The following is a 115,343-nucleotide window of genomic DNA, read 5'->3' as shown; positions in this document are numbered from 1 at the left end:
AACGGTCAACACTATACGAAATTTGAACGGCATCGGGGAAGATGGCTTTGAGCGCCCCCGGAGCGTCCACCTCTTCGATGACGCGTGCGGGGAAGTCGAGCCCGATCCAGCCGCCGGGCTGCTGTTTGGCGGTGAGCAGGCCGCTGAGGGTATGAAAGCGGATCATTTCATCGGCAGGGACGGCAGCCGTTTGCCAGAGCACATGCGCCGCGGCCAGCGTACCGTGGCCGCACAGCGCGACCTCCACTGCGGGCGTGAACCAGCGGAGCAGGTACTCATCGCGCTGACGCAGCAGGAAAGCGGTTTCCGAGAGGTTGTTCTCTGCGGCAATGTGGAGAAGCGTTTCATCTGGCAACATCTCTTCCAACAAACATACGCCGGCCTGATTGCCCTTGAATGGCTGCTGTGTAAAAGCATCTGCCTGGAAAAATCTGATCTGCATGAAAATTCTTTTTACAAAAGTGACATAATTTTCAAACCAAAAACAGATGCAAAAATTAAATTTCGGACCGTATCAGATGAAACCTTCATTTGCCTTTATCGAAGGCCATACGTATAGCCAGTCCCGTGAGTACGCTGGCCATAAACCACTTCTGTACGGCAATCCAGCGGGGATTGGCATTGAACCAGCCCGTTACGCGGGCGGCCATCAGCACGATCAGGGTATTGATGCAAAGGCTTACAGAGAGCTGTGTAAAACCCAGCGTAAGGCTTTGCGCTAACACAGATCCATATTCCGGTTTGATGAACTGCGGGAAGAACGACAGGTAGAACACGGCCACCTTGGGATTGAGCATATTGGTGAACAGCCCCATGGCAAAGAGTTTGGCCGGACCGTCGATCTGCAGGTCTTTCCTGTTTTCAAAAACGCTCCTGCCACCCGGCTTGATGGCGTTCCAGGCCAGGTACAGCAGGTAGATGATACCCGCGGTTTTGAGCACGGTATAAGCAAAAGGGACGGCCATCAGCACCGCGGTAAGACCGAAAGATACCAGCAGGATGTGGAACAGGAAGCCGCATATCACGCCGGCGAGAGAGATGAGGCCTGCCTTGCGGCCCTGCGTGACCGAACGGGAGATCACGTAGATCATGTTCGGGCCGGGCGTGATCACCATCACGAAAGCGGCCAGGATAAAGAGCAGGAGCTGATGTAAGGGTATCATCGCAAAAAATTTTTGCCCCACAAGGTAGTAAAAAATAGCAGTACCTTCGTACACATATTATGTACGAACCTATCCTTGCACATATTGCCCGCTATGTTACTTTCACGCCGGAAGAAACCCGCTTGTTCTGTGAAGCGCTGCAATACAAGAAAGTGCGGCGGCGCCAATACCTTTTACAGGAAGGAGAGATCTGCCGTTATGATTATTTTGTGGTGAGCGGCTGCCTGCGGCAATATGAAGTGAGCGATAACAGCCGCGAAAATGTGGTGCAATTTGCCTTTGAAAACTGGTGGATGTCGGACTGGTACAGCATCCTGTCGGGCACCCCTACCATCTACAACATCGACGCGCTGGAAGATGCCGAAGTGATATTGATCGAAAAGAGCGTACTGGAAAAATTGTTTACCCAAATACCGGCGCTCGACAGCTATTTCCGCACGATGCTGCTACAGGCCTATGCCGCCTTGCAGCGCCGCATCCTTTACCTGCAAAAGCCCGCAGAAGAGCGTTATGCTGAGTTCATCAAACATTACAGCTGGTTTGAGCAGCGGGTATCGCAGCAGCATATCGCCTCTTTCCTGGGCATTACCCGGGAAACGCTCAGTCGCCTGAAAAGCCAGCAGGCAAAGCAATCCAGGGATCTGTTGTGATAAATGTCACAATTTTATTTTATCAAAGGTCACGTATAAATCAGGTACATCGTATGAATTTTGTAGCAGCAAAAAACGACACACATGTACAAATCATTTATGCAAAGGATCTTCTCGACAGACAGTAACTGGACCGGCTTTGTTCTCCGTCTCACCTTAGGGCTGGTGCTCTTTCCGCATGCCACGCAGAAGATGTTTGGCTGGTTCGGCGGGCCGGGCATCTCCGGTGAAATGCACTATATGACCGCCATCATGAAACTGCCGGCCTTTGTTGCAGCATCTGCCATATTTGTAGAATGCGCCGGCATGATCCTGCTGATCGCTGGCGCAGGTACGCGCATCGCGGCTTTCAGCCTTTTCTGGCTCTTCATCGGCATGATCGCCGTAGAACACGGGCAGAACGGATTTTTCGTGAACTGGTTCGGCGTCATGCCCGCGGGCAAGGAAGGCTTTGAATACCATCTCCTCGTACTCGGCATCTGCATCGCCCTGCTGATACAAGGCGGTGGCAGATACGCCGTGGACGGTACGCGAAGGTTGTCTTACTCAGGATTATAATGATTGAAAGGATTAGCAGGATTTTTTTTACAGGATTAAAAAAGATTCTCTTGATTTAAAGCGAAGATCATTTTTTGTCCCCGGGTTCCACCCGGGGCTACCGGGCTTTAGCCCCTACGGGGCAGAACAAAACGGGGATCGGCCCCATAGGGGCCGGAGCTTGGTAGCTCCGGGTTCCATCCGGGGACAAAAAAATAATCTTCGCTTTAAATCAAGAGAATCTTTTTTAATCCTGTAAAAAAAATCCTGCTAATCCTTTCAATCCTCATAATCCTGAGCAAGACAATCTTCGCGACAATTTTCGTAAATTAGTTATCAAATAGTGGAGGCTTTTCTTATGAGAACGGAAAAATCAAAAAGCATTGTAACCCGACTGCTATCCTCCGCCGGCGTTACCATTAACGGCCAGAACCCCTGGGATATCCAGGTTCATGATGACCATTTTTACGAGCAGGCCTTACAAGGCGGCTCCCTCGCAATCGGCGAATCATATGTAGCCAACTGGTGGGACTGCGCACAGCTCGATGGCTTCTTCACCCGCATATTGCGCGCCCATCTCGATGAACAGGCAGGACATAACATCTCCCTCAAACTACATGTATTGTTCTCCCGTTTGTTCAACCTGCAAACTACTACCCGATCGCTTCATAATGTGGAACGGCATTATGATATCGGCAATGACCTGTTCCAGCAGATGCTCGACAAACGCATGGTGTATTCCTGCGCCTTCTGGCAGGGTGCTCATTCACTGGATGAAGCACAGGAAAACAAACTCGATCTCTCCTGCCGCAAACTGCGGCTGGAACCCGGTATGCAGGTGCTGGACATCGGCTGTGGCTGGGGCAGTTTTGCCCGCTTCGCAGCAGAACGTTATGGCGTACACGTTACCGGCATCACGATATCCAAAGAACAGGCCGCCCTTGCCAAAGAACGCTGCAAAGGCCTGCCCGTAGATATCAAACTGATGGACTACCGCTCCCTCAACGCCCGCTACGATGCTATCGTATCTATCGGCATGTTTGAACATGTAGGCTATAAGAACTACCTGGAATATATGCGCATCGTGCACCGCAGCCTGAAAGAAAATGGCCTCTTCCTGCTGCATACCATCGGGTCCAATACTTCGCATACTTTTACCGACCGCTGGATCAACAAATACATTTTCCCCAACAGCATGCTGCCCTCTGTAAGCCAGATCGGTAAAGCCATTGAAGGACTTTTTGTGATGGAACACTGGGAGAATTTCAGCAGTGACTACGACAAAACGCTGATGGCCTGGTACGATAATTTCACCGCAGGATGGGACCAGCTGAAGCACCGCTACAGCGCAGATTTCTTCCGCATGTGGAAGTATTACCTGCTGTCATGCGCCGCCACTTTCCGCTCGCGAAGCAGTCAGCTCTGGCAGGTAGTATTGTCGAAAGGCGGTGTGGACGGCGGCTACAGGGCGCCCGCCATCTAATAAATTTCTAATAAGCTTCTAAGAGATCTCTAACTGAGGCCTTCCCGCGCCCATGCTACATTTGCTGCTGGAACCCAAAAACAGCGGAGATGATAAAAGCTACAACGGGAAAATTGAGGAAACGTATTTCCATCACCCAGATCATTGCCTCCAGCGGCGTTGATGCAGACGCCGAAACAAAACTGAAGAACGCATCCCGGCACGATAAAGCGTTCTGCATGGCCATGCTCGACAGCCAGGAGCTGGGGCTGCGCCCGCAGCAGGTGGAGGCCAAATTGAAATTGTTCGGCCCGAATGAGCTGGTGCATGAAAAAGCGCCGGCCTGGTACCGGCAGCTGCTATCGGCCTTCATCAATCCTTTCATCGGTGTGCTCATCGTAATCGCCGTCATCTCCCTCATTACAGACGTATGGCTGCAAGCCGCTCCCGACCGCGATTACAAGACGGTGACCGTAGTAGCCGTGATGGTGATGCTCAGCTCCCTGCTGCGCTTCTGGCAGGAGTTCCGCAGCAACAAGGCCGCAGAACAACTGAAACGCATGGTGACCACCACCACGCTGGTGCTGCGGGAAGATACCGGCAAAAAGGAAACCGATATCCAACAGGTGGTTCCCGGCGATATCCTTTTCCTCTCCGCAGGAGATATGATACCGGCAGATTGCAGGATATTACATTCCAAAGACCTCTTTGTAAGCCAGGCCGTATTAACCGGCGAAGCCTTGCCAGTAGAGAAGAACGGCTTCACCATCGCCAATGCGCTCACCATACCGCTGCTGGAACTGGAGAACATCTGCTTCATGGGCACCAACGTGGTAAGCGGCACCGCCACTGCCATTGCCGTGACCACCGGCAGCCAGACCTACTTCGGCGCCATCAGCAAATCCATCACCGGCAAACGCGCTGAAACCAGTTTCGACAAAGGCGTGAACAGCGTGAGCTGGCTGCTCATCCGCTTCATGCTCGTGATGGTGCCGCTCATCTTCCTCATCAACGGTTTTGTAAAACACGACTGGATAGAAGCGCTGCTCTTCGGCATCGCAGTAGCCGTAGGCCTTACGCCGGAGATGCTGCCCATGATCGTTACCGCCAACCTCGCCAAAGGCGCACTGAACATGAGCAAACGCAAAGTGATCGTAAAAAGGCTCAACGCCATTCAGAATATCGGCGCGATGAACGTGTTATGCACCGATAAAACAGGCACCCTCACGATGGATAAAATTGTGCTGGAAAGACATCTCAACGTATTGGGCGATGACGACGACGAAGTGCTGAAATGGGCCTACCTCAACAGTTTCCACCAAACCGGCCTGAAGAACCTGCTGGATGTGGCCGTGCTGGAACATGCAGAGCTGCATGATTACCTGAAAGTAGAAGAACATTATTTAAAAGTAGATGAGATACCGTTCGACTTCCAGCGCCGCCGCATGTCGGTGATATTGAAACAGCGCAACGGCAAGCACCTGCTTATTTGTAAAGGCGCCGTAGAAGAGGTGCTGGACCTCTGCTCCCATTGTTTTGAGCCAGGCGAGAACCGTGACCTGCATGTAGAGAATGACCGTATCATCCCGATGGATGCCGCCATGCGCGATACCGTACGTAACACTTCCCTGAAACTCAATGCCGAAGGGCTGCGCGTGCTGTTGGTAGCCATCCGTGAATTTGATCCACGTGCACTGACCTATTCCATTGCCGATGAAAAAGAGATGGTGCTAACGGGTTTCATTGGCTTCCTCGATCCTGCCAAACCCTCTGCCCGACCGGCTATTGAGGCATTGCAGCAATTAGGCGTAGCGCTCAAAGTGCTCACCGGCGATAACGAAACCGTTACCCGTAAAATATGCAGCGATGTGGGCATCCCTGTAAACCGTATCATGCTGGGTAATGAACTGGATCAGCTGAACGACCGCGAGCTGGCTACAGCCGCGGATCATACGAGCATCTTTGCAAAACTGAGCCCGGCGCAGAAAAGCCGCGTAGTGCGCATATTGCAATCGCAGGGCCATACCGTTGGCTTCATGGGCGATGGCATCAATGATGCCGCAGCCCTCCGCGATGCCGATGTTGGTATCTCCGTTGATACCGCCACTGATATCGCTAAAGAAAGCGCCGATATTATCCTGCTGGAAAAAGACCTGATGGTGCTGCGCAAAGGCGTGATCTATGGCCGCAGAACTTTCGGCAACATCATCAAATACATCAAGATGACCGCCAGCAGCAACTTCGGCAATATGTTCAGCATGCTGGGCGCCAGCGTATTCCTGCCTTTCCTGCCGATGTTGCCGGTGCAGCTGCTGGTACAAAACCTGTTGTATGATATCTCCCAGATCTCCATCCCCTGGGACCGTATGGATGCGGAATATATTGCCGCGCCCCGCAAATGGGATGCATCGGGCATTGCGCGCTTCATGATATTTATAGGGCCGGTGAGCTCTGTTTTTGATTATGCTACGTTTGCGCTGATGTTTTATTTTTTCAAGGCCAATATGCCGGAGCATCAGTCTTTGTTCCAGAGTGGCTGGTTCATTGAAGGATTGTTATCGCAAACACTGATCGTGCATATGATCCGTACGCGCAAGATTCCCTTTATTCAAAGCTGGGCCACTGCGCCGGTGCTGGCGCTCACCACGCTCATCATGGCGATAGGCATTTTCCTGCCTTTCTCTCCGCTCGCGCCGGCGCTGAAGATGCAGCCTTTGCCCATCGCTTATTTCCCATGGCTGATAGCGATACTTACCGGGTATTGCGTGCTGACGCAGGTGATCAAGACCTGGTATATACGGAAATTTGATCAGTGGTTATAAGAGCCGGTTTACGGCCACCAGTACCAATAGCAGCTCGCAGTTGGTGATGAGGTCTTTTTTCAGGAGGCGGATGGCTTTGCTCATATGTTTTTCCACCATACTAACGGAGATGGACATACGAAGAGATATTTCGCGGTAAGAGAGGCCTTCCTCGCGGTGCATGATATATACCCGCCTGCAGTTGTCCGGCAGCTGGCTGATAGCGGTATCCAGTGCCTGCAGAGGCTTCCGGGGGCTTTCAGCCGGCATGGTCACCAGCTGTTCTACTTCTTCTTTCATGGTTTCGAGCCAGGTGGTATCTTCTTTCACTCGGCGGCGTATCACATCGATCAGCAGGTTGCGCGCAATCGTTTTCAATAAAGGGAGCGCATGTTCCGGCTCCCGCACCTCTTCCATTCTCTCCCATATCTTCAGGTAACATTGCTGCATAAGGTCTTGCAACAGGTGATCGTCGTGCGAATAGTTACGCAGATAGTGATGCAGCCTGTCGCGCGAGGCGAGGTACAGGCTTGTGAATGCCCTTTCCTTATCATACGTAGCAGCGAGGCTCATAGTGCTACAAATATAGGCAGCGAGCCTCCGTAGTACAACATTACCAAATTGTTAATTCAAACAGATCTTTCTTTTTTGCGTTGAGGTGAACGACTGGTTTCACGTGCTAGTAGTATGGATGCGCAAATGCTACAACGATATATTGACAACACCTGTACCGAGGAAGAGCGCAGGATGGTATGGCAATACCTGCAAGAACAGGATGCCCCTGCGCTGGAACACTTGCTGGATGAGGGCTGGAACGATCATGTGCCACCAATGCCAACACAGATGGCTGCCGAACTGGATAATCGTTTGTCGCCCTTTTTAATCCGCCGCCGCACGCGGCAATTATTCTACCGCTGGGCCGCCGCCGCAGCGATACTGCTGCTGGCCGCAGGCTGGTGGCGGTTTTCCAGACCTATCGCCACGCACGATGCGCCCGTTCCCCTTGCCAGCCGTGAGATCAGCAACGCTACCACCACTGTGAAGCGGCTCACATTACCGGATGGCAGCCATATCTGGCTAACGCCGGGCGCGCGCATACAGCTCGATGATGATTTCAATCTTCACAACCGGCGGATCGCCTTATCAGGAGAGGCCTACTTTGAAGTAGCGCCGGCAGCGATGCCGTTTATCGTTGATGGCGGCGACTTACAGACGACGGTATTGGGCACACATTTCAACATGGAAGCATGGCCGGGAGAACGCAGCGTGAGCGTATCACTGTCTGCCGGGAAAGTAGCCGTGAAGCATGCCGACAGCACCATGATTTTACAACCGGGCATCAAACTGACTTACCGCAAAACACAGCACACTTTTATTACGCGGCATTTTTCTACCGACAATGAAACCAACTGGAAACGTGGCGCCATCGTAATGGACGATATCCCGCTGGAGGCGGCCTTCCACCGGCTGGAAGCGCGTTACCACAAGAAGATCATCTGGCCGCAGGGCGCCTTCCGCGAAGCGCGCTTTACTGCCACTTTTGAGCAAACGCCCTTAGCCGTGATCCTGCATAACATGGCTTTCATTCACGGTTTCAGCTACCAGACAAAAGGTGATACTGTTCTGATCCAAAATTAAAAATGCCCCCGCTGGCAGGCGGAGGCACAAAAACAATCGTTTTTAAAGTTTACGTATGAACAAATTTAGACAAACCAGCGCAATCCATCCAAAAAGAAAATGGGGGCAGCTACTATGCCTGCTATGGCTGTTCTTCGCTACTTATGCGCAGGCGCAAACACCCTCGATGGAACAACCGGTCACCATCGTGATGCAACACACTCACCTTGCCGCCGTGATGGCGGAAGTAGACCGGCAAAGCGATTACAGCTTTTCGTATGACCGTGCCTCCCTGAGCAGCATCAAGGTAGAACATGCCAACTGGAAAAGCGTGCCGCTCAAACAGTTGCTCAATGAGCTGATGCAGACCTACGGCATCCTTTACCAGGTAGAGGCGCATACCATTGCCGTGAAACTCGGTCCCAAGGCGCATCCTGGCGCAGGCAGCGGAGCGGTTCGCGGACGTGTGGTAGATTTTGAAACAGCTACTCCCCTCCCTGGCGCCACCGTGCAACTCGATGGCACCAGCATCGGCGCCATTACTGACAACAAAGGCTATTACCAATTGCCGGAGGTGCCCGCCAATACGTACACGCTTGTGGTAACTTATATCGGTTATCAACGTGCAGTATTGTCCAAAGTGCAGGTGGAGAGCGGCCGCACAGCCGCCTATGACGTAAAGATGCAGAGCGGCGGCTCTTTGAAAGAAGTGATTATAGGTAGCGGCCCCCGTAAGGTAAGAGCCGTTACGCACAGTACCGAGCAACAGCTGGTGCAGGAGATCAAAGGCGCTACCGGCGTGGTTTCCGGTATCTCCAGCGAATTGATCTCCAAAACTGCCGACCGCAACGCAGCCGAAATTGTAAAGCGCATTTCCGGCGTAACCGTAGTAGATGACCGCTTCATCGTGGTACGCGGGATGAATGAACGATATAATCTCACCTATCTCAACAGCAACCTTGCGCCATCCACTGAATTATTCAACAAGGCATTTGCGTACGACCTGCTGCCCAGCAGTGTGATCGACAAGATACTTGTGTACAAATCGCCGGTGGCGGACCTTGTAGCCGATTACGCCGGCGCCGCCGTGAAAGTATATACGAAAAATGCGATGCCGGTGAAACATTTTGATATCGGCGTACAAGCGGCTGCCCGCGAGGGTTCTCATTTCACCAATATCAATAGTTATAATGGCGGTAAATATGATTTCCTGGGATTCGATGATGGCGGTCGCAAGCTGCCGGCCTTCTCCCCTGGCGTGTTTGAAAGCAACCGCCGGGTGAATGGCGTATCAAACGAAGACTATCTCAAAGGTTTCAACACTACCTTATCGCCCGGTAAGCGCTACAGTCTGCCCGACCTGCAACTCTTTGCCAACTATTACAATAGCTGGAAACTGGGCAGGGCGCGGTTGTACGATCTCACCTCTCTCACCTACACCAAAGAAACTACGGCCTTTGATATCTACCGTCAGCGCGGCAACACCAATGCAGATGTCATCACCCTCACCGATCCCGGGCAGGCATTTGGCGACAAGAATCGCATCACCAACAGCGAGCAGACGACAGAAACCGGCAAGATCAACGTATTGGAAAATCTCACCCTGAAGCTGAACGACAAGAACAGCATTTCCTTCCGGAATTTTTTTGTGAATGACGGGAAAAGACAGACCAGTATTGACCATACCCGGCCCAATACCTTACCGGAATATTACCGTACAGGCACTTTCAAACAGGATTATTTCCTCTCCTTCCAGCAACGTTTGCTGTATTCCGGCAACCTGAACGGCGTACACCAGTTGAAAGACGACCGGCAGCAACTGGAATGGAACATAGGCTACACGCACGACCTGCAAAGCATTCCCGATATGCGTATCAGTCATTTCGGTATGCGGTATCCCATTACGGTAGACAGCACTGCGTGGACAGCATTAGGTTCCAATGGCGGCGCGGATGATATACATTCCGGCATGATCTCCCGTCTTTTTATCAAGAGCCTCGAACAGGTGTATAATGCATCCCTTGACTATACCTTTCATCTCTCCCCCTCATTCACCCTGAAAGCCGGTGGCTATGAGCTTTTCAAGACGCGGCAGGTAGGACGCCGCTTCTTCCGGGTGAACAGGGCGGGCCTGGCAACGGAAGAATACCAGGGGCCTTATGGCGATCTGAACTGGAATACCGGTTACGGCTATACGAATCTGCCGCTGGTGCAGTTCCGTCCGGAGGATCTGTCGAAAGTATGGTCCACGCATTATTTCCCGGCAGATGGCACGGGCCTCGCGGTGTATGACGCCACCGCGCCTACCGACGCCTATATCGCCAGCGAGCAATACAATGCTTTTTACCTGATGGGCGACTGGAAGGCCGGCAGGCATTTCACTTTCAATGTGGGCCTACGCGGAGAATATGACCGGCAGAGACTTGCAGGCGCCAAGCCAGGCGCGGAAGGCGGCAGCTCCGTTGAAGCAGTGAACATCGATAAAAAGAAAACGATCATACTGCCTTCCTTCAATGCCAGCTATCAGCCCGACAGTACCATCGTGATACGCGGTAGCTACGGTCGTACCGTGAACCGCCCCGATTTTCGCGAGCTCACGCCCTATGGTGATTTTGATTTTCTGAACAACGAAGTGATCACAGGTAATGCACATGTGGTGACCGCGGTGATCGACAACTACGACCTCCGTGCAGAATTCTATCCACGCAATAACCACAGTGAGATGTTCAACATCGGCGCATTTTACAAATACCTCGATCATCCCATTGAAAAGATGCGCAACGAAATTACCAGCAGCACCGTAGCCGATCTTTTCAGCTTCACGAACATTACGTATGACAACTCTGTCAGTGGCCGCCTGTGGGGCCTGGAGGCAGAAGTAAAGAAGAGCCTCTCTTTTATTCCAGGTAATCTCTTCCGCCATCTGTCGTTCGTATTCAATGGCTCTGTTATCAAAAGTGAAACGATCCGCCGCAAATTCAACAACGATTACGCTACCGATACTTTACACAAGCCTGGAGGACCGCTGCAGGGGCAGTCGCCTTACATCTTCAACACCGGTCTCTTTTATGAAAACGTTGCCAGCGGCACCAAGATCGGCTTGGTGTATAACGTGAATGGCCCGCGCATCTATGCCAAGAGCACGCGCACGCCTTCCGACACCACCGCCACCGATGCGTATACCCGTCCGGACCTCTTGCAGCTGCCCATGCACCTGCTGGATCTCTCCATCACGCAAAGGCTCGTGAAATCGCTGCAGCTGAAACTCAGCATTCAAAACCTGTTGGACCAGGAATACCGCATCATTGAAGATCATAACTATAACCAGCGCTACGACAAAGAATATCCCCTGACCGGATCAAATAACCTGACATATTTCGCAGGTGATAATATCTACACAAAATATAAACCGGGCAGGTATCTGCTCTTACAATTCACTTATGCATTCTAATCAATATCATATGCGTTTTTTTCAAATAACAGGATGGTGTTGTTGCCTGCTGCTATGGCTGAGCGCCTGCAAAAAAGAGGTAGACATGGGCTGGGAGCAGCAGCAAGCAGCTGCGCAGATCAATTTCTATAATGCGTCCTATGCTTTGATCGGACAATCCACTGTCAACCCGCGCGGCAATATGATACTGGTCGATAGTCGCGACACGACCTATACGCCCCGCATCGATATGCAGGATGCAAAATATCCGTACTTCTGGAATCCTGTCAACTACGGTTACGCATACCCGCTTGCCATGCGTACACAATGGATCAGCTATATGCGGTTCACTGCCGGTACGCACCGGCTTTACCTGCTGGATACTTCCAAAACCATCCTGGACAGCAGCGCTGTGCAACTGAGCAATGACCGCGCCGCCACCGTGTTCTATGCCGACAGTCTGGGCAGCTACCGTATGCTGATGGTCAACGATGCCTTCACGCCTGCCGATGGCAAAATTGGTTTGCGCATCGTGAACCTGAACCCTACTGATGGCGATGTGTTCATCACGATCAATAAGACGATACCTGCTGCATTGCCCGCCAGCACCCACTATGGCGACCATACGCCGTTCATTCCGCTGGATATAACGCGCATGGATACACTGAAAGTGAAAGTTTATCAGCCGGGAGACACCTCCCACTTCCTGGCACGCACATCAGTAGAAGTAGTGCCCGGTCATGCCTATACGCTGGTGATCAGCGGCTATGGCAGCGGGGCGCCGGCCAGTTATAAAGACCGTGCGAGCGGCCGTACGGTGGGCATCTCCAGTAATTTCTCCATCGCTCCGATCAAAAACTTCTAAACATGGCAAAACAATTATTATCATATCTCCTCTTGCTACTGCTAATTGCGCCTGCTTGTAAAAAGGTAGATGATCATGCAGCCATGGTGAATAGCCAACCCTGGCTGGCAGACAATTTCAGCAGCCGCCGGCTGAACTGGGTATATCCCGCTTCACTAGCCGTAGGCGATACCGCCGTATTGGTAGGACGCTTGTTTCCTTATCAGGCTGGTACAACGATCGAGGTGGGCGGCATACCCGTGAAGATCATCGACACGATGAAGATAGCGCCAATCTATACTTCCTACCAACAGCAACCGCAAGTGGATGTGATCCGCTTCCTGATCACAAAAGACATGGGCGTTGGCGCCCGCAGGCCTGTAAGCGTTACCGCTAATGGTGTTACAATCGACGGGCCGCCGCTGAACATTACTTATTTCCAGGCAGGTACTGCGCGCACAGATACCACCCTGTGGGCAGATCCACTGGTAAACTGGGTACCGGATAATGTGAATCAATTATCACAAAACAATTCCCTGCTAGTGCGCTCCATCCATAGTGATGGCGATGGCAATATCTGGTTCGATAACCCTTACGGCATATACGAAGTAGCCAATGCGCAGGTAAAGAAAGTGCTGAAGCCTGGCGATGCCCTCACCGATGCCGGCAACACTGCTTTCAAACTATTGACAGTACTGGGCAGCGCCGTTTCCTATGATGGCAACACGCTCTATTTCTCCGCAGAAACCAGTGAAAACAACGCGGATACCGTGGCCAACTATATTTTCAGGATCTGTAAAATGGATGTTAACACACGACAGCTTAGTACTATCAGCCGCACCCTTGTCCTGAAACAACAGAGCGCAACAGTGGAAAGCGGCCTTCACTATGAAGGCCCGGTGGCGCAAGTGAAAATAGTGGCGCGCAACCTGTCTACAGATATCAATGGCAGCCTCTATTTCACCAATTACTACTCACCGGCCTCCAACCAGTATGACCGCCCTTATTGGCACGACAACGTTATCACGGGTGCCATGGGATTTGACCTGATCCAGCAATCTTGCTACAACTATGTTTGTAAACTGGATGTAGGCGGCAGGATCACGGGTATCATCTCTGCACAGAGCAATTATGTGCTGCCAGGTTCGCCGGTTTTCCTGGGTTATTTCTTCAACGACTTTGCCGGCCAATACTTGTACGGCTATACGAATCCCGATTTTAACAACTACCGGCTTGGCCAGTTTGATATCGTAGAAGGCGGAATGGTGAGCGAGCAAAAGAATGGCTTCCAGCAATCAGGATTTGTATTCCAGTCGTTTGAAACGGACAAAAGGTACAAGCTGACCGGCAACATTGGTATTCCGACGCCCGATCCTACGACTTTCCTCAACAACCTGATATGCTTGAATGACGGTACCATGCTGGGAGTTAATTACTCGCTCACTGTTTATGATTTCACAAATCATAGCGCTTACTGTTACGCCGGTACCGAAACGGGCTCCGATCCGACCGGCTCTGCGCCACCGGCGCAAAACCAGCATACCGGGCTGGCCAAGTGGGTGGATTTTTCAGATGCCTCGCTGATAGGTCAAGACAAATCCGGTGTTGTGTATTACTGCCGGGGTGCCAGTGATTACACCAATGGCGTTACCTTTTACAAGCTCTATCCCAAAAAACGTTGATAACCTATACACTCCTCCGCACCCTGCTGCGGGGGAGTTTTTGCTTAAATCCCAATTTATGAAACCATTATTATCATATATTCTGCTGTTGCTACTTATTGCGCCTGCCTGCAAGAAGGTGGACGACCACGCCACAATGGTGAGTAACCAGCCCTGGCTGGCAGATCATCTCAACAGCCGCCGGCTGAACTGGTCCTACCCTGGCTCATTGGCCGTAGGCGATACAGCCATCTTTGTGGGACGCCTGTTTCCCTATCTGCCTGGCACTGCGATCAAAATAGGCGGCGTGCCGGCGACGATCATCGACACCATGAAGGTAGCGGCAATATACACCACCTATAATCCGCAACCGGAGGTGGATGTGGTTCGCTTCGTGATCACAAAAGATATGGGCATCGGCGCACGCAGGCCGGTAAGCCTTACTGCTAACGGCATTACGATCGATGGTCCTCCTTTGAACATCACCTATTTCCAGGCCGGTAATGCACGCACGGATACTACCTTGTGGGTAGACTCACTGGTGAACTGGATACCGGAAAATGTGAAGCTGCTATCACAAAAAAATTTCCTCCAGGTGCGCTCCGTACATAGTGATGGCAATGGCAATATCTGGTTCGATAACCCGTATGGCATCTACAAAATGGCCAATGCACAGGTAAAAAAAGTGATACAGCCTGGCGATGCCTTCACCGACGACAGCAATACGGCTTTCAGTATCAGTACCATTATGGGCAGCACCATTTCATATGATGGCGACCTGCTGTATTTTTCCGCGGAGACCAGCGAGAACAACGCAGATACCGCCGCCAGCTACATCTTCCGCCTCTGCAAGATGGACCTCCGCACCCAAAAGGTAAATACTATCAGCCGTACACTGGTGATGAAGCGGAACGACGTGACGGAAAGCGGGCTTCATTACGAAGGCCCTGTGGCACAGGTGAAGATAGTGGCGCGCAACCTCACAACGGATATTAACCATAACCTTTATTTCACCAATTACTATTCACCTGTCTCCAATGCCTATAGCCGGCGCTATTGGCATAACGCCATCATCTCTGGTATTAACGGCTTTGACATGTTCCAGAGCTCTTGTTACAACTATGTTTGCAAACTGGATGCTGGCAACAGGGTCACTGGCATCATTTCTGCGCAAAGCCAGTACCCTACACCCGGCGCACCGGTTTTCCTCGGTTATTTCTTCGTTGATTTTGCCGGCCAATACCTGTATGGCTATACGAATCCTGACCTTAACAACTACCGGCTTGGCCAGTTTGATATTGAAGAAATCGTGATGGTAAATCAAATAAAGAACGGCCATCAGCAGAAAACCTTTGTATTCCAGTCTTTCGAAACCGATCCGAACTACAAGCGTACCGGCAACATTGGCATCCCGCAGCCAGATCCTTTCTATCGCTTCAACAGCCTGCTATGCCTGAACGACGGCACCTTGCTGGGCGCCAATCCCTCACTTACGGCTTATGATCTTATGCACAACAGCGCTTATTGTTATGCTGGTACTGAAATAGCGGCGACCGTTGCCAGCAGCGCGCCTTCCGCACAAAACCAGCGTACCGGGCTGGCCAAGTGGGTGAATTTTTCAGATGCAGGATTGATCGGCCAGGATAAATCCGGCGCGGTATATTTCTGCCGGGGTACCAAGGATTATGTTCATGGCGTTAGTTTTTACAAGCTCTATCCGAAGAAATAATATACCCTATACTATCCCTGCCATTGCTCGGTGACGGGGACAGTATTTTATCATTTACCTTATTCTTGCATTTGCTCCCCTGTGGCCTGGCTGCGGGGGAGTTTCATTGTAAGGGAAACGCACTATAAACACACTCCCTTTCCCTGCTTCCGACTCCACGCTGATACGGATATCATGATACTGCGCGATGGTATTGGCGATGGAAAGCCCCAGCCCATAGCCTTCTTCAGCAGTTCTCGCCACTTTTTTGAAACGATGAAAGATAGTGCCCAGCTCCTGCGCCTGTATGCCGATACCGGTATCGGCTATACGTAGTTCATAGGCATCAGGGAGCAAAAGGCCGCTCACCCGGATGCTGCCGCCTTCCTTGTTATAGCGGATGGCATTGTTGAGCAGGTTGTATAGCAGTTGAAAGATAAGATCATGATTGAGGTGCGGTACTTCTACCGGCCTGGGGAACTCCACTGAAAACTGCAACCCTTTTTCTTCAAGGCGATGTTCCAGTTCTTCCATCACTTCCGCCACCAGCGCGGGTATAGACACTTTGTCTTCTTTCGGGAACTGGTCGTTCTCGATACGGGATATTAACAGTAACGACTGTACGATTTTCTTCAGGCGGTGCAGGGTGCGCATCATGCCCATGATGTGCTTTTGCAGTTCTTCGTCCTGTTCGTCGGTCATGAGGTTCTCCATTTTTGTTTGCAGGATACTGATGGGCGTCATCAGTTCATGCGAAGCGTTGGAGGTAAATTCCCGTTCCTTTTCGAAGGCTTCGTTCACTTTGTTCATGAGCTCCACCAGCGAGTCGTCGAGGTATTTGAAATCGGTGGTGGAGGTTTTCACAGGCGGCCCCTGCTCCCGGAAAGGGAAGCGGCGGTGCAACAGCCGTGTGCGGATGATGAGGTCCAGCGGCTTTAGCAGCAGCCTTGTGAATACCAGGTCGACCAGGATCGTGAGCACGATCAGCGCCCCCAGTACGTATAGGGCCACGCGTTGTAAAGGCCGGTTGTACTGGTTGATGGTGGCCATCGTTTTGCCTACTTCGAGCAGGTAGTTTTTGTTTTGGTAATGGAACACATGACTGAGCACCCGGTAGGTCAGCGTATCCTGTTCCACCACACGTGGCAGTGTGGCAATAGTATCAGGAAACACTTTGAGGGCGGGCTCGAGGGAGATGTATTCTTCTTTGAGCATGGTGTAGCTGCCATAGGTCTCTTCCCCTTGCAGGTAGGTATCGATGCCGTGCAACTGAATTTCCTGCATGACTTTTTTCTTTTGTTCGCGCAGGTAAAAATCATTGTAGCGGAAAGCGATCCCACCGATCAATGCAGGCAACAGCAGTACGAAAAGCACGGCTATAGCCATTTTCGACAAGGTAATAAACAGTGTCAGCTTGGTAAATAGTTTCACGCTCAGATCTTTATTTTATAGCCCACATGCCGGATGGTAAGCAGCCAGTCTACCGCTGCGTAGACCGACAGCTTTCTCCGTATATTCTTGATATGTACATCAATATAATTCGAATCATATTCATCATCTGAATAATTGCCCCAGATATGTTCGCTGAGCTGCATGCGGGTGAGCGGCCTGTTCTTGTGCAGCAGCATATAGCTGAGCAGGTCGAACTCTTTCCGGGAGAGGGTGATCTCTGTTTGTTCGAAGAACACGCTTCTCTTTTGCAGGTCTACCTGAAAATCGCCGAGTGGGATAAGCGTATCCTGCAGGGCGAATTTCCTTCGGGCCACTGCCTGCATGCGCGACTGCAATTCCAGCAGGGAGAAGGGTTTCGGCAGGTAGTCGTCCGCGCCGAGGTCGAGGCCGCGGATACGGTCTTCCAGCTGCCCTCTTGCGGTGAGGATGATGCAGGCGGCCTCGGGTTGCTGTTTACGGATCTCTTGCAGCAATACGAGGCCGTCTTTATCAGGAAGGCCGAGATCGAGAAGAATGAAATCGTATTGATTATCGTCGAGCCTGTCCATAGCTTGCCGCGCGCTGGCGGCGAGATCGCAGCGATAGAAAGCTTTTTTGAGAAATGCTTCCATTTCGGTGGCCATAGCCCTTTCATCTTCTACGATCAATACTTTCATGCGCTTAGAACTGATAATAAAAACTGCAGGTTACAAAAGAGTTGGTAGTGCCGGCGCCTGACAGGGCTTTATCGCTCAGCAGGGACAGCTGGTATTCCACTTCCACCATATAATGCGCGCGGTTATAGGCCAGCGGCACTTTCAGGTTATATGACAAGAGGTCGAAGCGTGTAGCCTCCGCCGTTACTGTTTCGGTAGTGCCGGGAACGCCCGGTATGATGGGGATGGGCAGTCCGAGCAAACTATCTTTCAGTCTTTTCTCCCGTACATATGTTTCATAAAAATGCTGGGTACCGGCAACGACGCTGATGGCGGGCGTGAGTGTGATCAGGTCTTTATTTTTAGCGATGCTGCCCAGTTGTATCTGTTTCTCTGTGCTGAAGGTAGCGAATATGTCCTGCTGTTTGCCGAAGGCATAATCTACGTTGATGCCGGTGGTCATCCAGTATTTATACTTCAAAGATGCGGCGGCATTATCCGGATTGGCTGCCTGCAGGAAAGCGGAATAGGCCGGGTAGAAAGTGTGGCTATAGCTCAGATCCGCTACCAGCTTCTTTCCTATGGGAAATGTAAATCCGGCGCCGGCGGCCGAAGCGGATACCACATGATTTGAATCGTTGAGCAGGCGGATGGCGGTGCCGGTGAAATAGAATCCTGAGCGCAGTTGTACGGAGGCTACGGCGGCGATGTAGGGCAGCTTGTTGGCCGCTGCTTGCCCGTAGTAGCTGGCATTGTTAGTATATTGCGCGCCCAGTGTAAAAGTTACCGCTTTCTGTTTTTCCGTCTGTGTGCTGTCTGTCTGCGTGCTGGTGCTGTCAGTCTGCGTCTGCGCCTGCACAGTGCTATAGCACAGCCCTGTGAGGAGCAGTATTAGTGCATATCTCATATTACGCTCTCTTTACCCACCGATCCCGATAATCGGGCGGGTGATGATTTTTGGTTTGATGATCTTTATTGTTTTGACGGGCAGCGGAGCAGGAATGGCCATCGGCTTGATGAGCCGTCTCGACTTAGGTACTTCCTTGATCTCCGGTAACAGTGGTTCTGCCGGTTTCTCCGCCGGATTTGTGCGTACCGGCGGCACGCTGTCTGCCGGCAGCGTCAGGCCAGGGCCACGCCCATAGCCAGCCTGTGGCTGCATCAGTGCCAGGAAAAGCACCAGCATCAATCCGGAGGACAGCAATTTAACCATGTGTTACAAAAGTAGCAAATCCGACCAGGATTAAACGGATTTATAAGATTTTCCTGATTTAACGCGAGGATCAACGAGGTTCAAGCCCTTGAAGCGCTCGAAGCGCTTCAAGGGCTGCTTCGCTTAAATCCGCTACCGTTGATCTTCGTTTTGATCTCGTGGCTTAAATCAGGGTAATCTTATTAATCCGTTTAATCCTGGTCCGAAAATTACAAGATACCCGCTTTCAGCCCGCCGCTGGCGCCCACATTCACTTTTACAGGTGTTACTACTGTTTTCACTGCATTAACGGCGTGTTGTGTGGTGCCTTTAACCGTATTTGTAACGTGAGCCGCTGTGTTGACAGTAGTGTTGACAACGCCTGTAGTAGCGGATTTTACAGTAGTGGCTGCGCCGGATGCCGTAGTGGTGACAGCAGAAGTGTTGATAGCCGCATTGCCCTGTTGCGCTGTTTGCTCCGACACGTTGCCAGGTGTAGCCTGTACATCAGATTGGCTGCTGTGGCTTGCTTCAGCGTTAGGAGCTGTGATACTTCCTGCCAGCTGACTGCCCGTATTGACAGCGGTATTGGCAGCATTGTCGGCAGTGGAGGCAGCGGCAGATTTTGCAGCTGAACCCTTGGCAGCTGCTGATGTAGCCGCATTAGCACCCGCATCGGCAGCCGGCTGGGCATTCACAGACGCATTGCCTTCATGCGATGTTTGCATTGATGCCGTACCTGTATGTGTAGTAACAGCAGCAGCAGAAGATGATGATGTTCTTACAGTAGCCTGCTGGGCAAAAGCCGCTCCTGAAAGCAATAAGGCAGCAGTAATAAGCGCACTCGATTTCATGACATTGATGATTTAGGTTATTCAATAATGCTATTGTCACGACAAAGCTAGACCCCGAAAATGAAGCGAAAATGAAAAATGAGAAATTATTGTACATTTGCCCGGTCAGTTCTTTTCTATCTCTCTTTATCAACACGGAGAAGGTTTTACTTTATGTAAATTAATAGGGAATTGTGTGCGAATCACAAGCTGTCCCGCAACTGTAAGTAACCAACAAAGTTTTTACCCTTGCATGTCCACTGCCTCAACGCGGGAAGGACGGTAAAAATGTTACAAGCCAGGAGACCTGCCCTCACCGTATTGACAATGCTTTCGTGGATTGAAGCAACCGTCTGTTGATGTATCACCGCTCACCCTTACGGGGAGTAGTGTGCACCTGCATTGCTCCTTCTCCTTTTCACGACCGCATTGCGAAGCATAGTCAAGAGCTTTTAACTGTTTTATCATCTTAAAAGCATCAGTCATGCAAACGCACAACCTGGGCTATCCGAGGATAGGTAGCCGGCGTGAATTAAAAAAAGCAGCCGAACTTTACTGGGCCGGCAAAAGCCCGCTGTCAGCACTGCTGGAAACCGGACAACAGCTCCGCCGCCAGCACTGGGCCTTACAACAGGAAGCAGGCATCTCCCTGATCCCCTGCAACGATTTCTCTTTCTATGACCAGGTGCTCGACACCTTATTGATGAGCGGCGCCATCCCGCAACGCTATCATGCGCTCACAGCACTTAACGACACCGATCTCTACTTCGCCATGGCAAGAGGCTACCAGCAAAACGGACACGATATCACCGCCATGGAAATGACCAAATGGTTCGATACCAATTATCATTATATCGTCCCGGAATTTACTGCGAATCAAACGTTCCAGCTGCGCTCAACAAAAGCAGCAGACGAGTTCAAAGAAGCCACCGCACTGGGTTTCAAAGCCAAGCCCGTATTAACAGGACCTGTTACTTTCCTGTTATCAGGTAAAGAAAAAGAACAAGGTTTCCATCGCCTCGACCTGCTCCCCCGCTTGTTGCCTGTGTACTTTGAACTGCTCGCGCAGCTCCACGCTGCCGGCGCCACCTATATACAATTCGATGAGCCTTGCCTGTCGCTCGACCTGGACGAAGCCGCCCGCACCGCCATCACACATGCTTACCAGCAAATTGCCACACAGTTTCCGCAATTGCAAATTATACTGGCCAGCTACTTTGAATGCTATGGCCGCAATCTCGCTACCGTGTTGCAGCTGCCCATACATACGCTGCACCTCGATCTCGTGAGATGCCCCTCACAGCTGGACGATATCCTGCAAACAGATTTCGCCGCCAGCCATAAACATCTTTCCTTAGGCGTGGTAGATGGCAGGAATATCTGGAAGAATGATTTCGCACAATCGCTTGCCTTCATCAATAAAGCGAAAGCCGCACTGGGAGCAGATCGTATCTGGATAGCGCCTTCCTGCTCTCTCTTACATGCCCCCTGCGATCTCTCCCTGGAAAAAGATGATACAGCTCTTCCTCCCTCCATCAAGCAGTGGCTATCTTTCGCGAAACAGAAAATTGAAGAAGTGGCGACCTTGCAGCAACTGGCCACCAGTGCGCATCCCGAGCAGGATGCCCGTTATCGGGATAACCAGCTTGCGCTAAGAAGCCGGGATACTTCTCCCCTCATCCACGATCAAGCAGTGAAAGCCCGTCAGCGCGCGATCACCGACAAAGACTGCCGCCGCAACAGCGCTTTCGAAACCCGCAAACCCCGGCAGCAGCAAGCCTTACAGCTGCCGCTCTACCCTACTACTACCATCGGCTCGTTCCCGCAAACAGCCGAAGTAAGACAATGGAGAGCGCAACTGAAAAAAGGAGAACTGGATCAACAGCAATACGATGCTTTGATAGAAAAAGAAACCGTTGCCGCTATCCGCTGGCAGGAGGAGATCGGGATAGATGTGTTGGTACACGGTGAATTTGAGCGCAATGATATGGTGGAATATTTCGGCGAAAAGCTCAATGGCTTTGCCTTTACACAGCATGGCTGGGTACAGAGCTATGGCAGTCGCTGCGTAAAACCGCCCATCATCTTTGGCGACGTTAGCAGGTCCGAGCCCATGACCATTGCCTGGAGCCGCTTTGCGCAATCGCTCACCAACAAGCCGGTGAAGGGCATGCTCACCGGGCCTGTCACCATCCTGCAATGGAGCTTCGTGCGCAACGATCAGCCACGCAGCGTGACCTGTGAACAGATCGCGCTGGCCATCCGCGACGAAGCCACTGACCTGGAAAAGGCCGGCATCGGCATCATCCAGATCGACGAACCCGCCATCCGCGAAGGCCTGCCCCTGCGGCAAGAAAACAGGGCCGCCTATCTCGAATGGGCCGTACGTTGCTTTGCCATCGCCGCCAGCGGCGTGCAGGACCAGACACAGATCCACACGCATATGTGCTATTCAGAATTCAATGATATCATTCGCCATATCGCCGATATGGATGCGGATGTGATCACGATAGAATGTTCCCGCTCGCAGATGGAGCTGCTGGATGCCTTTGCAGACTTCCGCTATCCGAACGAGATAGGGCCGGGCGTTTACGATATTCACTCACCGCGCGTACCATCAAAAGAAGAAATGGTAGCGCTGATGAAAAAGGCCAGCGCCGTGATCCCCGCAGCACAACTATGGGTGAATCCCGACTGCGGCCTCAAAACCCGCCACTGGGATGAAACCAAAAAGGCGCTGAGCGCCATGGTGGCGGCGGCTAAAGAATTGAGATAAATTTTTTGATTTACGGATTTAGGGATTTACGGATTTGTGGAAACTGAAATATTGCAAAGCAGGATATTGCCGTTTCCACAAATCCGTAAATTCTTAAATCCATAAATCCGTAAATCCCAAATTCAAGCGATGAAGGCAGCATGGCATCAAGCGCTCTTCAAAGAGCGGCTGGCCAATATTTCGCGCCTGCGCTTCGGAAAATAAATAAATAAAAAAATAAGTAAATGATCACATCAGAAGAGCGGATCGCACAATCCACCACACATATTTTCAAGGCTGTTTTTCCGAATACGACCAACCACTACGATACTTTGTTTGGCGGTACCGCCATGCACCTGATGGATGAAGTGGCCTTCATTACCGCTACCCGCTTCAGTCGCCAACGCGTAGTAACGGTGAGCACCGACCGCATTGATTTCAAGAAGGCGATCCCCGCCGGCACTATCATTGAGCTGATCGGCAAAGTATACCACGTAGGCCATACCAGCCTGAAAGTACATGTAGAAGTGTATATGGAACAAATGTATTCCGATGACCGTGAAAAAGCGATCAGTGGCAATTTTGTATTTGTAGCGGTAGATGAACACAAAAACCCGGTGCCCGTAGCGCGCTGATCTACTTTCCCTGCGGGAAGCGGTCGCGCACGAGGTTCAGCTCAATACCAAATTCCAGCAAAGCCTTGAGACCCGCCAGCACCCAGCAAAAGCCGCCGGTATTATCATTCACCCATTGCAGCATTTCCATGGCATCACCTTTGAATCCGTCGGTACCGATGGATACGAAAGTGGTGTCCTTGCTGATTGGTTCAAAGGTCCATACCACATGGATCATATTGCCCATATTATTCCAATTGACCTCAATCCTTTCATTGGGCACCAGTTCCGTTACCAATGCCTCCGCACTGATATTATACATTTCCCAGGTCCATGTTACGGGCTTGCCTTTTTCCAGGCGGCCGCTGCTTTTGGTGAACCAGAAGCGGGTGGTCACCGCCGGGTCTACAAAGGCTTCAAACACCTGCGCTACCGGCTTCCTGATGAGCATGGCCGTAGAAGATACGGGTGTTTTTATTGCATCTTTCATAAATGTAACCATTTGGTTACAAATATAGGGAAAATTTTTTTTCGCCAAGATGTCCATTTTTTTATTGTCCGGTCCTTATTAGGGTATAAAACAAAAAATTGATGTTTATGAATACCTTACTCGCACCTATTGAGAAGCCCGCAGGGCTGATGATGAAACTGGCCTATTTCTTTACCCGTCGCCAGTTCGGGAAAGTATTAATGCCGATGAAAGTGCATGCAGCGCGCCTTCCGGCCGCCTTTGGCATGTTCTATGGCAAAGTATCGCAGCTCGACAAAAAACTGCAATTGCCCGCAGAAACCGTGATGCTGGTACGTCAGCAAGTGGCGCGGCTCAACATCTGCCTCTTCTGCATCGATGCTGCACGTGCGCATACCATACAGCTATCCATGAACCAGGCAAAATTTGACGCATTGGAAAATTACGCGAGCAGCCCGCTTTTCAGCGAAGGAGAGCGAGCCTTGCTGGACTATGTAAGCGCCCTTACAAAAGACAAGGTAGCTGATCCGGAAGCCTTCGCACGCATGGCGCAGCATTACTCCGAACGTGAAATATGTGAAGTGGTGTACATCGTGGCCAGCGAGCATCTATACAATCTCACCAACATTGGATTGAATATCCATTCAGATATGCTGTGTGATATAACCCGCAGGAAATGATCAATAGGCGCCGCTGATATGCTCTTCCAGCACCACGTTTACGATAAGCGGCGTATGTCCGCTACGGCGGTGTTGCAGTATCCAGAAAGGTAATAACAGCTCGTTGAGGATACTGCCGGAAAAGCCCGTGCGGGAAAGATCGGATACATCTACACCGAAATCGTCGCAGATATTGAAACGCACATCAGCAATGAAGTTCCGGGTATATGGCAGGATGGTGATGCCGGTTAATTCCACTACGAGGCCTTGCGTACCGCCGATAAGTGTCCACAGTTTCATATCGGCGCTGCCGCTGAAACTGATGACCGGCAATGTTGCCAGCGTGATGCTGCCGCAACTGATCGTATTAGTAACCGCTTGTGATGCGAGATTGGCTGCCAGCTCATGTTCCACCGAAGCGCGTGCTGCCACGAACGAAGCATGCGCCTGTGCACGGGTAGCTACATCGGAGCCGGCAGCAAAGGTTCTGCTGGATGCGGAGGAGTTATAGAAATCGCTGAAGAGAGAATAGCCATCGCTACCAGCAAAGGTAGTGAGCACACCTTGTGGCAGCAGGCGTAATGAAAAGTCGGGCATCGAATCCTGTGACAGTGCGCTCGGTAAAAGCGCGGGCGGCACCGCCGATAGTGGAAAATAGGCTGTGGTAGCGTCATCGCCGGTGCCGCAGCCACCGCGGCTTCCGATAGTCACCGGAAACGATGCACAAGGCACTACCGTGATGGCGCCCGGCGCAGCAGGCGCAGGCCCGGGAGCTGGTCTTGGCGGCGTGGGTGTGGGTGTTGGCTGCACAGCCCCTGGCACGGATGCTAATGCAAGGCGGTAGGCTTCCTGTTCCGTATCGGCGTAATCGGTGCTATTGGGGCGTATCGCACGATAAGGAATACGTACACGTATGCGCCGGGAAGCGCCGGCAGGATGCGTGCCCAAAGCGCGGGCTGCTGCCATGATACCATCCTGGCAGGCGCTGATAAAATCTGTTACATTTTCCCGGGCACCTTCCGGCGCACCGGTAATAACGAGGTGCACGTCCCAGATCGGGCCGGTTTCAAAAGCGGCAGTAGCATAATCCTGCGGGATGGTTCTTCGCTGTATCGCAGGCGTAGCCGCAGGTTGCTGCAAAGTATGCGTAAGCTCATGCGCCAGCAGATGGCGGCCATCAGCGGTATTGGGCGCAAATCTTCCTTCGTTGAAATAGATATCCTTGCCAACAGTGAATGCAGCTGCGTGCAAGTCCTGCGATAGCTGTGCAGCCTGCTGGCCGGTGTGTATCCGCACTTCGGAGAAGTCTGCATCAAAGCGGCTTTCCATGAAAGAGCGGGTGTGCGCATCCAGGCGATGGCCACCTCCCCTGCTTTCGTTGATCTGCCGTTCTGCGCCCGCACTGACGGTTTCTGTGAATGGCGCCATAGACTGGCGTTGCAGCGGTTCATCTTCATCATCACAAGCGCATTTACGCTGAACGTATACCGGTACAGGCATCATCAATTCCATCTCTGTTTCATGCGGAAGTATTTCCCTGTTAGCAGCAGGGGTGGCATCAGATATAGCCTGGGGCGCTATCATGGTTGACTGTGACATGGGGCATTTCAAATTTACGGATTTTTTGATTTACGAATTTTTTGATTGACGGATTATCCATCAATCAAAAAATTCGTAAATCAAAAAATCCGTAAATGCTTAATAGCACATGTATGTAGAGGCACTCCCTCTCATATCTTTTGTGGAGAACATGAGGTTAAGCATGCTATAGCTGGTGGCGTTGCGTATCTCCGTTTCTGTGTTGTTATACAGTTCTGCCGCCACGCCGGCAGGACCGGCATCATTCATTGCGGAGATGGTAACCGTATGCATACCTGCTGTGAAATTGATGGGGATGATATACCAGATCTCAAAGGCGCCCTGGTTGATAGAACTGTAATAGGCCACCTGTACGCCATCTACGGCCACTTTGAAAATATTATCTGCTGCAATGCCCAGGTAATAGATGCCGCTCCTGGTAAAATTCTGTCGCACAGAAAAAGATACCCATTTCCCATCCGGCACCTGCGCCCAGATGCCAGCCCTGTTGAACGGGCCGCCATAAGCGCTGGCAGCCGCCATCATCATCGATCTGGCGGCTACAGGCATGATAGTATCTTTCTTAACAGCCGTTCTCATCATAGCGCTTTGCAAGGTAGCCGTATGACAGGGCGCCACGCCACAGAGCGATTGTTCCGATGCATTCACATTCCAGAACGCATTACCGTTGATCTTGTTGCTGTTGCAGGCCTGTTCCAGGTTAGGATTGAAACCGGCGCCAAAGATGTAGGTACCACAGCAGGCATATACGTTTTGTGTGGCCATTTCGTAGAATGTGGCCGTGTTCGTGCAAGGCACCAGTTCCGAGAACCAGGGCATGCGATCATCTTTCGGCAGAAAGCTTTGATCAATGTTGAGATAACTGATCGCCTCCGCCTTGGTGATACATTTATTATCGTTCGGTAAGGTAGCACCAGCTTTGGTGGTAAAATAACCCTGTGTCACTTTCTGGATGATATAGCTGTGCGGCGCTAAAAAATCCTGTGCCATGGCCATATTCCAGCCCAATACAGTTAGTGCGGTGATCAATATTTTCTTCATTTGCTATTCTCTTTCTGCTGGTGGATAATATCTATTTGAGATGCTAACCTGTTCATCTGTTCTTTCAGGGCTTTATTCTCTGCCTGTAGTTCCTGCACTGCTTTCACCAGCAATGCCACGGTGTTGGCTTCATTCACGCCGTCGTGTTTGGGTGTGGCCATTTCTTCCGGCACTTCATCGGCGATGAAACCGATATTGCGATAATTGGCGGTGTCGGCCTTGTAGCGGAAAGTGCGCACCTGCGCCTGCTGGAGGATAGCCAATGCATTGCTGTTAAACGGCTGGATATCTTTTTTGAGGCTGCGCAGCGAGGACTGATAAAATCCCGGTGCATATACTGCCTGCGTGAAGTTGCCTCCTGCGGCGCTGACATCACCGGAGAAGTAAGCCTTGCTGTTGACATCCATCCTGAATCGCCAGCCATTGGCGCCAGCATTCACGATGCCCATGTTACCATCAATATCGCCGTAGAAGCCTCCCCTGCTGTTGCCGTCGGGCATCTGGATATCCAGCAACATGCTGCTGCTGCCTGTGCGTGGCCGGAAGCCCCATGCATTGGGGGCGCTGTTGAAGAAATAGGCATTGCCATCAGTGTATAAGCCAAAGCCATCGGGTATACGTATCCAGTTGCGGTGACTGATCTGGCCCGATGCATCGAGCTTCAATGCTACATTAGGACCGTAGGTGCCGAAGGTGACATTGCCGCTATGCCAGATATCTTTCCAGGGATTCCATACACGGTCGTCGGTTTTGTTGCGGAATCGGAGAGCGCCATCATAATTTTGCCATAGCTGGAAGGTGCCGGTGCTGGTACCAGTGGCGCAGAAATTGAGCAGGCTCGCGGTATAGCCGGTATAGGCCACTCCGTATACGCCGTTCTTGCCACTCATATTGTCCAGGCTTAGGCTGTCTATATATCCACGATGGCGGATAATGCTGGCATCGTTGCCAGCATGCCATATCGTGTTGCCTTTAACGCTTGGATCAACGTTGAAGTTGAAACTGAAAGGCTGCCAATTGGCCACCTGCAGGCCATTTGCCCGTAATGTGAGCGAGCCGTCGCCTTCCGAGTTGATACCGGAATCATAATCGCCTACCGCCAGCGAGATCGTAGGCGCGCCCGGGCCATAGATATTGTTGACATGTATCTTGTTGGCCGTCTGGTTACTGCGGTTGGTAACGGAAGTGAGGTCATCTGCTTCCGATGGCGCGTTGACGATATTACCCCAGGCCACCGTAGCCGCACCAGGTGTATTGAGCGCTATTTTCGTGTAGACATTGGCGTTACGCGCATAGGCGGCATCAGCAAAATCCTTGAACACCAGCTCCCGCCAGGATGACCATGCCGGTTGTGTATCGTCCTTTGTTCTGATGAAAGCGCCATTAGGTCCTTTGTCTTCCCCATCCCAATTAACCGCAAACTGGTAACCGCGGCCGGTATCCACCACTGCATGGCCAATATAATAGTTGTTGCCCGCAGTGGGATTAGCCAGCGACTGCTCCGATTTCAGCGGCATATCCGGCGAAGTATAGGCAGCAAAACCCGTCACCTGCTGACTGGGATATTGCCCCACAGGATTCGATGTGCCCCAGGGCACATCGAGAAAAGTAGCTACCGGCGCCTTCAGCGAATAAGTGATATTTCTTTTTACATATTTCAGCATATCGCCTTCGCGGTAAATGGTGTCGATACCGCTGATGCCCGGCAGGGTGCTGAGGTCCAGCGTGTCCTGGCCAGTGATCGCAATTTGCGAGCTGCCTATTTTCTGTAAACGTACCCGCCTGAATTCCGTGCGGCCCTTGCCTTTGTTGAAAAGAAAGCCGGAAACGCCCTGGGTATGGTTTTCGATTACCAGTTCGGCGGTATCGCATACGTTGTAGATGCGGACGGTATCTGCGCGGATCTGGTAGAGTTTCTGAGCGTAGGTGATGTTGGTTAACAACAGGGCTCCGAGGAGCCCTGTGATGAATGATTTCATGGTATAGTGTGGGTGTTTGTGATATTAATGCCTACTAAATTTGGTCCTAAAGATTTCTTTCATAAAATACACGGATCAACTATACTATAAGCACTTATTGAATATTTCGCATCGAAATTCCAATCCAAGCAGTGCAATTATTTTAATGAAATCCCATATCTAGGGTTTATGTACCAAATCCCGTTGTATCTTTGAATGCTATATACCGGATATCTAATATCCGGTATAAATTCAACATACTTCTTTTTGGTCAGTAACCTTATCACAATCTTAGAATCTTTTTCCAAACCATGTAAGACCACATTCTTATATGAATAACCAGTACTTGTATAAGGGTTATTCGCCTTTTTAATATAAAGTTGAGCAATCTTTCGGCCGTTATTATAAACTGCAGTACTGTCATCAAATACTTCGAAGAATGCCAGTACCAAGCTGTCCTCCGGATTAAGTGGAGTGGCATTGGGATGTTTATCATAATAACCTTCTCCAATACGTACGGAGTCTCTTTGATACCCCAATTCATTCATCATCATATCTGTAGATTTATGCGTAAAACCACATGATGCTTCAAGTAGCGAAAAGGACGCACAACTACCAATAGAGATCAATCTAGCATATGTTTTCAACATCAGGATACTTGCCATATTTAATTTAATTATAAAATTGTTAGTTAGTTTTTAGGGGGTTCCTGTACTACTCGCTCCTCCAGTATTCTTTAAAGCATCTCTTGTAGTATTAGAGTTCTCTTTTATCAATTTAAATAGAGCTCTAATCTGATTTGGCAAGACTTGCCAGTTGCCTTTAGGATTTGGTTTAAGTCCTGGATCCGGATTTTCCGCTGAATTCATAAAATTGTTCTTAATAATTTTGGGAACCGGACTCTCCGATTGATTAATTTCTGGCAAAAAAAGCTTTTCAATATCAGATAGTTCCCAAGGGTGGCTTCCTCCTCCAGAATGGAAACCCTCATGTATCATTGTATTGTAAAGATCCGGCCCCATTTTCACCTGTTTTCCATCCATGGTAATACCAACACTCATGGAAAATTCGGTAATTTTTAAATAGGTGTCCCCGGGAGTAGAGCTTGTTTCAGTATGATTTGTTGTTACCCCGTCCTCTACCGTTGTCCACTTTTTCGTAGTACTTGTCCTGTCATCAAACCTTAAAACACCTTCGTTTCTTGGATCTTTAGGATCTGAAGTAGGCGGATTATAATCAAGAATTACTTCTGTTCTATATAGTACCTTGAATGGGATACCATATAGAAATACAACAGACTCCGTTCTTAAATTCTGCTCCATTTGATGACTAACTTCCTCTGCATATCTCTGTATTACTGCTGCATCGGTGACAATTCTTGACGCATTAACCACATGCATCTTTACCGTCATGACATTTTCCAACATAAAGTCTGCGTCACCTACATTCGCAAACCAACTACTTGCAGCCCATTCTTTGCCATCTCGATCAACCCCGTCTATTGGCCTATTGCTTGCAAATTGATAAGGAGTTAGCATTGGGTATGCCTTCGTCAACGGATCCACACTCAAGAACTTCCCAATCCTCGGATCATACACCCTCATTCCATAATCCTGCTGGTTCCCATCTCCCTTCACCTCATTATCATTCTCCTTGCCATTGAACCCATATCTGTAAATACTTGCATCAAAACTCCTACCATTCAGCTGCATACCAAACGGCGCATAATCCGTTGCTGATACAATCCTTGGCAGATAATAACCTACGGTACTATCGTTAACGCCTACACTGAGCCTGTCATCACCCGTAGTGGCGAGTACGTTACCGAGATGGTTGGACAATTCAAAGAACTTATAACCACGTTTAAATGTACTAAAGAATCCTGAACCCAGGCCATTCATCGGCATGGTAGGTATTACGCTATCACGCTCTACTGGCATGGTCCATGTATTGATACCAAGACGGCTGCTTCCATAGAGATGCGCTTCGATTTGGCTCAGGAGGCCATTATTCACGTTTTGATCGCCGGAAACATAGACACTCATCACTTTGCCGGAGGCGTCGCGGATATAGCGGGTCTCTTTGCCATTTATATTTTTGGAGATACGGTTACCACTTACATCATAGGTGTAATTGATAGTAGTGTTGTCATTTTTCGTGATACTTCTGATTTTACCATATAAGGTCCACTCGATCTTCCTGATATTCGACGCGCTATCGCGAGTCATATTACCAATCGAATCATATTGGTAGTTACCTACGGCCTGCACATCAATATCATTATCATATGCCGTAACCGGCACGGTATCATTGATCCATGAAAGCTTGTTTGTTCCTGGCATATAATTATACGCCATGCGGTCCATTTCCAGCGGCTTGCCAGCCCAGGTATTGTTACCATTACGTTGGTAAGTAAGAATGTTGCCATTCGGATCGTAAGAGATACGTTCGCGGAAATCACCTACTTGTATTGGCGTCCACACGTTGGCTGCGGTATCGAGGTTACGGTGCGCATCCATAGCAATGATCCTGTTCAGCACATCGTATTTGTAAGCATACAATAAAGGCTCGCCCGCTTTCGGCACATTCACGCTCATTGCGCCGATGTTGCCATTGTACAGCGGTTTCAACACATTACCTGACGCAGCAAACGGACGTACGGTTGTTACAGGTTTGTAATCATTGTCACCGAAATAGTGCAGGGCATAGCCATAAGCATCCTTGGCGGTGATACCACCCTGAGCGCCATCATTACCCATATCGTACTTGCCGCTGGTGCTGTTCACCCCTTTGAGCCAACCCTGCAACGTATAGGCGTAGTCGATACCCTGTACCTGCGCCTGACCAATCACTGCACGCGCCAGCGGGCCATGTTTATAGTATTGATAGTAGGCATCGTTTTCCCAATAGATACTATCACGGCTGGTTTCAACATTCGTAAGCCTGTTTTCCGCATCGTAACTATAACGGTGATAGAAGGCATCTATCTTGCCCGGTTGATAGCTTACAGTATTTACCTTTCCACTGATGAGATCATAGTCGTAATTGATCTTCTTGAAACGGTTGCCCAGATTATTAGCAGTGCCCGGGTTATAATCCTGCATCAGCGATTTCACATTGCCGTGAATGTCATAACTGTAGTAAGTAGCCGATGCATGCTTACCCGGCAAGGTGTCCGCAATGCTGTTATACACGGCGCTCCACGCTACGCGGTTGCGCAGGTTGGTTGGTGACCAATCAGTGCCATCCGTAAATTGGTATGGAATATCATATACCGTTCTTGTGATCTCCGTTCTCGCCGCCAATGGACTGTTGATCCAGCTTTGCAGATTGGCTTCATCTCTTGACACGGTATCAGTCATCGGCGTAGCCTGATGTATCTGCCCTACCTCCGTGATACGACCAATACCATCGTACAAGGTATAGCTGTAATTGCCGTCCACACGCTGTTGCGCATTCTGCGACACCGCCAGGCGGCCCAAACGATCATACCAGAAATGTGAGATACCCGCATCCGGTGTTTTCTGTTCTGCAATCTTATTAAGTGTATTGTAACGATAATCCGTTACCATCTTATGCGCTGGCGTCAACGTAGTGCCATTAGCCACCGCCGCTTTCACCTTCGCGATCCATTCCGGTGAACGGTCTCTCACTACGCCAGCGGGAGGTACAGTCTTCACGAGATTACCCGCCTGATCATAGTAATAGAGCGTATGATGATATTCGTTACTTGCATATGTCATGGAGAACATCTCCCTGGAAGGCGCCGTGAATGCGGTGTTCAGGTACTCGCGTTCAAAGGTGTTCATCACAGAATCCCTGCGGTAGTTGAACACTTCCGTCCCTTTCACCTCTGCCAGGATGGTGCTGTCAGAGCAGCTGGGGGTGATGTTCAGCGGATCTTCCATGTAGCTGGGGGTAGCATTGCCGCACATCATGCCGTTGTAGGCATAGAAACAACTGTCGATACCCGGACAGGAAGCATTGGTTACCTGCAAGGACAATACCCGCTCTCCTATTCCCAACTCGCTTACATTCCAGGTGCCGAGGAACTGCTCGTTCTGCGCGCTGGCAGCCTGTTTGGCAACGGCCATCGGGAGAAAGCCCATAGTAGCCGGCGCATCGTTACAACCTGTTCTGCCCGTGCTGTTGCTGAGCATCAGCATGGCATTGTTGTTATAAAGACCGGCGCCCGCGAAATTGGCGTCGCTACGCTGGATCACACCATAGAGGCGCTCATTGGCCGATAGCTGCACATGGTTGGTCCAGCTGATGGAATCATTTGTAATACGCTGCCACCATACATCGCCATTGGATTGTGCCGTAATCATGCTGCCATCGCCGGTAGTGGCGGCCGACCAGGCGCCCGCTTGCGTCCCGCCCGGGCCCTGCATCACCCTGGCCACAGGCGCTTCGTTAGCACCGTTGATATCCAGCAAAGCGCCACTGCCGGCATTCACCACCGACAACGTATAGCCGATCGGGGTAGCCATCATGCGTATATTACCAGAAGCATCTACCGGCAAACTGAACTGCGATAAATTATAATTGGCGCCATTCCCCATAGACTGTTTGATCACCATCGGCTTCCAGCTGCCGCTGATATAGGTCGCAGATGCAGTGTACAGCGTATCGTTGCGTTCCATCAAACTAATATGATCTACACCCTGACCGGTGGTCTGTTGTTTCAACCATTTCAACTCACCATCCAGCGTTAGTACGCCGGTTACCCAATCTGTGGCTTGTCCGTTGGTAGTACGGTAACCAGAGATAGCGATATTACCCGAAGCAGTGATCAGCACATCGCTGCCGGCAGCGCCGAAGTTGCTGCCCATATCAATAGCACGGTTCCACAACAGGTTACCGTCTTCATCTGTTCTCACCACGAAAATAGCGCCCTGATCATAACAAAAAGATTGTGTGGTGCCTATGGCAATAAAGCCTGTATCGCCTAATGGCACAATGCGCCGGAAGGCGTCATTGGCGCTGCTACCAAAGTTTTTAGCCCACAACAGCGAACCAGTGTTATTGGTGCGGATGATGTACGCATCTGTACCACCAAAGCTATTGCCAGTAGTGCTGCCCGCCATCACAAAACCATTGCTGGTTTCATGGATATCGGTGATATTATCGGCGCCGCCATTGTCATAGACGTTCACCATCTGTTTACTACGACTGCTGCCCGGCACACAAACCCTTGTAGGATCTTTCATCTGACCGTTGGCGCAGCTGTCGCGGAACTCCAGGTATTCCGGCGCTTTCTTGTTAAAGCCCAGCCTGTTGTTCATGTAATTCTCAAAGGCAATATTTACAACGCGTAATTGATCAGTAGAATCTACATAAACAGGCGCTTGTTTATAGATATTGATGTAATTGGTATAGAGAGAATCCACCACCTTGCAGGGCACGCAGGGCGGCGCAATGCCGCATTGCAGAAAGGCCGGCACTTTCAGCGGTTTCTCCAGGTACGTACATGCGTTGGCGTTAGTACATGCTGCCTGCATGGCATCGAGATCAGCCTGTGCGATCCTGATGCCGCGTACGCGGTACAAGTAGGCCGACAAAGTAGTATCCTGTGTTTTCTTCTTCGCATTATACTCCAGGTTGAGGGCAGACAAATTACTGCACTCACAATCTTTCGGTTTGGTATAAGACACGGTTGTCACCTGTGCCTTTTGTAAATCATAAGGTTTGGGGAAGGTGATAAGATCAGCATTACAGATAAACGGATCAGTGATCTGTTTACGACTGTTATACTCGGCCAACACCTGTTCGAAGCTCTTGTAATAAGCCCAGGTATTGGGTTTGATGGTGCTGGCGCCATACGGGTGCGTAGCATCCTGCGCATTCTGCGCTACCTGCAGCAGCTTGCTCTTGATCTCTGCCAATGCCTGTACATCATACTTACAAGGCGCGAGCTGACGCATCCATACATTGGAAAGACTATCGAGATTTTCCTTGTATTGCTGTTTGATGGCTGCCTGTACGGCCTGTGATGCGGTATTGGCATCCGTAGGCACATTAGGATTCACGATCTTGTCGATACCCGTTTGAGCAGCGGCATCCTGGCTGGTAAAGAAACGCGGTTGCTTCTTGTTAGCCACCAGGTCGCGGTTAAAGTAGCCATTGTCCACAATCACTTTGGAGAAGATCTGCTGACGGTGTGCGGTGGCATACAGTCCGCGGAACATCCGCCAGATCATGTCCAGGTCGCCGGTGCAAAATTCTGCTTCTGCATTCCAGGGCTGATAGCCAGCATAGCGGCTCATGCAGGCATTATCGCCGCCGCATTTAGCGGAGATCACCGCCATCGCAAACATGGATACCTGTTTGCGGACATTGGCACCACCACTTCTTACATCTACTGTCTTGAATACATCGAGCTGTTTTTGTAAAGCGCTCCGGTCGTTGCTATTCACCAACAGCGTATCAAAACCGGCAGTCAAGGGGCTTAGGTAACCAAGCTTTTTGGCTTCTGCATAAGTATCTACCGCGGAAAATTTCTTTTCCCACAACAGCGACTGCCGGTAGATGCCCATACGTATGAGGCGGTCTCTTTCCGGATGTTTGTCCAGCAAGGCAATGGCCCATGATTCCTGGAAATTGTCTGCAAAGTCGGAAGGCTGTAATTTCTGCGGGATTACCTTATTGCCGGTGGCAGGCAGGAATACGGAATCCTGGCGCCCGGCAGCATCTCTGTACACCATATCCGTACGGGTGTAGAAAGAAGATGGACGGATATTATTATCACGGAAGAAAATAGAATAGGTAGAACCAGAGTCTGCGAGAGATGCATACTGACCGAAGGGCGCGCTCATATCGCTGAGCATGAGGCTCCGCATATCGTCATATTCCGTGCGGAGCGAATCTGTACAATCGCCGCAATCGGGCCCGCAGGGCTGCTGGCGCATATCTTTCTTCACGCTATCGATCGTTTTATCTATCGACACACATACATTCGATTTGAGGAAGATGCTGTCGCGATAATAATTCATGACCTGCTGGTTGATGGTCAGTACTTTGGAAAGGTCGTACTGTCCTTTCTCCAGGTATTGCCTGAAAGCGAGTACCACAGGCGTATCCACGATGGTGGCGGCACGAAGGTCATCGGGATTATAGTTGCGTACTACTTTCTCCACTGGCGCACCACCGAGGCGGAGGTTCATCACATCATCCGTGAGGCGGATGCGCAGTTCATAAGCGCCGGTGTAAGACACCGTATCACCTGCGCAGTTGCGCATCTTTAATACCGGCGGGTTCAGCTGGTATTTGAAATCATAGTACCCGGCTTCATCTACATTGAATGAATGCTGGATCACCATGGATCGCGGCTGGAAGAGGGTTTGTTTATAATTAGTGATGGTGTCATTATGTATCTCGGGATGCTTCTCCGGAAGTGGCGACAGCAGCGTATCTGCGCCGCTACCTGTGAGTGCGGTAGCGATGGTACGGCCGTGCATATCGAGATAGGTAACAACCATTTGTCCGTTCGGATCGGTAACTGTGTTTTTGAAATAATGACTGGCATTACCTACCTCGGTACCAAACAAAGCATAGAGATCTTCCTGGGCGGCAGTCCCATACCCATAAGTGGTTTCATGGCCTCCGTTTATTTTGAATAGCTTACCTACGCTGCCTTGTTGCCTCGGCCGGCCGGTATTGTCAGCCATGAAATTTGTTTCGGTATAGGCATACCCTTCTGCATCAGGCAGGAAGCGGTTGAAGCCAGTATCTTTTTGGGGATTGGCGGGAGAATAGTACTGGTTCGTACCGCTGCCCGTGCCCATTGGTTCGGCGCTGGTAGTGATCAGATCCAGCGGCGTATTGAGGCGGTCGTATTTATCTTTGTCGTATTCGTTGCCGTTGATATCAGTATTAAATCTTTTCGTATACTGGATCACGTTACTCAGGGTAGGCGCAGGCAACACCTGTATCACGGGGCGGCCCTGGTAGTCGTACATCGATTCTGCTACAATCGTCGTATTGGTAGTATTATCTTTCGTCACTACCTGCCGGTTGCGCAGCGATCCATCAAAATAGCTCACCGCTACTTTCCGCTTGCCATCTTCGGCAAATGAAGTAGATGCCTGCCAGTTGAGCCGCCGTTGGTGACCTTTGTAAGCGAAGGCGCCTAAACCGCCGCTGTAGGCCGAGCTCCAGGTGGTTTCCTTTCTACCGTAATTCTTCCGTTCCTGCACCGCTCTCACACGAAAATAAAGCACGCCTTCCTTGTCGTACATCAAGGGAATCGTATAGCTGGTACCCGCCACGGTTACGCGGGTAGACCTGTAAGTGAACAGCAGATCAGGTTGTATCGGATTGCCATAACGGTTGCCTTCTATCGCACTGGAATCTACATAAGCCCATTCCAGGTCGTATACGTCTGCACCTGTGATGGCAGGCCAGCTCACAGGCAGTTCATCGTCTGTATCCTGGTTAATATTATTATTGAAATTGATGGTAGTGATCACATCGGATGCCGACAGCTTGAACAAAGGATGTATATCCATCGCATTTTCCAGCTGCAATGCAGGCCAGATATTGGTTGTAGCATCGGTGGATACGCTGAGCACTTTCACCTTCACTTCATGCGCATTGGCGAAAATAAAGGAGTTGCGCAGGTTGTAGGGATTAGCTGTATCGTAACTTACCGACAAAGATTTATCAGTAGAGTCCAGGCGCAGATCAGGCGTTTTATAGATGATCCGGAAATTGACGGTGGCCGTAAATTTCGCGGGCAGCTTGCGCGTAGAATATTCGTTGATCAGGAACGTGATCACGTTCTTTACATAGTAGGGCGTATCCAGCTTGCTGGTGAGGGCCGCATCGAAGTAGATGCTGTCCTGTACCGTCACGGCCATATCAGCCTTGAGCTGGCCGGCGGCCCCATCCAGCGTACGCTTGATGAGGATGCCCTTGCCCGACTGCGCAGCTGTGCGCCCGGCAACAAACAATGTCAAGCCTGTGCACAGGACAAGAAACAGGGATAATTGCTGTAAATAGGACTTCATGTAGACTATAGGTTCGGCGATGCTAAAAATATTTGATAGTCGGCGTATGCTGCGGCGGTCCGGTATTCCTTCTCACCCGCAACAAAGTACCGGCGTTCGTCTGTTCCGTTATATCCTGCGGGCAGGGCGGTATAATTGCTGAATGCATAACGTATAGTCATATACGTTGGATGGCCGGCGTCTTCCGCTTGCCGCAGTTCCAGCAGGATACCTTCCATATGCCCGGTTTTGTGATCCAGCGTGATGATGATCTGTTTCACCGGTGATGATTCCTTGCCGGTGATGGTAATGATCTCCTTCCCTTTCACAGATGCTTTCGACCAGGAGCCCGCTACCTTTGCCAGCAGCTGGCCGTTCATCATATCCAGCGGTGAAGCCTGTTCCCGGTTCCGCCTCGCGATCATCATCCGTTTCTCTTCCTTGAACAATACCAGCTGGTACTTATCGTTGTATACCGTTTCTGTAACTTCGTTGGTCACTCGCATGTTATCACCATTCAACTCCACGTGACTAAACATGGAATCCGGTATGCCCGCCGGACCGGTAGTATCCGTGAAGTAGGTCTTCACATCATAGGCGATGGGCGCTTGTCTGCTGGCCTCATACACCTGCCGCATCTCTTTGAACAAGGCGGCGGTATCTGTGGATACCTGCGCCTGTGTAATGCCCGCCAGCAGCAGCATACAGCAGGCCAATAGCAATACTTTCTTCATACTTCCTCCTATTCTTCTTTGATCAATCCTGATCTGGTTTCTGAAATAGTTTTTACGCCGCGCTCCGTCTCTTTCTTCACACGGTTAAGCGTGCCATCGTCGTCGTATTCGTAGAAAGTAGCGTAGTTGTTCTCATCCAGTTCTGCCATGAGCCGCAATGTTTGCGGATCGTATACAAATGATTTCATATTGGCATTGTAGGGATGCAGGCGGATATCATCTATATAAACATTGGAAGAGGATGGCGCGGTTACTACAAAACTCATGGAGGTAGCGGTTTTGCTGAGCTTCACCACCTGTTCATAACGCTGCCATCCGTCGATGATAACGCCGGTGGGCTTGGCTTCTGCGATCACCCGTACTTCGTCTGGGCCGCCCACGAACACCATCACTTTCGTTTTCGTATAGACGGTACAGTTACATGGCTGCTCTTCTTTCACCCAGATGCTGAACAACATCTGTTTGCCGGTAACCGGGGAGAATGCCGGGATGATCACGTTCTTGTTCACCCGCACGCTTTTCAGCACCGTGCCGGCGCAATTGCTGCCGTAGTTGAAGGTGGGGGCAGACAAGGCGATATCATCATCCACCGCCGGCGCATTGAGGCCAAGGTCCTTGCCTGCATTAATTTTCAGGCTATAGCGACCGGTGTGGTGTTGTGTACTGTCGATGCTATTGATATAGGCAGAAAAATCGAAATGACGGTTTACGGGGCAGATGGTATCACCGCAGCCGGCAGTCTGGAAGAAATAATCTTCAAAGCCGTCGAAGGCAGCATCCCGGTAGCGGGCGTTCTGCACTACCGCTACGGGCAATGCTTCGTCATAACCGTAGATACCGGCATTGTAGCGGCCCAGCGGGTCTTTATTTTCCAGTTCAAATCCTTTTTTGCTGAAGATGGTGCTCATGGTATTCCATACCCAGCGGGTGGTATCATACTTCGCAGACCATTTACCAGCCTGCAATTGCCAGAATTGCATGAAATTCCTGATGGTACCATCTTTCCGGATATTGGTAAGTTCATTTACCGTATTGGAAGAACGGGTGCTGTAATAAGTATAACTGCGTTCGGTGCGCCAGTTGCCCAACAGCCCATAGGTGTAAGGGTTTACGCTGGTATCCGAGAGCGCGCTGTAGCACACCGGGTTGTAGCGGGCCATGTTCACCTGTACGGTTCCAATCAGCGGCGCGTCGCACATATCGGTATTCACCACTACTTTGTACAGGCCGGAATCGCGGTTGGTAGCATTCCGGATGACCAGCTGCTGCGTAGAGGCGGAACCGTTAGTGAGCACATTTACATTCGGGCCTGACCATTTGTATTGTATTGCTTCTGATGGCAGGTTCACCACTTTGAAAGTGAGCTTGTCGCCATAGCAGTAATAAGGTTTATCTACCGATGCCAAGTGAAAATTGGCGAAATCCATGATGGTTACTGCTTGTACGATGGATTCGTTACAGCTGTTCCTGATCCTCACTTCATAAGTATGACCTTTCATCAGCTGATAGGAGGTCGTGCTTCTGAAAGCGCCGGTGGTATTGATATCTATGTATGGGCCGTTGAGTGAATTTCCTACTTCAGAGAGGTAATAGGTGTAGTTGTTGTTACCAGATTCCCCTCCCATGGCGCGGATGCGTATCTGTCCTTCATTATCGGGCCTTCCCGGGCAAACAAAGCCGAGGGTGTATCGGCTGTTGATGTCCATCGGTGTTTTTTTGTAGTTGATAGTTTGCGGGTTTACACTGTAGGAATAGTTGTAACCATAAGATATTTTGTAATTGCCTTCCAGTGGCAGCGTAACAGTGTCTCCAGCGTAGCCGGTCGCGATATTCTTGCCAAGGGCATCTGCTATCTGGAAATAGATCTTTGACGACTGTGCGCCTTTCACGGCATTGCCTTTGGGTATCACTTTCAGGCCATTGCAGGAACGCACTGCATCATAGCTGCCATAGAAATGATATACATCTTCATCACGTATGGTAACAGGCAGCATAAAACTGTCGCAAGGCGTTACCACCTTGTATATATAAAACCCTGGAGGCAGGCCATAGTAGGTATTGGGTGGATCTCCATAGAACGACAAGGCATAGTTAATAGGCTCCGTAACTGTATATAACTGCGTTACCCTTGGATATACCATAGAAATGGTCGTTCCAACCGGAAAGCCGGCAGCAGGCGATATCTGTACAACGCCGATACCGTCATAGCCTCCTTCATTATATGGATCACGGACAACGCTGATCGTGAAATCTATTTTGATCGGTTGCTGATTAAGCGTCTGGGTGTACAATAGTTTACCGGTAGAAGAACGCAGCTCCAGTGTATAGTTTCCATAAGGAACATTTTTAATGAGCAAGTTCCCCTGATTGCTGATGGTGTTGCTATATGTCTGGGAAGGGTTATCCTGGTTGATCAGCGTGGCGGTAAGCGGATAACATCCGGCATACCCTGCTATGCTGAGATTGGCGGAAAAGGTATTATTACAGTTATGGCTGATCGCCACCTGGTAGATGTAAGGGGTGACAAGGGTTACACTGGATGGATAAGTACTCCCACAAGTTTCTGTGAAGCCTTTATATACCTGCGAGCTGTAATCCTCCATGCTCTTACCCTTCGGCAATGGCACCGTATCCATGAAATAGGTATTTACCGGCACCTTCCTGGTATTGGAGCTAAGCACATCCAGCTGACCGTGATACAACATACTTACTTCGCCGGACGGATAGCCATCCAGGTTGATCAGGGTCATGAAAACGGCGGTGTCGCAGCGGCCGATCGTTCCCCAGGTATAGGTCCACATGTTTGCAGGAGACACATTCACCGGAACCGTATCCCTGGCCGATCCGCAGGCATCGATCACATCAAATACATAATGACCGGTAATCAGCGAATCAAACAGGAAAGTAGTTTGCGAGGTGCTCACCGTTTTGATACCAGTGTATGCGGCAGGCGATTTCAGCATACGGATCGTATAAGGCGTACGTCCTCCTTTGATGGTCAGTTGTATCTTTCCGGGAATACAACTATTGAGGTAAGGACGGAACTGCACGCCACTGTATTCCAGGTCATTCTTGTAATTCCCCGGCACGGTTACCGGCACTTCTTTAAACACCGGGCTGCCGGCACACATGGCCTCCACCTTCAATTTATACTCTCCTGCACGGATATTATCCAGCACAGAGAAAGAGCTTTTGGCAATGAGCGTTCCTCCCGGCGTTAGCGGATCGAGAGAATACTGAATACTGTCCATCCCCGCCAGATCAGGCCCCGTGAGCTTCACCGTGATCCTGCCGCTGGCAATACACAGGGAACTATCCACCGTAGTGCCAACCGACCAGTTCACACATTGGGCCGATACATTTTTGCTACATATAAAAAACAACACCATCCACACCAGTACAGCGCAAGGTCTTTTGATATAAGAGATAATAGGCATCTGCAATAATTATATTTAGTTCAACAGGATCATTTACCGGCGGCTGTACGTATGTACAGGCAGGTGTAGACGATGCGCACCGGCTGACCGGTTGTTTTATCCGTATAGCTGGCAGACATGGGCCCTATTTCAAAAGAGCCGGCCGCCCTGGAAGCATATGGGAAATAACGTTTATTCACCGGCGCATCAGGCCCTGAAGGACGCAGGTCCCTCAGTTCCAGCTCTTCCGGCTTCAGGCGATAACTCCATGTTTCCATATTGTTACCACGTTCCATCACACAGAGCGTATCACGGAAGGCCAGCTTGTTATAGAGCGGTGCATTGATCTTCATCGCGTCTTCCACGGTAAGCACCTGTTTGCTGATCAGGGCATTGCTCCAGAAATCATGTGTTTCCAGGTTCACCTGTTGTAATTTCCATTCACCCGAAACCTGTTGTGCGCCAGCTTTTCCGGCTACCGTCAACAGCGTGGATATCATCAGTATATGCAGCAGTTTCATTTTCATCTTTTTTATTTGAGTGAACATTCTATTTTCATCAGGTTCTTATCCTGTACTTTCCAGTTCTGGCGGTATTCCTGCATGGAAGCATCTATTACCTGCTTACTGTCGTCGATCACCAGTTTGTATTTAGATCCATTCTGTTCTATCGGGTTCTTCATCATCGTGACGGAGCCCACCTGTGCGGCAATGTTCCTCCTGCCGGAGCGGAGTATCTTGATGCTCATATCCAGGCCGGTGAATGGCGAGCCATCGCGTTGCATGAAGTAGAGATCCGGCGGGCCGCCATTCAGGCTGTTAGCATCCACCACCCATACTCTGGCAGCGCTGGGGAAGGTGGCCAGGGCTTCATTACAGTCAGTACCTGCCACACCCGGATGCGTGTATACCAGCAGCTCGTCGCCGGAAGAAAAGAAAGTAGCGGGCGACAGCGGCGCAATATTGGTGAGTAGCTTACCGCCTCTTACATCAATATGATCGAGGGTATTGTTGATGTTCTGATAAGCCGGCCCCATGCCATCGTACACCCAATTGGCCGGATATGCAAAGGAGTACAAAGGATCGTCAAACTCATTCTGAACGGATGTCAACAGCGCATTGCCATTCTCTGCATCGAACAACAGGTTCTTTGTGGTTACTACACTGCCTTTGTCGGAAACCACTACCCTGTCGAGGATGCCGCGCCTGTTAATCACTTTGGTGGCCGCTGCGGAACGGAACATCACATCTTCGCTCTGCGGGTAGCCAAAGCCGGCAAAGCTCGACACCACTGTGATCACATAGAAACCTTCCACCGCGCCATTCGCCACAATACCATTGGTAACGGATCGCTGCTGGCGCTGGTCCATCATCAGTTCCATATCCAGGCCCATCACTGCGCTGTCTATATTCCCTTGTTTGTCGATAGCCAGTACCGTGTTGTTCAGGTGCTGGAATTCGCTCTTCTCGTTATCTACCTTATAATAAAATTCTTTGGAAGAGATGGGAAGAGAATCGCCTGTTTTGTAGGCATACTCTCCTCTTGGCTTGCCATGCATATCATTCAGTTCTATCTTGAAGCCCTGCGACATACCCAAATAGTTCCTGGCGTTGATCTTGAACATATTGCCAAAGGCGGGCTTGTATTGTGCTTTCATCTGGTCGCCCACAATTTCTGACGCAGTAACGATCGTGGGGAAATCATAGGCCGTATAGAAAGTGCTCTCTGAATACCCGGTCTGCGATTTCACATTCTTCGTATGGATCGATGATACGCGCACCCGACTGTAACCCACGGATGGCGCGGGGAAAAAGGATTCGCCAAGCGGCGTTTCCACATAGCTGGCCACGCTGGATACCAGCTTGCCCAGTTTATCCTTGTAGGTCAGCGGGGTATGCCAGGGATTGTCTTCGCCACCGATCACGGGCTCATAAGCCGCCACACCACTGCTGATGGTCGTGAGCTTTCCATCGATCTCCTTGTCGGTGGTATAGGAATAGACAGTACCATACAGTGATTCTTTCTGGCCGGTCATGGCATTCCAGTTATCGTAGATCAGGATACTTTTCACACGATGGCCACCGCCATATTTTTTATAATAAGGTTCATTCAGTCGGGCGGCGCTCCTGCTCAGATCAAGATCGCGGGCCATGCCTTTGAGGCGTGCCGTACGCGGAAATCCGCGTATCTCATCCTGCACGGTGGTAGCCAGTGAAGCCAGCAGTTTGAGCGCTGCGGCGCCATCGAGGGTTTCGCCTACATCTGAATCGGAATATGCTTTTGAGGGCAATGCTGTTTTCAGGAACTGTATCGCGGAATTAGCCAGCGGACTGTATCCGCCGCCTTCATCTCCATCTACCTGCACTGATTTCAGTTTTACGTAGATCGTTTTACCATTGTTGTAAAAACCGTAATCGTTGCCATCGAGGTAACCATAGCAATGGATATATTCATTGCCTTTACCTACGCGGTTGTCCGGCATATTGACGTTGAGACGGAAGAACAAAGTATCATGTAATCCGGCGAGATAATTATTAAATATCTCTGCCCTGGATGTTACGGCCTTGGATACATTGAATGATACATAGAGATTATCGTATACGCCATTACCGACGCGGTCATATAGATGATTGGAGAGATTTCCTAAACTGGAAGGACGGCCTTGCGACAAACCCGCAATCGGCGTCAGCACGCATGCACGGCGGTTTTGCACGAAAGCATAATCATCGCTTTCATAGTTGATCTTCATCCGTCCGCCGGAAGGCAGTTTGATAGAATCCAGCATCCACGCGGCTACATTTGACGCCATTGCCGCGCTGTCCTGTAACGTATACGGATACTCGACGTTGGTGACCGGGTTATCAGTGGTATAATTCGGGTTCTTCGTCATATCCTTATAGTTACCCCAACGATCGAAGGATTTGGTATCGAAGGAAGGATTGTTCTTGTTATAATAGAACACATAGCCATTTCTTCTGGCGCGGTCGGGATTCTTGCTCACGTTGCCGTTGTAAGAGAACCAGATGCCTTTCAGGGTAAGTTTACCCGTGCCGGTAGCAGGATTTTTACAGAGGTCGTAAGTGTAATCGAAGTGTACTGTTTTGATGGGAATGGCGTTGGCGCCATATTTCAGGAAATCAGCCTTGGTATACAGGTTGATCTCGCGCAGCAGTTTCGGCAGGCCGCTGTTCTGCTGAATGATACCCGCCTTGTTGATGGGCGCCAGATCGCTGCGGTCTTCCAGTTTAAAGGTGGCCACCATATTTTTTGATACGATGGAATTGAGGTACCACAGCTCTTTCTCGCCATATACGTAGCTGCCTTTATCGTCGGTGGTATCTGATTTGAGGCCTTCGTTATAGGTGGCTTTATCGCCATACGGAATGCGCCAGGTGTAAGGGTTGGCGATGCCCGCTACTTTGGAATAGTTGAAACGCACCGCATTACCGGGATCATCGTCACTAACGCCATCGCCGGTGAGGTCTACATAATCGGGCGACAACACCGCAGTGAGCAGGTAACTGTGCGCATAGGCCGGGATACGTTCTCCACTGAAATAGCGGTCGTTGCCGCGGGTGTTGGTCACATCGTCATCTACTTTCGGCACATAAGCTACCGTACCTTCTGCTGCATTTCCTTTATATCTGTCTACAGAAAAAGTAGCTTCATCCTGTTTGATGGTATATACCGGCAGGCCGTATACGTAACGCTGTCCGTCTGAATTGAGCACATCGATCTCGGAGATGTGATTGGGTTTGCGGAAAGCGTTGACGCGCTTCTCCAGCGACAGTGAAGGGTTTACGGCCATGGTATCCACTGTTTCCGGTACGGAGAAATTATCCCAGGTTACTTTTACGCCGTTGCAGCTCATATCAAACTGAAATCCGGCATGTGTTTCACCGTTGAAATAGTCAAACCATACATCGTAATATTTACCGGCTTCGAGGTTCACGGAGGCAGTGGTCTCGTGAGTCCCTTCATTAACGCCCCAGTACAGATCTATGAGCCTGTTGCCATTTATCCAGAAGCGGCAACCATCGTCCGCAGAAACATGAATATTGTAAACACCTGTTACCGGCGCTTTCAGACGGCCTTTTGCGCGGAAGGAGAACCAGGCATTTTCATTATGTTCGCTTTCCGGTTCGTGCCAGTTGATAACATCGTTGATACCATTGTTGCCACGGAACTGCCAGATATCATCAAAGTTGAGATTTTTCAGATCACGGTAGCTGAGGTGATGGTAATCATCCATGAACTCATACCAGAAAAATTCTGCTTTGAAACCCTGCGGCGTTTCCAGGTCATCGGGGATGCTATTATCACAGGTACCGAGAAAATATTTATTAACGGAATAATTTTCAATAAACTTGGAGAAGCCCGCTTTGCTGGCTTCATCGGCAGTAAGGTAAGTGATGAGCTGCGAGCGTTTGGCCCTGCTGCTTTTCACGGAGGTTGCCTGTGTAACAGGCAGCTTGTCGATCACCGCGCCGCCACGGTATTTGAGGAGGTTGCCGGTGGTACCGATGGTGCGGCTTCTGTGCCCGGACAGTTCCGGTACTACAATATCATCTCCCCCCAAACGATCAAAATAATTTTTATCGATCGCGCCCATCTCCCCGGGATTCCGGAAATAGACGGCTTCATAATCTTTGGAGCTTTGTGTAAAGCGCGTATTTGCGGCGAGGTTATTATAATCAGTCCAGGCGCGGTTTTCGGAGTAGGCATCGCTGAAGTTAACATCGGCGCCTACGTGAAAGAGGTTGCCTACACCGAGGTTTACGCCGATGCTGGCCGATTTGCTTTTGGTGGTCATGCGGTGATCATTCACATAACCGATGTCATTGCGGTAAGCCCTGAAAACGCCGCCAGTGCCTTCTCCGCTGATGGAGAAGATATCGGCGGTATAGGAAGGGATAGCGATGTTACGTACCGATTCTTTGATCGGTATTTCACGCTCGCGGTTATAGTCGAGCAAGCCCACAGGGTTTTGCGCGCCATTATAAAAGTTGAGGTAACCATAGGCAGGGAAACGGCGTGTTCTGTCTTCCGGTGCAATAGCTTGTTTGGTAACATAACCGGAAAGCCCTACTGCGCCATAGGCGCCGAACACGGCTCCGCCAAAATCGAAGCTGCCGCTGATAGAGGAGCTGGTATAAGGTATCTCCATGTTAGGCAGAGAAGAGGGATAGGCAAAAGAGATGCTGCTGGAAAATGTGCCATCCACACCCTGTGGCGCCGCGCCTGTCAGCTTTGATAATTTATTGATCTCGCGCTCATAACCGCCACCATTACGCAGGTTTTTCCATCGCATCATCGTCAGCTGCTCCGAGGCCACCTGCTTGAAATTAGCCATCATCCTCAATCCGCCGGAAAACTGCAATGCTTTCAAACCGCCGCGGGTATTATAACTGAGACCGGCGGAGATGTTACCGCCAAAGCCGCCTTTGTTCTGCGCATCTTTCTCGCTGAGTGAAAGAGAAATGTTAGGGCTGACAGAAAGGCCTTCCTGCGTGTTGTTGGAAAGCCCAAGCCCGGCGGTCAGGCTGCCGGCTGATTTAGCGCCCGCACGGATGCTTACGTTCAGGCCGCTCTCCATACCCCAGCCGCGGTAAGTGTTGTGGAATACGCCTACGTTCGCAGAAGCGGTGATAGGAATATCCCAGAAAGAAAAAGAAGCTTTGGCATCTACGCCGATGGTCTTATTTTCTTTGATGTTGATGGTTTTGGTGATGCTGTCGTTGCCATTGAAATCATCCGGCAGGCCGCGCATATTACGCGCAATGGTACCGGGATTGAGGTTCCATCCCAGCCCTACCCAGCTGGCCTCCTGGTCCATTGTTACGCCGCCGTTGTAGCCAATGGCGATCGGGTATCCATCTACATCCAGCAAAGGGATATTATATTTAAAATCTCCGGTGAAGAGATCCACCATGTTATCGCTGCTCACGGAATGGAATGAGGTGAACTCGGGCTGCGTGGGGCCGCCGAAAGCCGCTTTGGCAGCGGCTGGCGCCATCTTCTTTTCAGCCGCAACAGCAGGCGTTGGCGGCGGCGGAATGTGCAAGGGCGCCGCTGCCGGTGGCAGCACCACGCGCGCAGGGCGGCCACCGAAGGCATAGGCAGGCAATACCGTTTGCAGGTACAGCACTGTTAATAAGGTGATAGAGATCGCTTTCTTCGTCCTTTCAGCAAAAGCCAGAATCATCATTGCAAATATTTTTGGTATAAGGGTATTTCTTTGGATCAATCCTGTATGTACATAAATTTTATCTGCCAGTACTCATTGCGTGAGTTATGCAGGCGCAGGAGATATACTTTTCCTCTTGATAGGCCAGCACGCTTGCCCACAGGGATATTCAGGCGGTTGGCGCCTCTCGCCAGCGTTACAGTGCCGCTGTACATTGCGCGGTTATCTTCCATTGATAATAATTCATAGGGCAAGGATTTATCGTCGGCATCATTGATATATTCTACCTGTACTACGTCGCCACCTTTGATCACGGCGCCATCCAGTTCCTTGCGGAGCTGCACATAGGCCCCGGCGCTGTCGATGGAAGCTTTGCGTGGTCCATTTACTTTGAAGGTCCATACCTCGGTTTGTGCGGCAAACAGGCGGCCATTGCGGGCGGTTACCGTCCACGCATATACGACGCCGGTATCTAACCTGGGCGCGCCGGAAGGATAGTTGGTAAAAACATGTTTCAGCCAGGTACCGCGATACAGCGGGATGTTCTGCTGGATGGCCTCCTGCGGCGATTGCCCTTCTCTCACATTGGTCACCACCATATCGTAATTAAGGTCGGTGAACATATTGAGCGGCGCCGGCGGCAGCCAGGTGAACTGTGGCTGGGCGCCCTCCACCACGCTCTGATTGGCAGGCGTATTGAGCATGGGCGGGCTCATGGGCTCCACTACAAATGGAATGCAATCTTCTCCTCCCTGGTTGTCTTTGTTGGAAGAAAGTATCATACTGTAACAGGCGAGGTAATTGCCTGCAGGCAGCATGGCATCCGGGTTCCGGTCGATGGCGCTGCTCAGGTACTCATATTGCACCGGCATCAGATCGCCGGCCTGCAATTGCCGTGCGCCGCGCGTAAGCGTTACTTCACGGGTAAGACCGGTGAGCAAAGGCTGGTTGGTAGTGGCGTCCATCAAACGCATGGTGATCCTTGCGGTAACAGGGTACGATGCCGATGATACCAGCACGATGTTCCAGAGCTGCGCCTTCTGCAACACGCCGGTGGAAGGCAGCTGCACGGTCATACTCACTTGTGCGCCTGCACGAAAACAATACAATAACAGTACGAGGTATAGGGTCCTCTTCATAAACAATAATTAAAATATCCTGGTATAGGTAAGCCGGCCCGTTTTATTGGGTACCAGCTGCTTGTTAACGCCGGGTATAAAGCCTTTGTCGGCCATCACAATAAACTCGCCCACCTTCGGGATGTTCAGGCGCGCATTGCCTGAATACCCGATCTGCTCATCACGGAACTTTGTTTGATAATTATATTTAGCGCCACCGCCGATCTCCAGCCAGCTGTTCACCCGGTACTGCACATTGCCATCGGCGCCGTACAGCGCGTAATCCGTGTTGGTAGCGGACGACAGCCCGCCGTTCAGCACAAACTTCCCGGCAAACACCGTGTGGTTCAGTTGCAGGTTGGTACTATTGAAATACACAAAATTGCTGTCTGCCTGGTGATTGTAAAATCTTGTGCCGGAGAACATCGTGTTCATGCTCAAACCACGGACGCTATACGAATGCGTAGCGGTACCCATCAGGGTATAGAACATGTTCTCCATGTATTTCCCTTCGCTGATCTTGGTTAGCTGGGAAGAAGGGAAGTATCCTACCGACAGCACCGGCCAGCGTTTCCTTCTGAAGGTGGCCTGTATGCTCTTGAAAACCGTGCTGCTGTTGAAGCTGGACTGATCAAACACGCTGTTATAAGTATTTCGTTTAACCGATCCCGTTAGCAGCAACTGTTTCCGGAAGAAAGGCTGCTCTACTTTCACCATCCAGGCGATCTGCTCTGCGCCGGACGCATAGAGGCTGAAGGATTGAAAGTCGGCCCCCATCAATTTGTACATCCCTGAAATACGTGTATCCGTTACCGGTAGATAGGAGAATGCAGACAGCGCAAGCGCTTCATTGGAATGATGGCCAAAATGCAGCATGCTGCTGCCAAGGCCTTCATGCTCCGCGGCGCGGGCGTAGTAAGGCATCGAAGACTTCGCTACCTCTCCTATGATATAGTGATGCTTGCTGATCTGCCATTTGCCTTCCAGCGACAGGCCCATGATACGGGTGTCTGGCAGGATATTATTAGTAGTGCTGCCTCCCGGGCCGGTATTGAAATTATAGACTTGCTTTTTCCCGGTATAGTAAGACAGGATGATATTGTTGCCATCTTTCAAGCCAAATCCTGCGCGCACGATATTGAGGTATTGACGCGGGCGCACAGCATTCACTACGTAGTCGCGGAAACGGTAATCTACCGCGCCGGTAGCGAAAGCGAGGTACCATCCGGGATTCAGCTCCGCCTGTACGCCGGTGATGCTGATATTCTTGGCCGTAAGTTCTGAATAATCCACCATCGTTCTGCCGATGCCGAAAGAGCGGACGGCCAGCAAAGCCTTGTAACCCTTTGGCAGCAGGCTGTCGGGCAGGTTCATGTCCGACAGGCGGGCGCTCAGTTCTTCATCATTACGGCTGTTCTTCAAGGCGTCCAGCAGGGTGGATTTACGTTTGCCATAGGCCAGTTGTTTCTTTTGCAAGAGCTTTTCCAGGCTGCCATAGATGCGCTGCATAGAATCCAGCTGTTGCTGGCGGCGCGCATACTCTTCCTTGAAACGCAGCAGTGCGCTGTCGTTGTCCGGCGCTTCCCTTTTAGATGCGGGGAACACATAAGGCCATTTCACCAGCGGGCGTTCCCAGGCAGGAATCTTGCTGGTGGCTTCATTGCGGTAGTCGTGTTCCTTGGCTTCTATCAGTCGTTGCACCTGCTGTGGTGCGTTGAACCAGGCCCGGAGGCGGTTCAGCTCATCCCATTTATTTTCCAGCATCCCTTTGATGCTATCCAGTTCCCGGAGTTGTTTGAGTTTGCCGGCATCCCAGGCAGCGGCTTTGTTCATCAGCATCTGCTTGAAATCGCGGTTGCTGTATCGCAGGTTCAAACCGGTGAGGTTGCGGTACAACATCGAATTACCTTTGCTGGTACTGAAAGAAAGATGTAATGGATACTGATCCCTGATCGTGATATCCAGGTTTGTTTGTAGTGTATGTTGATAGATGTCTTTTTCGAGGTAAGGCGTATCGGTATTGGACTGATAAAAACCATCATAGGTAACATTACCATGTATGGTAAGAAAAGGCTGATGTGCCGCTACAGGCGCTGCTTTGGGCAGTCGCTGCCTGATCTTCGGCAAGCGCGTATCTCCGCGTGGTCCTTCGTACAAGGCAACCGGAACAGGCATCATTACTTTACAACCATTACCATGCAGGTAGAAATGTAGTGTATCGCCGGAGTAATGCTCGCCAGGCAGTTGCTTTACTTGTGCTACAGCACGCAAGATCAATAGGGATAATAATGTCAGTACAAATATTTTTTTCACAAATGCTACATAGTCCTACTTGGGCTAACTGAATCCAATTCATTCATAGGCACAGGACTACGATGGCAAAATTAGAAATTATAAAACGCCATCAAAATATTTAAACAAGATTTTATAACATGATAAAACCATTTACACATCACGTGTCATGAACAAGGCAACTTCATGTTCATTATCTTTTTCGTATAGGCGTGTGTGTATACCTGCAATATTAAAACCCATCTGTTGATAAAAGTGAATGGCGGGCACATTGGTATTTTGCGTTTCCAGCTCTACCAGCCTGCATTGCAGCTGTGTGGCGCGGTCGATCACATATTGCATGAGCTGCCGTCCAAGGCCTCTGCCACGAAAGCTTTCAGCCACCAGCAAATTATCTACAAAGAAACTGTTATTCCATTCGCGGTATCCGCAGATGATCATAGCGATCAATTTATCATCTTCAAAAATACCTGCAGAATGTCCTTCCAGGATCACCTCATTATAGCCTTCGATATCATCTTCCGTTGTGACCCATGTTTTGATATAAGGGTTTTCCAGCTGGCGGAGTTGCAAGCGGAACAAAAAGCCGTCTGCATATTTTTCAAGGGCCACATCGTATCGCTGTTGTGAGCGATAACCGTTGTGGCCCCAATGCGCTACCGGATTTCCTTTGATAGGTGCGAGTGATTGAATGATCATGCCTTGCTGCTTTCTCCGATTGTTTTAGCAACTGCTGTTATATCATGATCTCCCAGTCCTGCTGCGAGCGATTGCTGCAACAAAGACTGCACCTGGTGCCCTACCGGCATGCGGGCATTCACGGTACCGGCCTGCTGCAGGATAAGGTTCATATCTTTCAAGCCCAGCTGCAAGCTGAAGCCTGCCGGCAGAAACGCTTCTTTCATGATCAATGCGCTGTAATTGATATACACCGGCGCATTGAAATAAGTTTGTGTGAGCATCTGCATCCATAAGGCCGTATCAATGTTACTGCGCTTTGCCAGGTTCACGCTCTCTGCAATGGCCTCCATGGCGGTGATCACGAGATAGTTACTGCACAGCTTCGCTACGTTGGCAGCGCCCGGCGCATCGCCAAATTCCCATACGTTCACTGCCCCGGCCTGCTCTAACAAAGGCTTTATCTGCTGAATGCTTTCATGATGGCCAGATACCAGGAAATTAATTTTACGGGCACGCGCTACATCCGGCCGGCCCATTACCGGGCAGGCGATATACTCGCTGCCATGCTGCGAATGCAGCTGATGCAGCGCCGTAGCAGTAGCCGGCAAAATAGTGCTCAGCGATATATGAATACCACCCTTGCGCAGGTGCGATGCGATCCCTTCAGCGCCCATTGTAATATGATTCAGCGCGGCATCATCTGATACAATGGTAAACACCACATCGCATTGCGCCGCGAGCTCCTGTACCGACGAACAGACGATAGCCCCTTTCTCTATCAGCAGCTGTGCTTTAGAAGCGGTGCGGTTATAAACGTATAATGGTTGTTGGCGGGCGAGCAGGTTTTCTGCGATGGCAATGCCGAGGTTTCCGAGTCCTATAAATCCTGTTTTCATCGATGATGGTTTTATAGGGGTAAATGTAAGGAAGTATTATCGGCGAATTGTCAAAACTTCATTAAAACATTATTAAAGCCCTCTCCCTCCAACGCATAGCCCGCTTCATTCTGGTAAGCTAATTGTGGTTCCATCATTACCTATTCACATAAATCGTACGCCATGAAAAAGATGATCATTTGCCTCGGCATCACTTGCATGGTTGTAGCCGCAGGCAGCATCTATTACAGGCCGGCATGTAATGCCCAGAAGCCTGTTAACGCCGACAGTACCGTGCTGGTAAAAGCAGCATTGCCGGTACATGAAGACTGGATACCTGATGATGTGACCAATAAGCTGAACAGCATGTACGGAGCGGATCTTTACGATATCACCCGGATCAAATGTACCAATGGCAATGATGGATATGTAGTACGTACCATCAAAAACGGGAATGGAATGGAAGAGACAATCATAGTGGACGCTAATGGCAACACTACCCAACGGTAAATTCACAACGCCTGCAGTATTAAAACTGCAGGCGTTTTTTTAACATCTTATTTGCGGAATCTCCCCTAAATTTAACGGATACAATATCCGAGAATGAACAACTTTAAAAAGATGAATAACATAGCAGGATGGATCATCTGCCTGATCGCCTGCTCGGTGTACATTTCCACGCGCGAAGCCACCGCCAGTTTCTGGGATTGCGGAGAATTTATTCCCTGCGCTTATAAACTCCAGATATCGCATCCCCCGGGAGCACCCTTATTCATCATGCTCGGCAGGTTGTTCATCGTCTTCTTCGGCGGTAGCTGGGATGCCGTAGGACCCAATGCCCATGCGGCACAACAGGTAAACCTGTTATCGTCGCTCAGTAGCGGCTTCACCATCCTGTTCCTCTTCTGGACCATCACCCACATGGGCCGCCGCCTGCTGCAACAGAAAGACGGATCACTCACCAGCACACAGGCCATCGCCGTTATCGCCGCCGGCGCCACCGGCGCACTGGCCTTTACCTTCTCCGACTCCTTCTGGTTCTCCGCTGTGGAAGGCATCGTATTCGGCGTATCGCCCCTCTTCATCTCCATGGTGTTCTGGGCCATCCTCAAATGGGAAGAGCAGGCCGACGACCGCTATGCCGACCGCTGGATATTGTTGATCGCTTATCTCATCGGCCTGTCGATCGGTGTGCACCTGCTTAGCCTGCTCAGCATCCCCGCCATCGTGATGACCTACTATTTCCGTCGTTATAAATATTCCCGCAAAGGCGCACTGCTGGCCTTCCTGGTGGCATGCGCGCTCACCGGCGTCGTTCAGATACTGGTGATACAGGATATTGTAAAGATCATCGGCTGGTTCGATCTCCGCTTTGTGAACGACTTCGGCCTGCCCTTCAACTCCGGCGCCATCTTCGCCATCCTGCTGCTGGCCGTGCTGATATTTTTCGGCATCCGATACGCACAAAGAAAAAGGAAATACTTCCTCCAACTGGCCCTCTGGTGCTTCACCTTCATCCTCATCGGGTATTCTTCCTATTTCATGATCCTCATTCGCGCCAATGCCAATCCTGCTATCAATATGCAACAGGTGAACAACCCGATTGAACTGGTGGCTTATCTGGACCGCTCCCAATACGGCTCCTGGCCGATACTCAGCGGGCCTGACTTTACCGCTAAACCTACCGGCACAAAAGATAAAGGCAACATCTATTATAAAAATACCCAGACCGGTAAATATGATGTGGTGGGGAAGAAATTCGAATACGATTACAATCCCGATGATATCCACCTCTTCACGCGCGCCTGGAACAGCGATAACACCACCGGCAATGTAGACTTCTATCAATCCTGGCTAGGCCTTGCCCCTGGCGAGAAACCTTCGTTCGGTGATCATATGCGATTCCTGTTCACCTATCAGTTCAACTGGATGTACTGGCGCTACTTTATGTGGAATTTCGCCGGCCGGCAGAACGACCTTCAGGGCCTCGGCAATGCACGCGATGGTAACTGGATATCGGGCATTCCATTCATCGACAATGTGCGCCTGGGCGATCAAAGTCTCTTGCCCGACACGCTTAAAAACAACAAAGCACATAACACGCTCTTCATGCTACCGCTGCTATTGGGCATCCTGGGCATGGTGTATCAATGGAAGCGCGACCGGCACAACATGATAGTGGTGTTCCTGTTGTATTTCTTTACAGGTATCGCCATCATACTTTACCTCAACCAATACGGCCCGCAGCCCAGGGAAAGAGACTACTCTTACGTCGGTTCTTTCTATGCTTTCGCCATCTGGATAGGATTAGGCGTATTGTACGTGTATGACCTGATACAGAAAAAACTGCCTGGTAAAACAGCCGCGCTCAGCGCCGGCGTAGTGTGCCTGCTGGCCGTGCCAACGCTCATGGCCGCGCAGGAATGGAACGATCACGATCGCTCTATGAAATCATTGGCCCGCGATGCCGCCTCCGACTATCTCAACTCCTGCGCAAAAGACGCCATCCTCTTCACCGGTGGCGATAACGACACCTATCCATTGTGGTACGCACAGGAAGTGGAAAATATCCGGCCGGATGTGCGTGTGAGCGTGACGAGCCTCATCGGCTCCGACTGGGATATCAACCAGCTGCAACGCAAGATCAATCAGAGCGCGCCTGTGCCTTTCAGCTGGACGCCTGATAAATATCTCGGCGACAACCGCAATTATCTCCCCTTCTATAATCCCGGCAACATCCCGCAGGATCGCTATTTCGACCTGAATGAGATCATGGCATTTATGGGAGATGATAAGAATAAATTACAGACCGCTACCGGCGATGCAATCAATTATTTCCCGACACACCAGTTTTTCCTGCCGGTAAATAAATCAACTGTGCTGGCAAATGGTACGGTGTTGGCGAAGGATAGCAGCCGTATCCTGTCGCAGGTAAATTTCACCGTGCCGGGTAATGGCCTTGCTAAAAATGATCTCGCCGAACTCAATATCATTGCGGCCAACAACTGGCAACGGCCGATCTATTTCTCACAACCTTTCGGCCTTGGCTTGAACAACTACATGCGGCAGGAAGGCCTCACTTACCGCCTGGTGCCCATTGCGCGTGATTCCAGCGCCGATTTCAACGTGAACACCGGTTTGATGTACGAAAACCTCATGACCAAATTCCGTTTCGGAGGCGCACAATACCCAGGTACTTATTTCGATGAGAACGGCCGCCGCATATTGCTCAATATCCGCAGGAGCTTCGCCACCCTTGGCGTTACACTGGCGGCTGAAGGCAGGAAAGATTCCGCGCTCAAAGTGCTGGATCACGGCTACCAGATGCTGCCATCCGCTACCCTGCCCTATGGCATGGTATCCAACGATGGCGGCGGGCATAACATCACCTCCATGCAGTATGCCTACGCTTACTTTATCGCAGGCAACACGGAAAAAGGTAATGCCATCGCGAATGATGTGCTGCGCGACTGCAACCAGCAACTCAATTATTACAATAACCTGCCTTCAGGCATGCAGGATGCCTTTGCGCAGGACAAACAAACCATCGGCGCTATCATCGGGCGTATACAGCAGATGAAGGCCTCGTTTGCAGATTCTTCTAAAATGAAATTGAAATAGCGCAGGCTATTCCACAAAGCGATAGCTATCGTGCGTGTCGTAGTCGATACCGTGTTTTTTCTTCAGCTCCTGGATATAGTCAAGTGTGCGGGTGGTATGGGGGCTGGCTACGGTATCGCCTACACGCTCGAAAGTGTGGAGCAGGGTTTCTTCCAGGCAGGCCGACACGCTCATGTGCTTGTGGTCTGCCAGGTCCTGCAACAGTGCTGCCAGCCGCTTTTCCAGGCGTACCGGCACTTCTACGCGCTCGATCTTCACCGGCGGCCCTTGCGTATAGATATAATGCCCAAAGCCAATGAGGTTACCATAAGGATCTTCCAGGCCATAGTCGCGGATACCGTAATCACGGTCGCCGATAGGCGTTAATATTTGCAGGCCCTGTGCAAGATGAAAGGCATATAACTCATCTGCATCGTCCACGATAAAATTCACTTCGGCAAAGCCCCGGTGGCTTTGTTCCCCTTTCGCAAGATGTACGGTTACCTCTCCCAGGTCCACGCCTGCATAGGTGGGCGGATCGCCCCAGGTGAAGCGCAGCTTGAAGCCCAGCTTGTTGGTATAGAAATCAACAGCGGTCATGATATCCTCTACGAGCAGTGTAGGAAAAAGTTTATTGCATTCAATACGCGGGGCAGTCATAAAGTTTTATTTTATATTTCCTGAAGATAGAAAACTACATCATAACCGTGTGGTAGTCCGCCACCGGCGAAGGCTGTAGCTGCATTCGCCGGGTCAGGTCCAGCATCAGCACGATCTCCTCATTCATCTTTTCATGCAGGTATCCCGACCTGAGCACACAACTAAAGGCAAGCTGAAATTTATATTGGGCGAGGGTTTGTTGCAACGATGTATAATGTTGTAAGTCGTGCCGCGAAAGATCCACCAGGATAGCCACATGTACGATGGCGGGCTTTTCAAGGGTGCTATAGATCGCAACTGGATAAGATTCAATGCAGCCGGCCATCATTTCGCCACTAAGCGCCCAATTGTTACCGGGGTCCGTTACAAGGGGCTGAAAGCGGTATTTCGCCAGCAAGGGCGCCAGAAAAGGGCTGGCAAATTGCGCCTGCTGCCGGCGGTAGGCCTCATAGCCGCCAAGGAGTATGATCAGGACTGCTATAACAGTGGCGAGCGCCGTCAGGCCAAAATGCAGTAATACCAGCAAAAGCGCTGTGGGCCTGTGTGCTATAGGAATAACATACAGCCCTGCAAAAAGGATGGCAAAGGCAAGGAACAATACTTTGGCGAAGAAACGCAGCTTGGATTGATTGATGTTAATAAATCTCTTCATGAGTAACGTGGCTACAAAATTGGCATTACACTAAAATAAGCATTTAATTCCGTAGCTGCACAGCTTATTACGCAGTACCAGTACCAGGCCTATTTATTTTTTGTGATAAATTTCCATACTTTAGAGCGCAGGCGGGGCTAACATATCCCTCAGATTTTCTATCTACTAAATCCTGTTATCAAATGTTCGTGCTTAAATCACTCAATCGTTTACTGGCATTTTCACTGGAACTCATTATGCTGTTTGTGGCCGTGTATGCTCCTTTCAAAATCATAGTTACCCCCTGGCTGAAATACGCAGTGGCGGCAGGTTTGCTCGTATTCATCATCGTATTGTGGGGCGTATGGGCAGCGCCAACTGCTTCCAGGAGACTGAAACTGCCTTACATTGTAATTTTCAAATTCCTGATTTACATGATCCCCACTTACCTGCTTTTCAGGATGGGCATGAAGCCGCAGGCATGGCTCTTATATGCGCTGGTAGTGATTTGTGAAGTAGCGGCGATATTTTTCAATGAATATCAATGAGCCATTGGCGTAGCAATGGCTCGTTTGATTTGATGGATGCCTTTGAAATGGCTACTCGCGGCCTTCATTATTTGAATTGGGTCCAAACACTTCTGGTGTCAAGATATTGGCGGATGAGATCTATTTTACCAGCTGCGTCCAGTCTCCACAGGAAACATTGAGCGACCTTGTATTTTTGACCAACCAGTCTGTTCGGGTCTACTGGCCAGGGCCATTTTTCCTCATTACCAAATGCAATGAGTTCTTTACTAACCGTTCCAATATTCCAGTATTCAAAAACGCCCCAGTTTCCAACGGCGAGGTCGGTAATAACAGCTGGTTCCTTTTGGTCGGCGGAGCCGGTTTTGAGCCATTGCATAACCTTGTCCTTTCCGTGAACGATTTCACTGGTTGGCATCATATCCCATTCTACAAGATCAGCCAGTAGCGATTCAACAGTCGCCATATCTTCCGATGCAACTGCTGAAATGAGCGTTGCAAACGGTGAGGGCACCGCACCTGCAACGGCGCTCTTCGATTCGATGCTTGTTATTGTTTTGCTGTCCATGTTCATTTGTTTTAGATTAAAAAATGAAACACTAATATCATCGTTGGCTTCTTTTGAGTTGAAAGATCTCTTTTTCAAATACCTCGGTAACCTGCTGCGTCAGGGTTCTCATTTGCAGTAGTTCCGCATCTGTATAATGCGAAAAAATCTTGTGCAATTGCTTCTCTATTGATTTACGCATGGCAAGCAATTTCGCGGGCAATTCCAAAGATTTGACGATCACCTTTCTACGATCCTGAGGGTCATTTTCACGGATGGCAAAGCCAGCCTGCACGAGCCGGTCGATGGCTATTGTCATTGCCCCGGTTGTGATGTCCATTACTTTAGCAAGCTCGCCTGCGGTCATTGGTCCGGCATCGACAAGGTAAGTCGCGGCAATCAGGTCCGTCGCGTTGATGCCTAATGAATCCGCGGCTGCGTTGGTCCACTCGGCGCTTACCCGCATGAAAAGCCGCATCATTTGCATATAGGCAGCGGCCGCATTTTCTGATTTTCTTTTGGCCATAATTATCTTTACTATAAAGGTAAATATAAAGATACTTTATTGCAAAGATAATTTGAGGCTTATGAAAGCAGGCTGGGCAAGGGAAGAGAATGTTCTGATTTTTTAGGATTGCTATGCATGATGCTGTATATGGCTGTGTCGCTGCGTTTGTACCCAATGTTGACGATATATTTCTACAGGGACCGCGAAATGGTAATAAGATATTGGCCTTCACACGGAAAAAAAATATAAGCACGGGTTTTGAAATAAGATACAAACAATAAATATCACTTATGAAAAACCTGAACCCTGTCTTTAAAGACAATGATAAAGCCATTGTGAGCAGACGAACCGTAATCAACGGGATTTGCGCGAGTTTCGCTCTGGCCACTATTAGTCCACTTACCAAAACTTTCGCAATGAATAAGTCTAATTTAGTTAACTCATCGCTAGAAGATCCAACTGTCAAATATCCTAAACCACCTTTCCCGGAACAATCACAGACATGGCCAGGGCTGGCGAGTCAAATGAACCCCAGGCCGGATCATGGCGAAAAAAGTTATAAAGGTTCAGGTAGATTGACAGGGCGCAAGGCGTTAATAACCGGTGGTGATTCCGGTATGGGACGAGCAGCGGCTATTGCTTTTGCACGTGAAGGTGCAGACGTGGCAATCAATTATTTTCCAAGTGAAGAGCCAGATGCACAGGAAGTTATTGCGTTAATCAAAGCGGAAGGTCGCAAAGCTGTTGCGATTCCCGGTGATCTGAGAGAAGAATCATTCTGCACCAAGTTAGTAGCTAAAGCCGTTGAAGGATTAGGCGGATTGGATATTGTAGTGAATAACGCCGCACGCCAGCAAAGTAGACAATCCATCCTTGATATCAGTTCCGAAGAATTTGACTGGACGATGAAGACAAATATTTATGCCCCATTCTGGATTATAAAAGCTGCATTGCCATATTTGAAGCCTGGTTCCTGTATAATAGGCACCACCTCTATCCAAGCTTATGATCCATCACCAGATTTATACGATTATGCACAAACGAAAGCCGCTACGATGAACTACGTTAAGTCATTGGCCAAACAACTAGGCCCAAAAGGAATCAGGGTGAATGGCGTAGCTCCAGGTCCTATTTGGACGCCTTTACAGGTAAGTGGCGGTTCCACACAGGAAAAGCTAAAGAACTTTGGAGGACAAACACCCTTGGGCAGACCTGGTCAACCCGCTGAGCTGGCATCAATCTACGTTCAGTTGGCCGCTACAGACGCCAGCTACGCAAATGGTCAGATATATGGTGCAAATGGCGGTGAAGGGCAACCTTGATTAGGCGCTGGTGGAATACCTGTGGTTAGCGGTGTCATACAGCCAACAACTGAAATGCCGCATGGTTATTAAGATGAAAAGCGGTGAAGAATTTGTCTGCGAAAAAGACGGTTATAAAGGATACTACACAGATCCTTTATCATGGGAAGAAGTTATAGATAAGTTCAAACGACTTACCAGATATAAGACAAGTAACGCAGAACAAATTATCCAGGCTATAACTGAATTAGAGAAGATTAATGTAAATGACCTTCTCAATTGTCTGTTTCAACCTGAATGATAACATATTTATAAATGAGCTCCACACAGAGAGGTTGTTGATATTAAAAAAGGCTTGTAAGTCCATTACTTACAAGCCTTTTACGTGCCCAGAACTGGATTCTTTATAGTCTGGTTTTCAATATCTTACAAGTAAAGTGTGTCAAAATTGTGTCGTGATATGAAAGAAACACGTTTTTAAACGTTTATGCGCTCTTTCTCCCTATCAGGGCAAATTTATTGAATTAAATTAGATTTCCCCATTCAGTCACCATCAAATCCTACCCCCGGATAATTATTCATATATTTGAAATATTAATAAGACCTTAATGGCAGAATTATCTATTATAGAGAAAACAAAACTGGAGAAATTTCTACGGATGCCTACTGGGTACGTTATTGATTTCTCTGATAGAACCTTTCAGGAGTTTATAGCGGATACAGTTGGAATAGATATTTTTGATCAGAAGTACAATTATGCTTCTGGTTCAAAAGCAAATAGACTAAGGTCTTTTTTCAAACAGGAGCCCGACTATGTAGTAGGTAAACTGCTTAGGGCTTACTTGATTACTGGCAGGCCAAAGTGCAAGCTGGGTATATAACCGAGTTCGATAATCCAGAGGAATGGGGGTTATATCCGGAATGCGAGAAAATATGTGAACGCCTTATGCGTGGTGGCATTGTTCAGGATATTGATGCAATTAAAGCGACCACGGATGATAGAGACTTTGTAGCGCTTGAAAAGACTATACACGATAGCATTAAAAAAAACGAACCTGAACATGCGCTGGACCGCCTACATACTTTCATGATCAGGTATATACGCGAACTTTGTCAGAAACACAATATCTCATTTACTAACAGCGAATCGCTAAATGCAATATATGGAAAGTATGTAACTCACCTCGTCAAGAATAAACTGATCGAATCGGCGATGACAGAGAAAATATTACGCTACGCCACTAACTTACTTGATGCGTTTAATGATATTCGTAACAATAGAAGTCTTGCACACGATAATCAGCTTTTAAATTATGATGAAAGCCTTCTTATTGTTAATACCATTGCCAATGCTATCAAGTTCATTCAGAAAATAGAAGGGAACTTGTCTAAGTCGGTAGTAGATACAAAAGATGTCGGCGATTCGCTGCCCTTCTGAGGATCGACTGCAATAATGATCCTCATGCAGGTTTTTATACGTTGAAAACACCCTGTCGTGAGTAAATTGCCCAAACAGCACTAAATTGCAGCACTTACTGCTGAAAATATGAAATGGATCACCCGTGAACGCCCTAAAATAGACAGGATTGCTTGCCCGTGGCTAATCAAAAGGTTTGTTGATGCGGATGCAGAGTTCATTTATGTACCCTTTGACCAGGTACTTTCCAGGGCAGAAACTGAGGGTGCTATCCCCTTTGATATCGCTGGCGTTGAATACACCCATTATGAGGACCAGTGCACCTTTGATTATATAATAAAAAAGCACAATATAGAAGATCCTGCCGTCTTGATAATGGCCCCTATCGTGAGAGGCGCAGATACAGACCGCCACGACCTTGCCACTCAGGCATCTGGTTTGTGGGCAATTTCCGCGGGGTTAGCATATAATGAATCTGACGACCAGGCTTTACTGGAAAAAGGTATGCTGCTGTATGATGCCCTTTACAGCTGGGCCAAGTATCTCCAGCACGTAAAACACACTCAGCAGCCATTTGAAAATCAGTTGATCGATATTTTCAAAAAATTCCTTCAGCATGAACAGGATAGCCGAAAGATACCTAGCTGGGCCAAAGAACTGAAAGAAATCATACAGGATCAGATTGATACAAACCTCAACCTTAGCCTGAAAGGCATATCAGAAACGCTTCAGGTGCATCCAGCTTATCTATCCAGAGAGTTCTCAAAATACTTTGATGACTTTTCCTTTGGTGACTATATCCGCAAACTTCGGATAGATAAGGCAGTTCAGTTGCTAAGTACAACCGATCACACCCTGACGGAGATCGCTTACCTCACCGGCTTTTCGGACCAAAGCCATTTTACCCGGATTTTTAAGAAATTTACAGGAAAGAGTCCCTCCGCTTTTAAAAAAGACCTGACAAAAAAGTAAAAAACAGACTAAACCTTATTTTTCATTCTATTTTTTGGTACCTGAGAGCTGGAAATTGCGGTTTTAAACATTGGCTTGCATCATATTAAACTTGTAATACATCTGTTATGAAACGCACTGTTTCGTGTCTTCTTACATCGGCATCGATTGTCGCATTACTGGCTACTGCCTGTAATAATCCTTCCCAAACTGCTACCAATGCAGACAGCAGCAAACGTAACAACATATTATGCCCGCCGGGAAGCAGCAAACTGGATATTCAGAAGATTGAAGAGGTGACTGGCATGAAAGGAACTGCGAAAAATGGGGAATATAAAATAACCGTCCCGCAGAATGACCTCAATGTAGTAGTAGACGGGTTTAAGATCATCCCTCCTATGGGACTGGGAAGCTGGGCTGCATTCACTCCCTGCGCGGACAGCGTTATGTTAATGGGCGACATTATTGTTACAGAAACAGACCTGGCGCCTGTTCAACAGGAAGTAATACGGCAGGGCTTAACGATTACTGCCATTCATAATCACTTCGTCCGGAATCATCCCAATGTGATGTATATGCACATTAGATGGCAGCGGCAAAGTAGAGAAGGTTGCTGCCAGCGCAAAAGCCGTCTTTGACAAAGTAAAAGAAGTAAGAGGTAAAGATCCCAAAGAGAGCAAGGCTGACAGCGTTCAGAATACCATCAATATTGCCCGTCTTGATAGCATTATCGGACATAAGGGAGAGATGGCCAAAGGGGTATATAAATATACTATTGGACGACCAGACGTTGCCTTACAGGAGCATGGTATTCCCGTAAGCAGCTTTATGGGATTCAATACCTGGGCCGCCTGGCAGGGTACCGATGAAAAGGCCGCGGTAGCCGGTGATTTTACCATGCTGGAAAATGAAGTAGAGCCTGTCATCAAAGCATTAATTGAAAACGGGATTGAAGTTGTTGCAGTACATAATCATATGGTGCATGAACAACCCCGTATCTTCTTCCTCCACTACTGGGGAGTTGGTCCGGCAGAAAAACTGGCAAAAGGCTTCAAAGCAGCACTGGATCAGACAGCAGGAGGTCATAAATAATTTAGGCTAAAAGTAAAAATCAGACCAAACCTTACGATTCATTCTATTTTTTGATTGTCAGTAATGTGAACTTGCAGGTATAAATCCAAAACTATATGAAATGGATTACCCGCGAGCGTCCTAAAATAGACCGTATTGCCTGTCCGTGGTTGATATCCCGCTTTATTGACCAGGATGCGGAGATTATTTATGTACCTACGGATCAGGTAATACAAAAAGCAAAGGAGTATGACGCTATTCCTTTTGATATTCCAGGAGTAGAGCATTCCCATGAGGGAGAATATTGTTCATTTGACTACTTCATCAAAAAATATAAGCTGGATGATCCGGCCCTGCTGCAATTAGCTGTTATAGTTCGGGCAGCCGATACTGACCGATTTGATCTTGTGCCACAGGCAGCAGGGCTTTGGGCCATCTCCGCTGGTTTGTCGTATAACTACGAAGACGATTATCAGATGCTGGAAATTGGCAAGAAAATGTACGATGCCCTCTACAGTTGGGCTAAATACCGCCAATCTGAAAAACACACCTGGACTCAACCCTCATCCAAGAATGGACAATAACCAAACAACTGTTCCGTATAGCTTACGCGACCTTATCATTTATTTTTTAAAGCTGGGTACATGGGGCTTTGGTGGTCCTGTGGCCCTGGCTGGCTATATGCACCGTGATCTTGTTGAAGATAAAAAATGGATCAGTGAAGAAGATTACAAGGAAGGACTGACGCTGGCGCAGCTCGCCCCGGGACCGTTGGCCGCTCAATTAGGCATTTATATGGGGTATGTCCATTATCGCTTATTGGGGGCTACACTAGCAGGACTTGCGTTTGTACTTCCTTCTTTTCTTATGGTGTTGGGTTTAGGGTTTATCTATGTTCGCTGGCAGGGCATTCCCTGGATGCAGGCGGTTTTCTATGGCGTGGGTGCGGCAGTTATAGGTATTATTACTGTGAGTGCCTGGAAGCTGACCCGTAAATCTGTCGGCAACGATAAAACCCTGATTGCGATTTACCTGGTAACAGCAGCATACACAATATGGCAGGAGAATGAAAGTATCTGGGTGTTCCTCGGAGGTGGAATACTCTACTGGCTTTTAAAAGCACCACCAACCAAATTATCTTTTTTGCATAAAGGAACCTCCGTCACCAAATTATTTATTCCGCCCGCATTGTTGAACATCACCCCGGCAGCGTCCGGAAAAACACTTTGGCAAATGCTCCTGTATTTTACCAAAGCCGGGGCATTTGTGTTCGGCAGTGGGTTGGCTATCGTGCCATTTTTGTATGGCGGCGTAGTCAAAGAATATGGCTGGCTGAATGAGCAGCAGTTTCTGGATGCAGTAGCGGTAGCTATGATCACACCTGGCCCGGTGGTGATCACTGTTGGGTTTATCGGATACCTTACAGCTGGTCTTCCAGGAGCCTGCATAGCGGCTTTGGGCACCTTTTTCCCCTGTTATATGTTCACCGTATTGCCAGCGCCGTATTTCAGGAAGTATGGCAAAAACCCTGGTATCAAGGCTTTCGTGGACGGAGTTACGGCAGCCGCTATAGGCGCTATTTCTGGTGCCGTAGTTGTTCTTGCGAGACGGTCACTCATAGATATTTATACTATCGGGATCGCTGTAGTGACAGCTTTCATCCTGTGGCGATTCAAAAAAGTACCTGAACCTGTCATCATTATAGTGGCAGCAGCGGCAGGACTTTTACTAAGAACAATTTTGTAAAATGGATATAGTTCGTTATAAATATTTGATGAATGAATGCTTATTATAGGAAGATATTGATCTTTGGGTGTGCAGCCATATTCCCATTATCTGTGTTTGCACAACAGAAAACAATCCGGATAAAAGACCTGCTGACGCTTGTACAAACCTCACAGCCACAGATGAAGGCATATGAGGAACAGGCAAAGAGCAGCAGGTATGGCATAAACCTCGCAAAGAATACGATGGTGCCGGATGTAAATATCGGCTATCAGGCCGGATATGCCACCTACAACAATATTACCGGCATGAGCTATCCGGGATTGATCCTGCCGATCAGCGGTCCGCCATCCGCCGGCAATACTTACGATCCGGTGCCCGGTACTGCTGCTGGTGCTATGGTGAAATGGAATCCCCTTACTTTTGGACAAAGGAGTGCCGCCATTGAAAAGGCCACCGCTCAATATAAACTGGCCAATAGTACATATAATGACGCGCTATTTCGCCAGCAATATGCCGCCATATCAGTCTACCTGGATGCGGTGTATCTGCAAAAACTCATTCAAACTTTTCAGGCCAATATCGACCGGACTAATACAGGACTACAACAATCACTGGTCTTTACCAGAGAAGGATTGCGCCCTGGAATAGATACCACCCAATTTCAGGCTGCATTAGCACAGGCAAAAACAGATTTGTTGGTTGCCCAGCGCCAATATTATGCGCAACTATCAGAACTCACCCGGCTAACTGGATTATCCGATCTGCCTGAAAACATATGGCTGGCTGATACTTCCCTACTAAGTCAGTTACCACAGATGGCAGATACCACTGCCGGGCCATCCGGAAACCCGGTTTATCAATTCTACCGGATGAAAAAAGAGGTGACACAATCATCACTGAAAGAAATCGAACGCATCTGGCGGCCCAGGCTGGATTTGTGGGCCAATGCTTACGCGCGGGGCTCAGGCGTTAAAGCAGATGGCTCTGTGGATAAGGCAGATGGCTGGTCTCTTTCACGTAGGAACTATGGCGCTGGTGTGCAGATTAGTTTCCCCATCCTGCAATTTTCAGAAGTACGCCTGAAAAAGAAACAATACAATGCCCTGCTTAAAGCCGACGAAGCGCAGCTGGATCAGGTGACTTTAAACCTGCAAAAACAGAAGGAAACAGCCCGGTACAGCTATGATCAGAATATGCTGATAACTAAACAGGCACTTGTTCAATCGCAGGCCGCCCGTTATGCCTTTGAAGGTTTAAAACTGAGTTATGCAAGTGGACTGGTAGACTTTACCCGGTTGATACAGGGACAATACGATCTTCTGAAAGCGGAGACGGGAGAAGCGGCAGCATATCTGCAAGCATGGCGGTCCCTGTTGGATATTGCCGTGGCAAACGGCCAGCTGACAACATTTACAGACAATCTGAAATAACGACATAAGCAAGCATCATGAAGCTAATCCGTTCGGCATTAAGGCATCCTGTTACCATTCTGGTAGCTGTTTTTGCCATCGTATTTTTCTCTTATCTCTCCATCCGGCAGGCAAAGGTGGATATTTTCCCACGCCTGGGTTTACCGGTAGTTTATGTGGCGCAGCCTTATGGAGGTCTGTCACCAGAACAAATGGAAGGTTTTGTTACTTCTTACTACGAATATCATTTCCTGTATATCACCGGTGTTAAATCGGTAGACTCCAAGAACATACAAGGGGCTGCCATTATCAAAATTGAATTTAATGAAGGCACTGACATGAGCCAGGCAATGGCAGAAGTGGTGGGATATGTCAACCGTGCGAGGGCATTTATGCCACCCGGTACAGTACCCCCTTTCATTACCCGTTTTGATGCCGGTAGTGTGCCTGTGGGACAGCTGGTGTTCAGTTCAGATAGCCGCTCATTGAGTGAAATATCTGATCTGGCCTTATTCCGGGTACGTCCTATGTTTGCTACACTACCTGGTGTATCCGCACCACCACCGTTCGGTGGCAACCAGAAAACCGTGCTGATTACCGTGGACCCGGATAAATTACGCAGTTACAATCTGGCACCTGATCAGATAGTGCAAGCCATAGCAAAATCAAACTCAATATCTCCCGCTGGTAATGTACGTATGGGGGATTCCACTTACATTACCCCCCAGAATAGCGTCATTGAATCAATGCAGGATCTCCAGAATACCCCCCTGCAACTGGGTGCTGGTCCGACGGTATATGTAAAGGATATTGCCAACGTAAGTCTCGGCGCCGATGTGACTACCAGTTACGCGCTGGTTAATGGGAAACGTTCGGTGTATATCCCAGTTACAAAGAGAGCTGACGCTTCCACCTGGGAAGTAGTGCAGCGCGTCAAGGCCGCATTACCGGACATGCAGGCAGCAATACCTTCCGATATAAAAGTCACTTATGCCTTCGACCAATCCGGTTACGTAATTAATTCATTGAAAAGCCTGTTGTTTGAAGGTGGCCTTGGCGCAATCCTCACTGGTCTGATGGTACTGCTCTTTCTTGGCGACAGGCGCAGTGCGCTGATTGTGATCATGACCATCCCGCTTGCATTGCTTTCATCGGCGATTCTATTATATCTGACCGGTCAAACCATCAACATTATGACATTGGGCGGCCTCGCCTTATCTGTTGGTATATTGGTAGATGAGGCCACAGTTACAATAGAGAATATTCACCGGCACATGGAATTGGGGAAAATTAAAGCCCGTGCGATTGCAGATGCCAGTATGGAAATAGCAGGCCCTAAATTATTGATCCTGCTGAGTATTCTGGCAGTGTTTGTACCGGCCATGTTTATGAATGGTATACCCAAAGCGATGTTCATGCCATTATCACTGGCAGTAGGTTTTGCAATGATCGCATCCTTCATTTTATCACAGACATTTGTACCCGTGGTTTCTAACTGGTTATTCAAAGAATCTTTACAGGAGCAAGAAAGGAAGGAACGCGGATTTTTCGATAAGATAAAACAACGTTATGTTTCAGCCGGAGAACGCCGCCAGTCCAGTTTCAGATTGGACACGGTGTTATTCCTGCTCGTATCCGCAGGATTGGTGGTACTGCTTTTTATATCCACAGGTACCGAATTGTTTCCACAAACCGACAGTGGACAAGCGCAGGTACGCCTACGTTTACCGGTCGGCACCCGCTTTGAAAGAACAGAAGATGCCACCCGGAAACTGTTGTCGCTTACAGACAGTATTGTAGGGAAACAGAACGTGGAAATTACTTCTGCATTCGTAGGTACACAGCCCTCCAGTTATCCGGTAAACTATATTCACCTGTGGACAAGCGGCCCGCATGAATCTGTAGTAAAGATAAAGCTGAAATGGGGTGTTATGCCCATCGCCACTTTCCGGGAAAAATTGAGGGCCGCAACTGTTGCCGCTATCCCCAGTGCGAAATTGTCATTTGAGCCAGGCGACATCGTAGAGCAGGTATTGAACCTCGGTAGTAGTAACCCGATAGAAATAGCCGTGGTCAACAAAAACTTGGCGGAAGGTAAAAAGACAGCAGAACAATTAATCCAAAAGTTGTCTGCTATTTCATCCCTACGTGATCTTCAAATGGCCACTCCGCTGGATTATCCAGCTATCCGGTTGGAGCTGGACCGTGTAAAAGCAGGTCAGTTGGGACTTACCAGTGAACAAGTCACCAGGTCTACAGTCGCCGCCACTTCATCCAGCCGGTTTACTACACCAAACTACTGGCTCGATAAGGCCACAGGTACAGCTTATCAGGTACAAGTTCAGTATCCTGAGTTTAAAATGAATAGCACCAGCCAGCTGGAAGCAATACCGATTTCCGGAGGTAATAGTAACACACATTACCTTAGCGAGGTAGCCAGCTGGAAGCGAGTATCAGTTCCCGGTGAGTTTGACAGGCTGAATCAGCAGCGGTATATTACCATCACCGCTAACGTTCAAAAGCAGGATCTGGGAACGGTGTTCAAAAAAGTAAGACATGCGATAACCAGTATGGGACAACTCCCCAATGGCGCTAAAATCATATTGCGTGGGCAACCTACCTTATTACAGGAAACGCTTACCAGTTTACAGTTTGGCCTGTTGATCGCTGTTGTGGTGATCTTCCTTGTGATGGCGGTGTACTTTCAATCATTCAGGGTGGCCTTCACGACCTTATCTATCATACCGGCAGTAGTTTCAGGTTCACTACTCTTTTTATACGTGACAGGTAACTCATTAAACATTCAATCATACATGGGTGCTATTATGGCGGTGGGTGTAGCTATTGCCAATGCAGTGCTCTTCATTACCAATGCAGAACACTACCGGAAAGATGGTCAGGATAAACCGCAATTACATGCAGCTGAAAATCGTCTCCGACCTATCCTGATGACCAGCGCCGCGATGATTGCGGGTATGATTCCTATGGCGTTAGGACTATCGGAAGGTGGCGACCAGACCGCACCACTTGGTATTGCGGTAATCGGAGGTCTGTTGTTCTCTGCTGTCAGTGTATTATTCTTTCTCCCGCATATTTACCAATGGTTGATTGGAAGAAGGCCATACAAATATGTTTCTCTTGATCCTGATGATGAAAAAAGCACTCACTATGACAAACAATCATAAAATATCAAACAATCATATGCGGATAATCGCTTCCATCTCTTTACTGTTTATCATTTCAGCCTGTAGTAGTCATTCGCAGGCACCGGATGCCGGCGCTGATACACCGGCTAAAGATACTGTCCCTGTATTCATCCTGAAACAGGATACACTAAAGAAAACGGCTGAATTTACTGCCGAACTGGTACCATACGAAAGTGCCGACCTGTTTGCCAAAGTCCAGGGCTTTGTAAGAGAGATGAAGGTGGATATGGGCGACCGTGTGAAGAAAGGCCAGGTGCTTGCAGTGATTGAAGCTCCGGAGGTAAACAGTAAGTTAGCTGAATCAGAGGCGTCAGTACAGGCAGCTAAGGCTAAATGGGCATCCAGCAAGGATAATTATGAGCGGTTATACCGCGCATCGCAGGCCAATACACCGGGCATCGTTGCACCTGTAGACCTGGAGCGTAGCCTCAATCAAATGAAGGCCGATAGCGCGACTTTCGTTGCTGCTGCCCGGCAGGCACAATCATATAAGGCGGTATTGGGGTACCTTTATATTGTCGCGCCGTTTGATGGCGTAGTTACTGCCCGTAAAGCCGATCCCGGAGCACTGGTGGGCACTAACGCCATGCTGTTGACAGTACAGAACAATAAGGTGCTGCGTTTACGTGCAGCCGTTCCCGAAATATATGTAGCTGCTGCTGGTGGGCTTAAAAATATTGATTTCAGGGTGGATGCCTTTCCCACGGAACGTTTTAAAGCAGTTCTTACCCGCAAATCTGAAACAATTGATCCTACCACCCGGACTGAATTATGGGAGTTTAAAGTGGATAATAGTGATCGCCGGTTGAAAGCAGGTGTGTTCTGTTATGTAAAAATCCCACTCGAAAGAAACACACCATCTTTCGTCGTTCCCTTCTCATCGGTTGCTACCACACAGGAAAAGAAATTTGTTATCCGGGTAAAGGATGGAAAAGCAGAATGGGTAGACGTTCGCCAGGGCATGACAGTTGATGCCGGAGTTGAAATATTCGGTAATATAGCTGTAGGGGATACATTGTTGAAAAAAGCAACTGACGAAAGGAAACCGGGCAGCAATGGTTTCTGGATAGTGAAAAAGTAACTTTTAAATGAGGTTATATGCACTTACGAAATTTTGCCATCAGTACAATGATGTGTATTATATCAGGGGCTAGTTGTCCTGTGTTCAGCTGTCATGAGGCGGTAGATACTACACACCTTGAAAAAGAAGTACTGACCCTTTCAGATAAAATCCCGTTATCTGCTGTAAAAGGCAGCATTGATCACATGGCTTTTGATGAGGCCCATCACCTTGTCTTTGTCTGTGCATTGGGCAATAACACGGTTGAAGTTATAGATATTCTCTCAAAGAAACAGGTCCATACAATAACCGGTCTTCATGAACCACAGGGTGTATTATATATCCCCTCTCTTCAAAGATTGGTAGTTGCCAATGGTGGGGATGGTAGTTGTATTTTCTATGATGCTACAAATTATAATGAAATCAAACGGCTACCGTTAAAAAGTGATGCGGATAATATCCGCTATGATCCAGGTGCCAATATGGTTTACGTAGGTTATGGGGACGGTGCCATCAGTGTAATTGATCCCATCCAGATGAAGATAAACGCTTCTATTCATTTGGATGGGCATCCGGAATCTTTCCAGCTTGACAATGGAAAGAAACGGCTATACGTGAATGTTCCGGATGCTGGTAAACTCCAGGTGGTTGATTTATCCAAGTCTAAGGTAGTTGCCAACTGGACCAATGCAGGTGCCTCTTCCAATTTCCCAATGACATTTGACAAGAGCAACAACCGGCTTTTTATTGGATATCGCCATCCTGCAACAATACGGGTAATCAATACAGAAACAGGCAAGGAAATAAAGTCCTTTCATTGCGTCGGTGATACAGATGATGTGTTTTATGATGCGGATAACAACCTGCTGTTTGTATCCGGAGGTGAAGGCTTTATCGATGTATTCAGGAAAAGGCAAGAGGATTATGAGCTTATAAACCATATACCAACCAGAAAAGGAGCCCGGACGAGCTTGTGGCTTCCCGCTCAGAAAATGTTGTTGCTGGCTGTTCCGGCAAACGGTGGTAATGAAGCCGCTTTGTGGGTTTACAGAAAAAACGGATGAAATAAATTTAGGGTAGTGTTTAGATAACTGTGTAAAGGTTAGGATGGTAGGATTGAGAGCTCAGCAATAAATGTTAGTTGAGCTACCATCCGATAAAATCTTAACTTTAAGTAATCTGTAAGTATCCCTATTCTGGTAACAGTTTAAACTTAGATAAAAAAGGTTAAATTTAAACTGAACTACCATCATGAAAAAGACCAGATTCACAGAAACCCAGATTGTGTCTATTTTGAAGCAGCAGGAGAACGGGCTTGCCACAAAGGACATTTGTCGTGAACACGGCATTTCTGAAGCCACTTTCTATAACTGGAAAAGCAAGTATGGAGGCATGGAGGCTTCAGATGTGAAGCGCCTCAAAGACCTGGAGGAAGAAAATTCCAGGCTCAAAAGAATGTATGCTGACCTGTCCCTTGACAATCAGATACTGAAGGATCTATTCACAAAAAAAGGCTGGGCCCTTCCACAAAAAGACAAGTAGCAGAAGAACTGGTCGCAGATCAGGGTGTTTCTGTGAGCAGGGCCTGTCGAATAGTTTCCTTTCCCCGTTCGAAGTTTTACTATCGTAGTCGTAGAAATGACCAGGTACTGATTGATGCCCTTCAGGACCTTGCTTTTAAGCATACTTCCTACGGCTTTCGCAAGCTATTTGCCTATTTGAGGCGTGCCGGCCACCACTGGAATCATAAACGAGTATATCGGGTATACAGGCTGCTTAAACTGAATAAGAGGAAGAAGCTCAAACGGAGAGTGCCAGCTCGTATCAAACAACCATTGCAGCGGCAAACCAATGTTAATGTCATCTGGAGTATGGATTTCATGAGTGATAGCCTGACCGGAAACAAACGCTTCAGGACATTTAACGTGATAGATGATGGCTCCCGGGAGGTATTGGGTATAGAAATCGATACTTCACTATCCTCATGCCGAATTGTGCGGGTATTGGAAAAAATTATTGAATACCGAGGGAAACCAGCCGCGATAAGAACTGATAATGGCCCGGAGTTCACTTCCGCGTACTTTGAACAGTGGTGCCATCAGCATGATATCAGGCTACAATACATTCAACCAGGCCGACCAATGCAGAATGGTTATATCGAACGATTTAATCGTCTTTACAGAGAAGCCGTCCTGGATGCTTATATCTTTGAGGACTTGTACCAGGTAAGGGAATTAACCGATGTCTGGATCGAAGAATATAACCAGAGAAGACCCCACGAATCTTTGAAGAACATGACGCCTTGCGAATGGAAAACGGAGTTGCAAAAATCAAGAAACTCCAATTAATCGCTGTTACCTAGATGGGGTACTTACATAATCTTATCACCTTTCTTACTCAATCTCTCCAATATATTCATACAGCACCGTTTTTACGAGTGAAACAAACAGTGATCAATCTGTATGCCGTGCCAGTTGTGGCATGTATCGCATTTACACATGCGAGAGAAAGAGGCGAAAAGCGAATAAATCTTTTTTCAAGCTGGCAATTTTGGATAGTGCCATTTTGCCGTGTGTCGTCAGCTAAGCTATAAAGCAGGAAAAACTGACACTTTCCATTTGTTGGAATGGGTGGGGTGTGCTGGTAGTGTGCTGGTACTGGCACAAGAATTTGGTGTGTCATTTAGTGTGTCAAATTTGTGTCGGGAATAGTGGGAGAAAGCGGTAAAAACCGTTAAAAACGACACTTGACTAAATGAAAAAAGGCTTGTAAGTCAATTACTTACAAGCCTCTTGTGTGCCCAGAACTGGATTCGAACCAGCACACCCTTGCAGGCGCTGCGACCTGAACACAGTGCGTCTACCAATTTCGCCATCTGGGCAACTGATTTTGTGTTTCAGGAGCGCAAAGGAGCGTCATCAGGGTAGCGGCCATATAACCGGTAGCAGAGATGACGATCTTGTCTACAAAATATCCAACAACAAATACGATAATAGTCATCAACAGTATCATCGCGATCTGAACGGTCAAACGACTGATCATGATCGTCCAGGAAGATACCGGCCCTACGCGCAAACGCTGGAATACGCCTTTGTCGCGGTCGCGGGCAATGGAGCTGGAGTAGCCCATCAAACCGATACTGGTGAGGCCGATGGTGAGTATAGATGATAATACGATAGTAGGGCCGATCCTGTCTACCACGCCGCGCCAGGATATGAGGATGATCACTGGCACCAGCAGCACCAGCCTTACAGAGCGGCGGTTACGCCACTGGGTGGTGAAATCGGCTCTCAGCAAGGCACTGAGCACTTCGCTGGTTTTAGGTATTCTTGTTTCCATAGTGCGGGGATTATGAACGCACGGTGCGTCCGGTCAAACCAATGAACACATCTTCCAATGTGATCTTTCCTTTCCTTGATACGCTGATCACTTCCGGATCGCTGCGATGCGCGTCGATCAGCGCCTGTGGCGTATCTATCGCGATCACGCGGCCATGATCAATGATAGCGATGCGATCGCACACCGCTTCTGCTTCTTCCATCGAGTGGGTGGTCAGCAGCACGCCGTGATCTTTTGCGCGGATCGCTTCAATGCGTTCCCACAGCTGCCGCCGCGATTGCGGATCGAGGCCCGTAGTGGGCTCGTCCAGCAGTACCAGCATAGGATCATGAATGGTGGAGATGAGCAGCGATACCCGCTGTTGCTGGCCGCCGGAGAGCTGGCCGAAACGTTTGTCGGCCGAGTCGAGCAAACCGATCTCCCTTAACTTCTCCTGTATCTCCTCTTTACCAAGGCGCACACCGTAGATGCCGGCAAACAATTGCAGTATCTCGCCAATGGTAAGCTCCGGCTGAAAGCTCGTCGCCTGCAACTGCACGCCCATATTGGCGCGGGCATGCATAGGCTGACGCAGCGCATTAAAGCCGGCTACCGTGATTTCGCCGGAATCGGGTTTCAACAAACCTTCGATCGCACTGAGCGTGCTGGTCTTGCCTGCACCGTTAGGGCCGAGCAGACCAAAGATCTCCCCCGCCCTCACATCAAATGATACTTCTTTCACAGCCTGGAACTTGCCGTAGAACACACTTACCTTGTCTACTTCCAGTATTGGGGCTGATAGTTGATTGTCCATAAAACAGATTTGATTTGGATGATTGCGGACCAAAAATAAGCGTCCGCCTCCATTTCCCGCTAACATAAAAAGGTGAGGCGACAGGAATTTCCGGTAAAAGCACGTGAACAACCGGTGAAACCGGAATGCTCAGATGTAAAAATCATTCATGTGATATCATTCCGCTATACTACAGACTAACGGCGCCCCCTATACGAACAAAACGGGCTTATAAACTATGTATGAAAATTGTTATTTTAGGAAAAAAATCCATGAGCTTGTTCTCCAGACTGTTCGGCAAAAAGAACAGTAACCCTCCCCCGGAAGGCCAGCCACCGGGCGTTGTACAGGTGGCCAATGAAAATGAACGCATGCGCCGGGCATTCGAAAAAGCCGGCACTACGCTCTGGTATTTCAAGGCAAGTGTGGCCACCCCGCAACCCGGACAAAACAACTTCTCCGCAAAGATCAGGATCACCGATGGCGACACCGTAGAATATATCTGGCTCAACGATCCCTCTTTCGATGATGAAGGTAACCTCTATGGCATCGTTGGCAACACGCCGCAATATGTACAAACCGTTAAACAAGGACAACAGATCGGTGTAGACCCCACGCTGATCGCCGATTGGATGATCGTGGAGAACAACCGCCTCATCGGCGGATATACCACCCGCGCCATCTGGGACGGCATGAGCACACCGGAGAAAGCATCGCTCGCTAAACAATTACATTTCTTTATCGACGAAGGCGCCGATCATTTTCCACACGATTTCTCCACGCCCGAAGGCGCCATCCTCTGCCTGGAAGATGCACTGGAAGAGCAAAACATGGAAAAAGCAATTGCCTGCAAAGACTTCATCACAGAGGCACAGCGCATGTTGAAAGATAAATTTCCGGAGATGCAGGCAGAAGAAGAAGTGGTCAACGGTCTTGCCGAAGCCCTGCAGGCAGCTTTCGAGAAAAGCTTCGAAGACAACGGCTACCCTTCCTTCAAACACCTGCTCCGCTCCTTTCCTGAAAAACAACAAATCGACGAACATACCTGCCTCGTAACAGAGGTCTGCATCTACCCCGACGGCGGAAAGTCGCGCCAGCAGCTCCTTACCTGCCAAACATCCGAAGGTTGGCGCGTATTGAACCCTGTTAATTGATTTTCGGATTTATTGATTTACGGATTTATTGATTTAATTGAAGCGGAGATAATAACATTGATTTCCGGATTTATTGATTTAATGAAGCGGAGATAATAACATTGTTCATCTCCGCTCCAATTAAATCAATAAATCCGTAAATCAATAAATCCGTAAATCCTATAATTTGAGTAGTCCCTGCTTGTACAATGTGTTCACAGGTTTGTTATCCCAGAACAGTTCGAAGTCTTCCAGGCCGGCAGCTTCGTAGCTGTCTTTTACTTCTTGCAGGGTGTAGGTTTTGTTATTGGAGGCGGATAGCTCTTGCAGCATGTGCATCATCCAGATGCCTTGCGGCGGGTCGATCTTGATATTAAAAACTTCTTTCTTACCCTGGAAAGTGAGGGAAGCCATTTCCCAGGTACTGCCTTTTTTCGATTTGGTGACTACCTCCATTGCAGGTTGCTTGCCGAGGAATACCACTTTGGACGTGGGTTTCACGGTACCGGGCTCCTCTTCGAGAAGCGCTTTGGTGATGTAGTCCGGCGCTACGGAAGTTTTTGGCACTTTAAACTCGAACCACTTGCTGAGCGGATAATCGAAGCAGGCGCCGTGCATGTAGTTGAGCAAAGATTTTTTCAAACCATAGCTGAAGGTTTCATGATCGGCGCCGGTGGGATCGATATGCATGATATCATTGTTGGCAAAGGTGCCTGTTTCTTCTGTTTCTTTCTGGACCTTGAATTTGGCGGGTTCCAGTCCTACGGGGCTGTGGGCCGTCATGGTAAACTGATGCCAGAAGGCCGATTGCAGGATGCCTGCCTGGAACATCTGACGAACCATTTCGAGTGAGTCGATGGTTTCCTGTGCTGTTTGTGTAGGGAAGCCATACATGAGATAGGCATGCACCATGATGCCTGCTTCCGTGAAATGCCTGTTCACACGTGCTACCTGCGCTACGGTGATACCTTTGTTGATCAGCCCCAACAGGCGATCAGAGGCTACTTCCAGCCCGCCGGAAACGGCGATGCATCCCGATGCTTTCAGCAGCAGGCATAGATCGCGGGTAAAACTTTTTTCAAAGCGGATGTTGGTCCACCAGCTGACGGTAAGTTTGCGGCGGATGATCTCCAATGCCAATGCCCGCATCAGTGCAGGAGGTGCGGCTTCGTCTACAAAATGGAATCCGTTCTGGCCGGTTTGTGCAATGATGGTCTCCATGCGGTCGCAGAGCATGGCGGCAGCAATGGGTTCATAAATTTTTATATAGTCGAGGGAGATATCGCAGAAGGTACATTTGCCCCAATAGCAGCCGTGCGCCATGGTGAGCTTGTTCCAGCGGCCATCGCTCCAAAGGCTGTGCATGGGGTTTACCACTTCGATGGCGGAGATGTAACGGTCCAGCAGGAAGTCGCTGTAGTCGGGCGTTCCCAGCTCCGACTGCTTATAATCGCGGCAGCTGCTGTTATTGAGGTACGTTACTTTATCATCGATGAGGGCGAAGGTGCGTTTCAGTTCTGTTATGGGCCTCTTTCCCTGGATATGCTCCCAGAGGTGCTCTACGGGCGCTTCTCCGTCGTCGAGTGTGATGAAGTCGATGAACTGGAATACGCGCGCATCGGAGATGGAGCGGAGTTCCGTATTCGGGAAACCGCCGCCCATGGCTATTTTCACGGCAGGATAATGTTGTTTCACCCATTGTCCGCAGCGGAAGGCGGCGTACAGGTTACCGGGGAAAGGCACAGAAATGGCTACCATAGCTGGTTGTACGGTTTCCATGCGGACCGCCAGTATATCCAGCAATATTTTATCGATATAAGTGTAGGGTTGTTGCAGCGCTTCGTACAGTTCATCGAAGGTGTTGGCGGAGCGGCTCAGTCGTTCGGCATACCTGCTGAAGCCGAAGTGCGGATCTACGCATTCCATGATGAGGTCCGAGAGGTCTTCCAGGTACATGGTGGCCAGGTGTTTGGCTTTGTCCTGGTTGCCCATGGAGCCGAAAGCCCAGTGGAGGTCGTCGAGCTGGGCGAAGCGACTGGCTTCCGGCAGGAAATCACGTTTGCCGATCAGGTGTGCCAGCGTAGGGTTTTTGCCTTGTAAAAAGGCCACCGCGGCATCGATGGTATGCAGGTAGTCGTCCTGCAAAGCCAGCATACGTGCGGCATTCTCCGACACCGTTGCCGGCATATTTGCATGAATATATTCGAAAAGCTGCTGTAGTCCCTGCTTTGAGAACAGCGCCAAAGTCACCTCAATGCCCAGGTCGGCCTGAAAAGAGCTGATCCCTTTTGTATTCAGGAATCCTTTCAGGTACGCGGTGGCCGGATAAGGCGTATTCAGCTGTGTAAACGGCGGCGTTATAAGAAAAACAGAATTACTCAAACCAGGTGATTTAAACCGCAAAAATACAACGTCTGAACCAGGATTAAACAGATTTATAAGATTCTCCTGATTTAACGCGAAGATCAACGAGGTTCCAGCCCTTGAAGCGCTTTGAGCGCTTCAAGGGCTTCTTCGCTTAAATCCGCTACCATTGATCTTCGCTTTGATCTCGTGGCTTAAATCAGGGAAATCTTATTAATCCGTTTAATCCTGGTTCAGACAATTAATGGTATAACATATAAATCCCTTACATTTACCAAAATTTTCAACACACATTACTATGCAACGTTTAGCATCTTTAGTTTTTATCGGTGGTGCTGTAGTGCTGATGTCTTTCATCGCGCCAGCCACTGACAAAAAAGGAAACAAGGCCAAGGCAACAAAAACTACTACCACTGTAGCCAAAACAACTACTTACCAGGTAGATGTACAACAAAGTAAATTGAGCTGGACAGGTAAAAAACTGACTGGTCAGCACAGCGGCACCATCAATGTAGCAGATGGTAAACTGGATCTGGATGGCAACTCCCTCAAAGGTGGCAGCTTCTCCCTGGATACCCGCAGTATCAAGGTAACCGACATCACCGATGCCGACAGCAACGGTAAACTGGTAGGTCACCTGAAAAGCGAAGATTTCTTCTCTACAGAGAAATTCCCGAAAGCAGATTTCGTGATCACCAAAGTAACGCCTAAAGGTGGCGCCAACTACGAAGTAAGCGGCAACCTCACCATCAAAGGCACTACCAACCCGATCACTTTCCCGGCTACCATCACCGTTAGCGGCAACAAGCTGAATGCAAAAGCCGATATCAAAGTAGACCGCACCAAATATAACATCAAGTATGGCTCCAAGAGCTTCTTCGCCAGCATCGGCGATAAAGCCATCGATGATATGTTTGATCTGAATGTGGAACTGGTAGCTACCGCTAAATAATTTACGGATTTATGAATTTAGGGATTTATCTAAATCCCTAAATTCATAAATCCGTAAATCATTATATCCGGATGTTCGCTCCCAGCGTCATCCAGCGGCCGGGCATCGGCACTGCGCCTGCTTCTATATAGCTTACGTCGAGCAGGTTGTTGGCATCTATATATATCTTGAACCGTGGCTGATGGTAAGCAATACGGGCATCTACCACTGTATAATCCTTGTAATTGATACGCATATTATAACGTGCAGACGCTGACACGCTCAGGTGCTGCAACAGCTCCGTGCGCGCATTCAGCGTGAGCTGGTGGCGCAAACTCTCGATCACATAACGCGAGATCTTGTTATGCGTATCATCTCCCTTAAATGATGGCGAGAGATAGTTATATCCAACGTTAACGCCTACACTGTTGAAGACGCCATGCTCGCGCAATTGAGTACTGTAGCCAGTTCCGAGGGTATAGCCTTTGGTATCAGCCCGCTGGAAGTTCTGCGGCTGCCAGGGCTGGGGCAAACTGTCTTTCACGTAATCAATAAAGTCTGATATCTGACGGTAGAAAGCACTTGCGGTAAAAGAGAAATGCCCGCTGAACTTACGCACACCGGCTTCCGCATAGAACGCCTTTTCCGCGCCCAGCTTGTCGTTCCCGATAATGGAAGGGCTCTTGTAATACAGATCGGTGTAAGTGGGCAGACGTTGCGCCGTTCCGGCATTGGCATATATTTTTATTTCATCGGTGAGATGAAAGCCAACATCTGCGCCGGGAAAGAACTGCCAGCCATAGGCGGAATTATAGTTGAGATACCCGCCCAGTGAGAAGTTGAGCCGGCGGTCGCCTTTCGTTTTATATTCACCATACACGCCCAGGTTGGTACGTTCATGGTTGCCGAGGTTAGAGCTGTTGATATGCTCATAACGCGCTTCCACGCCAGCTCCAAAATAACCGATACTGGTGCTGATGCTGTTGTTCAGCTCCGCATCGAGGATATGGTTATTATGCAGGTTCCTGAATTTATCCGGCGTCTGTTTAATGTAACGGTAGTCATCTTCTGTGAAGCGGTAACTTATGCGCGGCGTCATCACCCAGTTGCGGTTGAGCTGCGAAGTATTGCTTACCGCCGCCAGCGCGGTTTTCACGTATTCCTTGGCTTCCTTGTCGCCAGGTGCAGCATAAAAGGCATTCGCGCCGTATTGATTATCTACATAACCGGCCAGCACATCGAAGCGATGGGCGCTATCGGCCTGAAACCCGCCCTGGTAAAAGGCTTTGAAGTTCTGGAAAGCAGTGTTGTAACGGTATCCATTACCCGCGTCGATGCCGGCGGAAAGGGAATGTGTATTCGCACCATTGACCAGCGCGGCATTGCCGCCAAGGCCGTAGCTGTTGTACAGCTGGTCTTTTTCATTGCGGTGAAAGCTGCTGCCGCCATTGACATTTACGGCGCCGCCAGTTGCTGCGGGCTTACGGGTGATGATATTAATTGCACCATTCAGCGCATTGATGCCGTATACGCGGGCGGCCGCGCCACGCAATACTTCGATGTGGTCTACATCGTTGAGCGAGATGGGCAGGTTCATGATATTATGGCCCGTTTGCGGATCGGTGATCTTGATACCGTTGAGCAGCACAAGTGTCTGGTCGAAGGTGCCGCCATCAATGCCTATATCCGCCTGGATGCCGCCGGGGCCGCGCTGGCGCACATCGAGGCCGGGTACAAAGCCAAGCACTTCATTGATGGAGGTGGCGGCCATCGCATCGATCTGGCGACGACTGATGATGGTGATATTACGGTTCGATTGTTTCAAAGGGGCGGCCAGCCTGTTCTCCTGAACGATCACTTCATCCAGGTGATGCAGGTATGCGGCGGTATCCGGCGCCTGCTGGGCTGCGGCGCTACCTGCGGCCAATAGCAGCAGGAAAAGCAAGTGAGCACGTTTCATTATTGATATTTCAAAGGGCGCAAAAGTACATAATAATGAATTAACACCCTTTTCTTTAATTTTGGCCCTTCATACACTGCTTATGTCATCATTGGAAAATATTGCCCTGCAATGGTTTCAGGCCTTCAACGATCACCATGTCATGGGTAAGCGGATTTTTCTCGCAAAGACGCAAAGCAGCAAAGGATCGAAGCGGATTTTAAGGTCGCGGAGAGAGAAGACGATATAATAGATTATGGGCCTTCTTCCTCTGCGACCTTAAAATCCGCTTCGATCCTTTGCTGCTTTGCGTCTTTGCGAGAAACAGATTCGCTAAATCTAGCCGCCACTCCTACTTTCAGATAAAAAGGCATCCCTGGCGTGAAACACTGCTCTGTCACGGGCGCCGGGGAATGATTTCCTTTCAGTCATATGTTTAACGTGGTTTTACCATCCAAGGAAAACCATACCGATACCGCACATCGTCACAACGGCGCCGCCAATGGCGTGTACGTAGCGTTCCAGCTTGTCGGTTTTAATGAAAGAATAACCGTAGCAGCCGATCAACACCATCGTGAGCATGGTGAGCACCGTTACTACTGCAAATACACTGATCAATACGATCACTTCCAGGGAAGAGCGATGCGCGCCAGAGTAGAATAAGAGCGGCACCAGCGGCTCGCTGGGCCCCATCACGAAGATGGCAAACAGTATCCAGGGTGTTACTTTCACCCGGTTCTGCGGGTAAACAATATCGCCATGACGGTGTTCATATACATAGATATCGCCGCCATCATATACATCGAAATGTTTGTGCGCCTTGTTAAGCCAGGCCTGGCGCAGCCCCCAGAGCAAGTAAACCACGCCAAATGCCAGCAGGCACCAGCCGGATAAATTACCCCGCACATCCTGGAACCAGGTGAGCCTCGACAGCTGCCATCCCAGCAGCACGCCCAACAGCCCTATCAATACAGAGCTGAAGATATGCCCCAGGCCGCAGATCACCGTCCATAGGATGGTTTTGGGCATCGACCATTTCTTCGATCTCGACAACACAATGAACGGCAGGTAATGATCCGGGCCTGTAGCGGTATGCAGGCAAGCAATCGTTATGGCCGACAATACCAAAGTGGTCAATCCTATATTCATATCGCCGCTTGTTTTACGTGAGGCTGTTGCCAGCAATATTTTTCCACCTGTTGCAGGCAGCGGAACAGCTGCTCGCCGCCATGGCCCAGGATGCGGATCACCAGCGAAGAGGCATGAGGCCGGGAGATGCCCAGGGCAATATCCTTTTCGTTTTCCAGCAACGCATGCAGCTCGTCTGCCATCTGCTCCGACACACCTTCGCCGGTGTCTACATGCAACAAGGTAGCCTGGTGCGTGTAGCCCTCCATCTGCCCGATCGCCGCCATGGGTAATAATTGCGGCTGCAACAGCAGGTTGTCTTTTATCAGCAGCTGATCATGATGATACACCGTGGTAATGTTGTGGAACTGCCGGTAGCGGAAAACTTCGCCCGAATGCTTGCGGCCACAGGTAAGTATTTCGCCGAAGGTAAGCCGGCAATGATCCGCCAGCCGTATCACATTGCGCCCTTTGAAGATGGCATTTTCATGCGGCACCACGGGGTGCTGCACATAGCTGAAAACGCTGCCTTCCTGCAAAGTGATGCGCTGCTCCTGCTGCGCGCCGCGCTGCATATTGAAGAGCCGCTGGTACGATTGCGATTGCAACAGCAAACGGCTATGTGTTTCCACGGTGATCTCAATATCATAATGATCGCCATCCAATATGCCCGGCGAAGAGCTCATCACCATCAGGTACAAAGCAGGATCACGGCGGTGTTCACTGATGTTCGCCACCCGGAAAGGCCGGGTGAAAAAAGTATCTTTCAGGTACGACCTGCCATTTTTAAATCCGCTGTTGATGGTTAGCCTGTTAATCATCTGTTGCTGTTTTATCGTACAAGTGCCGGCTCTGCTGCATCTTCCAGCAAGGCGTATTTTTTGATCCATCCGATCACGGTGTCGAGGCCCTGCAACGACATGAGGTTGGTAAACACGAAAGGCTTGCCGGTCCTCATTTTGCGGGCATCGCGCTCCATCACGCCCAGGTCGGCATGTACATAGGGCGCCAGATCAATTTTGTTGATCACGAGCAGATCGGAACGGGTGATGCCCGGGCCGCCTTTGCGCGGTATCTTGTCGCCTTCCGCCACATCAATGACGAAGATGGTTACATCCGCAAGATCAGGGCTGAAAGTAGCGCTGAGGTTATCGCCGCCGCTCTCGATGAGTATCAGCTCGATATCGGGGAAGCGCGCTGCCATTTCATCCACGGCTTCCAGGTTCATGCTGGCATCCTCGCGGATGGCGGTATGGGGGCATCCGCCGGTTTCTACGCCGATGATGCGCTCCTTCGGTAAAAGGCTGTTCTTCGTCAGAAATTCCGCGTCTTCTTTGGTATAGATATCATTTGTGATCACGCCGATGCTATAAGATTGCATCAGCTGCCTTGACAAACGCTCTATCAGCGCGGTTTTACCGGAACCTACGGGCCCGGCCACGCCTATCTTCACATATTTTCTGTCGCTCATTTTTTACGTTTTATTTTTTTTAAGACATATACAAACGGGAATAGAGCCGTTCATGCTGCATGCAGCGGATATCGAAGCCGATATTGCAAACGCCTGCCAGATCGCGGTCCAGCGCAATCGTTGGTGCGATCAGCGCTTTGATCACCGCCTGCATGTGGAACAGGATGTCCTGCCCGTCGAGCTGCCCCAGTGGCACCAGCTTCACGGCATTGGTGACCATACCCGCGGCGGCATTGTAATAGAAAGCATATAATGCCTCCTCCAGCGGGATATCTAACAGGCACGCATATACGCCATAGGCAATACAATAATGTCCCGCCGCTTTCCTGGCCTGCACGGCGGCTTCAAACGATTGCGCCAGCGCAAACGGTTGCTGTCGCCGGAATATTTTAATGAGGCGTTGTCCCAGTTTCTGGCTGGCCTGTCGTATTTCCAGCGGCAGCTTCAGGGCGCTCACCTCTTCATCCAGCAGCAGCAAAGCCGGCAAATCCTGTGCAGCAGCGGCTTTGTAGGCGAGGCATACAAAGGCGGCATCGTTATAATGCAGATTGGCGCTAAGCATCTGCCGCACGTAATCCGCCGCCGTAGCGGCATCGTGCACGATCCCCTGCTGCACATAAGTTTCCAGCCCGTTGGAATGGGTGTAAGCCCCGATAGGCAAAGTAGGATCGCTGAGGTGTAGCAGACTTCCGAGGTAATTCATATACAGTTTTTATTTGGATGCCATCCCGATGATCTTTGAAAACAAGGAACTGCCGCCGCCATGACTGTGCGGCTGCACATTGGCATTGAGCAGGTTCGTGAGACGGGTATGCTGCTTTTCGGTAACGTAGCCACTGGCCACCAGCCAGCGGAAGATCGGCTCTTCATAGGGCAGCAGCACCTGGTTGTCCTGGATGAACACAGGCAGGTGCTTGTTGCCGATCTCGTAACACACACTCCCCATTTCCAACAGCGAGCGCGGTGACACCACGATGGCATCGCTCGGCAGAATATCCACTACCACCGCCTTCTGCGCATCCATATACAGGATATCGCCCTGGCGCAAACGCTGCCCCTCTTTCAGGAAACGCACCGCGATCTCCATGCCCTGCTGCGTATGCTTGCGCTGTATGCGCTTCGTGGTTTCGTACCACTCCAATTGCAGCAGGTCGGTCTGCAAGTGGCTTACCGCCAGCGTTTCCATATTGCCGATGATGTTGTCGATGATCATGATCTGTATATTTAAAAGAGAAAATACCGTTGCGCCAAAGGCACCACAGCTACCGGCTCGCAGGTAATAACGGTACCGTCTACACGTACTTCATAATTTTCCGGGTTCACGGTGATCTCCGGTGTTTTATCGTTATGTATCAGGTCTTTTTTGGAGATATTGCGGCAGTTCTTCACCGGCAGTATCATTTTCTCCAGACCATATTCTTTCACCATACCGTTATCGATCGATGCCTGTGATACAAAAGTGACGCAGGTTTTGTGCAGGGCCTTACCGAAAGCGCCGAACATATTACGCATGATCACCGGCTGCGGCGTAGGAATAGACGCATTGGGATCTCCCATCTTGCTGGCGATGATCATGCCGCCTTTGATGATCATTTCCGGTTTGGCGCCGAACAGTGCGGGCTTCCATAACACGAGATCCGCGATCTTGCCGGGTTCCACGGAACCTACATATTCGGAGATGCCTTGTGCAATAGCCGCATTGATCGTGTATTTAGCTACGTAACGTTTCGCACGGAAGTTATCGTTGTTATTAGCGGCATCTTCCGCCAGCGCGCCGCGTTGTACTTTCATTTTGTCGGCCGTTTGCCAGGTGCGGGTAACGACCTCGCCTACACGCCCCATGGCCTGTGAGTCGGAGCTCATGATGCTGAATACGCCCATATCATGCAGGATATCCTCTGCAGCAATGGTTTCCGGACGAATGCGGGAGTCGGCAAAGGCCACGTCTTCCGGAATATTTTTACTCAGGTGATGACATACCATCAGCATATCCAGGTGCTCATCGATGGTATTTACGGTGAACGGACGGGTAGGATTGGTAGATGCGGGCAGTACATTCGGATACATCGCCGCTTTGATGATATCCGGCGCATGGCCGCCACCAGCGCCTTCGGTGTGGAAGGTATGTATCACGCGGCCTTTGATGGCGTTCATGGTATCTTCCAGGAAACCGGCTTCATTGAGGGTATCGGTGTGGATGGCTACCTGCACATCGTATTTGTCGGCTACTTTCAGCGCCGCGTCGATCACGGCGGGCGTAGCGCCCCAGTCTTCATGTATCTTCACGCCCAATGCGCCCGCCTCTATCTGCTCCGCGATGGGCGCTTCTGTAGCACAGTTGCCCTTTCCGAAGAAACCGAGGTTCATCGGAAATGCTTCTGCGGATTGCAGCATCCTTTCGATGAACCATTTACCGGGCGTGATAGTAGTGGCATTGGTACCGTCTGCCGGTCCTGTACCACCGCCGATCATGGTGGTGACGCCACTGAAGAGCGCTGTTTCTATCTGCTGCGGACTGATGAAGTGAATATGCGTATCAATGCCACCGGCAGTAACGATGAGGCCATCGCCGCCGTGTACTTCTGTGGAGGCGCCGATGATCATGTTTGGCGCTACACCGTCCATGGTATCTGGATTGCCAGCCTGACCGAAACCCACGATCCTGCCATCTTTGATGCCGAGGTCGCCTTTCACGATGCCCCAGTGATCGAGCAGGATCACGTTGGTGATCACAAAGTCTAGCACGCCCTGGTCGCGGGTGGCGGTGCTGGATTGCGCCATGCCATCGCGCACCGTTTTGCCGCCGCCGAATTTACTTTCATCGCCGTAGCTATTGAAGTCTTTTTCTATCTCGATGATGATATTGGTATCGCCCAGCCGCACTTTATCGCCCACAGTGGGGCCGTACATATTGGCATATTTGGTTTTATTGATCTTCAGGGTCATTGTGCTTGGTTTTTAAAATTGAGCGGTTCGAGTTTCGCTACGGCGGCGGCTTTAGCGGCATCCTGCGTGGTGTCGCCATTCACGAGGTTATTGATGCCAAAGGCTTTCCGGGCGCCGCCGAAGGCCACGAGCTGCACTTCTTTTTCTTCGCCGGGTTCAAAGCGTACAGCAGTACCTGCGGCAATGTTGAGCCGCATACCAAATGCTTTGGCACGGTCGAAGCTCACCTGGCGATTCACTTCAAAAAAATGGCAATGGGAGCCGATCTGCACCGGGCGGTCGCCGGTATTGATCACTTTAATGCTAACGGTATCTCTCCCCACGTTACAGTTGATATCGCCATCGGCGATAAAATATTCTCCGGGAATCATGATGACAGTTTTAAAATTATCGGATCGGGTTGTGGACGGTCACGAGCTTGGTGCCATCCGGGAAGGTGGCCTCAATCTGCACGTCGTGGATCATTTCGGGGATGCCTTCCATGACATCCTCTCTGGTGAGGATAGTGGCGCCGAACTGCATGAGCTCCGCGACCGATTTCCCGTCGCGTGCCGCTTCCAGCAGTTCGCTGCTGATCAGCGCGATGGACTCGGGATAATTGAGTTTAAGCCCGCGTGCCTTGCGTTTGGCCGCTACTTCTCCAGCCAGGTGGAGCAACAATTTTTCCGTTTCTCGGGGAGTTAGATGCATAATATTTACGGATTTTTGGATTTACAGATTTTTGGATTTATGTGTGTACGAACTTCCGAAGTTAGTGATACCAAATTCGAAAATCAATACATCAATTCAGATTAGCACAAAACGTGACTGTCAGCAACATCACCTCAGGGAAAAAGGTGTTGCCTTCTATGCGTATAAGCTGAACATCTCGGAAAACTATCTTAATAAATGCGTGAAAGAGGCTACAGACAAGCCTCCCAAGCAGTGGATCAATGAAGTGAACATCCTGCACAGCCAGATACTGTTGCAAAACGTTACGAGGGATATTGCCAGCATTGCATTTGAATTAAATTTCAATCCGCCAATTATTTCGCGCGATTGTTCAAACAGGTAAAGGGTGTTACGCCCGGCGCCTGCCGCAAGGTCTGGAGGGGCTAATGAGTAACGGTTACTTTTACGCCCATCTCTTCCAGTTGCCGGAGCGTATGTTCAGCGATGCCGCTGTCGGTAATAATTTCATCTATCTCGTCCAGGCCACAGATGCGGCCGAAGCCGCGTTTGCCAAACTTGCTGGAATCCGCCAGCACAATGGTTTTCTGAACAGTCGCGATCATCTTCTGGTTCAGGTGCGCTTCCATAATATTAGTAGTGGTTAGCCCGAAATCCAGGTCAATACCATCTACCCCCAGAAATAATTTACTACAGGAGAAATCTTCCAGTATCTTTTCTGCATAGGGTCCTGTTACGGAAGTGGAGCTGTTGCGCAGGTGGCCGCCAAGCTGGATCACCTCTATCTCCGGGCGGCGCAGCAGTTCCAGCGCTACATTGATCGCGCCGGTGATCACCGTGAGATGTCCTTTGGGATGAATATGTTTTGCAAGTGCCAGCACCGATGTGCCGGAGGCGATGATGATCGCATCATTCGGCGCGATGAGCGCCGCTGCCGCCTCCCCGATGCCTGCCTTCTCTTCTTTCCGTATCTTCTCTTTCTCATTCACGGGCTTGTCCATCGTATACGGATTCTGCACCGTGGCGCCGCCATGTGAACGGAACAACAAAGATTTATCTTCCAGCAGTTTCAGGTCTTTTCGTATAGTCACGCCCGATACATCCAGCTCTTTGCAGAGCTCCAGCACATTTACATAGCCTTTCTCGTGCAGTTTGTTCAGGATGAACTTATGGCGTTCGGCAATATTGATCATCGACATAAAACAAAGATAACCCGTTTTTTGAAATAATATGAAAGACCTGATTTTAAAGTGAAATTAGAATACTCAATTGCAAATTTATGAAAACCAGTATTTTAATTTCTTTAATCTCATTTTCTTCTCCATACATCAAAAAATACGCGCGTATTTCATTTTATTTTATACTTTAGTTTCAGATTGTTTCTTTTTATTGCAAATCATAACAAAACGAAAGTGAAGAGAATAGACTCTATCGCACAATTAAAGGCAGCAGAAAACCAGCGCTGGGACCTTATTATCATCGGCGGCGGCGCCACCGGCCTGGGCATCGCCATGGATGCTGCTACCAGGGGTTATAAAACTATCTTGCTGGAGCAGGCGGATTTTGCCAAAGGCACTTCCAGTCGCGCCACCAAACTGGTACATGGCGGCGTGCGATATCTCGCGCAAGGCGATATCGCCCTCGTACGGGAAGCCCTATACGAAAGAGGGCTGCTACTCGCCAATGCCCCGCACCTCGCCCATAACCAGCAATTCGTGATCCCGCAATACCGCTGGTGGCAAGGGCCTTTCTATACGATTGGATTGAAAATATATGATATGCTGTCAGGCAAATTAAGCCTGGGCCCTTCGCATCACATCAGCAAACAGGAAGTGATCAAACGTTTGCCTACCATACAACAGGAAGGATTGAAAGGCGGCATCGTGTATCACGACGGACAATTCGACGATGCTCGCCTCGCCATCAACATCGCGCAAACGGCCGCGGAGCATGGCGCTGTGCTGCTCAACTATTTTAAGGTGAACGGCCTGCTGAAGAATGCCGCCAATAAAGTCAGCGGCGTACAGGCACAGGATCTCCTCTCCGGCGAAACATTTCAGCTCAATGCCAAAGTGGTCATCAATGCCACCGGCGTTTTTGTAGATGAGATCCTGCAACTCGACAATCCCGCCGCACGCAACCTGGTGCGGCCCAGTCAGGGCGTACACGTAGTGCTCGATCCCGGCTTCCTGCAAAGCCGGAGCGCCATCATGATCCCTAAAACGGCCGACGGCCGCGTGTTGTTCGCCGTGCCCTGGCACAATAAAGTAATCGTTGGCACCACCGATACACCGCTGGAAACGCATAGCCTGGAACCGGTAGCGCTGGAAGAAGAGATCAACTTCATCCTCAGCACAGCCGGGCAATACCTTTCAAAGCCGCCACTGCGCAGCGATGTACTGAGTGTGTTTGCCGGACTGCGGCCACTGGCAGCGCCACAAAAAGATACCGGCAGCACCAAAGAAATATCCCGCAGTCACAAGATCATTGTAGCCCCATCGGGCCTCATCACCATCACCGGCGGCAAATGGACCACCTTCCGCAGGATGGCCGAAGACACCGTAGCACAGGCCATCATCACCGGCGGCCTTGAACAGGCGCCTTGTCAAACGAAAACTTTGCATATTCACGGATACCAGCAACAAGCATCCGGCGAAGCGCCGCTGGACGTGTATGGCAGCGATGCGCCGCTCTTACAGGCTTACATCTCCCTGTTCCCGGAAATGGGCCAGCAGCTGCATCCGCGGCTGCCTTATATCAAAGCGCAGGTGATATGGGCCGTACGTTATGAGATGGCAGAAACCGTGGAAGATGTGCTGGCACGGCGTTTACGCGCCCTCTTCCTCGATGCGCAGGCCGCCATCGACATGGCGCCCGCCGTGGCTTCACTGATGGCCACAGAAATGAAGCGGGACGCCAGCTGGCAGGATGCGCAGGTGCAGGCATTTGTGCAGGTAGCACAACACTATCTCCTGAAAAACATTCACTAACGGTATAGTATATACGATAAAAGTCCTGATCCAAAAAACACAAAAATATGAGCAAAATTATCTTTGACAGCGGCATATCACTGGATGGCTTTTTCGCAGGTGATAACAGAAGCCCAAGTAATCCGATTGGCACCAATGGGCCCGCCATTCATAACTGGATGTATAAACAAAAAGCATTTTGGAAAAACATCAATATGGAGGGCGGTGAAGAATATGGCACAGACAGCAAATTGATCGATGACGTATTTGCCAGAACAGGCGCTTACATCATGGGCAAACGAATGTTTGAAGAAGGTGAAGTACATTGGGCGGAAGACCTGTACAAGGCAGATGTTTACGTGCTGACGCACGAAAAGCGGGAGCCCTGGGTGCAAAAAGGAACCACCACTTTTTACTTCATCAACGACGGCATTGAAAGCGCATTGGAAAAAGCGAAACAATCAGCCAAAGGAAAAGACATCAGAATACAAGGCGGCGCTAATACCATTCAGCAGTTTCTCAACGCAGGACTTATCGACGAATTTTTCATCCACATTGCGCCGCTTTTCTTAGGCAGTGGCATCCGGCTGTTTGAAGGCATGGACAAAGACAAATACGATATTCAAATTGTAGAAGTAATACCCTCGGAACTCACCACACACCTGCGGTATAAGCTGACGAGGAAATCCTGATCATCCTTTCAACCAACATCATCCTGAGCGATGGCTAACTCATACCTCCGCTCCTTCAGCGGCTTTCCGAATAAGGTGGAATCTACCTCTTCGGCGAGCTGGAAGCCATTGCGGAGGTAGATGGAAGCGGCAGTTTCCTGCTCTTCTGAAGTCCAGAGGTAGGCAGATGTATATTTTCTTTCTTTAAAGCAGGCCATGAACAGGGCCATCATCTCGCGGCCCAGTCCAACGCCGCGATAGGCGGGCTCTATCAGGAAGTAGCGCAGCTGCGCGGCATTGCCGGGGCGGTGCATGAGTGCTAGCGTGCCTACAATATTGCCATTGTGTTCGGCTATCCAGATACGGTCTTGTGAAGGGTCGTATTGTTCATAAAACTCGTTCAGGCCTTTGGCAACATAACTTTCAAAGGAGAGGCCGTAGCCATATTCGCGGTGATAGAGTACCGCGTGGCGATAGACCATATAGCCCAGGTCGCCGGATTGGAGCGTAGTCCTGATGCTGATATCGCTGAGTTGCATGGTATTTTTATTTTTTAGACAGGATACGTTCAATAGCCTGCATATGATATACTAGTTCGTCTTTCTCTTCTTTACGAAGCCCTTTTACCAGTCCTTTGATCTGATCGTTGGCAAGGCATTCCAACTCATGAAATTCTTTAGCACCCTGTGCGGTCATTTGCAGAATGAGGGAGCGGCCGTCTTCCGGCGATGGCCGGGTAGTGATGAGGCGCGCCTTCTGCAATTTGAGCAGCACGCGGCTCAGGTAGCCCTTGTCGATGTCGAAAGTTTCGGTGATGCTTTTAGCGGTGCAGTTGCGCTGGTGGGTGATCTCATACATTACCCGCACTTCCGGCAGGGAATAATGGCCGCGGAGCAGGTAATGATTGAGCAGGCCGATCACATTGGTGTAGAAACGGTTAAAGGCCCTCACCTGGCCTATCTGTCGGGTATTCATACAGCGAAGATATTTTAATTAGTTGATTTTGTCAACTATATTTTTTTACGGGAGATGAAGGAGAAATTGTACATTCAAGATCAGAAAACCAATGCCATGTCTGAAGAAAAAAAGACGCCCACCCTGTATGAATGGGCTGGCGGCGGGGAAGCGCTGGAGAAGCTCACCCGTCATTTCTACGATAAAGTTTTGAAAGATGAATTGATAGGGCCGGTATTTGCGCATATGTCGCCGGACCATGCCCGGCATGTTGCGCATTTCATCGGCGAGGTGTTCGGGGGCGACAAACGCTACACTGGCGAAGATGGCGGCAGTCATGCCACGATGGTACATCATCATCTCGGCAAGCATCTCACGGAGCAGATGCGCCGCCGCTGGATTGATCTGTTGCTGGATGCGGCCGACGAAACCGGCATGGCCAGCGATCCGGAATTCCGTTCTGCATTTGTAGGTTACCTGGAATGGGGCAGCCGCATTGCGGTGATCAATTCACAGGCAGATGAAAACCCGATCGGCAAAGACGAACCCATGCCCAAATGGGGCTGGGGCGAAACCGGCGGCCCATACCAGGGATGATTTACGGAACGATATTTCTTGCAAGACTGCGAACTTTCAGAGAGGCGCCCACAGTGGCGCCCTCGTTATTTGCCGGCAGCAGTGTAAGCAGGATGCCTGTTATCTTTTTATTGTAGTTGATCCAGGGATGCGTACCAAAAGCGCCAGGGCTGCAGCTTTCTACTATGGCGTCGTTAGTGGCGGCAAGATCGCGCCAGTTGCCGATGCCGTAGAAGTTGGGAAGTGTAGGCAGCAATGCCAAAGGGTAAGGGGAATAGTCCACCCGCACATGGGCTGTCTGGCTTTGTTCCATTGCATCCACAGCAGCGCTGCTCAATACGCGCGTACCATTTGTTGCCACTCCCCTGTTGGCCAGCATATCCAGAAAACGGATATAATCATTAGCAGTGCTCCTCCCGCCGCCGGCGATGAGCGGATTGGCGGAGAGGCCGTAATCGGTATTGGTCATGCCGCAGGGCGTGAAGATCTTTTCCGCTGCAAGTGCGCCCCAGCTCTTGCCAGTCGCCACTTCGCAGATGCGGCCTGCCACCTGCATACTCACGCCGCCATAATAAAATGCGGTACCCGGCGGATTGATCAACGCTACATTTTTAGCGATCAGGTCTGCCGCCAGCGACAACGTTAGCAAGGGATCGGATTCATATCCCTGGGAAGAGTTACCCGGAAAGCCCGATGTATGCGACATCAGCTGCGCAATGGTGATATTACCTTTATGATAACTCGTAAACAATGGCAGGAATTTGCCCACCGTATCGGAGAGCCGTAATGTTCCCTCGTCCACCAAACGCATGACCACGGCGGCCGACAACCATTTAGAACAGGAGGCAACCAGCACGCGCGTGTTTCCATCATAGCCGCCATAGCTTTTACTGTACACCGTTTGTCCGTTCACATGTATCAGCGCATAACAGCGGCCGCTGAAGCGCAGCGGCACCGAATCATTCAACACCGTATCTACGGCGCTGAAATCCAGGGAGGTTTGTGAACCGGGAAGGTCATTTTTCTTTGTGCAGGATACCAGCAGGAAAAACAAGATAGGGATCAGCATTTTTTTCATCACGACAGATAATTATCTCTTCAAACGCTGAAGGCTATCGAGATATTGCTGATAAGCGCTTTTTATAAAAACCATCAGGTCGTATTGCGCACTGTTTTGCAACAGCGAAGGTGGCGGCGCATAACGTTCCATGAAATAGTGAAGGCTATCGCCATGCAGGCATGTAAGTTTGCTCACCGTGGCGGAATCATAGTAATACCGGATAAAGCGCTCTTCTTCCGCCATCAGGAAACGTTCACGGAAACGTTTGCGGCGGGCGTTCTTCCCGAAAGATAAAGCCTCTGCAATAGCATGAGCATCCAGCTCTATCCTGATCATATCCAGCTGCCCGAGCGGGTTTTGGCGCAATGAATCCAGTTTAGGCAGTTTCAGAATCGGCGGGCGTTTCCGGAAGAGGGATTTGTATTCTTCCCGCATACGCAGCGAATCGCGCTTGTAGTTGGAGCCGCGTACCAATTGCTGCTGCAAGGTGATTGTTTCGCTGTTCAGGGTGATGTTTAATGAGGGCAGGCTGAACAACTCTCCACTCACCTGCAACCGTTGGGCGCGATAACCGATCATAGAGAAAAGCAATGTATCGCCGGCACGACAGCTAATCGAAAAACGGCCTTCCGCATCCGTGAGCACAACTTTGCCGCGGGTGGTATTCCGCACCGTCACGCTTTGTAATACTTCGTCAAGATTACCGGCAACTTTTCCAGATAAAAGATGTTGTGCAGATAGCGTTTCGCTGCAAAGCATGCAAAACGGGAAAACGGCGATGGCAGCGATTCTGGTGATGGCGCTAAACATGATGATGACGGCTACTGATCAGCTGGAATGAAGATAGCCAAATATGATGGCGAAAACCTTTTCCAACAGGAATTTTAACATTTTAGTATAGACGTGACCGTTGATTGTACGGAGATATCCTTCTGCTGTTTTATTTTTGCTTACTTACTACCAAGTAAGTATATTTGCATCGTTATGTCAGCAACAAGAGAGAAGATCATTGCCCTGGCCGACGGCCTGGTGCGTACGCGGGGCTTCAACGCCTTCAGTTATAAAGACCTGTCTGAACCACTGGAAATAAAGAACGCCGCGGTGCATTATCACTTTCCCGCCAAAGCCGATCTGGGCATTGGCGTGATCGATCGCGAGATCGGTAAATTCCTGGCGCAGACGGCCCAATGGAAGCAATTGCCTGAAGACAAACAACTATTAAAACTATTCGAGGTATTCGGCAGCCATTGTAAAAAAGGGAACATTTGTTTGATGGGATCGCTGGCGCCGGATTATGAAACGCTGCCAGCGCCAATGCAGGAGAAAGTGCAAACCATGGGCAACAATATATTGGAGTGGTTAAGTGATTGTTTGAAGAAAGGGCGCAAGCACAAACGTTTCCATTTCGATGGCGACCCATATGATCGCGCCCTGCTGATCATCACCAACCTGCAATCTTCGCTGATCCTCTCGCGGGTGCTTGGCACGCAAGTATTTGACCGCATCAGCAAGCAGCTGATGCAGGACCTGAAACCATAAAGTAACATTCCATGAAAAGAGTTGTGATCACCGGCCTGGGCGCCGTTACACCTATTGGCAACGATGTTGCCACCTTCTGGCAGCAGCTGGTAGGCGGCGTTAGCGGCGCGGCGCGCATTACACATTTCGATGCGTCCCGCTTCCGTACGCAGTTTGCCTGTGAGCTCAAAAATTTTGATGCCGCCGCGCATCTCGACAAGGCCGATGTCCGCAAAACCGATCCCTTCACGCAATATGCGCTGGTGGCGGCTGACCAGGCCATCAAAGATTCCGGGATCGACTTCAGCCAGATGGACCCATTTGATACCGGCGTGATCTGGGGCTCCGGACAGGGCGGCATGCTCACCTTTGAAGAGCAGGTAACTGAATACGCCAAAGGCGATGGCCAGCCACGCTTCAGCCCCTACTTTGTGCCCAAGCTCATCACCAATATGGCCTCCGGCATGATCTCCATTAAATATGGCCTGATGGGCATCAACTATACCACCGTATCTGCCTGCGCTACTTCCAACACGGCGTTGATGGATGCATTAACGTATATCCGTTTGGGTAAGGCGAAGGTGATGATCAGCGGCGGCTCGGAAGCGCCGATCACTGCGGCTTCCGTCGGCGGCTTCTGCGCCATGAAGGCTATGTCCGTCCGCAATGACGATCCCGCGGCCGCCTCCCGCCCCTTCGATACGGCCCGCGACGGCTTCGTGATGGGCGAAGGCGCCGGCGCACTCGTACTGGAAGAATATGAGCATGCCAAAGCCCGCGGCGCACATATCTATGCCGAACTGGCCGGCGCCGCTATGACTGCCGATGCCTATCACATGACTGCCACACATCCTGAAGGGCTCGGCGCCTGGAAAGCCATGCAGCTGGCCCTCGCCGATGCCGGCATCAACAAGGAAGAAGTGGACTATCTCAATGCGCACGCTACTTCTACGCCAGTGGGCGATCTCAGTGAAACGACGGCCATCGCGAAACTTTTCGGCGTAGGGGCGTCACCGTTATATATCAGCGCTACCAAATCCATGACCGGCCATCTGCTTGGCGCCGCCGGCGCCATAGAAGCGATCGCCTGCATCAAAAGCATCGAAACAGGCATCATCCCTCCTACGATCAATACTACCCAACCTGATCCGGGCTTGCCTGCCGGCTTGCAGATCATTTTCGGACAGGCCATGGAACATCCTGTGAAAGTGGCCATGAGTAACACTTTCGGCTTCGGTGGTCACAATGGTATTATAGTGTTCCGGAAAATCTGATCTCTCCCTGAAGAAAAAAAATTTTTTGTAACCAACTGGTTTCCTATATTTGTAACCAGTTGGTTACATAATTATTTTCTATGAGAAGAGACGTATTTCAGGCCATCGCCGATCCCACCCGTCGTGAGATCATCGAACTACTGGCCCATCATTCCCTCAACCTGAACAGCATCGCCGATAATTTCGATATCAGCCGGCCGGCGATCTCCAAACACGTCCGCATCCTGACGGAGTGCGGCCTCATCATCATCACGCAACAGGGCCGCGAACGCTACTGCCGCGCCGATCTTCAACAACTCAAACAAGTATCAGACTGGACAGAAAAATACCGCGACTTCTGGACACAAAAGCTCGATGCATTAGGCCAATTCCTGGAACAGGAAGAGCGAAAGACTGCACGTAAAAAGAAAAAATAACCTCTAAAAAACATAGTAATATGACCAAGGAACCTCTTGTAGTAGAAAGGGTGTACCATGTGCCCGTCAGCAAAGTATGGCAAGCCATCACCGACAATGCCCAAATGAAACAATGGTATTTCCAGATCGCCGACTTCAAAGCAGAGGTAGGCTTTGAATTTGAATTTACCGCCGGCGACAAAAACAAACAATACGTACACCACTGTAAAGTAACGGAAGTGGTGCCCGGCCAAAAGCTGTCCTACACCTGGCGCTACCGGGACTATCCCGGCGATTCGCTCGTTACATTCGAGCTTTTCCCCGAAGGCAACGGCACCCGCCTCAAACTCTCCCACTACGGGCTGGAATCCTTCCCCGGCGCTACCGATCCGGCTTTCGCCCCCACCAGCTTCAACGAAGGCTGGAACAGCATCCTGGGCGTATCTTTGAAGAAATTCCTCGAAGGATAATTCAGCTCATGATTATATGATTTAAAGGATTAGCGGGATTTTCGAATTTATGGATTTACGGATTTCTTGATTTGCAGGAAACTGAAGTATCCCTTAAATCAAGAAATCCGTAAATCCATAAATTCGAAAATCCCGCTAATCCTTTAAATCATATAATCATGAGCTAATAACCTGGATTGGGTATCAAATTCGGGTTCAGCGCCAGTTCGATGGCGGGGATCGGGAATACGCGGCGGAAAACGTCGTTGTCCGCTTGTTTGAAGCCCCATTTACCTTCGAACTTGCCGAAGCGGATCAGGTCATTTCTTCTCCAGGCTTCCCAGGCGAATTCACGGGCGCGCTCTTCGAGCAGCATGGATAAGGTGGTACCTGCCCAGGGCGTGGTGCCCGCGCGGGTGCGGATCTTGTTTACCAGCACATCGGCAGTTTGTAATTCGCCGTTTACTACGGTTGGCGCAGCGCCGCGGAGGATGGCCTCTGCTTTCATCATTATCACATCGGCCAGACGGAATACCGGCACATCGGTATTTTCGAAACGGGTGGTGGTGTTGATGTTTTTGTCAGGGTAGTATTTGATAGAGCGAACACCTTTCAGCTGCGCTTTCAGGTCGTTGCCAATATCGAGCTTCGCTTCTGATCCGGGTTTCAGGGTCAGCTCAGGGGTGATCTCCACCCACCAGTCGATCGGTGCATCGGGGCCGCTATAAGAGGCATCGAGGGTTTTGGTAGTGGTATGCACAATGTTAGGAGTCCCATCTTTATTGTTTTGTTTGCCCACCAGCCAGGTGCTGTTGCGGACATCATTCGGCTGATTGAAGTAAGCATAGAAATCAGGAATGGTGCTGGTAGCGATACTCGGGCCAAATGCATCCGGCAGGTCGAAACGCGCCTTTAAGAAAGGATGCAGGTCGAAACGGGTGAAGTGGCAACCGGGGATCAGGTTAGCATCGTAAGGGATCGCAAAAATGGTTTCCTTGATCTGCGGACCATTATCCGGTTTGAAGATAGAGCGATAGTCTGCATCCAGCGTATACGGCGCATTCGCGAGGATGCTGTCGGCCATGGCTACGGCGTCAGTGTAACGCGGCGTGCCGGTATAGTATTCCGCATTGAGGTACATTTTTTCCAGCAGGGCAAATGCCATCCATTTGGTAGCGCGGCCATAAGTGCTTCCATCTACTTTGGTAGTAAGGTTTGGAATCACCGACTTCAATGTGCTCTCGATGAAGGCAAATACTTCTTTACGTTGTTTGGTGGCTGGCGGCGCGCTTATCGGGAAAGTATCGATAATAGGAACATTGCCGTAAGAGTCCATCATAAAGAAATAGAACAGGGAGCGCATGGCTTTCAGTTCTGCGATGGCATTGGTCTTGTAATCGCTGGCGGGCAGGCCTTTCACGAGGTTGATCGCATTGTTGGCAATGTTGATGCCGCCGAAGCCCCACTGCCAGGTACTGATCACAAAAGGGTGCGCGCTACCCCAGGTATGCAGGTGCATGAAACGGTATTTGCCACCGTCGTCCCAGTTACCGTCGCGTACAGGGATGATCGCTTCATCTGTAGAAAATTCCTGCAACATCCAGTAATCCACCGCGTAGCTGAAACCCGTACCATTCATCCAGTACGTGGCATCGCCTGATTTGGAGCAGGCCAGCTGTGAGTATACGGCGCCAATGGCGGCGGCATAAGAGCTGCTGTTGGTGGGGAAGTTGGAAGGCGTATATTTTGATTCCACATCTACATCCAGCTTGCTGCACGCAGCCAGCGCCATCGCGGCAAGCAGGAAAATGCAAAGGATTTGTTTATATCTCATATCTTGAAATTTAACGGACAGGTTGATTAGAAAATAGCATTCAGGCCAAAAATGAATGACCTTGTTTTAGGATAATAATTCCTTGCATCGATACCCGGCGTAAGGCCACCCAGGTCCATTTCAGGATCGATACCGGTGTATTTGGTGATGGTAAATACGTTATTAACGTTACCGTATACACGCAGTTTGTTGATGAAAGGACTATTGGTTTTGAAAGTATATCCCAGGGTGAGGTTATCCATGCGCAGGTAGGAGCCGTTCTCCAGGAATCTGTCAGACACCAGGAAGGAGTTCTTGTCGTTGTAAGACTCTCCCTGTGTAAATTTCAGCACGTTGGTCACTTTTGCGTCTGTTGGCGTGTTCAGTGCTGCCTTGGTCGCATTCAGGATCTTGTTGCCGGATACGCCGCGGATAAATACGCTCAGGTCAAAACCTTTATAGGTGAAGGTGTTGCTCCAGCCATAAGTGAGCGTGGGTTGCGCGTTGCCAGCCGGCATCAGGTCAGCAATGTTGGGCGAAGTGGTTACAGTACCATCGGCTTTCTGATAGGTGGAAACGCCGTCTTTGTTTTTACCGAGATAATGGAACAGCGTGAAAGTGCCGATAGGCTGGCCTTCCATGATCTTCTGGCTCCAGTTGCCGGATTGTCCTTTACCACCGAGGATGGCTGTAGGGATATCCTTCAGCGTAAAACGCCCGCTGGACAATGCGCTGATGCTATTCGTATTGTGCGATACGTTCACGGATGTTTTCCAGGAGAAATCCCGGCCGCGCACGGGTTCTGCATTTAACACTACTTCTACCCCTTTGTTACTTACCTTTCCTACGTTGGCGAGCAAGGTAGTGGTGATGTATTGTGTGGTAGATACCGGGTAGTTCCAGATGAGATCAGAAGTTTGTTTGTCGTAGTAGTCAACGGCGCCGCTCAGTCTTCCGTCGAAGATGGCGAAATCGATACCGGCGTTGAACATGCCGGTGCGTTCCCATTTCAGGTCAGGGTTGGCATTCTGTACGGGCGCGATGGCATTGATCAGGTTACCATTATCATAGTAACGGCCGGTGGTGCTGTATTGCAGCTGTGCGGCCAGCGGATCGAAGCCGAGCGAGTTACCGGAGATACCATAGCTCACACGCAGTTTGAGGTCATCAAAGAAGCCATTGCTTTTCATGAACGGCTCCTGGCTGATGCGCCATCCTGCTGATACAGCGGGGAAATAACCCCAGCGGTTGTTCTTACCAAATGCAGAAGAACCATCATTACGCAGGGAGGCCTGGAAATAGTATTTATCTGCATATTGATAATTGATCCTGCCGTAATAAGAGATGAGGCGCAGGGTGGTAAGGGTGGTGGCGCCGGAGTTATCGAATACCACGGTACCGGGAGGCGGGTTGCTGAGGGCGAGGTTGTTCCACGACAGGGCGTCGCTGCCGAAACCTTGTGTGGTCACGCCAAAGCCGTCGCCATTGTGATCTTCCTGCCAGGAATAACCGGCGAGTACTTTGAAGTTATGTTTACCGACGGTTTTATCGTAGTTAAAATAAGACTCGATGATATTGCGCTGGTTGGTCCAGGCCATGCGGTTAGCTTTACCATTGGCGCCTTTGGCGAGCACGGAGAGGCTGTTATAGTATACGTTCCTGGTCACCTGTTCGCGCTGGGTGGAGAGGCTCAGCGTATAAGTGAGCCCGGGCAGTATCTTCACCTCAGCCAGGCCATTAGCGAGGAACTTGTTGATCTTCGTTTGGTCGGCATTGTTAGCGATCAGCGCTACCGGGTTGTAACCACCGCGGATATTACCGGCATAATCTTCTGTGAAAGAGCCATCAGGGCGAGTTACGAGCACAGTGGGCAGGTAATTGAGCATGTTTGAAAACACGGCATCCGGCACGTTGTCCTGTTTGGTGGAGGTATTGAAGATATTGATGCCGAGGCGCAGGCGATCGTTGAATGCACGTTGTTCTACGTTGGCTCTTACGCCCAGCCTGTTCAGATCGGATCCTTTGATGATGCCTGGATTATTGAGATAGTTGACACTGAAACCGTAGTTGGTATTTTTTGAACCGCCCATTACGGAGAGGTTATGATTCTGCGATACGGCGTTGCGCTGTACTTCTTTCTGCCAGTCGGTATTCACGGGCGTGTTAGTGCCGGGATATACGTCGTTGTTGGCGGCAGCGAGCACCTGGCCATTATCCGCGAGGTATTTACGAAGTTCGTCGCCGGTGAGCACTTCCAGGCGTTTGGCTACTTTTTCCATACCTACATAAGCGTTATAGGCGATGCGCACCTGATCTGTTTTCGGGCGGCGGGTGGTAACGATGATTACGCCGTTGGCCGCTCTGGCGCCATAGATGGCGGTGGAGGCGCCATCTTTCAGTACATCGATGCTGGCGATATCATCTGGCGCTACCATGTCGATCGGTGCGCCCGGCACGCCGTCGATCACGTAGAAAGGCTCCTGTGCGCCGCTACGCAGGGTCGAGGGGCCTCTCAGGATCACGGTCGGGTTCTGGTTCGGGTTACCGCTTTTCGTGATGGTGAGGCCTGGCACTTTACCTTGCAGCAGCATGGAAGGAGAAGCGATCACGCCTTGTGTAAATTCGCCGGCGTTCACGGAGCTGATGGCGCCGATCACGTTCTTCTTGCTGGTTTTACCATAACCGGTGATCACCACGTCGTTGAGTTGTTTGAGTTGCGGCGTAAGGGATATATTCACCTGGTGTGTACCATTTACCGGTACATCCTGGCTGTTAAATCCTACGAAGGCGATGTGCAGGGTGGCATTACTACCGGTAACGTCTAAACGATAATTGCCGTCGGCGTCGGTTACTACGCCGCTGCGGGTGCCGGCTTCGGAGATGCTCACCCCGGGCAATGGCTGGTTTTTGTCGTCAGTAATCCTGCCTTGCACCTTGTATTTTTCTTGTGCCTGCGCAGCTGGCAAGGCAAGTAAAATAAAGGCAATCCAGCACAGGAAGGCAAGCAGCGGTTTTGCAGGAAACCGCATAGAAAACCTACGATCATAGATTTTGTTCATAAAGCAATCTTTAAGTAGCTTTTTTTTAATTGTTAATGGCTGCTGTCATTGATGGAAGATGCATTAGCTTGAAAACCGCCAGGCGTAAAGTATTCAGCGTTTTGTGTCAAATGGATACATGCGCGACAATTACGCTGTAAAACTAAAAATGGTGCTGTTGAATTAATAGCGGATCGTGTTATCAGATTATTATCTTAACATTAACGATTTGTGATAGTCTTTGCTGTGGCGGATTCCAGGTATTCCTGTTTTGCCTTGCGTGCAGTTTTATGCGCGCCTGTGTGACGCCATCCCGGTGGCATAATGATATAGAGCAGTTTATTCCTGATGCCGGGAGCTTGGGCTACATCCCGCCACAGGCAATAGATTTCGCCGAAATAAACATCCCAGAAATTACCGGGGTTCATCTCGCGGGAAATACCATACTCAATTTCCAATTCTTTTTTTTCTGGTTGATAAGTGCCAAATACACGATCCCATATATTGAGCAGGTTGCAAAAATTCGTATCCATATAAAGCGGATTACGCGCATGATGTACACGATGATACGAGGGTGTAAGGATATACTTTTGCAGGAATCCCATCCTGCCATCAGGGAGTATGTTTTCACCTACGTGAATAAATGCTCCCCAGGTACCGTCAATAAACATAATAAAGAACAGCAAGGGCGGATTCACGCCTGCCAGTATGCAGATACTCGTCCGGATCACGTCTGCATAGGGTCCTTCAAGGAAAAAGTGTGCATAAGTAACAGAAAGGTTCATGGCTTGCGGCGCATGATGGGTAGCGTGCAAACACCATAATATCCGCACCTTATGCGCCAGGAAATGATAAACAAAGTGCGCCAGTTCCCACACGATATAGCCATAGATCAGCCAGTACCAGGTAAAAGCCGTCTTCAGCAAACTATATTTTTCAAACAGGCCAATGCAAAAGGCAATGGCGGCAATAGAAATAAATCTCGATATAAAACGGTTTGCAATAAAGATGAAGAAAGGGATACGATAATCTTCTATCTTAAACCGTTTATATACCAGGGCCCGCACCACTTCTATCAGCAAGAGAAAAGGTATCACCGGAGAAACCGCAGCCAGCACGCCTTTCAGCGTCAGCAACGACTGATAGTTACCCGTCTTGTACATCTCCAGCAGTTGTTCTATACCCAGAAAAGAGATCACCTCCTGGTAGAGCATCTGAAAGAATGCCATGCGAAAATTAATTTCTTTGTAAGACGAAAAGATACGTGGAACCAGCTGTCGCCAAATTAGTATTTCACATGGAAGAAAGAAAAAAAATTATTGCTTTTTTGCAGTAGGCAGATGATGGAAAGTCTTGCCATCCGGCCATGCAGGCCAACGAAATCGGTTTCGTAATATGTATTCCCCTGAGACGCTTTCAAGGTCTCAAGGGAACACCTGTTTATCACCACCTTTGCACGGCCACAAAAATGCTGATCACAAACAGAAAGATATTAAAGGCAACGGACTTATACTCCCCTCTCCTGTAGTGTATTCTTGACGCCGGCGCCATGATCAGGGCAAAGCACAGGGCCGAGATAGGAGTAAGCACCGGCGCGATGTGCAAGGCCCAGGGTAATATGATACCGGCAGCGCCGAGTATCTCTGCCACGGCCAGCATACGCAGCGCCGGGTAACTTAAATAGGCCGCGCCGGTTTGCCCGATAGTCATCAGGTATTCCTTTCTTTGTGTGGCTTTCATCACGCCGGAATAGAGGAAGGTAGCGGCGAGCAGCACTTGCAGTACCCACAGTATAGTATTCATAACCTTGATTTTTCACAAAGTTGCGAAGGCGCTGCACGCCGTCCTTTGACATTTATCAAAAACTGTGTTGCGCACGGATACGGCTCAGCGTTTCCGGCGTGATACCGAGGTAAGACGCAATCATGCCCAGGGGCACTCTTTGTATGATGGTGGGATTGGTATCCATCAATTTTTTATATCGTTCTGCCGCAGTGGCGAAATGGAGGTCGTCAAAACGTTGCTGTACCTGTATCAGCCCATTGCTTACCAGCAGGCGACCGAAGCGTTCTATCTCATGATATTTTTTATAAAGCTGTTCGAGGTCGTAGTAGTAAAGGCCCCAGAGGATACTGTCTTCCAATAGTTCGATCGTTCTTCTATCAGGTTGCCGGGTGATAAAACTGAGTATGGAGGTAGAAAAATTTTTCTCGGTAGAGATCCAGTCCGTCACATCTTTTCCATCTTTAAGATAATAGGTGCGGGCTAATCCTTTTTCAATATAGAACACATGACTGCACACCGCATCCGCCCTTTGGAGGATGACGCCTTTTTTCTCTTCGCGATATTGCAGTACCTGTGAAAGCGCGTCCCTGCTCTCTTCCGACAGGGGCATGATCTGTTGCAGCGTTTGAAAGAAATCGTTCACAGCGCGAAGATAAAAAGATAATTATTCCTGTATCACCGACAAGATATTCCCGGCCGGATCAGTGAACCACGCGATCAGCGGGCCAGCGCCACGAAAGATGCCTTTCTCGTCTGTTTTCAAAGGCCCTTCATACTGCTGGAACTGTATGCCTCTGGCATGCAGCTCATCTACTGTCTGCTCAATATCCCTTACAGGAAAATTGAGTACAGTATGCGTTGCCGGCACATGATTCGGTTTCGGATATACTACGATATCGTTACCACCGGCAATATGCAGTTTGAGCAGCCCATTAGTTTCCGTTACATCCAGCCCCAATATATCCGCATAGAATTTTGCCGCTGCCGGAATATCATTGGAAGAAAAACTGCTGAATGCCTTAGTTTGCTTGAGCATAAGCGAAGATTTAAAGCGAAGTTACGCGAATGTTGTCTTACTCAGGATTATAAAGATTGAAAGGATTAACAGGATTTTTTTTACAGGATTAATAAAGATTTTCTTGATTTAATGCGAAGATCAATGGTAGCGGATTTAAGCGAAGAAGCCCTTGAAGCGCTTTGAGCGCTTCAAGGGCTGGAACCTCGTTGATCTTCGCATTAAATCAAGAAAATCTTTATTAATCCTGTAAAAAAAATCCTGCTAATCCTTTCAATCTTTATAATCCTGAGTAAGACAACATTCGCGTGCTGCCGGGAGTGGTTTGCAATGTGGTTGTTTTTTGGCCGTATACTATCTCGCAGCGGCCGCCTTTGGTGGAGTGGATGCGAGCTTGCTGTAAATGGCCGTTGCGCCATTCGAGGTCGATGATGTAGCCGCCGCGGGCGCAGAGGCCTTTGACGCTGCCGTTGGGCCAGGAGGCAGGCAGGGCGGGTAAAAGGGTGATATGTCCTTCGTGGCTCTGCAGCAGCATTTCCGCGATGCCGGCAGCGGCGCCGAAATTGCCATCGATCTGGAATGGCGGGTGCAGATCAAAGAGGTTGTCGGCCGATTTGTTGTGTAGGATGGTGTTGAAGGCTTGCAGGGCTTTATCGCCGTTCTTCAGGCGGGCCCAGAGGTTGGTGACCCAGGCGGCGCTCCATCCCGTATAGCCGCCACCGTGAGAGAGGCGATATTCGAGCGATTTACGCGCAGCAGCCACAAAAGCCGGCGTGCTGGCCTCGTTGAAGGCATAGCCGGGATATAAGGCATAGAGGTGCGACATATGCCGGTGGCCGGGATCGGTTTCGCGGAAAGGCTGCGCCCACTCCATGATGCGGCCGTCTTCACCGATCTTCGGTTGCAACAATTGCCCGCTGGCTGCTGCGATCTTTTGCAGCACAGGGTCTTTGTCTTGCAGGATGGCAGCGGCTTTCAGGACATTGCCAAATAATTCTGCGATGATCTCCTGATCGTGTGCCGGTCCCATGCTGATGCTGCCATGACTGCTATCCGGTGCGATAAAGCCATTCTCCGGTGAAGAGGCCGGACCGGATACCAGCTGGCCACTTACGGGATCTTTCACGAGCCAGTCCATATAAAAGAGGGCAGCATGTTTTAAAACAGGATATACTGTTTGCAGATATTTTTTATCGAGTGTGAAAGCATAGTGCTCCCACAGATGCTGGCATATCCAGCCGCTGGCGCCGGAGGTGAGGCCCCAGGAAGGATGCTCGCCCGGAGAGGTAAAGCCCCATACATTCACGATGGGGTTCACACACCAGCCATGGGCGCCGAACTGCACAGATGCCGAACGTGTGGCCGGCTGCTCGATGCCGCGGATGAAATCTGTGAGCGACAAATGCATTTCGCCAAGATTGGTGTTCTCCGCGAGCCAGTAGTTCATCTGTATGTTGATGTTGGTATGGTAGTCGCCATTCCAGGCGGTCTGTATCTTGTTGGCCCAGATACCCTGCAAATTGGCCGGCAGCGTGCCTTCACGGCCGGAAGAGATCAGCAGGTAACGGCCGTATTGAAAATAGAGGGCCGTAAGGTAGTTATCATTGCCGGATGTTTTCATCTGGCGCAGGCGTATGTCGGTCGGTGTATCGTCTCCCTCCATCTCCCCTAACTGTAAGGACACGCGGTTATAATAACGCTGATAATCGGCGATGTGTTCCTGTTTGAGTTGTTTGTAAGTCTTTGCCATGGCCTTCTTCAGGCCATCAGCGGTAAGTTGTTCATAACGGCGGCCACTATACGAAGGATATACCGGCAGGTAGCTGGTAGACGCCGTGAGATAGAGAATCACTTCGTCGGCATGCTGCACGGACAAACGGTTACGGTTATACGATTGTGTGCCGCCGGTGCTGCGTGCTTTGAGGCGGGCCATGTAGCCGATGCCGTCTCCTCCTTTACCGTTGTGAAGATGTCCGCTCATTACGAGTTCGTTGTTAGCCGTTTCAGTGGTGAAACGTTCGGGGCGGTCGAGCGTGGCATCTAAGCTGATGGCGCCTTTGCGGCTGGCGGTGATACGGATGACGAGCGCGTTGGCGGGCGCGCTGGTGAAATATTCCCGGGTATAGGTAACGCCTTCCTGTTCGTAGGACACTGTAACGAGGGCGCTGTCGAGATGCAGGGCACGGCGGTAATTCGTATAGCCGTGCTGTTGATGGAAGTCGAGCCGCAGGTCGCCCAGGGTTTGATAGCAGCCGAAAGGCACATTGGCGCCGTTACCCTGTCCGGAGCCGGCGCCTTTGCATACCTGTGTTTTGTTGGTGAGCTCCGTAGCTTCTTTGAACTTGCCTTCAAATAATAATTGACGGATCTGCGTTAGGTATTGTGGCGCCTGGGGGTTGTCGTTATCGGCCTGACTGCCGCTCCAGAGGGTCTTTTCATTGAGTTGTACCCTTTCCTGGTTCACATCGCCGAACACCATGGCACCAATGTTGCTGTTACCCAGGGGTAGTGCCTGTAGCCAGGCTGTATCATCTTTCCAGGCATTGCCGTTATCGGGCGCTGTAGCGCTGGCAGGTTGATGATACCAGAGCTGAAAATGTTGTGCATGAACGTGGAAGCTTACCATCATCACGACGGATAAGAAAAGATATCGCATAGTATCAGTTTGTGTTGTGGAAGATAATGCTAATTCATCAGGGCTGTGAGTGAGGGTGAATAAGCTATCAGTAAATGAATGAAAAATATCTTCCATCCCCGTTAATATATTATAAAAATATTTACTATAATTGTACTCCAAATCATCCTATATGAAGCAACTGTTACTGTTCCTGCTGGTGACGATGCAGCTATCCCTGCATGCGCAGTCGCCGAAAACCTTATCCACCGCAGATTCCAGTGCCGCGGCATTCTTTTCCGGCACCAAAAGGTTCATTGATGGGGAGGCTACCTCTTATGTTATTACGATCAAGGGGAGTGATGTGGAGATGAAGTTTTATCGCAAGAACAATACGGCGCCGCGGGAAACGATCCGTGCGGCAATTATCCGCAACCGGATTACCTTATTGAATGGCGAGAGTCCTGGAAGATTCCTTTACCGGGAAGGCGCTTTTGCCGAAGCCGACAACAACGGCACCTACCACACTTATTTTGAATGCGACGACAAGGGCCAGCTATTGAGGCCTGATGGCAAAGATCCTTTTAAAGGCGTTACCTGGGGGCAGGTGTTGTTTGAGAAGATGTAGCGAAGGTTGTCTTGCTCAGGATTTCTGATTGAAAGGATTACCAGGTTTTTATCAGATTAATAAAGATTAAAAAGGATTCGCGAAGATCAATTCGATGTCATCTTCGCGAATCCATATCTTTATTAATCTGATAAAAATCCTGGTAATCAATCAGTATAATCTGAGCAAGACAACCTTCGCTTTACTATAATATAAGCGCCATCTGTATGTTGCAGCGTTCGTATGGCGTTTTGCGGCCGGCCACTTTTTGGAAGCCTAGCTTGTGATACAGGCTGATGGCTTGTTTCAGCATGGTATTGCTTTCGAGATAGATATTGCGGGCGCCGAGCGCGCGTGCCTTCTCTATGATGGCATTGCCCAGCAGCCAGCCGATGTTTTTGCCGCGCATGCCTGGCGCCACGGCCATCTTCGCCAGTTCATAATCGTATTCCGGATCTTTCATTTTGATGAGCGCGCAAACGCCCACTGGCTCATTATTGTAGAGCGCTACAGCGATGTGGCCGCCGCCATCGATGATATAGCTTTTCGGATTATCCAATGCTTTGTAATCTGAAGGCTCCATCTTGAACCATTTGGAGATCCACTCTTCGTTGAGATCGCGGAAGGCCTGTTTGTATTTCGGCTTGTAGTCTACGATCTGCACCTCCTGGCTTTCCCGCAGCTTGCGTTGCTCCTGTACGCGGCGCAGCAGCGACTTCTGTTCCAGCAGGAACTCCCACTCGCCGATGGCCTGCCAGAGGTCGTGCCGCGCGGAGGCCATCAGCTCTTCGATGGCGCTGTTCACGTCGGTGTATTGATGCTGTATCTTGCCGGTGATCTCTTTGCCTTTGGCAGAGAGGCTGACCATATTACGCCGCCCGTCGGTTTTATCTTTCTTTTCTTTTACCAGTCCCTGCGTCGCCATCTCCCGGATGATCTTGCTCGCCGATACATGCGAGTGCCCGATCTCTGTGGCGATTTCGGTCACGGTTTTGGCTTCTCCTCCGGAGAGCACATAAAATACAGGCCACCATTTGGGTTTGAGTGCTACGCCGTACATTTCGTATATCTGTTCGGCGTCTTCGGTGATCTTGTCGGTGAGCAGGCGCAACCTGCTGCCGATGGCCATTTTGCCGATGGTTTCAAATAAGTTCATACAATTACGTAACTAGTTACGTAAATATAGGAAGATATTTTTATCTGCCAATAAAAAATAGCGGGTGATCTTTTTTAATCATTCTCTGTTAAATCTGAAAAAATGTAGTTCGAATAGTATCAGTGTAATTTTTTGTAATGAAGAGATCACTTATTTTTGGACAGTAGCGAGAATTACGAGTGAACAAATCCTGTTTTGATGCCACGTTGCTGTGAAGCCCGGTAGTACAATTCCAATGATCACATTATCCCGTTTTACTGAATGAAAATTCAGCTGGCCATGTATTGTATTCTAGTTTCTATAATCATTTCACCTATCAACATCGAGACGCAATGAAAAAAAACCTGACATCCTTTTGTTTTCCGGTATTGGCAGCGATGCTGGCCAGCAGCTGCTCCAAGAACCTGCAAAGCGAGGCCCTGAAAGCCAATGCCAGCCAACTGGCAGCCGGCGCCACCGCAGCCGCGGTAACGATCGATACCGCCAACATCACCCTGAACTGGGGCACCGTGTACCAACGCATCGAAGGCTTCGGCGCCTTTGCCGGCCGCGCCACTCCTTTCTTTGAATCGAACCAGCGCGACAGCATCATGAAACAGCTCTGGGGCAGCGATGGCCTGCAGCTCAACATCATCCGCGGCGAGATCATGTACACCTATCCGTTCGACAAATCTACCGGCACTGTCACCATCAAACCCGCCGGCACCGATGTAACCACAGATGTGAACAGCGCCGCCTACCAGGCCCTCAACGCCGATCAGAAAGCACAACTGGCGCAACTCTGGATACTGAAAAAAGTAAAAGAACGCTACCAGGTACCGCTCATGTTCGCCAGCGCCTGGACACCGCCACTGTACATGAAAACCAACACCAGCCAGGTGAGCGCCAAAAATTTCAATGGTCTCAACTTCAATTGCTGCTCCACCGACTTCGCTAACTATATCGCCGGATTCACCCAGGCATATCAGACCGAAGGCATCAACTTCTACGGCGTATCGCCCGCAAACGAGCCGGAGAACGTATTCTCCGACTGGGCCTCCTCCTACTGGGATGCTACGCACCTCGGCCAGTTCATCACCAATAACCTCCGCCCGGCCCTCAACAGCAAAGGCCTCAGTGGCGTGAAAATCATCGCCTCTGAAAATGCTGCCTGGGGCACCGCCAACAACTTCCTCTCCAGCATGGATAAAAGCAATGTCGATATCCTTGCAGGCCATGGCTATGTTGAGATCGGCGACCTCATTCTCGGCAAACGCGGCCTCAATCAAAGCCAGGTGACCTGGAACTATGCCACCGGCAACCGCCCCGTATGGATGACCGAAGCCTCCGACGATAGCGGCACCTACGATAACACCATGACCGGCGGCCTCAAACTGGCCACCAACATGCACAAGTTCCTCGCCGAATGTAACGTGAACGCCTATGTGTACTGGCTCGGTATGCTGGCCATCCGCAACAACGAATCCCTCATCTGCACCAATTCCGACGGTACGCTGGACTATCCCAAAATGTACGACGTAATGGGCCAGTACTCCCGCTTCGTACATCAGGGCTACTATCATTTCAACGCCGCCCTGGCAAGCAACTCCACCCTGAAAGTATCTGCCTACAAAGACCCCGTAAGCGGCAAATTCAGCGTAGTAGTGATCAACCCCGGCGCCAACGAAACACATAGCCGTATCAACCTTTCCGGCTTCACCGCCTCCGGCAACCTCAGCTCCTACCTCACCTCCGACGCCTCCAGCACACACTGGCAAAGCGCCACCATCGCTCCGCAATCCAATGGCAGCTTCGTAGTAGTCGTTCCGCCATACAGCGTAGTGACATTCACAGGAACCGCCGGGTAAGATTTACGGATTTATTGATTTACGGATTTATTGATTTATGGATTTATGGATTTACGGATTTATTGATTTATGGATTTATGGATTTACGGATTTATGGATTTAATTAGAGCGGAGATGGCAATATTGTTCATCCTCGCTCTAATTAAATCCATAAATCCGTAAATCCGTAAATCCATAAATCCATAAATCAATAAATCCGTAAATCAATAAATTCGAAAATCCTACATTTGGGTTGATGGGAACTGCTCCACTCATTGATAAGGAAGTATTGCTGGAACGCTTTGAAGGCAAAGGCGGCTGGACTTACATCAGTTTGCCCGAAGTGCCGAAAGATATGCGTAATCATTTCGGCTGGCGTAAAGTGTATGGCAGCATCGACAGCTATGAGCTGGCGCCTTGCAGCCTGATGCCTTTTAAAAAAGGTGTGCTGATGCTGCCGGTAAAAGCCGCTATCCGCAAACAGATCGGCAAGCAGGCCGGGGACCGCGTAAGGCTGGTATTGTATCCTGCCGGCCAGGCCACAGCAGATGTGCTACCCGATGATTTCATGGAATGCCTCCGGGACGAACCGGCCGCCCTGCGGGCATTTGAGGCGATGCCCAAAGCAGAACAAGAGAAATGTATGCAATGGTTGATGGAAATCAACGTAACAGATGCCCGCATCCAGCGCATGGCCGACGCCATCAACCACCTGGCCGCAGGCCGCAGCTGGCTGGGCGCACGCAAACAGGACTAACGGCGCCAGCTATACGAAATTTATACCCGCTCCCCTTCTTTCACCGCTGCTATCAGTAAAAATATCGGCCGCCTTGCTTCATCTTTCATTTCAGGATATTGCGCCAGCGTTGCCGCATCCGGCTGTGGCTCTTCCACACGGGTGATACGGAAACCGGTACGGATCAGCGTATTCATGAAGGTGGCAATAGTGCGGTGATATTTGATCACCTCACTGCCAAGAAAATTCGTGTGGCGGATACCCTCCTGCTGGTAATTGTCCAGCGGCCAGTGCAGGCGCTTACCTTCCGCATCGTGATGCCAGTCCTGCGTTGCCAACGCAGTGAAGACAGGATGTTCAACAGAAAACACAAAGGCGCCTCCCGGCGCAAGGCTATGAAACACCTGCTGGAAAACAGTTTGCAGGTTTTCGATGTAATGCAGGGCCAGGGAGCTGATCACCACATCGAAGGCGCCGGCAGGAAAGCGGATATCTTCAATAGGCTGCACCAGGTACCTGATGGCAGGATCATGCGTATACTGGCGGGCATGTTCGATCATCTTCTCAGAAATATCTACGCCTGTCACCTGCTTCGCCCGCATCTCCCGTGCATAGCGGCAATGCCAGCCGAAGCCGCAGCCCAGGTCGAGCACATTTTTGTTTTCGAGGGAAGGCAGCATATTGCGGAAAACAGGCCATTCGCCGGCGGCACGGAGCCCCTCCACGGAACGTGGCATCTGGCTGTAGCGGAGAAAGAAAGCGGGATCGTCGTATTTGTTCTGCTTCATACGGTAAAGATAGGCGGTCTGTTCGCAACAAAAAAGCCGCGACCGGCGCGGCTTACGGGCTTTATGGCAAAGTGGGTGTCTTATTCATTGTCAGGCAGGTCCATTTCTATCAGCTTGCCCATGCCAGCCAGTTCCGCGGCCGCTTGCGGGCATAACACAGCGCCAAGCGAATCAAAAAGACGCTGTGCCACCAGGTCAATGTCCTCTGTGGTGATCATCAGGCTGTTCCTGAAATTCACCGGCAGACTTACCATTCGGTTCATCCTGTCTATCGCCGCATCAAACAATTCTTCGTAATAAAAAAGTATGTTCATATTAGCAGATTAAGAAGATCAAATGTAAGCCCCAACTCATAACAAAAGCTATATAAAAATCTTATAGTCTATAATTTCAGATTATAAATAGATTTTGCCATCCTGATAAACCTTTTATTGAGATCGCTCGTTTCCCCTTTGCGTTGGATGAAGTAGAAACTGCGTTCAATACGCAGCCCCTCGAAGTGAAGCACCGCCAACTCGCCCTGCTGCAGCTCTTTGGCGATGGAGCGGGTCGACAAAAACCCTACACAACCAGATTCGAGCAAGAAGTTTTTGAGCGCTTCGGTGCCGCCTAGTCGCACTTTTATCTGCAGGTCATTGAGGCGTATACGGCTTTTCTGAAGGCCGTTCTTCAATGCTTCCAATGTGCCGCTGCCCCGCTCGCGGATGGCCAGCTCCATCTGCAAGATATCTTTCAATGCATAATTTTTCCGTTTCGCCAGCGGGTTATGACGGCTGCAAACCGCCACTATCTGGTCTTTCAGGAAAGGTTGGTAGGTGATATTGGTGAGCTTCCCGCGTTCTTCCGTCACCCCGATATTGATTTCCTTGTCGAGCAATGCCTGTAGTACGATCTCGCTGTTGCGGTTCAGCAGCGAAATATCCACCAGCGGATATTCCCGGTGAAAGGCCGACATTACTTTGGGCAGGATATACAATGCGGCAGTGGTGCTGGCGCCGAGATTGAGGATACCGGTAGCCTGTTGTTTGTCGTGCATTACGGAGATATCAAACTCCGTTTCCTGCTGGATATGCTGCATCGTAAGCAGGCGGTTATACAGCAGTCGCCCGGCTTCTGTCAGCTCTATCTGCAAACCTTTGCGCTCGAACAGCTTGGTTTTGTAATGTTCTTCCAGTCCTTTTACATGCGTGCTGACCGCCGGCTGCGAGATAAACAGCACCTGGCTGGCCCTTGAAAAGCTCTTCTGGTGCGCTACTTCCATAAATACCAGGTGGCGGGTAGAGATCATTATCCTGATTTTCTGACAAATATAAATAAAAACAAAAGGCCCGCTCTGAGAGCGGGCCGTACATGTATGCCTATGTAGCGATAGAAAAGACGATCAGGGATCGATCCTGGTTTCGAGGCTGTCTTGCAGC

The 115,343-nt window shown here is 49.8% G+C and carries 95 protein-coding genes, 1 tRNA gene and 1 riboswitch (2 of these 97 only partly in view); of the genes, 40 read left to right on the top strand and 56 right to left on the bottom strand.

Annotation, left to right across the window (positions count from 1 at the left end; translation table 11 throughout):
* Together FPG75_RS09990 and FPG75_RS09985 are read right to left on the bottom strand one after the other, a co-directional pair.
* Positions 1-442 carry the 5' portion of a PhzF family phenazine biosynthesis protein gene (locus tag FPG75_RS09990; protein ID WP_143306634.1) on the bottom strand. Its footprint begins 338 nt before the window's first position, so only the first 442 of its 780 coding nucleotides appear in the window; its start codon is at positions 440-442; the stop codon falls past the left edge of the window.
* Between the two features lie 85 nt (positions 443-527).
* On the bottom strand, positions 528-1,163 hold the full coding sequence (locus tag FPG75_RS09985; protein WP_143306633.1) for a LysE family translocator: 636 nt from the start codon (positions 1,161-1,163) through the stop codon (positions 528-530).
* Positions 1,164-1,222: 59 nt separating this feature from the next.
* Between FPG75_RS09985 and FPG75_RS09980 the strand changes: the two genes are divergently transcribed.
* The 4 genes from FPG75_RS09980 to mgtA all read left to right on the top strand — a co-directional run bounded on the left by FPG75_RS09980 (position 1,223) and on the right by mgtA (position 6,634).
* Positions 1,223-1,813, top strand: a complete 591-nt coding sequence (locus FPG75_RS09980; protein WP_143306910.1) for a Crp/Fnr family transcriptional regulator — start codon at positions 1,223-1,225, stop codon at positions 1,811-1,813.
* Between the two features lie 84 nt (positions 1,814-1,897).
* Positions 1,898-2,371: a DoxX family protein gene (locus FPG75_RS09975; protein ID WP_236652756.1), complete on the top strand. Its 474-nt coding sequence runs from the start codon at positions 1,898-1,900 to the stop codon at positions 2,369-2,371.
* A 322-nt stretch (positions 2,372-2,693) separates the two neighbouring features.
* Complete coding sequence (cfa, locus tag FPG75_RS09970) at positions 2,694-3,833, top strand: cyclopropane fatty acyl phospholipid synthase (protein ID WP_317130741.1); 1,140 nt, start codon at positions 2,694-2,696, stop codon at positions 3,831-3,833.
* 89 nt (positions 3,834-3,922) lie between these two features.
* Positions 3,923-6,634: a magnesium-translocating P-type ATPase gene (gene mgtA, locus FPG75_RS09965; protein ID WP_143306631.1), complete on the top strand. Its 2,712-nt coding sequence runs from the start codon at positions 3,923-3,925 to the stop codon at positions 6,632-6,634.
* On the opposite strand, the gene FPG75_RS09960 is transcribed toward mgtA, so the two are convergent.
* Positions 6,629-7,186, bottom strand: a complete 558-nt coding sequence (locus FPG75_RS09960; protein WP_143306630.1) for an RNA polymerase sigma factor — start codon at positions 7,184-7,186, stop codon at positions 6,629-6,631. The two genes, mgtA and FPG75_RS09960, sit on opposite strands and share 6 nt — an antisense overlap.
* A 126-nt stretch (positions 7,187-7,312) precedes the next feature.
* On the opposite strand from FPG75_RS09960, the gene FPG75_RS09955 reads away from it, so the two are divergent.
* Genes FPG75_RS09955 through FPG75_RS09935 form a run of 5 tightly spaced genes read left to right on the top strand, consistent with a single transcriptional unit; the run spans position 7,313 to position 15,894 of the window.
* Positions 7,313-8,251 (top strand): FecR family protein, encoded by a 939-nt coding sequence (locus FPG75_RS09955; protein ID WP_161596745.1) that lies wholly within the window; start codon positions 7,313-7,315, stop codon positions 8,249-8,251.
* A 55-nt stretch (positions 8,252-8,306) separates the two neighbouring features.
* A complete protein-coding gene (locus FPG75_RS09950) occupies positions 8,307-11,681 on the top strand; it encodes a TonB-dependent receptor (RefSeq protein WP_143306628.1) in 3,375 nt (1,124 codons plus the stop codon).
* 10 nt (positions 11,682-11,691) lie between these two features.
* Positions 11,692-12,525, top strand: a complete 834-nt coding sequence (locus FPG75_RS09945) for a DUF4397 domain-containing protein (RefSeq protein WP_161596744.1) — start codon at positions 11,692-11,694, stop codon at positions 12,523-12,525.
* Positions 12,526-12,527: 2 nt separating this feature from the next.
* Positions 12,528-14,186: a hypothetical protein gene (locus FPG75_RS09940; RefSeq protein WP_143306626.1), complete on the top strand. Its 1,659-nt coding sequence runs from the start codon at positions 12,528-12,530 to the stop codon at positions 14,184-14,186.
* A 58-nt stretch (positions 14,187-14,244) separates the two neighbouring features.
* Positions 14,245-15,894, top strand: a complete 1,650-nt coding sequence (locus FPG75_RS09935; RefSeq protein WP_143306625.1) for a hypothetical protein — start codon at positions 14,245-14,247, stop codon at positions 15,892-15,894.
* Between the two features lie 54 nt (positions 15,895-15,948).
* On the opposite strand, the gene FPG75_RS09930 is transcribed toward FPG75_RS09935, so the two are convergent.
* From FPG75_RS09930 to FPG75_RS09910, 5 genes are all read right to left on the bottom strand, one after another.
* Positions 15,949-17,304, bottom strand: a complete 1,356-nt coding sequence (locus FPG75_RS09930; protein ID WP_143306624.1) for a sensor histidine kinase — start codon at positions 17,302-17,304, stop codon at positions 15,949-15,951.
* Positions 17,305-17,306: 2 nt separating this feature from the next.
* The gene (locus tag FPG75_RS09925; RefSeq protein WP_143306623.1) at positions 17,307-17,981 is read right to left on the bottom strand and encodes a response regulator transcription factor; all 675 of its coding nucleotides are present in this window, start codon (positions 17,979-17,981) and stop codon (positions 17,307-17,309) included.
* Between the two features lie 4 nt (positions 17,982-17,985).
* A complete protein-coding gene (locus FPG75_RS09920) occupies positions 17,986-18,867 on the bottom strand; it encodes a hypothetical protein (protein ID WP_143306622.1) in 882 nt (293 codons plus the stop codon).
* Positions 18,868-18,879: 12 nt separating this feature from the next.
* Positions 18,880-19,173: a hypothetical protein gene (locus FPG75_RS09915; RefSeq protein ID WP_143306621.1), complete on the bottom strand. Its 294-nt coding sequence runs from the start codon at positions 19,171-19,173 to the stop codon at positions 18,880-18,882.
* Positions 19,174-19,382: 209 nt separating this feature from the next.
* Positions 19,383-20,006, bottom strand: a complete 624-nt coding sequence (locus FPG75_RS09910; protein ID WP_143306620.1) for a hypothetical protein — start codon at positions 20,004-20,006, stop codon at positions 19,383-19,385.
* A 124-nt stretch (positions 20,007-20,130) separates the two neighbouring features.
* Positions 20,131-20,314, top strand: a riboswitch (cobalamin riboswitch).
* Positions 20,315-20,469: 155 nt separating this feature from the next.
* Here FPG75_RS09910 and metE point away from each other — a divergent pair.
* Together metE and FPG75_RS09900 are read left to right on the top strand one after the other, a co-directional pair.
* On the top strand, positions 20,470-22,761 hold the full coding sequence (gene metE / locus FPG75_RS09905) for a 5-methyltetrahydropteroyltriglutamate--homocysteine S-methyltransferase (protein WP_143306619.1): 2,292 nt from the start codon (positions 20,470-20,472) through the stop codon (positions 22,759-22,761).
* 224 nt (positions 22,762-22,985) lie between these two features.
* Positions 22,986-23,375 carry an acyl-CoA thioesterase gene (locus FPG75_RS09900; protein WP_236652755.1) on the top strand — a complete coding sequence of 130 codons (390 nt, stop codon included), beginning with the start codon at positions 22,986-22,988 and terminating at the stop codon, positions 23,373-23,375.
* 1 nt (position 23,376) lies between these two features.
* Here the strand turns inward: FPG75_RS09900 and FPG75_RS09895 are convergent, their stop codons facing one another.
* Complete coding sequence (locus tag FPG75_RS09895; RefSeq protein WP_143306618.1) at positions 23,377-23,844, bottom strand: SRPBCC family protein; 468 nt, start codon at positions 23,842-23,844, stop codon at positions 23,377-23,379.
* A gap of 107 nt (positions 23,845-23,951) precedes the next feature.
* Between FPG75_RS09895 and FPG75_RS09890 the strand changes: the two genes are divergently transcribed.
* Positions 23,952-24,503 carry a carboxymuconolactone decarboxylase family protein gene (locus FPG75_RS09890; RefSeq protein WP_143306617.1) on the top strand — a complete coding sequence of 184 codons (552 nt, stop codon included), beginning with the start codon at positions 23,952-23,954 and terminating at the stop codon, positions 24,501-24,503.
* Here the strand turns inward: FPG75_RS09890 and FPG75_RS09885 are convergent, their stop codons facing one another.
* From FPG75_RS09885 to FPG75_RS09825, 13 genes are all read right to left on the bottom strand, one after another.
* A complete protein-coding gene (locus FPG75_RS09885; protein ID WP_143306616.1) occupies positions 24,504-26,081 on the bottom strand; it encodes an eCIS core domain-containing protein in 1,578 nt (525 codons plus the stop codon).
* A 99-nt stretch (positions 26,082-26,180) separates the two neighbouring features.
* Positions 26,181-27,122, bottom strand: coding sequence for a hypothetical protein (locus FPG75_RS09880; RefSeq protein WP_143306615.1), 942 nt, complete (start codon positions 27,120-27,122; stop codon positions 26,181-26,183).
* Positions 27,119-29,101, bottom strand: a complete 1,983-nt coding sequence (locus tag FPG75_RS09875; RefSeq protein WP_143306614.1) for a tail fiber domain-containing protein — start codon at positions 29,099-29,101, stop codon at positions 27,119-27,121. Before FPG75_RS09875 ends, FPG75_RS09880 begins: the two co-directional genes overlap by 4 nt.
* A 137-nt stretch (positions 29,102-29,238) precedes the next feature.
* Positions 29,239-29,745, bottom strand: a complete 507-nt coding sequence (locus tag FPG75_RS09870; RefSeq protein ID WP_143306613.1) for a hypothetical protein — start codon at positions 29,743-29,745, stop codon at positions 29,239-29,241.
* 33 nt (positions 29,746-29,778) lie between these two features.
* Entirely contained in the window at positions 29,779-38,091 is an 8,313-nt protein-coding gene (locus tag FPG75_RS09865; RefSeq protein WP_143306612.1) for an RHS repeat domain-containing protein, read from the bottom strand.
* 5 nt (positions 38,092-38,096) lie between these two features.
* Entirely contained in the window at positions 38,097-38,804 is a 708-nt protein-coding gene (locus tag FPG75_RS09860) for a hypothetical protein (protein ID WP_143306611.1), read from the bottom strand.
* A gap of 8 nt (positions 38,805-38,812) precedes the next feature.
* The gene (locus tag FPG75_RS09855; protein ID WP_143306610.1) at positions 38,813-42,241 is read right to left on the bottom strand and encodes a hypothetical protein; all 3,429 of its coding nucleotides are present in this window, start codon (positions 42,239-42,241) and stop codon (positions 38,813-38,815) included.
* A gap of 29 nt (positions 42,242-42,270) precedes the next feature.
* Positions 42,271-42,747: a hypothetical protein gene (locus FPG75_RS09850; RefSeq protein WP_143306609.1), complete on the bottom strand. Its 477-nt coding sequence runs from the start codon at positions 42,745-42,747 to the stop codon at positions 42,271-42,273.
* 5 nt (positions 42,748-42,752) lie between these two features.
* Positions 42,753-48,428 carry a PA14 domain-containing protein gene (locus FPG75_RS09845; protein WP_143306608.1) on the bottom strand — a complete coding sequence of 1,892 codons (5,676 nt, stop codon included), beginning with the start codon at positions 48,426-48,428 and terminating at the stop codon, positions 42,753-42,755.
* Between the two features lie 35 nt (positions 48,429-48,463).
* A complete protein-coding gene (locus FPG75_RS09840) occupies positions 48,464-49,546 on the bottom strand; it encodes a hypothetical protein (protein WP_143306607.1) in 1,083 nt (360 codons plus the stop codon).
* 9 nt (positions 49,547-49,555) lie between these two features.
* Entirely contained in the window at positions 49,556-51,796 is a 2,241-nt protein-coding gene (locus FPG75_RS09835) for a hypothetical protein (protein ID WP_143306606.1), read from the bottom strand.
* A 174-nt stretch (positions 51,797-51,970) separates the two neighbouring features.
* Positions 51,971-52,516, bottom strand: a complete 546-nt coding sequence (locus FPG75_RS09830) for a GNAT family N-acetyltransferase (protein ID WP_143306605.1) — start codon at positions 52,514-52,516, stop codon at positions 51,971-51,973.
* The gene (locus FPG75_RS09825) at positions 52,513-53,394 is read right to left on the bottom strand and encodes an NAD(P)-dependent oxidoreductase (RefSeq protein WP_143306604.1); all 882 of its coding nucleotides are present in this window, start codon (positions 53,392-53,394) and stop codon (positions 52,513-52,515) included. The genes FPG75_RS09830 and FPG75_RS09825 overlap by 4 nt, the downstream gene beginning before the upstream one ends.
* A 162-nt stretch (positions 53,395-53,556) precedes the next feature.
* Here FPG75_RS09825 and FPG75_RS09820 point away from each other — a divergent pair, with 162 nt between their 5' ends.
* Together FPG75_RS09820 and FPG75_RS09815 are read left to right on the top strand one after the other, a co-directional pair.
* Complete coding sequence (locus FPG75_RS09820; protein ID WP_143306603.1) at positions 53,557-53,883, top strand: hypothetical protein; 327 nt, start codon at positions 53,557-53,559, stop codon at positions 53,881-53,883.
* A 111-nt stretch (positions 53,884-53,994) separates the two neighbouring features.
* Positions 53,995-56,994 (top strand): glycosyltransferase family 117 protein, encoded by a 3,000-nt coding sequence (locus tag FPG75_RS09815; RefSeq protein WP_161596743.1) that lies wholly within the window; start codon positions 53,995-53,997, stop codon positions 56,992-56,994.
* A gap of 6 nt (positions 56,995-57,000) precedes the next feature.
* Here FPG75_RS09815 and FPG75_RS09810 read toward each other — a convergent pair whose 3' ends face one another.
* Both FPG75_RS09810 and FPG75_RS09805 read right to left on the bottom strand, forming a co-directional pair.
* Positions 57,001-57,633: a VOC family protein gene (locus FPG75_RS09810; protein ID WP_143306601.1), complete on the bottom strand. Its 633-nt coding sequence runs from the start codon at positions 57,631-57,633 to the stop codon at positions 57,001-57,003.
* A gap of 34 nt (positions 57,634-57,667) precedes the next feature.
* Complete coding sequence (locus tag FPG75_RS09805) at positions 57,668-58,285, bottom strand: hypothetical protein (RefSeq protein ID WP_143306600.1); 618 nt, start codon at positions 58,283-58,285, stop codon at positions 57,668-57,670.
* A gap of 182 nt (positions 58,286-58,467) precedes the next feature.
* On the opposite strand from FPG75_RS09805, the gene FPG75_RS09800 reads away from it, so the two are divergent.
* Positions 58,468-58,812, top strand: coding sequence for a YrdB family protein (locus tag FPG75_RS09800; protein ID WP_143306599.1), 345 nt, complete (start codon positions 58,468-58,470; stop codon positions 58,810-58,812).
* A 67-nt stretch (positions 58,813-58,879) separates the two neighbouring features.
* On the opposite strand, the gene FPG75_RS09795 is transcribed toward FPG75_RS09800, so the two are convergent.
* Both FPG75_RS09795 and FPG75_RS09790 read right to left on the bottom strand, forming a co-directional pair.
* Positions 58,880-59,359: a nuclear transport factor 2 family protein gene (locus FPG75_RS09795; protein WP_161596742.1), complete on the bottom strand. Its 480-nt coding sequence runs from the start codon at positions 59,357-59,359 to the stop codon at positions 58,880-58,882.
* A gap of 37 nt (positions 59,360-59,396) precedes the next feature.
* Entirely contained in the window at positions 59,397-59,864 is a 468-nt protein-coding gene (locus tag FPG75_RS09790) for a MarR family winged helix-turn-helix transcriptional regulator (RefSeq protein ID WP_143306597.1), read from the bottom strand.
* Between the two features lie 272 nt (positions 59,865-60,136).
* Between FPG75_RS09790 and FPG75_RS09785 the strand changes: the two genes are divergently transcribed.
* The 12 genes from FPG75_RS09785 (at position 60,137) to FPG75_RS09735 (ending at position 74,337) form a co-directional block, all read left to right on the top strand.
* On the top strand, positions 60,137-61,168 hold the full coding sequence (locus tag FPG75_RS09785) for an SDR family oxidoreductase (protein ID WP_201747928.1): 1,032 nt from the start codon (positions 60,137-60,139) through the stop codon (positions 61,166-61,168).
* Positions 61,169-62,093: 925 nt separating this feature from the next.
* A complete protein-coding gene (locus FPG75_RS09780; protein WP_143306596.1) occupies positions 62,094-62,585 on the top strand; it encodes an abortive infection family protein in 492 nt (163 codons plus the stop codon).
* 108 nt (positions 62,586-62,693) lie between these two features.
* Entirely contained in the window at positions 62,694-63,536 is an 843-nt protein-coding gene (locus FPG75_RS09775) for a chromate resistance protein ChrB domain-containing protein (RefSeq protein ID WP_143306595.1), read from the top strand.
* 107 nt (positions 63,537-63,643) lie between these two features.
* Positions 63,644-64,153 carry a DUF1259 domain-containing protein gene (locus FPG75_RS26225; protein ID WP_236652754.1) on the top strand — a complete coding sequence of 170 codons (510 nt, stop codon included), beginning with the start codon at positions 63,644-63,646 and terminating at the stop codon, positions 64,151-64,153.
* A 109-nt stretch (positions 64,154-64,262) separates the two neighbouring features.
* On the top strand, positions 64,263-64,607 hold the full coding sequence (locus FPG75_RS26220) for a DUF1259 domain-containing protein (RefSeq protein WP_236652753.1): 345 nt from the start codon (positions 64,263-64,265) through the stop codon (positions 64,605-64,607).
* Between the two features lie 95 nt (positions 64,608-64,702).
* On the top strand, positions 64,703-65,170 hold the full coding sequence (locus tag FPG75_RS09765) for a chromate resistance protein ChrB domain-containing protein (protein WP_143306594.1): 468 nt from the start codon (positions 64,703-64,705) through the stop codon (positions 65,168-65,170).
* Positions 65,160-66,332: a chromate transporter gene (locus tag FPG75_RS09760; protein ID WP_143306593.1), complete on the top strand. Its 1,173-nt coding sequence runs from the start codon at positions 65,160-65,162 to the stop codon at positions 66,330-66,332. Before FPG75_RS09765 ends, FPG75_RS09760 begins: the two co-directional genes overlap by 11 nt.
* A gap of 32 nt (positions 66,333-66,364) precedes the next feature.
* Positions 66,365-67,744 carry a TolC family protein gene (locus tag FPG75_RS09755; protein ID WP_143306592.1) on the top strand — a complete coding sequence of 460 codons (1,380 nt, stop codon included), beginning with the start codon at positions 66,365-66,367 and terminating at the stop codon, positions 67,742-67,744.
* Between the two features lie 17 nt (positions 67,745-67,761).
* Positions 67,762-70,908, top strand: coding sequence for an efflux RND transporter permease subunit (locus FPG75_RS09750; RefSeq protein ID WP_143306591.1), 3,147 nt, complete (start codon positions 67,762-67,764; stop codon positions 70,906-70,908).
* On the top strand, positions 70,892-72,010 hold the full coding sequence (locus FPG75_RS09745; protein ID WP_161596741.1) for an efflux RND transporter periplasmic adaptor subunit: 1,119 nt from the start codon (positions 70,892-70,894) through the stop codon (positions 72,008-72,010). The genes FPG75_RS09750 and FPG75_RS09745 overlap by 17 nt, the downstream gene beginning before the upstream one ends.
* A 17-nt stretch (positions 72,011-72,027) precedes the next feature.
* Positions 72,028-73,053: a YncE family protein gene (locus FPG75_RS09740; protein ID WP_143306589.1), complete on the top strand. Its 1,026-nt coding sequence runs from the start codon at positions 72,028-72,030 to the stop codon at positions 73,051-73,053.
* Positions 73,054-73,240: 187 nt separating this feature from the next.
* A protein-coding gene (locus tag FPG75_RS09735; RefSeq protein ID WP_143305938.1) for an IS3 family transposase occupies positions 73,241-74,337 on the top strand; the annotation gives its coding sequence in 2 pieces (ribosomal slippage) (positions 73,241-73,487 and positions 73,487-74,337; 1,098 coding nt in all).
* Positions 74,338-74,786: 449 nt separating this feature from the next.
* On the opposite strand, the gene FPG75_RS09730 is transcribed toward FPG75_RS09735, so the two are convergent.
* The 3 genes from FPG75_RS09730 to FPG75_RS09720 form a co-directional block, all read right to left on the bottom strand.
* Positions 74,787-74,870, bottom strand: a tRNA-Leu gene (locus FPG75_RS09730).
* Positions 74,849-75,328: an ABC transporter permease gene (locus FPG75_RS09725; RefSeq protein WP_143306588.1), complete on the bottom strand. Its 480-nt coding sequence runs from the start codon at positions 75,326-75,328 to the stop codon at positions 74,849-74,851. Before FPG75_RS09725 ends, FPG75_RS09730 begins: the two co-directional genes overlap by 22 nt.
* A 10-nt stretch (positions 75,329-75,338) precedes the next feature.
* The gene (locus tag FPG75_RS09720) at positions 75,339-76,121 is read right to left on the bottom strand and encodes an ABC transporter ATP-binding protein (RefSeq protein WP_143306587.1); all 783 of its coding nucleotides are present in this window, start codon (positions 76,119-76,121) and stop codon (positions 75,339-75,341) included.
* A gap of 251 nt (positions 76,122-76,372) precedes the next feature.
* Here FPG75_RS09720 and FPG75_RS09715 point away from each other — a divergent pair, with 251 nt between their 5' ends.
* The gene (locus tag FPG75_RS09715; protein WP_143306905.1) at positions 76,373-77,254 is read left to right on the top strand and encodes a YegJ family protein; all 882 of its coding nucleotides are present in this window, start codon (positions 76,373-76,375) and stop codon (positions 77,252-77,254) included.
* 159 nt (positions 77,255-77,413) lie between these two features.
* Here FPG75_RS09715 and FPG75_RS09710 read toward each other — a convergent pair whose 3' ends face one another.
* Positions 77,414-79,615, bottom strand: coding sequence for a B12-binding domain-containing radical SAM protein (locus tag FPG75_RS09710; protein ID WP_143306586.1), 2,202 nt, complete (start codon positions 79,613-79,615; stop codon positions 77,414-77,416).
* Positions 79,616-79,895: 280 nt separating this feature from the next.
* Here FPG75_RS09710 and FPG75_RS09705 point away from each other — a divergent pair, with 280 nt between their 5' ends.
* Positions 79,896-80,549, top strand: a complete 654-nt coding sequence (locus FPG75_RS09705; RefSeq protein ID WP_143306585.1) for a YceI family protein — start codon at positions 79,896-79,898, stop codon at positions 80,547-80,549.
* Between the two features lie 61 nt (positions 80,550-80,610).
* Here FPG75_RS09705 and FPG75_RS09700 read toward each other — a convergent pair whose 3' ends face one another.
* The 9 genes from FPG75_RS09700 to ureA all read right to left on the bottom strand — a co-directional run bounded on the left by FPG75_RS09700 (position 80,611) and on the right by ureA (position 88,702).
* Complete coding sequence (locus FPG75_RS09700) at positions 80,611-82,488, bottom strand: TonB-dependent receptor plug domain-containing protein (protein ID WP_143306584.1); 1,878 nt, start codon at positions 82,486-82,488, stop codon at positions 80,611-80,613.
* A 426-nt stretch (positions 82,489-82,914) separates the two neighbouring features.
* Positions 82,915-83,616: a hypothetical protein gene (locus FPG75_RS09695; RefSeq protein ID WP_143306583.1), complete on the bottom strand. Its 702-nt coding sequence runs from the start codon at positions 83,614-83,616 to the stop codon at positions 82,915-82,917.
* Positions 83,613-84,416: an urease accessory protein UreD gene (locus FPG75_RS09690; protein ID WP_161596740.1), complete on the bottom strand. Its 804-nt coding sequence runs from the start codon at positions 84,414-84,416 to the stop codon at positions 83,613-83,615. The genes FPG75_RS09695 and FPG75_RS09690 overlap by 4 nt, the downstream gene beginning before the upstream one ends.
* Before the next feature lie 11 nt (positions 84,417-84,427).
* A complete protein-coding gene (ureG, locus tag FPG75_RS09685) occupies positions 84,428-85,066 on the bottom strand; it encodes an urease accessory protein UreG (protein ID WP_143306581.1) in 639 nt (212 codons plus the stop codon).
* A 19-nt stretch (positions 85,067-85,085) separates the two neighbouring features.
* Positions 85,086-85,769, bottom strand: coding sequence for an urease accessory protein UreF (locus FPG75_RS09680; protein WP_201747927.1), 684 nt, complete (start codon positions 85,767-85,769; stop codon positions 85,086-85,088).
* A gap of 9 nt (positions 85,770-85,778) precedes the next feature.
* Positions 85,779-86,279 carry an urease accessory protein UreE gene (ureE, locus tag FPG75_RS09675; RefSeq protein WP_143306579.1) on the bottom strand — a complete coding sequence of 167 codons (501 nt, stop codon included), beginning with the start codon at positions 86,277-86,279 and terminating at the stop codon, positions 85,779-85,781.
* A gap of 11 nt (positions 86,280-86,290) precedes the next feature.
* The gene (ureC, locus tag FPG75_RS09670) at positions 86,291-88,012 is read right to left on the bottom strand and encodes an urease subunit alpha (RefSeq protein ID WP_143306578.1); all 1,722 of its coding nucleotides are present in this window, start codon (positions 88,010-88,012) and stop codon (positions 86,291-86,293) included.
* Entirely contained in the window at positions 88,009-88,383 is a 375-nt protein-coding gene (ureB, locus tag FPG75_RS09665; RefSeq protein WP_143306577.1) for an urease subunit beta, read from the bottom strand. The genes ureC and ureB overlap by 4 nt, the downstream gene beginning before the upstream one ends.
* 16 nt (positions 88,384-88,399) lie before the next feature.
* Positions 88,400-88,702, bottom strand: coding sequence for an urease subunit gamma (ureA, locus tag FPG75_RS09660; RefSeq protein ID WP_143306576.1), 303 nt, complete (start codon positions 88,700-88,702; stop codon positions 88,400-88,402).
* A 202-nt stretch (positions 88,703-88,904) separates the two neighbouring features.
* On the opposite strand from ureA, the gene FPG75_RS26145 reads away from it, so the two are divergent.
* Positions 88,905-89,066 carry a hypothetical protein gene (locus FPG75_RS26145; protein WP_201747926.1) on the top strand — a complete coding sequence of 54 codons (162 nt, stop codon included), beginning with the start codon at positions 88,905-88,907 and terminating at the stop codon, positions 89,064-89,066.
* Positions 89,067-89,106: 40 nt separating this feature from the next.
* Here the strand turns inward: FPG75_RS26145 and FPG75_RS09650 are convergent, their stop codons facing one another.
* Positions 89,107-89,880, bottom strand: coding sequence for a DeoR/GlpR family DNA-binding transcription regulator (locus FPG75_RS09650; protein WP_317130740.1), 774 nt, complete (start codon positions 89,878-89,880; stop codon positions 89,107-89,109).
* 213 nt (positions 89,881-90,093) lie between these two features.
* Here FPG75_RS09650 and FPG75_RS09645 point away from each other — a divergent pair, with 213 nt between their 5' ends.
* On the top strand, positions 90,094-91,671 hold the full coding sequence (locus FPG75_RS09645; protein ID WP_236652752.1) for a glycerol-3-phosphate dehydrogenase/oxidase: 1,578 nt from the start codon (positions 90,094-90,096) through the stop codon (positions 91,669-91,671).
* A 47-nt stretch (positions 91,672-91,718) separates the two neighbouring features.
* The gene (locus tag FPG75_RS09640) at positions 91,719-92,342 is read left to right on the top strand and encodes a dihydrofolate reductase family protein (protein ID WP_143306575.1); all 624 of its coding nucleotides are present in this window, start codon (positions 91,719-91,721) and stop codon (positions 92,340-92,342) included.
* 8 nt (positions 92,343-92,350) lie between these two features.
* Here the strand turns inward: FPG75_RS09640 and FPG75_RS09635 are convergent, their stop codons facing one another.
* Entirely contained in the window at positions 92,351-92,860 is a 510-nt protein-coding gene (locus tag FPG75_RS09635) for a GNAT family N-acetyltransferase (protein ID WP_143306574.1), read from the bottom strand.
* A gap of 7 nt (positions 92,861-92,867) precedes the next feature.
* Positions 92,868-93,296 (bottom strand): MarR family winged helix-turn-helix transcriptional regulator, encoded by a 429-nt coding sequence (locus FPG75_RS09630; RefSeq protein ID WP_143306573.1) that lies wholly within the window; start codon positions 93,294-93,296, stop codon positions 92,868-92,870.
* Between the two features lie 96 nt (positions 93,297-93,392).
* On the opposite strand from FPG75_RS09630, the gene FPG75_RS09625 reads away from it, so the two are divergent.
* The gene (locus FPG75_RS09625; protein WP_201747925.1) at positions 93,393-93,872 is read left to right on the top strand and encodes a group II truncated hemoglobin; all 480 of its coding nucleotides are present in this window, start codon (positions 93,393-93,395) and stop codon (positions 93,870-93,872) included.
* Between the two features lies 1 nt (position 93,873).
* Here the strand turns inward: FPG75_RS09625 and FPG75_RS09620 are convergent, their stop codons facing one another.
* Together FPG75_RS09620 and FPG75_RS09615 are read right to left on the bottom strand one after the other, a co-directional pair.
* Positions 93,874-94,929: a serine hydrolase domain-containing protein gene (locus FPG75_RS09620; protein WP_143306571.1), complete on the bottom strand. Its 1,056-nt coding sequence runs from the start codon at positions 94,927-94,929 to the stop codon at positions 93,874-93,876.
* A gap of 12 nt (positions 94,930-94,941) precedes the next feature.
* A complete protein-coding gene (locus tag FPG75_RS09615) occupies positions 94,942-95,721 on the bottom strand; it encodes a carboxypeptidase-like regulatory domain-containing protein (protein WP_143306570.1) in 780 nt (259 codons plus the stop codon).
* Positions 95,722-95,895: 174 nt separating this feature from the next.
* On the opposite strand from FPG75_RS09615, the gene FPG75_RS09610 reads away from it, so the two are divergent.
* From FPG75_RS09610 to FPG75_RS09595, 4 genes are all read left to right on the top strand, one after another.
* Positions 95,896-96,450: a TetR/AcrR family transcriptional regulator gene (locus tag FPG75_RS09610; RefSeq protein WP_143306569.1), complete on the top strand. Its 555-nt coding sequence runs from the start codon at positions 95,896-95,898 to the stop codon at positions 96,448-96,450.
* Positions 96,451-96,461: 11 nt separating this feature from the next.
* Positions 96,462-97,703, top strand: coding sequence for a beta-ketoacyl-ACP synthase II (gene fabF, locus FPG75_RS09605; protein ID WP_143306568.1), 1,242 nt, complete (start codon positions 96,462-96,464; stop codon positions 97,701-97,703).
* An 80-nt stretch (positions 97,704-97,783) separates the two neighbouring features.
* A complete protein-coding gene (locus tag FPG75_RS09600) occupies positions 97,784-98,119 on the top strand; it encodes an ArsR/SmtB family transcription factor (protein WP_143306567.1) in 336 nt (111 codons plus the stop codon).
* Between the two features lie 20 nt (positions 98,120-98,139).
* Positions 98,140-98,568 (top strand): SRPBCC family protein, encoded by a 429-nt coding sequence (locus FPG75_RS09595; protein ID WP_143306566.1) that lies wholly within the window; start codon positions 98,140-98,142, stop codon positions 98,566-98,568.
* A gap of 163 nt (positions 98,569-98,731) precedes the next feature.
* Here the strand turns inward: FPG75_RS09595 and FPG75_RS09590 are convergent, their stop codons facing one another.
* The 7 genes from FPG75_RS09590 to FPG75_RS09560 form a co-directional block, all read right to left on the bottom strand.
* Positions 98,732-100,381 (bottom strand): RagB/SusD family nutrient uptake outer membrane protein, encoded by a 1,650-nt coding sequence (locus FPG75_RS09590; protein ID WP_143306565.1) that lies wholly within the window; start codon positions 100,379-100,381, stop codon positions 98,732-98,734.
* Between the two features lie 26 nt (positions 100,382-100,407).
* Positions 100,408-103,419, bottom strand: a complete 3,012-nt coding sequence (locus FPG75_RS09585) for a SusC/RagA family TonB-linked outer membrane protein (RefSeq protein WP_143306564.1) — start codon at positions 103,417-103,419, stop codon at positions 100,408-100,410.
* 200 nt (positions 103,420-103,619) lie between these two features.
* Positions 103,620-104,627, bottom strand: a complete 1,008-nt coding sequence (locus tag FPG75_RS09580; protein WP_143306563.1) for a sterol desaturase family protein — start codon at positions 104,625-104,627, stop codon at positions 103,620-103,622.
* Positions 104,628-104,841: 214 nt separating this feature from the next.
* The gene (locus FPG75_RS09575; protein ID WP_143306562.1) at positions 104,842-105,201 is read right to left on the bottom strand and encodes a DoxX family protein; all 360 of its coding nucleotides are present in this window, start codon (positions 105,199-105,201) and stop codon (positions 104,842-104,844) included.
* A gap of 55 nt (positions 105,202-105,256) precedes the next feature.
* The gene (locus FPG75_RS09570) at positions 105,257-105,826 is read right to left on the bottom strand and encodes a Crp/Fnr family transcriptional regulator (RefSeq protein WP_143306561.1); all 570 of its coding nucleotides are present in this window, start codon (positions 105,824-105,826) and stop codon (positions 105,257-105,259) included.
* Between the two features lie 21 nt (positions 105,827-105,847).
* Complete coding sequence (locus FPG75_RS09565) at positions 105,848-106,219, bottom strand: VOC family protein (RefSeq protein ID WP_143306560.1); 372 nt, start codon at positions 106,217-106,219, stop codon at positions 105,848-105,850.
* Between the two features lie 259 nt (positions 106,220-106,478).
* Positions 106,479-108,854: a glycoside hydrolase family 95 protein gene (locus tag FPG75_RS09560; RefSeq protein ID WP_161596739.1), complete on the bottom strand. Its 2,376-nt coding sequence runs from the start codon at positions 108,852-108,854 to the stop codon at positions 106,479-106,481.
* Between the two features lie 151 nt (positions 108,855-109,005).
* On the opposite strand from FPG75_RS09560, the gene FPG75_RS09555 reads away from it, so the two are divergent.
* Complete coding sequence (locus FPG75_RS09555) at positions 109,006-109,440, top strand: hypothetical protein (RefSeq protein WP_143306558.1); 435 nt, start codon at positions 109,006-109,008, stop codon at positions 109,438-109,440.
* A 184-nt stretch (positions 109,441-109,624) separates the two neighbouring features.
* Here the strand turns inward: FPG75_RS09555 and FPG75_RS09550 are convergent, their stop codons facing one another.
* Complete coding sequence (locus FPG75_RS09550; RefSeq protein WP_143306557.1) at positions 109,625-110,575, bottom strand: bifunctional helix-turn-helix transcriptional regulator/GNAT family N-acetyltransferase; 951 nt, start codon at positions 110,573-110,575, stop codon at positions 109,625-109,627.
* Between the two features lie 332 nt (positions 110,576-110,907).
* On the opposite strand from FPG75_RS09550, the gene FPG75_RS09545 reads away from it, so the two are divergent.
* Positions 110,908-112,422, top strand: a complete 1,515-nt coding sequence (locus tag FPG75_RS09545; RefSeq protein ID WP_201747923.1) for a glycoside hydrolase — start codon at positions 110,908-110,910, stop codon at positions 112,420-112,422.
* Positions 112,423-112,657: 235 nt separating this feature from the next.
* A complete protein-coding gene (locus tag FPG75_RS09540) occupies positions 112,658-113,158 on the top strand; it encodes a YdeI/OmpD-associated family protein (RefSeq protein WP_143306556.1) in 501 nt (166 codons plus the stop codon).
* Positions 113,159-113,178: 20 nt separating this feature from the next.
* Here FPG75_RS09540 and FPG75_RS09535 read toward each other — a convergent pair whose 3' ends face one another.
* From FPG75_RS09535 to FPG75_RS09520, 4 genes are all read right to left on the bottom strand, one after another.
* Positions 113,179-113,925 carry a class I SAM-dependent methyltransferase gene (locus FPG75_RS09535; protein WP_143306555.1) on the bottom strand — a complete coding sequence of 249 codons (747 nt, stop codon included), beginning with the start codon at positions 113,923-113,925 and terminating at the stop codon, positions 113,179-113,181.
* Positions 113,926-114,005: 80 nt separating this feature from the next.
* Complete coding sequence (locus tag FPG75_RS09530) at positions 114,006-114,239, bottom strand: hypothetical protein (RefSeq protein ID WP_143306554.1); 234 nt, start codon at positions 114,237-114,239, stop codon at positions 114,006-114,008.
* Positions 114,240-114,307: 68 nt separating this feature from the next.
* Positions 114,308-115,213 (bottom strand): LysR family transcriptional regulator, encoded by a 906-nt coding sequence (locus tag FPG75_RS09525; protein ID WP_143306553.1) that lies wholly within the window; start codon positions 115,211-115,213, stop codon positions 114,308-114,310.
* Between the two features lie 93 nt (positions 115,214-115,306).
* Positions 115,307-115,343, bottom strand: the final stretch of a protein-coding gene (locus FPG75_RS09520; RefSeq protein WP_143306552.1) for a DNA/RNA non-specific endonuclease. It continues 1,331 nt past the right edge of the window; the window shows 37 of its 1,368 coding nt (coding positions 1,332-1,368); the start codon falls outside the window, past its right edge — the gene reads right to left on this strand; it ends in the stop codon at positions 115,307-115,309.

Origin of the sequence: Chitinophaga vietnamensis (assembly GCF_902167635.1) — a bacterium.
In the GTDB taxonomy this organism is placed as follows: Bacteria; Bacteroidota; Bacteroidia; order Chitinophagales; family Chitinophagaceae; genus Chitinophaga; species Chitinophaga vietnamensis.
This window is presented reverse-complemented; position numbering and strand designations above follow the sequence as displayed.

Excerpts from the sequence above, each read along its gene's own strand:
- FPG75_RS09695 (WP_143306583.1), bottom strand. The coding sequence starts at position 83,616 with ATGAATATAGGATTGACCACTTTGGTATTGTCGGCCATAACGATTGCT.
- FPG75_RS09555 (WP_143306558.1), top strand. The coding sequence starts at position 109,006 with ATGAAGCAACTGTTACTGTTCCTGCTGGTGACGATGCAGCTATCCCTG.
- FPG75_RS09595 (WP_143306566.1), top strand. The coding sequence starts at position 98,140 with ATGACCAAGGAACCTCTTGTAGTAGAAAGGGTGTACCATGTGCCCGTC.
- FPG75_RS09545 (WP_201747923.1), top strand. The coding sequence starts at position 110,908 with ATGAAAAAAAACCTGACATCCTTTTGTTTTCCGGTATTGGCAGCGATG.
- FPG75_RS09755 (WP_143306592.1), top strand. The coding sequence starts at position 66,365 with ATGAATGCTTATTATAGGAAGATATTGATCTTTGGGTGTGCAGCCATA.
- FPG75_RS09900 (WP_236652755.1), top strand. The coding sequence starts at position 22,986 with ATGATCACATCAGAAGAGCGGATCGCACAATCCACCACACATATTTTC.
- FPG75_RS09750 (WP_143306591.1), top strand. The coding sequence starts at position 67,762 with ATGAAGCTAATCCGTTCGGCATTAAGGCATCCTGTTACCATTCTGGTA.
- FPG75_RS09865 (WP_143306612.1), bottom strand. The coding sequence starts at position 38,091 with ATGAAGTCCTATTTACAGCAATTATCCCTGTTTCTTGTCCTGTGCACA.
- fabF (WP_143306568.1), top strand. The coding sequence starts at position 96,462 with ATGAAAAGAGTTGTGATCACCGGCCTGGGCGCCGTTACACCTATTGGC.
- FPG75_RS09650 (WP_317130740.1), bottom strand. The coding sequence starts at position 89,880 with ATGTCGATGATCAATATTGCCGAACGCCATAAGTTCATCCTGAACAAA.
- FPG75_RS09825 (WP_143306604.1), bottom strand. The coding sequence starts at position 53,394 with ATGAAAACAGGATTTATAGGACTCGGAAACCTCGGCATTGCCATCGCA.
- FPG75_RS09925 (WP_143306623.1), bottom strand. The coding sequence starts at position 17,981 with ATGAAAGTATTGATCGTAGAAGATGAAAGGGCTATGGCCACCGAAATG.
- FPG75_RS09980 (WP_143306910.1), top strand. The coding sequence starts at position 1,223 with ATGTACGAACCTATCCTTGCACATATTGCCCGCTATGTTACTTTCACG.
- FPG75_RS09580 (WP_143306563.1), bottom strand. The coding sequence starts at position 104,627 with ATGGCATTCTTTCAGATGCTCTACCAGGAGGTGATCTCTTTTCTGGGT.
- FPG75_RS09775 (WP_143306595.1), top strand. The coding sequence starts at position 62,694 with ATGAAATGGATCACCCGTGAACGCCCTAAAATAGACAGGATTGCTTGC.
- FPG75_RS09620 (WP_143306571.1), bottom strand. The coding sequence starts at position 94,929 with ATGAAAAAAATGCTGATCCCTATCTTGTTTTTCCTGCTGGTATCCTGC.
- FPG75_RS26225 (WP_236652754.1), top strand. The coding sequence starts at position 63,644 with ATGAAACGCACTGTTTCGTGTCTTCTTACATCGGCATCGATTGTCGCA.
- FPG75_RS09525 (WP_143306553.1), bottom strand. The coding sequence starts at position 115,213 with ATGATCTCTACCCGCCACCTGGTATTTATGGAAGTAGCGCACCAGAAG.
- FPG75_RS09780 (WP_143306596.1), top strand. The coding sequence starts at position 62,094 with ATGCGTGGTGGCATTGTTCAGGATATTGATGCAATTAAAGCGACCACG.
- FPG75_RS09915 (WP_143306621.1), bottom strand. The coding sequence starts at position 19,173 with ATGGTTAAATTGCTGTCCTCCGGATTGATGCTGGTGCTTTTCCTGGCA.
- FPG75_RS09800 (WP_143306599.1), top strand. The coding sequence starts at position 58,468 with ATGTTCGTGCTTAAATCACTCAATCGTTTACTGGCATTTTCACTGGAA.
- FPG75_RS09565 (WP_143306560.1), bottom strand. The coding sequence starts at position 106,219 with ATGCTCAAGCAAACTAAGGCATTCAGCAGTTTTTCTTCCAATGATATT.
- FPG75_RS09855 (WP_143306610.1), bottom strand. The coding sequence starts at position 42,241 with ATGCCTATTATCTCTTATATCAAAAGACCTTGCGCTGTACTGGTGTGG.
- FPG75_RS09600 (WP_143306567.1), top strand. The coding sequence starts at position 97,784 with ATGAGAAGAGACGTATTTCAGGCCATCGCCGATCCCACCCGTCGTGAG.
- FPG75_RS09765 (WP_143306594.1), top strand. The coding sequence starts at position 64,703 with ATGAAATGGATTACCCGCGAGCGTCCTAAAATAGACCGTATTGCCTGT.
- FPG75_RS09810 (WP_143306601.1), bottom strand. The coding sequence starts at position 57,633 with ATGACTGCCCCGCGTATTGAATGCAATAAACTTTTTCCTACACTGCTC.
- FPG75_RS09850 (WP_143306609.1), bottom strand. The coding sequence starts at position 42,747 with ATGAAAATGAAACTGCTGCATATACTGATGATATCCACGCTGTTGACG.
- ureG (WP_143306581.1), bottom strand. The coding sequence starts at position 85,066 with ATGAGCGACAGAAAATATGTGAAGATAGGCGTGGCCGGGCCCGTAGGT.
- FPG75_RS09840 (WP_143306607.1), bottom strand. The coding sequence starts at position 49,546 with ATGAAGAGGACCCTATACCTCGTACTGTTATTGTATTGTTTTCGTGCA.
- FPG75_RS09715 (WP_143306905.1), top strand. The coding sequence starts at position 76,373 with ATGAGCTTGTTCTCCAGACTGTTCGGCAAAAAGAACAGTAACCCTCCC.
- ureE (WP_143306579.1), bottom strand. The coding sequence starts at position 86,279 with ATGATCATCGACAACATCATCGGCAATATGGAAACGCTGGCGGTAAGC.
- mgtA (WP_143306631.1), top strand. The coding sequence starts at position 3,923 with ATGATAAAAGCTACAACGGGAAAATTGAGGAAACGTATTTCCATCACC.
- FPG75_RS09805 (WP_143306600.1), bottom strand. The coding sequence starts at position 58,285 with ATGAAGAGATTTATTAACATCAATCAATCCAAGCTGCGTTTCTTCGCC.
- FPG75_RS09630 (WP_143306573.1), bottom strand. The coding sequence starts at position 93,296 with ATGAATACCCGACAGATAGGCCAGGTGAGGGCCTTTAACCGTTTCTAC.
- FPG75_RS09575 (WP_143306562.1), bottom strand. The coding sequence starts at position 105,201 with ATGAATACTATACTGTGGGTACTGCAAGTGCTGCTCGCCGCTACCTTC.
- FPG75_RS09895 (WP_143306618.1), bottom strand. The coding sequence starts at position 23,844 with ATGAAAGATGCAATAAAAACACCCGTATCTTCTACGGCCATGCTCATC.
- FPG75_RS09880 (WP_143306615.1), bottom strand. The coding sequence starts at position 27,122 with ATGAAGAAAATATTGATCACCGCACTAACTGTATTGGGCTGGAATATG.
- ureB (WP_143306577.1), bottom strand. The coding sequence starts at position 88,383 with ATGATTCCCGGAGAATATTTTATCGCCGATGGCGATATCAACTGTAAC.
- FPG75_RS09560 (WP_161596739.1), bottom strand. The coding sequence starts at position 108,854 with ATGCGATATCTTTTCTTATCCGTCGTGATGATGGTAAGCTTCCACGTT.
- FPG75_RS09530 (WP_143306554.1), bottom strand. The coding sequence starts at position 114,239 with ATGAACATACTTTTTTATTACGAAGAATTGTTTGATGCGGCGATAGAC.
- FPG75_RS09950 (WP_143306628.1), top strand. The coding sequence starts at position 8,307 with ATGAACAAATTTAGACAAACCAGCGCAATCCATCCAAAAAGAAAATGG.
- FPG75_RS09875 (WP_143306614.1), bottom strand. The coding sequence starts at position 29,101 with ATGAAATCATTCATCACAGGGCTCCTCGGAGCCCTGTTGTTAACCAAC.
- FPG75_RS09705 (WP_143306585.1), top strand. The coding sequence starts at position 79,896 with ATGCAACGTTTAGCATCTTTAGTTTTTATCGGTGGTGCTGTAGTGCTG.
- FPG75_RS09955 (WP_161596745.1), top strand. The coding sequence starts at position 7,313 with ATGCTACAACGATATATTGACAACACCTGTACCGAGGAAGAGCGCAGG.
- FPG75_RS09625 (WP_201747925.1), top strand. The coding sequence starts at position 93,393 with ATGTCTGAAGAAAAAAAGACGCCCACCCTGTATGAATGGGCTGGCGGC.
- FPG75_RS09785 (WP_201747928.1), top strand. The coding sequence starts at position 60,137 with ATGAAAAACCTGAACCCTGTCTTTAAAGACAATGATAAAGCCATTGTG.
- FPG75_RS09845 (WP_143306608.1), bottom strand. The coding sequence starts at position 48,428 with ATGATGATTCTGGCTTTTGCTGAAAGGACGAAGAAAGCGATCTCTATC.
- FPG75_RS09790 (WP_143306597.1), bottom strand. The coding sequence starts at position 59,864 with ATGGCCAAAAGAAAATCAGAAAATGCGGCCGCTGCCTATATGCAAATG.
- FPG75_RS09985 (WP_143306633.1), bottom strand. The coding sequence starts at position 1,163 with ATGATACCCTTACATCAGCTCCTGCTCTTTATCCTGGCCGCTTTCGTG.
- FPG75_RS09740 (WP_143306589.1), top strand. The coding sequence starts at position 72,028 with ATGCACTTACGAAATTTTGCCATCAGTACAATGATGTGTATTATATCA.
- FPG75_RS09860 (WP_143306611.1), bottom strand. The coding sequence starts at position 38,804 with ATGAAGAAAGTATTGCTATTGGCCTGCTGTATGCTGCTGCTGGCGGGC.
- FPG75_RS09920 (WP_143306622.1), bottom strand. The coding sequence starts at position 18,867 with ATGAGATATGCACTAATACTGCTCCTCACAGGGCTGTGCTATAGCACT.
- FPG75_RS09935 (WP_143306625.1), top strand. The coding sequence starts at position 14,245 with ATGAAACCATTATTATCATATATTCTGCTGTTGCTACTTATTGCGCCT.
- FPG75_RS09690 (WP_161596740.1), bottom strand. The coding sequence starts at position 84,416 with ATGATTAACAGGCTAACCATCAACAGCGGATTTAAAAATGGCAGGTCG.
- FPG75_RS26220 (WP_236652753.1), top strand. The coding sequence starts at position 64,263 with ATGGCCAAAGGGGTATATAAATATACTATTGGACGACCAGACGTTGCC.
- FPG75_RS09940 (WP_143306626.1), top strand. The coding sequence starts at position 12,528 with ATGGCAAAACAATTATTATCATATCTCCTCTTGCTACTGCTAATTGCG.
- FPG75_RS09635 (WP_143306574.1), bottom strand. The coding sequence starts at position 92,860 with ATGCAACTCAGCGATATCAGCATCAGGACTACGCTCCAATCCGGCGAC.
- FPG75_RS09680 (WP_201747927.1), bottom strand. The coding sequence starts at position 85,769 with ATGAATTACCTCGGAAGTCTGCTACACCTCAGCGATCCTACTTTGCCT.
- FPG75_RS09945 (WP_161596744.1), top strand. The coding sequence starts at position 11,692 with ATGCGTTTTTTTCAAATAACAGGATGGTGTTGTTGCCTGCTGCTATGG.
- FPG75_RS09795 (WP_161596742.1), bottom strand. The coding sequence starts at position 59,359 with ATGGACAGCAAAACAATAACAAGCATCGAATCGAAGAGCGCCGTTGCA.
- FPG75_RS09745 (WP_161596741.1), top strand. The coding sequence starts at position 70,892 with ATGACAAACAATCATAAAATATCAAACAATCATATGCGGATAATCGCT.
- FPG75_RS09815 (WP_161596743.1), top strand. The coding sequence starts at position 53,995 with ATGAATAACATAGCAGGATGGATCATCTGCCTGATCGCCTGCTCGGTG.
- FPG75_RS09760 (WP_143306593.1), top strand. The coding sequence starts at position 65,160 with ATGGACAATAACCAAACAACTGTTCCGTATAGCTTACGCGACCTTATC.
- FPG75_RS09890 (WP_143306617.1), top strand. The coding sequence starts at position 23,952 with ATGAATACCTTACTCGCACCTATTGAGAAGCCCGCAGGGCTGATGATG.
- FPG75_RS09535 (WP_143306555.1), bottom strand. The coding sequence starts at position 113,925 with ATGAAGCAGAACAAATACGACGATCCCGCTTTCTTTCTCCGCTACAGC.
- FPG75_RS09640 (WP_143306575.1), top strand. The coding sequence starts at position 91,719 with ATGAGCAAAATTATCTTTGACAGCGGCATATCACTGGATGGCTTTTTC.
- FPG75_RS09610 (WP_143306569.1), top strand. The coding sequence starts at position 95,896 with ATGTCAGCAACAAGAGAGAAGATCATTGCCCTGGCCGACGGCCTGGTG.
- FPG75_RS09720 (WP_143306587.1), bottom strand. The coding sequence starts at position 76,121 with ATGGACAATCAACTATCAGCCCCAATACTGGAAGTAGACAAGGTAAGT.
- ureC (WP_143306578.1), bottom strand. The coding sequence starts at position 88,012 with ATGACCCTGAAGATCAATAAAACCAAATATGCCAATATGTACGGCCCC.
- FPG75_RS09590 (WP_143306565.1), bottom strand. The coding sequence starts at position 100,381 with ATGAGATATAAACAAATCCTTTGCATTTTCCTGCTTGCCGCGATGGCG.
- FPG75_RS09700 (WP_143306584.1), bottom strand. The coding sequence starts at position 82,488 with ATGAAACGTGCTCACTTGCTTTTCCTGCTGCTATTGGCCGCAGGTAGC.
- FPG75_RS09960 (WP_143306630.1), bottom strand. The coding sequence starts at position 7,186 with ATGAGCCTCGCTGCTACGTATGATAAGGAAAGGGCATTCACAAGCCTG.
- FPG75_RS09870 (WP_143306613.1), bottom strand. The coding sequence starts at position 29,745 with ATGGCAAGTATCCTGATGTTGAAAACATATGCTAGATTGATCTCTATT.
- FPG75_RS09885 (WP_143306616.1), bottom strand. The coding sequence starts at position 26,081 with ATGTCACAGTCAACCATGATAGCGCCCCAGGCTATATCTGATGCCACC.
- FPG75_RS09725 (WP_143306588.1), bottom strand. The coding sequence starts at position 75,328 with ATGGAAACAAGAATACCTAAAACCAGCGAAGTGCTCAGTGCCTTGCTG.
- metE (WP_143306619.1), top strand. The coding sequence starts at position 20,470 with ATGCAAACGCACAACCTGGGCTATCCGAGGATAGGTAGCCGGCGTGAA.
- FPG75_RS09540 (WP_143306556.1), top strand. The coding sequence starts at position 112,658 with ATGGGAACTGCTCCACTCATTGATAAGGAAGTATTGCTGGAACGCTTT.
- FPG75_RS09615 (WP_143306570.1), bottom strand. The coding sequence starts at position 95,721 with ATGTTTAGCGCCATCACCAGAATCGCTGCCATCGCCGTTTTCCCGTTT.
- FPG75_RS09830 (WP_143306605.1), bottom strand. The coding sequence starts at position 52,516 with ATGATCATTCAATCACTCGCACCTATCAAAGGAAATCCGGTAGCGCAT.
- FPG75_RS09550 (WP_143306557.1), bottom strand. The coding sequence starts at position 110,575 with ATGAACTTATTTGAAACCATCGGCAAAATGGCCATCGGCAGCAGGTTG.
- FPG75_RS09910 (WP_143306620.1), bottom strand. The coding sequence starts at position 20,006 with ATGAAATCGAGTGCGCTTATTACTGCTGCCTTATTGCTTTCAGGAGCG.
- FPG75_RS09820 (WP_143306603.1), top strand. The coding sequence starts at position 53,557 with ATGAAAAAGATGATCATTTGCCTCGGCATCACTTGCATGGTTGTAGCC.
- FPG75_RS09585 (WP_143306564.1), bottom strand. The coding sequence starts at position 103,419 with ATGAACAAAATCTATGATCGTAGGTTTTCTATGCGGTTTCCTGCAAAA.
- ureA (WP_143306576.1), bottom strand. The coding sequence starts at position 88,702 with ATGCATCTAACTCCCCGAGAAACGGAAAAATTGTTGCTCCACCTGGCT.
- FPG75_RS09975 (WP_236652756.1), top strand. The coding sequence starts at position 1,898 with ATGTACAAATCATTTATGCAAAGGATCTTCTCGACAGACAGTAACTGG.